The organism is Acinetobacter sp. S4397-1 (assembly GCF_024129285.1).
Classification (GTDB): domain Bacteria; phylum Pseudomonadota; class Gammaproteobacteria; order Pseudomonadales; family Moraxellaceae; genus Acinetobacter; species Acinetobacter lwoffii_C.
Window position 1 is genome coordinate 1 of the sequence record NZ_JAMXXZ010000004.1, and the last position, 115,343, is coordinate 115,343.

At 42.2% G+C, this 115,343-nt stretch carries 108 protein-coding genes, 3 tRNA genes, 6 pseudogenes, 1 CRISPR repeat array and 1 riboswitch; of the genes and pseudogenes, 78 read left to right on the top strand and 39 right to left on the bottom strand.

The features are described from left to right. Nucleotides 1-61: 61 nt before the first annotated feature. From NI467_RS03555 to NI467_RS03605, 12 genes and pseudogenes are all read left to right on the top strand, one after another. On the top strand, nucleotides 62-1,162 hold the full coding sequence (locus NI467_RS03555) for a TonB-dependent receptor domain-containing protein (RefSeq protein ID WP_253150957.1): 1,101 nt from the start codon (nucleotides 62-64) through the stop codon (nucleotides 1,160-1,162). 76 nt (nucleotides 1,163-1,238) lie between these two features. Then, complete coding sequence (locus NI467_RS03560) at nucleotides 1,239-3,218, top strand: phytase (RefSeq protein ID WP_253150959.1); 1,980 nt, start codon at nucleotides 1,239-1,241, stop codon at nucleotides 3,216-3,218. A gap of 113 nt (nucleotides 3,219-3,331) precedes the next feature. Beyond that, nucleotides 3,332-4,030 (top strand): protein TolQ, encoded by a 699-nt coding sequence (gene tolQ / locus NI467_RS03565; RefSeq protein ID WP_049590884.1) that lies wholly within the window; start codon nucleotides 3,332-3,334, stop codon nucleotides 4,028-4,030. Nucleotides 4,031-4,042: 12 nt separating this feature from the next. Next, a complete protein-coding gene (gene tolR, locus NI467_RS03570; RefSeq protein WP_086208627.1) occupies nucleotides 4,043-4,489 on the top strand; it encodes a protein TolR in 447 nt (148 codons plus the stop codon). Continuing rightward, entirely contained in the window at nucleotides 4,486-5,247 is a 762-nt protein-coding gene (locus NI467_RS03575) for an energy transducer TonB (RefSeq protein WP_253150961.1), read from the top strand. The genes tolR and NI467_RS03575 overlap by 4 nt, the downstream gene beginning before the upstream one ends. 120 nt (nucleotides 5,248-5,367) lie before the next feature. Next, on the top strand, nucleotides 5,368-5,526 hold the full coding sequence (locus NI467_RS14880; RefSeq protein WP_163168538.1) for a transposase: 159 nt from the start codon (nucleotides 5,368-5,370) through the stop codon (nucleotides 5,524-5,526). A 383-nt stretch (nucleotides 5,527-5,909) separates the two neighbouring features. Further along, nucleotides 5,910-8,300 (top strand): annotated as a pseudogene (locus NI467_RS03580) (type I restriction endonuclease subunit R); the annotation flags it as partial. Between the two features lie 134 nt (nucleotides 8,301-8,434). Next, nucleotides 8,435-8,665, top strand: a pseudogene (locus NI467_RS03585) (integrase core domain-containing protein); the annotation flags it as partial. A gap of 142 nt (nucleotides 8,666-8,807) precedes the next feature. After that, a riboswitch (cobalamin riboswitch) is annotated at nucleotides 8,808-8,954 on the top strand. Nucleotides 8,955-9,079: 125 nt separating this feature from the next. Further along, nucleotides 9,080-10,936: a TonB-dependent receptor domain-containing protein gene (locus NI467_RS03590; RefSeq protein ID WP_253150965.1), complete on the top strand. Its 1,857-nt coding sequence runs from the start codon at nucleotides 9,080-9,082 to the stop codon at nucleotides 10,934-10,936. 345 nt (nucleotides 10,937-11,281) lie between these two features. Beyond that, nucleotides 11,282-12,415: a 5-methyltetrahydropteroyltriglutamate--homocysteine S-methyltransferase gene (locus NI467_RS03595; RefSeq protein ID WP_253150967.1), complete on the top strand. Its 1,134-nt coding sequence runs from the start codon at nucleotides 11,282-11,284 to the stop codon at nucleotides 12,413-12,415. Between the two features lie 159 nt (nucleotides 12,416-12,574). Then, complete coding sequence (locus NI467_RS03600; RefSeq protein WP_075175391.1) at nucleotides 12,575-12,868, top strand: hypothetical protein; 294 nt, start codon at nucleotides 12,575-12,577, stop codon at nucleotides 12,866-12,868. A gap of 109 nt (nucleotides 12,869-12,977) precedes the next feature. After that, nucleotides 12,978-14,363 carry a methylenetetrahydrofolate reductase C-terminal domain-containing protein gene (locus NI467_RS03605; RefSeq protein ID WP_005267252.1) on the top strand — a complete coding sequence of 462 codons (1,386 nt, stop codon included), beginning with the start codon at nucleotides 12,978-12,980 and terminating at the stop codon, nucleotides 14,361-14,363. 276 nt (nucleotides 14,364-14,639) lie between these two features. Here the strand turns inward: NI467_RS03605 and NI467_RS03610 are convergent, their stop codons facing one another. Further along, nucleotides 14,640-16,181, bottom strand: a complete 1,542-nt coding sequence (locus NI467_RS03610; RefSeq protein WP_253150969.1) for a PepSY domain-containing protein — start codon at nucleotides 16,179-16,181, stop codon at nucleotides 14,640-14,642. Nucleotides 16,182-16,583: 402 nt separating this feature from the next. Continuing rightward, nucleotides 16,584-17,252, bottom strand: a complete 669-nt coding sequence (locus NI467_RS03620; protein WP_075175394.1) for an epoxyqueuosine reductase QueH — start codon at nucleotides 17,250-17,252, stop codon at nucleotides 16,584-16,586. A 443-nt stretch (nucleotides 17,253-17,695) separates the two neighbouring features. On the opposite strand from NI467_RS03620, the gene NI467_RS03625 reads away from it, so the two are divergent. From NI467_RS03625 to NI467_RS03675, 11 genes and pseudogenes are all read left to right on the top strand, one after another. Next, nucleotides 17,696-18,997: an MFS transporter gene (locus NI467_RS03625; protein ID WP_253150971.1), complete on the top strand. Its 1,302-nt coding sequence runs from the start codon at nucleotides 17,696-17,698 to the stop codon at nucleotides 18,995-18,997. Nucleotides 18,998-19,350: 353 nt separating this feature from the next. After that, a complete protein-coding gene (locus NI467_RS03630) occupies nucleotides 19,351-20,349 on the top strand; it encodes a putative oxygenase MesX (protein WP_067728746.1) in 999 nt (332 codons plus the stop codon). A gap of 42 nt (nucleotides 20,350-20,391) precedes the next feature. Further along, on the top strand, nucleotides 20,392-21,420 hold the full coding sequence (locus tag NI467_RS03635) for a methionine synthase (RefSeq protein WP_005267229.1): 1,029 nt from the start codon (nucleotides 20,392-20,394) through the stop codon (nucleotides 21,418-21,420). A gap of 96 nt (nucleotides 21,421-21,516) precedes the next feature. Continuing rightward, the gene (locus tag NI467_RS03640; RefSeq protein WP_005267227.1) at nucleotides 21,517-22,011 is read left to right on the top strand and encodes a flavin reductase; all 495 of its coding nucleotides are present in this window, start codon (nucleotides 21,517-21,519) and stop codon (nucleotides 22,009-22,011) included. Nucleotides 22,012-22,054: 43 nt separating this feature from the next. Then, the gene (locus NI467_RS03645) at nucleotides 22,055-22,855 is read left to right on the top strand and encodes a sulfite exporter TauE/SafE family protein (protein ID WP_005267225.1); all 801 of its coding nucleotides are present in this window, start codon (nucleotides 22,055-22,057) and stop codon (nucleotides 22,853-22,855) included. A gap of 83 nt (nucleotides 22,856-22,938) precedes the next feature. Next, a complete protein-coding gene (locus NI467_RS03650) occupies nucleotides 22,939-23,856 on the top strand; it encodes a LysR family transcriptional regulator (RefSeq protein WP_253150973.1) in 918 nt (305 codons plus the stop codon). 433 nt (nucleotides 23,857-24,289) lie between these two features. Then, nucleotides 24,290-25,519: pseudogene (locus NI467_RS03655) on the top strand (tyrosine-type recombinase/integrase). Between the two features lie 150 nt (nucleotides 25,520-25,669). Then, nucleotides 25,670-26,710 carry a DUF6387 family protein gene (locus NI467_RS03660; protein ID WP_253150975.1) on the top strand — a complete coding sequence of 347 codons (1,041 nt, stop codon included), beginning with the start codon at nucleotides 25,670-25,672 and terminating at the stop codon, nucleotides 26,708-26,710. Nucleotides 26,711-26,802: 92 nt separating this feature from the next. Continuing rightward, nucleotides 26,803-27,018 carry a transcriptional regulator gene (locus tag NI467_RS03665; protein WP_253150977.1) on the top strand — a complete coding sequence of 72 codons (216 nt, stop codon included), beginning with the start codon at nucleotides 26,803-26,805 and terminating at the stop codon, nucleotides 27,016-27,018. A gap of 2 nt (nucleotides 27,019-27,020) precedes the next feature. Next, complete coding sequence (locus NI467_RS03670) at nucleotides 27,021-27,617, top strand: hypothetical protein (RefSeq protein ID WP_253150979.1); 597 nt, start codon at nucleotides 27,021-27,023, stop codon at nucleotides 27,615-27,617. Nucleotides 27,618-27,621: 4 nt separating this feature from the next. Beyond that, nucleotides 27,622-27,840 carry a helix-turn-helix domain-containing protein gene (locus NI467_RS03675; protein WP_160232519.1) on the top strand — a complete coding sequence of 73 codons (219 nt, stop codon included), beginning with the start codon at nucleotides 27,622-27,624 and terminating at the stop codon, nucleotides 27,838-27,840. A gap of 405 nt (nucleotides 27,841-28,245) precedes the next feature. Here NI467_RS03675 and NI467_RS03680 read toward each other — a convergent pair whose 3' ends face one another. After that, nucleotides 28,246-28,914 carry a GntR family transcriptional regulator gene (locus NI467_RS03680; RefSeq protein WP_253150981.1) on the bottom strand — a complete coding sequence of 223 codons (669 nt, stop codon included), beginning with the start codon at nucleotides 28,912-28,914 and terminating at the stop codon, nucleotides 28,246-28,248. 139 nt (nucleotides 28,915-29,053) lie between these two features. Between NI467_RS03680 and madL the strand changes: the two genes are divergently transcribed. From madL to NI467_RS03730, 10 genes and pseudogenes are all read left to right on the top strand, one after another. Further along, a complete protein-coding gene (madL, locus tag NI467_RS03685) occupies nucleotides 29,054-29,455 on the top strand; it encodes a malonate transporter subunit MadL (RefSeq protein WP_253150983.1) in 402 nt (133 codons plus the stop codon). Nucleotides 29,456-29,518: 63 nt separating this feature from the next. Next, the gene (madM, locus tag NI467_RS03690) at nucleotides 29,519-30,280 is read left to right on the top strand and encodes a malonate transporter subunit MadM (protein ID WP_253150985.1); all 762 of its coding nucleotides are present in this window, start codon (nucleotides 29,519-29,521) and stop codon (nucleotides 30,278-30,280) included. A gap of 21 nt (nucleotides 30,281-30,301) precedes the next feature. Further along, nucleotides 30,302-31,957 carry a malonate decarboxylase subunit alpha gene (gene mdcA, locus NI467_RS03695; RefSeq protein ID WP_253150987.1) on the top strand — a complete coding sequence of 552 codons (1,656 nt, stop codon included), beginning with the start codon at nucleotides 30,302-30,304 and terminating at the stop codon, nucleotides 31,955-31,957. Between the two features lie 5 nt (nucleotides 31,958-31,962). Continuing rightward, nucleotides 31,963-32,271 (top strand): malonate decarboxylase acyl carrier protein, encoded by a 309-nt coding sequence (gene mdcC / locus NI467_RS03700; RefSeq protein ID WP_016166424.1) that lies wholly within the window; start codon nucleotides 31,963-31,965, stop codon nucleotides 32,269-32,271. 3 nt (nucleotides 32,272-32,274) lie between these two features. After that, a complete protein-coding gene (locus tag NI467_RS03705) occupies nucleotides 32,275-33,162 on the top strand; it encodes a biotin-independent malonate decarboxylase subunit beta (protein WP_253150989.1) in 888 nt (295 codons plus the stop codon). A 4-nt stretch (nucleotides 33,163-33,166) separates the two neighbouring features. After that, nucleotides 33,167-33,883: a biotin-independent malonate decarboxylase subunit gamma gene (gene mdcE / locus NI467_RS03710; RefSeq protein ID WP_253150990.1), complete on the top strand. Its 717-nt coding sequence runs from the start codon at nucleotides 33,167-33,169 to the stop codon at nucleotides 33,881-33,883. Nucleotides 33,884-33,894: 11 nt separating this feature from the next. Further along, nucleotides 33,895-34,575, top strand: coding sequence for a malonate decarboxylase holo-[acyl-carrier-protein] synthase (mdcG, locus tag NI467_RS03715; protein ID WP_253150992.1), 681 nt, complete (start codon nucleotides 33,895-33,897; stop codon nucleotides 34,573-34,575). Further along, the gene (gene mdcB, locus NI467_RS03720) at nucleotides 34,553-35,431 is read left to right on the top strand and encodes a triphosphoribosyl-dephospho-CoA synthase MdcB (protein ID WP_253150994.1); all 879 of its coding nucleotides are present in this window, start codon (nucleotides 34,553-34,555) and stop codon (nucleotides 35,429-35,431) included. Before mdcG ends, mdcB begins: the two co-directional genes overlap by 23 nt. A 46-nt stretch (nucleotides 35,432-35,477) precedes the next feature. After that, a complete protein-coding gene (locus NI467_RS03725; RefSeq protein ID WP_253150996.1) occupies nucleotides 35,478-36,326 on the top strand; it encodes an acyltransferase domain-containing protein in 849 nt (282 codons plus the stop codon). 90 nt (nucleotides 36,327-36,416) lie between these two features. After that, nucleotides 36,417-36,566 (top strand): annotated as a pseudogene (locus NI467_RS03730) (IS982 family transposase); the annotation flags it as partial. 30 nt (nucleotides 36,567-36,596) lie between these two features. On the opposite strand, the gene NI467_RS03735 reads toward NI467_RS03730, so the two are convergent. Next, nucleotides 36,597-37,544, bottom strand: coding sequence for an IS30 family transposase (locus tag NI467_RS03735; RefSeq protein ID WP_253150998.1), 948 nt, complete (start codon nucleotides 37,542-37,544; stop codon nucleotides 36,597-36,599). A 210-nt stretch (nucleotides 37,545-37,754) separates the two neighbouring features. Between NI467_RS03735 and NI467_RS03740 the strand changes: the two genes are divergently transcribed. Continuing rightward, complete coding sequence (locus tag NI467_RS03740) at nucleotides 37,755-39,452, top strand: NAD-dependent malic enzyme (RefSeq protein ID WP_151204241.1); 1,698 nt, start codon at nucleotides 37,755-37,757, stop codon at nucleotides 39,450-39,452. Nucleotides 39,453-39,793: 341 nt separating this feature from the next. On the opposite strand, the gene NI467_RS03745 is transcribed toward NI467_RS03740, so the two are convergent. After that, the gene (locus NI467_RS03745) at nucleotides 39,794-40,255 is read right to left on the bottom strand and encodes a DIP1984 family protein (protein ID WP_151204242.1); all 462 of its coding nucleotides are present in this window, start codon (nucleotides 40,253-40,255) and stop codon (nucleotides 39,794-39,796) included. A gap of 319 nt (nucleotides 40,256-40,574) precedes the next feature. Here NI467_RS03745 and NI467_RS03750 point away from each other — a divergent pair, with 319 nt between their 5' ends. From NI467_RS03750 to NI467_RS03760, 3 genes and pseudogenes are all read left to right on the top strand, one after another. Continuing rightward, nucleotides 40,575-41,438 (top strand): IS982 family transposase, encoded by an 864-nt coding sequence (locus NI467_RS03750; RefSeq protein ID WP_253151000.1) that lies wholly within the window; start codon nucleotides 40,575-40,577, stop codon nucleotides 41,436-41,438. Between the two features lie 199 nt (nucleotides 41,439-41,637). Beyond that, nucleotides 41,638-41,913: pseudogene (locus NI467_RS03755) on the top strand (ABC transporter ATP-binding protein); the annotation flags it as partial. A gap of 2 nt (nucleotides 41,914-41,915) precedes the next feature. Next, nucleotides 41,916-42,278: a YidH family protein gene (locus NI467_RS03760; RefSeq protein ID WP_151206512.1), complete on the top strand. Its 363-nt coding sequence runs from the start codon at nucleotides 41,916-41,918 to the stop codon at nucleotides 42,276-42,278. A gap of 24 nt (nucleotides 42,279-42,302) precedes the next feature. Here NI467_RS03760 and NI467_RS03765 read toward each other — a convergent pair whose 3' ends face one another. Beyond that, nucleotides 42,303-42,611, bottom strand: a complete 309-nt coding sequence (locus NI467_RS03765) for a metalloregulator ArsR/SmtB family transcription factor (protein ID WP_151206510.1) — start codon at nucleotides 42,609-42,611, stop codon at nucleotides 42,303-42,305. A 115-nt stretch (nucleotides 42,612-42,726) separates the two neighbouring features. On the opposite strand from NI467_RS03765, the gene NI467_RS03770 reads away from it, so the two are divergent. From NI467_RS03770 to NI467_RS03780, 3 genes are read left to right on the top strand one after another with little or no spacing between them, the layout of a single operon-like run. After that, nucleotides 42,727-43,143, top strand: coding sequence for a YeeE/YedE family protein (locus tag NI467_RS03770; protein WP_174659463.1), 417 nt, complete (start codon nucleotides 42,727-42,729; stop codon nucleotides 43,141-43,143). A gap of 1 nt (nucleotide 43,144) precedes the next feature. After that, nucleotides 43,145-43,561, top strand: a complete 417-nt coding sequence (locus NI467_RS03775) for a YeeE/YedE family protein (RefSeq protein WP_151204253.1) — start codon at nucleotides 43,145-43,147, stop codon at nucleotides 43,559-43,561. 2 nt (nucleotides 43,562-43,563) lie between these two features. Beyond that, entirely contained in the window at nucleotides 43,564-44,436 is an 873-nt protein-coding gene (locus NI467_RS03780) for an MBL fold metallo-hydrolase (RefSeq protein WP_253151002.1), read from the top strand. Nucleotides 44,437-44,742: 306 nt separating this feature from the next. Here NI467_RS03780 and NI467_RS03785 read toward each other — a convergent pair whose 3' ends face one another. Beyond that, on the bottom strand, nucleotides 44,743-45,240 hold the full coding sequence (locus NI467_RS03785) for a Dps family protein (RefSeq protein ID WP_253151004.1): 498 nt from the start codon (nucleotides 45,238-45,240) through the stop codon (nucleotides 44,743-44,745). Between the two features lie 635 nt (nucleotides 45,241-45,875). Here NI467_RS03785 and katE point away from each other — a divergent pair. From katE to NI467_RS03815, 6 genes are all read left to right on the top strand, one after another. After that, nucleotides 45,876-47,996, top strand: a complete 2,121-nt coding sequence (katE, locus tag NI467_RS03790) for a catalase HPII (RefSeq protein ID WP_253151006.1) — start codon at nucleotides 45,876-45,878, stop codon at nucleotides 47,994-47,996. 198 nt (nucleotides 47,997-48,194) lie between these two features. Further along, nucleotides 48,195-49,181 (top strand): acyl-CoA dehydrogenase family protein, encoded by a 987-nt coding sequence (locus NI467_RS03795; protein ID WP_253151008.1) that lies wholly within the window; start codon nucleotides 48,195-48,197, stop codon nucleotides 49,179-49,181. Continuing rightward, entirely contained in the window at nucleotides 49,169-49,954 is a 786-nt protein-coding gene (locus NI467_RS03800) for a PIG-L deacetylase family protein (protein WP_253151018.1), read from the top strand. Before NI467_RS03795 ends, NI467_RS03800 begins: the two co-directional genes overlap by 13 nt. Beyond that, the gene (locus NI467_RS03805) at nucleotides 49,944-50,558 is read left to right on the top strand and encodes a class I SAM-dependent methyltransferase (RefSeq protein ID WP_253151020.1); all 615 of its coding nucleotides are present in this window, start codon (nucleotides 49,944-49,946) and stop codon (nucleotides 50,556-50,558) included. Before NI467_RS03800 ends, NI467_RS03805 begins: the two co-directional genes overlap by 11 nt. After that, the gene (locus NI467_RS03810; RefSeq protein ID WP_253151022.1) at nucleotides 50,555-51,268 is read left to right on the top strand and encodes a glycosyltransferase family 2 protein; all 714 of its coding nucleotides are present in this window, start codon (nucleotides 50,555-50,557) and stop codon (nucleotides 51,266-51,268) included. The genes NI467_RS03805 and NI467_RS03810 overlap by 4 nt, the downstream gene beginning before the upstream one ends. A gap of 205 nt (nucleotides 51,269-51,473) precedes the next feature. Next, nucleotides 51,474-52,724 (top strand): MFS transporter, encoded by a 1,251-nt coding sequence (locus NI467_RS03815; RefSeq protein ID WP_253151032.1) that lies wholly within the window; start codon nucleotides 51,474-51,476, stop codon nucleotides 52,722-52,724. A 27-nt stretch (nucleotides 52,725-52,751) separates the two neighbouring features. Here NI467_RS03815 and NI467_RS03820 read toward each other — a convergent pair whose 3' ends face one another. The 3 genes from NI467_RS03820 to NI467_RS03830 all read right to left on the bottom strand — a co-directional run bounded on the left by NI467_RS03820 (nucleotide 52,752) and on the right by NI467_RS03830 (nucleotide 56,040). Further along, a complete protein-coding gene (locus NI467_RS03820; protein ID WP_151204441.1) occupies nucleotides 52,752-54,185 on the bottom strand; it encodes a trehalose-6-phosphate synthase in 1,434 nt (477 codons plus the stop codon). Further along, nucleotides 54,142-55,023 (bottom strand): trehalose-phosphatase, encoded by an 882-nt coding sequence (gene otsB, locus NI467_RS03825; protein ID WP_374982198.1) that lies wholly within the window; start codon nucleotides 55,021-55,023, stop codon nucleotides 54,142-54,144. Before otsB ends, NI467_RS03820 begins: the two co-directional genes overlap by 44 nt. Nucleotides 55,024-55,845: 822 nt before the next feature. Beyond that, the gene (locus NI467_RS03830) at nucleotides 55,846-56,040 is read right to left on the bottom strand and encodes a hypothetical protein (RefSeq protein ID WP_151206490.1); all 195 of its coding nucleotides are present in this window, start codon (nucleotides 56,038-56,040) and stop codon (nucleotides 55,846-55,848) included. Nucleotides 56,041-56,604: 564 nt separating this feature from the next. Between NI467_RS03830 and sbmA the strand changes: the two genes are divergently transcribed. Continuing rightward, nucleotides 56,605-57,798 carry a peptide antibiotic transporter SbmA gene (gene sbmA, locus NI467_RS03835; protein WP_253151043.1) on the top strand — a complete coding sequence of 398 codons (1,194 nt, stop codon included), beginning with the start codon at nucleotides 56,605-56,607 and terminating at the stop codon, nucleotides 57,796-57,798. Nucleotides 57,799-58,460: 662 nt separating this feature from the next. Then, nucleotides 58,461-59,378 (top strand): hypothetical protein, encoded by a 918-nt coding sequence (locus NI467_RS03840; RefSeq protein ID WP_253151045.1) that lies wholly within the window; start codon nucleotides 58,461-58,463, stop codon nucleotides 59,376-59,378. Nucleotides 59,379-59,480: 102 nt separating this feature from the next. On the opposite strand, the gene NI467_RS03845 is transcribed toward NI467_RS03840, so the two are convergent. Next, nucleotides 59,481-60,059: a DJ-1/PfpI family protein gene (locus NI467_RS03845; RefSeq protein ID WP_253151047.1), complete on the bottom strand. Its 579-nt coding sequence runs from the start codon at nucleotides 60,057-60,059 to the stop codon at nucleotides 59,481-59,483. A 225-nt stretch (nucleotides 60,060-60,284) separates the two neighbouring features. Between NI467_RS03845 and NI467_RS03850 the strand changes: the two genes are divergently transcribed. The 3 genes from NI467_RS03850 (at nucleotide 60,285) to NI467_RS03860 (ending at nucleotide 62,778) form a co-directional block, all read left to right on the top strand. Further along, on the top strand, nucleotides 60,285-60,809 hold the full coding sequence (locus tag NI467_RS03850) for a hypothetical protein (protein WP_253151049.1): 525 nt from the start codon (nucleotides 60,285-60,287) through the stop codon (nucleotides 60,807-60,809). A 665-nt stretch (nucleotides 60,810-61,474) separates the two neighbouring features. Continuing rightward, nucleotides 61,475-61,888, top strand: a complete 414-nt coding sequence (locus NI467_RS03855) for a TIR domain-containing protein (protein WP_253151051.1) — start codon at nucleotides 61,475-61,477, stop codon at nucleotides 61,886-61,888. Beyond that, nucleotides 61,885-62,778 (top strand): DUF4231 domain-containing protein, encoded by an 894-nt coding sequence (locus NI467_RS03860; RefSeq protein WP_253151053.1) that lies wholly within the window; start codon nucleotides 61,885-61,887, stop codon nucleotides 62,776-62,778. Before NI467_RS03855 ends, NI467_RS03860 begins: the two co-directional genes overlap by 4 nt. Before the next feature lie 46 nt (nucleotides 62,779-62,824). Here the strand turns inward: NI467_RS03860 and gatB are convergent, their stop codons facing one another. The 3 genes from gatB to gatC are packed head-to-tail and all read right to left on the bottom strand — an operon-like array spanning nucleotide 62,825 to nucleotide 66,145. Further along, nucleotides 62,825-64,300, bottom strand: coding sequence for an Asp-tRNA(Asn)/Glu-tRNA(Gln) amidotransferase subunit GatB (gene gatB / locus NI467_RS03865; protein WP_253151055.1), 1,476 nt, complete (start codon nucleotides 64,298-64,300; stop codon nucleotides 62,825-62,827). Next, a complete protein-coding gene (gatA, locus tag NI467_RS03870) occupies nucleotides 64,300-65,778 on the bottom strand; it encodes an Asp-tRNA(Asn)/Glu-tRNA(Gln) amidotransferase subunit GatA (RefSeq protein ID WP_253151057.1) in 1,479 nt (492 codons plus the stop codon). Before gatA ends, gatB begins: the two co-directional genes overlap by 1 nt. 52 nt (nucleotides 65,779-65,830) lie before the next feature. Further along, nucleotides 65,831-66,145: an Asp-tRNA(Asn)/Glu-tRNA(Gln) amidotransferase subunit GatC gene (gatC, locus tag NI467_RS03875; protein ID WP_151205525.1), complete on the bottom strand. Its 315-nt coding sequence runs from the start codon at nucleotides 66,143-66,145 to the stop codon at nucleotides 65,831-65,833. Between the two features lie 131 nt (nucleotides 66,146-66,276). On the opposite strand from gatC, the gene NI467_RS03880 reads away from it, so the two are divergent. The 6 genes from NI467_RS03880 (at nucleotide 66,277) to NI467_RS03905 (ending at nucleotide 71,033) form a co-directional block, all read left to right on the top strand. Next, on the top strand, nucleotides 66,277-67,323 hold the full coding sequence (locus tag NI467_RS03880; protein ID WP_151206476.1) for a rod shape-determining protein: 1,047 nt from the start codon (nucleotides 66,277-66,279) through the stop codon (nucleotides 67,321-67,323). Nucleotides 67,324-67,339: 16 nt separating this feature from the next. After that, the gene (gene mreC, locus NI467_RS03885; protein WP_151203039.1) at nucleotides 67,340-68,197 is read left to right on the top strand and encodes a rod shape-determining protein MreC; all 858 of its coding nucleotides are present in this window, start codon (nucleotides 67,340-67,342) and stop codon (nucleotides 68,195-68,197) included. Next, nucleotides 68,184-68,675 carry a rod shape-determining protein MreD gene (mreD, locus tag NI467_RS03890; RefSeq protein ID WP_151206474.1) on the top strand — a complete coding sequence of 164 codons (492 nt, stop codon included), beginning with the start codon at nucleotides 68,184-68,186 and terminating at the stop codon, nucleotides 68,673-68,675. The genes mreC and mreD overlap by 14 nt, the downstream gene beginning before the upstream one ends. Then, nucleotides 68,663-69,229, top strand: a complete 567-nt coding sequence (locus NI467_RS03895) for a Maf-like protein (RefSeq protein WP_253151059.1) — start codon at nucleotides 68,663-68,665, stop codon at nucleotides 69,227-69,229. The genes mreD and NI467_RS03895 overlap by 13 nt, the downstream gene beginning before the upstream one ends. Nucleotides 69,230-69,271: 42 nt before the next feature. Next, nucleotides 69,272-70,726: a ribonuclease G gene (gene rng / locus NI467_RS03900; protein ID WP_151203036.1), complete on the top strand. Its 1,455-nt coding sequence runs from the start codon at nucleotides 69,272-69,274 to the stop codon at nucleotides 70,724-70,726. A 133-nt stretch (nucleotides 70,727-70,859) separates the two neighbouring features. Continuing rightward, nucleotides 70,860-71,033 carry a PA1571 family protein gene (locus NI467_RS03905; RefSeq protein WP_162850565.1) on the top strand — a complete coding sequence of 58 codons (174 nt, stop codon included), beginning with the start codon at nucleotides 70,860-70,862 and terminating at the stop codon, nucleotides 71,031-71,033. Between the two features lie 188 nt (nucleotides 71,034-71,221). On the opposite strand, the gene NI467_RS03910 is transcribed toward NI467_RS03905, so the two are convergent. Then, entirely contained in the window at nucleotides 71,222-72,574 is a 1,353-nt protein-coding gene (locus NI467_RS03910; RefSeq protein WP_151206470.1) for a wax ester/triacylglycerol synthase family O-acyltransferase, read from the bottom strand. Nucleotides 72,575-72,749: 175 nt separating this feature from the next. Then, entirely contained in the window at nucleotides 72,750-73,484 is a 735-nt protein-coding gene (locus NI467_RS03915) for a phosphoadenylyl-sulfate reductase (protein WP_151203034.1), read from the bottom strand. Nucleotides 73,485-73,689: 205 nt separating this feature from the next. Between NI467_RS03915 and thrH the strand changes: the two genes are divergently transcribed. Beyond that, on the top strand, nucleotides 73,690-74,307 hold the full coding sequence (thrH, locus tag NI467_RS03920) for a bifunctional phosphoserine phosphatase/homoserine phosphotransferase ThrH (RefSeq protein WP_151203033.1): 618 nt from the start codon (nucleotides 73,690-73,692) through the stop codon (nucleotides 74,305-74,307). 70 nt (nucleotides 74,308-74,377) lie between these two features. Here the strand turns inward: thrH and NI467_RS03925 are convergent, their stop codons facing one another. From NI467_RS03925 to NI467_RS03975, 11 genes are all read right to left on the bottom strand, one after another. After that, entirely contained in the window at nucleotides 74,378-75,763 is a 1,386-nt protein-coding gene (locus tag NI467_RS03925) for an OmpP1/FadL family transporter (RefSeq protein WP_253151061.1), read from the bottom strand. Between the two features lie 402 nt (nucleotides 75,764-76,165). After that, complete coding sequence (locus NI467_RS03930) at nucleotides 76,166-77,383, bottom strand: OmpP1/FadL family transporter (RefSeq protein ID WP_253151063.1); 1,218 nt, start codon at nucleotides 77,381-77,383, stop codon at nucleotides 76,166-76,168. Nucleotides 77,384-77,721: 338 nt separating this feature from the next. Beyond that, the gene (locus NI467_RS03935; RefSeq protein ID WP_253151073.1) at nucleotides 77,722-78,975 is read right to left on the bottom strand and encodes an OmpP1/FadL family transporter; all 1,254 of its coding nucleotides are present in this window, start codon (nucleotides 78,973-78,975) and stop codon (nucleotides 77,722-77,724) included. Nucleotides 78,976-79,311: 336 nt separating this feature from the next. Further along, nucleotides 79,312-79,387: transfer RNA gene (locus tag NI467_RS03940), tRNA-Arg, on the bottom strand. 87 nt (nucleotides 79,388-79,474) lie between these two features. Next, the gene (locus NI467_RS03945) at nucleotides 79,475-80,830 is read right to left on the bottom strand and encodes an amino acid permease (protein WP_174659487.1); all 1,356 of its coding nucleotides are present in this window, start codon (nucleotides 80,828-80,830) and stop codon (nucleotides 79,475-79,477) included. A 556-nt stretch (nucleotides 80,831-81,386) separates the two neighbouring features. Next, nucleotides 81,387-82,310 carry a CysB family HTH-type transcriptional regulator gene (locus NI467_RS03950; protein ID WP_151203028.1) on the bottom strand — a complete coding sequence of 308 codons (924 nt, stop codon included), beginning with the start codon at nucleotides 82,308-82,310 and terminating at the stop codon, nucleotides 81,387-81,389. A gap of 51 nt (nucleotides 82,311-82,361) precedes the next feature. Next, complete coding sequence (locus NI467_RS03955; RefSeq protein ID WP_151203027.1) at nucleotides 82,362-83,423, bottom strand: sulfate/molybdate ABC transporter ATP-binding protein; 1,062 nt, start codon at nucleotides 83,421-83,423, stop codon at nucleotides 82,362-82,364. An 11-nt stretch (nucleotides 83,424-83,434) separates the two neighbouring features. Further along, nucleotides 83,435-84,328, bottom strand: a complete 894-nt coding sequence (gene cysW / locus NI467_RS03960) for a sulfate ABC transporter permease subunit CysW (RefSeq protein WP_151206460.1) — start codon at nucleotides 84,326-84,328, stop codon at nucleotides 83,435-83,437. Then, nucleotides 84,325-85,158, bottom strand: coding sequence for a sulfate ABC transporter permease subunit CysT (gene cysT / locus NI467_RS03965; RefSeq protein ID WP_151203025.1), 834 nt, complete (start codon nucleotides 85,156-85,158; stop codon nucleotides 84,325-84,327). The genes cysW and cysT overlap by 4 nt, the downstream gene beginning before the upstream one ends. 86 nt (nucleotides 85,159-85,244) lie before the next feature. Further along, a complete protein-coding gene (locus NI467_RS03970; RefSeq protein ID WP_174659489.1) occupies nucleotides 85,245-85,850 on the bottom strand; it encodes an alpha/beta hydrolase in 606 nt (201 codons plus the stop codon). 28 nt (nucleotides 85,851-85,878) lie between these two features. Further along, the gene (locus tag NI467_RS03975) at nucleotides 85,879-86,892 is read right to left on the bottom strand and encodes a sulfate ABC transporter substrate-binding protein (RefSeq protein ID WP_374982196.1); all 1,014 of its coding nucleotides are present in this window, start codon (nucleotides 86,890-86,892) and stop codon (nucleotides 85,879-85,881) included. 712 nt (nucleotides 86,893-87,604) lie between these two features. Between NI467_RS03975 and pabC the strand changes: the two genes are divergently transcribed. The 4 genes from pabC (at nucleotide 87,605) to NI467_RS03995 (ending at nucleotide 90,609) form a co-directional block, all read left to right on the top strand. After that, nucleotides 87,605-88,420 (top strand): aminodeoxychorismate lyase, encoded by an 816-nt coding sequence (gene pabC, locus NI467_RS03980; RefSeq protein WP_253151077.1) that lies wholly within the window; start codon nucleotides 87,605-87,607, stop codon nucleotides 88,418-88,420. Nucleotide 88,421: 1 nt separating this feature from the next. Further along, a complete protein-coding gene (gene mltG, locus NI467_RS03985) occupies nucleotides 88,422-89,480 on the top strand; it encodes an endolytic transglycosylase MltG (RefSeq protein WP_253151079.1) in 1,059 nt (352 codons plus the stop codon). Nucleotides 89,481-89,482: 2 nt separating this feature from the next. After that, nucleotides 89,483-90,082: a dTMP kinase gene (gene tmk / locus NI467_RS03990; RefSeq protein WP_253151081.1), complete on the top strand. Its 600-nt coding sequence runs from the start codon at nucleotides 89,483-89,485 to the stop codon at nucleotides 90,080-90,082. Nucleotides 90,083-90,174: 92 nt separating this feature from the next. Continuing rightward, the gene (locus tag NI467_RS03995) at nucleotides 90,175-90,609 is read left to right on the top strand and encodes a PaaI family thioesterase (RefSeq protein ID WP_162850564.1); all 435 of its coding nucleotides are present in this window, start codon (nucleotides 90,175-90,177) and stop codon (nucleotides 90,607-90,609) included. A gap of 56 nt (nucleotides 90,610-90,665) precedes the next feature. Here the strand turns inward: NI467_RS03995 and nadB are convergent, their stop codons facing one another. Further along, nucleotides 90,666-92,312, bottom strand: a complete 1,647-nt coding sequence (nadB, locus tag NI467_RS04000) for an L-aspartate oxidase (RefSeq protein ID WP_253151083.1) — start codon at nucleotides 92,310-92,312, stop codon at nucleotides 90,666-90,668. A gap of 228 nt (nucleotides 92,313-92,540) precedes the next feature. On the opposite strand from nadB, the gene NI467_RS04005 reads away from it, so the two are divergent. The 11 genes from NI467_RS04005 (at nucleotide 92,541) to NI467_RS04055 (ending at nucleotide 101,967) form a co-directional block, all read left to right on the top strand. Beyond that, nucleotides 92,541-93,926: a Do family serine endopeptidase gene (locus NI467_RS04005; protein WP_253151085.1), complete on the top strand. Its 1,386-nt coding sequence runs from the start codon at nucleotides 92,541-92,543 to the stop codon at nucleotides 93,924-93,926. A 128-nt stretch (nucleotides 93,927-94,054) separates the two neighbouring features. After that, the gene (locus NI467_RS04010; RefSeq protein WP_253151087.1) at nucleotides 94,055-94,516 is read left to right on the top strand and encodes a thioesterase family protein; all 462 of its coding nucleotides are present in this window, start codon (nucleotides 94,055-94,057) and stop codon (nucleotides 94,514-94,516) included. Nucleotides 94,517-94,858: 342 nt separating this feature from the next. After that, nucleotides 94,859-96,676 carry a translation elongation factor 4 gene (gene lepA, locus NI467_RS04015; protein WP_151203015.1) on the top strand — a complete coding sequence of 606 codons (1,818 nt, stop codon included), beginning with the start codon at nucleotides 94,859-94,861 and terminating at the stop codon, nucleotides 96,674-96,676. An 18-nt stretch (nucleotides 96,677-96,694) separates the two neighbouring features. Further along, entirely contained in the window at nucleotides 96,695-97,522 is an 828-nt protein-coding gene (gene lepB, locus NI467_RS04020) for a signal peptidase I (protein WP_151206450.1), read from the top strand. Nucleotides 97,523-97,546: 24 nt separating this feature from the next. After that, the gene (locus NI467_RS04025) at nucleotides 97,547-97,918 is read left to right on the top strand and encodes a DUF4845 domain-containing protein (RefSeq protein WP_151203013.1); all 372 of its coding nucleotides are present in this window, start codon (nucleotides 97,547-97,549) and stop codon (nucleotides 97,916-97,918) included. Then, complete coding sequence (gene rnc / locus NI467_RS04030) at nucleotides 97,890-98,588, top strand: ribonuclease III (RefSeq protein WP_151206448.1); 699 nt, start codon at nucleotides 97,890-97,892, stop codon at nucleotides 98,586-98,588. Before NI467_RS04025 ends, rnc begins: the two co-directional genes overlap by 29 nt. Then, the gene (gene era, locus NI467_RS04035) at nucleotides 98,588-99,616 is read left to right on the top strand and encodes a GTPase Era (protein WP_151203011.1); all 1,029 of its coding nucleotides are present in this window, start codon (nucleotides 98,588-98,590) and stop codon (nucleotides 99,614-99,616) included. Before rnc ends, era begins: the two co-directional genes overlap by 1 nt. 26 nt (nucleotides 99,617-99,642) lie before the next feature. Further along, a complete protein-coding gene (locus NI467_RS04040; RefSeq protein ID WP_151203010.1) occupies nucleotides 99,643-99,837 on the top strand; it encodes an NF038104 family lipoprotein in 195 nt (64 codons plus the stop codon). A gap of 11 nt (nucleotides 99,838-99,848) precedes the next feature. Then, complete coding sequence (locus tag NI467_RS04045) at nucleotides 99,849-100,559, top strand: DNA repair protein RecO (protein ID WP_253151089.1); 711 nt, start codon at nucleotides 99,849-99,851, stop codon at nucleotides 100,557-100,559. Nucleotides 100,560-100,572: 13 nt separating this feature from the next. After that, nucleotides 100,573-101,298, top strand: coding sequence for a pyridoxine 5'-phosphate synthase (pdxJ, locus tag NI467_RS04050; RefSeq protein WP_253151091.1), 726 nt, complete (start codon nucleotides 100,573-100,575; stop codon nucleotides 101,296-101,298). Between the two features lie 15 nt (nucleotides 101,299-101,313). Beyond that, nucleotides 101,314-101,967, top strand: a complete 654-nt coding sequence (locus NI467_RS04055; RefSeq protein WP_253151093.1) for a tRNA-(ms[2]io[6]A)-hydroxylase — start codon at nucleotides 101,314-101,316, stop codon at nucleotides 101,965-101,967. Nucleotides 101,968-102,174: 207 nt separating this feature from the next. Then, nucleotides 102,175-102,503: a CRISPR direct-repeat array (repeat unit 29 nt; unit sequence GTGTACTGCCATATAGGCAGCTTAGAAAA). A gap of 92 nt (nucleotides 102,504-102,595) precedes the next feature. Here the strand turns inward: NI467_RS04055 and NI467_RS04060 are convergent. Then, nucleotides 102,596-102,671, bottom strand: a tRNA-Asn gene (locus tag NI467_RS04060). A gap of 236 nt (nucleotides 102,672-102,907) precedes the next feature. Between NI467_RS04060 and NI467_RS04065 the strand changes: the two genes are divergently transcribed. Beyond that, complete coding sequence (locus NI467_RS04065; RefSeq protein WP_253151095.1) at nucleotides 102,908-103,348, top strand: hypothetical protein; 441 nt, start codon at nucleotides 102,908-102,910, stop codon at nucleotides 103,346-103,348. Nucleotides 103,349-103,369: 21 nt separating this feature from the next. Here NI467_RS04065 and NI467_RS04070 read toward each other — a convergent pair whose 3' ends face one another. After that, complete coding sequence (locus NI467_RS04070) at nucleotides 103,370-103,801, bottom strand: PaaI family thioesterase (protein ID WP_174659502.1); 432 nt, start codon at nucleotides 103,799-103,801, stop codon at nucleotides 103,370-103,372. Between the two features lie 142 nt (nucleotides 103,802-103,943). Between NI467_RS04070 and NI467_RS04075 the strand changes: the two are divergent. Further along, nucleotides 103,944-104,258 (top strand): annotated as a pseudogene (locus NI467_RS04075) (winged helix-turn-helix transcriptional regulator); the annotation flags it as partial. Between the two features lie 109 nt (nucleotides 104,259-104,367). Here the strand turns inward: NI467_RS04075 and NI467_RS04080 are convergent. Both NI467_RS04080 and map read right to left on the bottom strand, forming a co-directional pair. Beyond that, nucleotides 104,368-105,603, bottom strand: coding sequence for a pyridoxal phosphate-dependent aminotransferase (locus NI467_RS04080; protein WP_151203003.1), 1,236 nt, complete (start codon nucleotides 105,601-105,603; stop codon nucleotides 104,368-104,370). Nucleotides 105,604-105,855: 252 nt separating this feature from the next. Next, nucleotides 105,856-106,683 (bottom strand): type I methionyl aminopeptidase, encoded by an 828-nt coding sequence (gene map / locus NI467_RS04085; protein WP_151206440.1) that lies wholly within the window; start codon nucleotides 106,681-106,683, stop codon nucleotides 105,856-105,858. A 206-nt stretch (nucleotides 106,684-106,889) separates the two neighbouring features. On the opposite strand from map, the gene rpsB reads away from it, so the two are divergent. After that, nucleotides 106,890-107,636, top strand: coding sequence for a 30S ribosomal protein S2 (gene rpsB / locus NI467_RS04090; RefSeq protein ID WP_151203001.1), 747 nt, complete (start codon nucleotides 106,890-106,892; stop codon nucleotides 107,634-107,636). 140 nt (nucleotides 107,637-107,776) lie between these two features. Next, nucleotides 107,777-108,652, top strand: coding sequence for a translation elongation factor Ts (tsf, locus tag NI467_RS04095; RefSeq protein ID WP_151203000.1), 876 nt, complete (start codon nucleotides 107,777-107,779; stop codon nucleotides 108,650-108,652). A gap of 233 nt (nucleotides 108,653-108,885) precedes the next feature. On the opposite strand, the gene NI467_RS04100 is transcribed toward tsf, so the two are convergent. The 7 genes from NI467_RS04100 to NI467_RS04130 form a co-directional block, all read right to left on the bottom strand. After that, the gene (locus NI467_RS04100) at nucleotides 108,886-109,341 is read right to left on the bottom strand and encodes a DUF962 domain-containing protein (protein ID WP_253151096.1); all 456 of its coding nucleotides are present in this window, start codon (nucleotides 109,339-109,341) and stop codon (nucleotides 108,886-108,888) included. A 197-nt stretch (nucleotides 109,342-109,538) separates the two neighbouring features. Continuing rightward, nucleotides 109,539-110,153, bottom strand: a complete 615-nt coding sequence (locus tag NI467_RS04105; protein WP_151202998.1) for a septal ring lytic transglycosylase RlpA family protein — start codon at nucleotides 110,151-110,153, stop codon at nucleotides 109,539-109,541. A 289-nt stretch (nucleotides 110,154-110,442) separates the two neighbouring features. Continuing rightward, the gene (gene mltB / locus NI467_RS04110) at nucleotides 110,443-111,447 is read right to left on the bottom strand and encodes a lytic murein transglycosylase B (protein ID WP_253151098.1); all 1,005 of its coding nucleotides are present in this window, start codon (nucleotides 111,445-111,447) and stop codon (nucleotides 110,443-110,445) included. A 287-nt stretch (nucleotides 111,448-111,734) separates the two neighbouring features. Next, nucleotides 111,735-112,388, bottom strand: a complete 654-nt coding sequence (locus NI467_RS04115; RefSeq protein ID WP_151202996.1) for a hypothetical protein — start codon at nucleotides 112,386-112,388, stop codon at nucleotides 111,735-111,737. Nucleotides 112,389-112,407: 19 nt separating this feature from the next. After that, nucleotides 112,408-113,223 carry an NADPH-dependent 7-cyano-7-deazaguanine reductase QueF gene (gene queF / locus NI467_RS04120; RefSeq protein ID WP_151206437.1) on the bottom strand — a complete coding sequence of 272 codons (816 nt, stop codon included), beginning with the start codon at nucleotides 113,221-113,223 and terminating at the stop codon, nucleotides 112,408-112,410. Continuing rightward, nucleotides 113,223-113,996, bottom strand: a complete 774-nt coding sequence (locus NI467_RS04125; RefSeq protein ID WP_151206436.1) for an ABC transporter permease — start codon at nucleotides 113,994-113,996, stop codon at nucleotides 113,223-113,225. Before NI467_RS04125 ends, queF begins: the two co-directional genes overlap by 1 nt. Continuing rightward, nucleotides 113,993-114,928 (bottom strand): ABC transporter ATP-binding protein, encoded by a 936-nt coding sequence (locus tag NI467_RS04130; protein ID WP_253151100.1) that lies wholly within the window; start codon nucleotides 114,926-114,928, stop codon nucleotides 113,993-113,995. Before NI467_RS04130 ends, NI467_RS04125 begins: the two co-directional genes overlap by 4 nt. Before the next feature lie 179 nt (nucleotides 114,929-115,107). On the opposite strand from NI467_RS04130, the gene NI467_RS04135 reads away from it, so the two are divergent. Then, a tRNA-Arg gene (locus NI467_RS04135) sits at nucleotides 115,108-115,183 on the top strand. Nucleotides 115,184-115,343 lie beyond the last annotated feature (160 nt).

Below are 115,343 nucleotides of genomic sequence, written 5' to 3' on the forward strand. Positions count from 1 at the left end.
AACTCATTGAGATGTGTCATAGTATTCGTCGTTAGAAAACAATTATTATGACATTATTTCAATGAGTTATCTATTTTTGTCGTGTACAGAGAAAAACGCTATTAAAGATAAAATCAGTGGATTAAATCCAAATGATTATGTGGTTGCTGACGGTTCAATCATTAATGACTTTAAGTCGAATGAAGACATACAAGCGGCTTATGTCATGAATACCGTTGATTTGGATCAACTGCGTGTGATTGCAGGCTTACGTTATGAAAATACCAACTTTGAAGCACGTGGTTTTGAGTTCAACGATGATGTGATCACTGCGACTAAATATAAAAATGACTATGATCATTGGTTGCCAAGCCTACATTTACGTTATCAATTGGCCGATAACGCTTACCTCCGTGCCGCTTGGACCAATAGTGTGGTACGTCCAAACTTTGCGCAAAGTGCACCAAGTGTTTATATCGATGGCGATGAAGCTGAGTTTGGTAACCCAATGTTAAAGCCTTTAGAATCTTCTAACTTTGATTTGGGGGTGGAAAAGTATTTTGGCAAAGCCAGTATGGTGGGTTTCTACGCATTTTATAAAGATATCGATAACTTTATTTATAACACCAATATTGCAGGAACAGGGCAATGGGCTGACTTTGATGAAGCTATAACCTATAAAAATGGTAATGAAGCAAAACTGTACGGGATGGAGTTTGCCTACTCACAAAAGTTTGACCATCTAGGAGCACCATGGAACGGGTTCTTGTTGGGTTTAAATACCACCTTTAGTAAGTCAGAGGCGGATATTGATTCGATGAAAGATGGCGAACTTCTGAGCCGTCGTATTCATTTACCAAACCAGTCGGATGTGGTCGGTAATGCCATGATTGGTTGGGAAAATGAGCGCTTTGGTGTACGACTTTCAGCAAATTATAAATCGAACTATTTGTATGCATTAGGTGATATCGACACGCCAGAAAAAGACATTTATACCGATGACCAAATCTTCCTTGATTTCAGTAGTCATGTGAATTTATCTAAAAACTTACAATTGACGTTTGATGTGCAAAACATCACCGATGAAACTTATTACAACTATGCAGGCTCTAAGGCTTATAACGCTCAATATGAAGAATATGGCCCAGCATACAAACTTGCACTGACCTACACCCATTTTTAAGTCGAATTAAATTTAGTTCTCAGGTTTGCTCAGTAAAAGCAGACCTGAGTTTCCTTGCCCAATTTTGAGTGTCTCTATGAAATTTTCATCTTTTAAATTGTCTGCTTTAAGCAGTTGCTTGCTGTTATTGAGCGCATGCAGTCAGCACAGCGTGCCCCAAGCTCCGCAAAATAGCCAGTCGTTAAGCTCGGCTGAAATACCAATAGATCAGCCTATAACAGCGAAGTTGCAATTACGTGAAGTCGACATGAATGGGGCAAAAACTGAGGATGTGCAATGGTTAAGCTTGAGTGCATGGCCTGAAGTTGCCGCACTGTTGAGCAGTAAAAACAAAGGGCTACAAATCTTAGATGATCAACAAAATGTACTACATCAAATTCAAGGTCAGTTTGGGCGTTTTGATTATCGGATTGGTTCGGAGCGTTTATTGATTGCTGCGTCAAATTTGCAACAACAGCAAATTCAACTGATGAGCATGAACTTAAAAAATAAAGCATGGGACAAACCCAGCTTTATTCCAAAGCGTTCATTTAAGTCTGAAGATGTTTGCTTATATACCGATGCTCAAGGGCTGAGTTTTGCTTTTTTAGTAGGCGAAGAGGGGCTTGGTGAACAATGGTTGGTGGCTCAGCATGAGAAGGCTTTGAGTCAACCACAGTTGGTACGCCGTCTCAGTTTTCCACCTGCTAGTAGTGTATGCAAAGTGAATGATGCCACAGCAGAGCTGTTTATTAATGAAGCGAATGTTGGCGTTTGGGCATATCCAGCTCATTCCGAAGCAGACATGGTGCGTCAGGCGGTGGATCTCGTGCAACCCTTTGGTTCGATTCAAGGTTCACCTTCTGCAATTGCGATTGTAGATGATCATGTCGCTGTACTCGATGCGGAAAAACCTTTGCTTTATCGTTATCAAAAGCAAGATAAGCAATGGAAAGCACAGCCGCCTTTACAACTAGATACGGTGAAAGAAGCAGAGACTTTGAGTGTTCAAGGTAATTTAACAGATAAATCCTTGCTGATTTTAGATGATAAAACCGTGAAAGTGACAGATGTGGAATGGGAAACTCAGACCCAGACCAAAGCCCAAAATATCATCACTATTCCAGCAGAAGTGCAGACGGAGGGCGTGCCAAGTACAGGTGATGCGGCTGATGATCCTGCGATTTGGCATAACGCTGCACAGCCGAGTCAGTCCCGTATTTTAGCGACAGATAAACAAGGTGGTCTACAGGTTAACGACTTACAGGGCAAAACTGTGCAGTACTTGCCAGTAGGGCGATTGAATAATGTCGATGTACGCCACGGTTTTAAATGGGGCAATCAGACAGTCGATTTGGCGGTGGCATCGAACCGAGATCATAACAGCCTGCATCTCTTTGCGATTCAACCCAAAACGGGCAAGGTTTCTGTGCTTGGCGAGTTAACAACCACATTGGATGATATTTATGGCATTTGCATGTACCGCGACGCTCAAGGGGAAATTTATGCCATTCCCAACGATAAAAATGGGACTTTTGTTCAATACCACATCACGGCTGCACAGCAAAAATTACGGGCTGAAGAAGTACAACGTTTTTCAGTGAAAACTCAACCTGAAGGCTGTATCGTAGACGATGCCACAGGGCGTATTTTCTTGGGTGAAGAAGATGTCGCGGTGTGGGTAAAAGATCTCAACCCAAAAACTCAGCTTCCTATGCAGCAGGTGATAGGTGTAGGAGAGGTGATGCATGATGACATTGAGGGGATGGGACTTTATCACGGCAAAAACCAAAGTTATTTGGTGGTTTCAAGCCAAGGCAATGACAGCTTTGTGGTGCTTGATGCTGCTGCACCTTACACGGTTCTTGGCGCATTTCGTATCGGCATCAATACCGACAAAGGCATTGACGCTGTGTCTGAAACAGATGGACTAGATGTGAGTTCCCTAAATTTTGGTGGCAAATGGAAGCGAGGCATGTTGGTGGTGCAAGATGGACGTAAACGTATGCCTGAAACCAATCAGAACTTTAAATATGTGCCTTGGGAAAAAATCGCCCAAGCGCTGCATTTGGACTAAATAACTCTTTAGTACTTTAGTACCTGAGTGAGTACATGGGCTGCTAAAGAATCACAGCCCATTTTAAAAATATATATGTACTGCACCATGCAGTAAAAAAATTGGAGTGCGTTATGCAAGCAACGATGGATCAAATGTCAGTTTGGATGTTGATTAGCCATGCCAGTGTGTTGGTAAAAGTAGTGATGTTGATTTTGGTTTTATCCTCAGTCGTAAGTTGGTATTTAATCGTGCGTCACGGCATGTTACTTCGTGGACAAGAGCAGCTTTGGAACCGTTTTTTAAAGAATTTTAGACAGCAAAAAGATCTCAATCTTTTACAGCAAGATTACCAACAGCCTGAACAACAAAAAGGCGTTGTCAGCATTTTTCAACATGGGGTGGATGAATACCATCAATTGATCAAAGATGAGCAACTCACCACAAGTGATGTGATTGATGGGGTAGAACGTCGTTTACTCAGTAGTATTAGTGAAGAAGAAGAAAAGCTTCAGCAGAATCTAACCTTTCTCGCAACAGTCGGTTCAGTCAGCCCTTATATAGGCTTATTTGGAACGGTCTGGGGCATTATGAATGCGTTTATTGGACTGTCTGCCGTTGAACAGGCAACCCTCAATACAGTTGCACCAGGGATTGCAGAAGCGCTGATTGCGACAGCTATTGGTTTATTTGCCGCTATTCCTGCGGTCGTGGCGTATAACCGCTTTTCGGCACGTGCTGACAAGCTTTCCAGTCGTTATTACGGTTTTGCCAATGAGTTGCAAACGCGTATTTATCGTTTGTTGGGGCACACTGAGCGCACTTCGCGTTAAGGAGCAAGAACCATGATTAAGCGTCCTCAAAAATTAAAACCCAATGCTGAAATGAATGTGGTTCCTTATATTGATGTCATGTTGGTGTTGTTGGTAATTTTTATGGTGACTGCACCAATGTTGACGCAAGGCATTCAAATTGATTTGCCTAAAGTGGATGCCAATGTCATGCCCGCGTCACAACAGCAGCGTATTGTAACCTTATCTATTCAAGCCAATGGCCAGTATTACTGGAATATTGGATCAGAAGTGAATACCGAGAAAGTTACGGATCAGGCCATTGATTTAGCCACTATGCAACAAAAGCTCGTTCCGATTATTCAAAAAGATAAAAGCTTACAGTTTTATGTACGTGCCGATCAGGATGCTGATTATCAACTGGTTGCACAGGCCATAGCATCCTTGCAAAAAAGTGGGGTAACGAACTTGGGGCTAGTGACAGAGGAACCACAATCATGATGACAACCGTTTCCAAAATTAGGATCCGTGATCAAGGCCTAGCACTTTCGGTCACGGCTGGATTGCATATTGCGCTAATTGCATGGTTATGTACGGTTGAGATGCATGAAACATTGGCGGAACCCAAGCCGAAAACCATTCAATTACAATTTGTGCAAATACCCCCTCCAGCCAAACAACAACCTGAACCTAAAAAGCCTGAGCCGATAGTCGAAGAAAAACCCTTACATGAGCCTGTCAAGAAACAGCTTGAGAAACCTACTGAAGTCCAACCGAAAACCACCAAGAAGTTTGTAGAGTCACAGAGCAACAAAATTGTACCTACAGCGTCTAAACCGACACAGCAAGTCGTGACGGAAAAGCAAACGGCAGTAGCGGAATCTCAGAAAACAGTAGATACGCAGTCTCAAGCGGATATACCAACTCAGACGAAGACCCAGAAATCAGTAGAACCTAAAGCACAAACTCATCCTGAATCATTTGATGTTAAAAATTATCAACCTGTTACAAAAATAGCACCAGCTTATCCTGAACAAGCTTTGGATCGTCAGCTAGAGGGGGATTGTACGGTGGTGTATAGCGTGAACGAAAAAGGACGGGTAGAAAATCCAAAGGCACAAGGCGACTGCCATCCGATGTTTGTACGACCTTCGATTCAGGCTGCTCTCACTTTTAAATATCAGCCTCGTCTCGTCGATGGCAAACCGACCAGTGTGTCGAATGTTAAAAATACCTTCCAATATCGTATTGAAAGTTAATCTTATTCCGTGGGTGCCATAAATTCTCCTTTAAGCTCTTTTCATTTCTATATTTTTCAATTGCCCGTACTCTTCTTGCCGATAATATTTAGTAGCAAATTCAAGATACTATAAGATTACATGGTTATTACTGCTCAAAAAAACAGTAAAAATATCATAGAAGCTATTTTATGGAAGCTATGTACGGGTGCGACATGGCATGATATTCCTCAAGAGCTCTGCCCTTTGCAAACTGCTTACAATCGATTTCATCACAGGCAAGTTAAGATACTTTTTTAACTGTCATGATCCTGAGCAGATCCAAGAATACACGGAATTGGGTATTTTAGGTGTTGGTCGAATCCACAGAAATAATTCTAGTGAAGTAGAAAAAATGGCTAATGCTGTGCGCTATTTAGTACGGCCTGAAAAAGATGCGCAACATCTGCGTGTGAAATGCAAAGCCAAGATGCGTACATTTCAATGAGTTGAAAATAATCTCAAATATACATTATCTAGATGAAAACGAGTTTTTTTAACTTTGCAAGGCTTGCCAATCGGTGAGCCTTTGTCATTTCTAGAGGTATATATTATGAGTTTAAATTGTCCTTATTGCTTATCGGATCAAGTCATTCAGGTAGTGAATCAGCAGGTGAGTGGGTCTGATTCTACAGGTCTAGCCGCATCTTCAGATTGAAGAAAAGGAAGACTGGGAAGGTCGTATATACAAAAAAGAGAGCCTGATCTTCCCACGTTATCATCAGTGGAAAGTGGTCAGTAAACTGGTTGAGGACTCATTAGCTGAAGGCACAGGACAGAAATACCTGATTCAGCACAGCGCAGGTTCGGGTAAATCCAACTCAATTGCATGGACGGCGCACCAGCTTTCTAGCCTTTATGATGCTAACAATAAAAAGATGTTTGATTCCGTCATTGTGGTGACAGACCGAACCATTTTAGATGCGCAATTACAAGACACCATTTATCAGTTTGAACATGCAGATGGCGTCGTGGGACGGATTAACAACAAGGAAGGCGATGGCTCCAAATCGGAGAAACTGGCAAAAGCTTTGGAAATGGCTCAGCCGATTATTATCGTGACCATTCAGACTTTCCCATTTGTACTACGTGCCATTGAAAACAGCACCAGTTTAAAAGAACGTAAATACGCCGTCATTGCCGATGAAGCCCATTCATCGCAAAGCGGTTCCACGGCGCGTCAGCTCAAAGAAACTTTGATGATTGAAGAGCGTGATGAAGATGAACAGCTTTCTTCGGAAGATGTACTCGATGCCGTGATGGCATCACGTAAGGATAGTGCAAACCTAAGCTTCTATGCCTTTACCGCAACACCAAAGGATAAAACCTTACAACTGTTTGGACGCTTGCCCGATCCAAGCATGCCGCCGTCTAAAACCAATATTCCTGTGGCATATCACGTCTATTCGATGCGCCAAGCGATTGAAGAAGGCTTTATTTTGGATGTACTGAAGAACTACACCAACTATAAAGTCATCTATAAGCTCAAGCAGAAAATTGAAGAAAAAGATGCAACCGTTGATGCCAAAAAAGCCAAGATCAAGCTGAATCAATGGGTACGCTTGCATGACCATAATATCTCGCAAAAAGTACATATCATTATTGAACACTTTAAAAAGAATATTATGGGCTTACTCGGTGGACAAGCCAAAGCCATGCTGGTGACTAGTTCACGTAAAGAGGCGGTGCGTTATAAACAGGCTTTTGATAAATACATTGCTGAGAACAAATACCAGAATATTCAAGCCATGGTGGCATTCTCTGGTGAAGTTGAATTCAACCAGAATGATTCTGATTGTAGTCATTTACTGGGGCAGAAATTCACTGAAAGTAACATGAACCCGAACCTGAAAGGTCGTGAAATGCGTAAGGCATTCGATAGCGATGACTTTCAGGTAATGATTGTGGCAAACAAGTTCCAGACCGGCTTTGACCAGCCGAAGCTGTGTGCCATGTACGTAGATAAAAAGCTAGGTGGAGTAGAGTGCGTACAGACCTTATCTCGTTTGAATCGTACTTATCCGGGTAAAGCAGAAACTGGCACCTTTGTTCTGGATTTCTTTAATGAACCGCAAGATATACTGGATGCCTTCCAACCTTACTACCAAACAGCAGAACTGGCAGATGTGTCCAATCCTGATCAAGTGTACGATCTGGCCAACAAGCTGAAATCAGCAGGTATTTTCCTTATGACTGAGGTAGAGCAGTTTACAGAAGCTTTTTATAGCAAGAACAAACCCAATGCGGCACTTGCCAATATCTGTAAGCCTGCGATGCAACGCTGGCAACATCGCTACACGACAGCCATGAATGATTATGATGTCACTAAGAACCGTTTACAACGCTGTAAGCAGACAGGGGACGCCATACTGATTGCCAATGCTGAAAACGAATTTGCTGAAGCGAAGAAAGCCCGTGATGCACTAGAAATCTTTAAAAAGGATTTAGGCAGCTTTACCCGTTTCTATGAGTTTATGTCTCAAATCGTGGAGTATGACGATCAAGAACTTGAGAAGCTGAGTCTTTTTGCGCGTAACTTACGCCCAATGCTACGTGAACAAGCTGCGGATGAAGATGAGATCGATCTGAGTAATGTCGCGATGAGCCATTACCGCTTGTCTAAGCTTCGTCAGCAGGATATTCAGCTTAAAGCAGATAGTACCGAGCATAAACTTGAGCCTGGTAATGAACTGGGTACTGCAAAGCCGAAAGACAAGAAAGAAGACTTTTTGTCGCAGATTTTAAGCCGTATGAATGATCTGTTTGTGACGGACAATCTGACAGAGAAAGACATGATCAACTATGCTCTGACCATTGCTGACAAGATGTCTGAAAATACGCGGATGATGAAACAGATTCATAACAACACTCGTGAACAGGCCATGCTAGGTGAGTTTGATACGGCGCTTGATGATGCTGTATTAGACAGTAATGCAGCGCATATGGAGCAAATGACACAGTTGATGAGTGATCCTACGAAGATGAAGCAATTTGCGCATATTATTTATGATGTATTGGTTAATAAAGAACGCTAAGTTTTCTTATAAAATAAAGAGGCTTTGTTGCATAAACATTCTTCAAGATGCTGATTCTTAAAGATTTGTTTGATTTTTAATCCAAAAATGAATTAAAAAAATCATAGTCTTAGATATTTATGCAACAAAGCCGTATGGATGGTAAAGGTCGATGGATTGATAATGTGATGGTTGAACGGTTATGGAGAAGCGTTAAATATGAAGAGGTGTATCTCAAAGCTTATAGCAGTGTCACCGATGCGAAAAAGCAATTGAGTGCATATTTTGAATTTTATAATTTGAAACGACCTCATTCGAGTCTGGACAAAATGACTCCAGATGAGTTTTACTATGACCAGCTACCACAACAAAATAAGGTAGCTTAACTAGAGCAGAATATCACTTATAAATAAGCTTTTAGTTGTTCAAACAAGTGGGACCACCTCTCTATATTCCTTAGAAAATTTAGCTTTATGAGAGTAATACGAATAATCAGAAACAGTTTGACTTAGCAAGGACTTAGTTTTAGTCTCTGTACCTGCTTCAGGTGCTTCTATAGAGAAGTGAAACTGGGAAGTTAGTACACGTATGTGTAAGCTAACACTGCCCCCGCAACGGTGAATAGGATAGCAACATCCTTAAGTCCGGAGACCGGCCTGCTGCACAACCTAACTAATGCGGCGGGCGTTAAAACAGGGATTGCATACTTTTTATATTTGATTTGGTATTGCTTACCCAAAATCCGTCTGCGCGCTTCACATTTATAGTCGCACGGGCGGTGCGATGTTCTGGGGTATACCATGAATCATATCTACACGACTGCTTTAGGTGGTCTACTTGTTTTATCACCATTGTCAGTTGCGATAGCAGCCGAAAATTCTGTTTTTAAACTTCCTGAAATTAACGTTGTCGCCAATTTAGTTGAGCAAAAAAATGTTGACACGCTAGCTGCGGTTACTGTGATTGATCGTGAAGAAATTGAACGTAAGCAATTTAATTCTTTACAAGACTTATTACGTACCATTCCAAGTATTTCATACACAAGTTCTGGTGGTATGGGACAAACTGCGGGTATTTCTATTCGTGGTGCGAATTCAAATGCACTTTTAGTATTGGTTGATGGGCAAAAAGTAGGTTCTGCAACACTTGGGCAGACTGCATTTGAACATCTACCCATTGCTCAAATCGAGCGCGTTGAAGTGGTACGTGGTCCACGTTCAAGCTTATATGGTTCAGAAGCAATTGGTGGTGTGGTAAAGGTCTATACACGTAAAGGTACGACAGATGGTGTTAAACCATTTGCATCTTTTACATATGGCTCACATGAAACCTATGAGGCGAATGCTGGCTTAAATATTCGTCAGGATAATAGCTGGGCAACTTTAAGTGCATCAGGTTTAAAAACACGTGGGATTAATGCATCAACTTTAACTGAGCCTCAAGATTTAGATAAAGATGGCTATGAAAATGCCTCTATTTCTTTACGTGCTGGGCATCAAATTAACGAACGTTTAGATGTTTCGATCAATGCTTTACATGTAGATGGCAAGTATGAATATGATGCTCAAGATGATTGGGGTTATCCATATGCAGATACGCCAAATGTGCATGCTAAAATTGAACAAACGATTTATGGTGCAGGTGCAAAATTCAAAGCAAATGATATATGGACAACTGAGCTAAAACTTGGCCGTGCAGTAGATAAAAACGAAAGTTTTGATGCGTATCCTGCAAGTTTTGAAACATTGCGTGATAGTGCATCTTGGTTAAATACTTTAGAACTTCATCCAAATCATAGTGTGGTTGCAGGTGTTGATTATCAGGTAGATGAAATAAAAAGCAGTAATACCTATGTAGAAAATGAGCGTGACAATATCGGTTATTTTGCACAGTACTTAGGTAATGTAGGCAAAGTTGAATTACAAGGTGCAGTACGTTTTGATGATAACGAGCAGTTTGGTGATAAAACCACAGGTAATGCCACTTTAGGTTATCGTTTTAACGATGCTATTTTGGCATATGCAACCTATGGTACAGCTTTCCGTGCGCCAACTTTTAATGACTTATATTGGGTCGGTACTGGTAACCCTGATTTACAACCTGAAACTTCAAAAAATACTGAAATTGGGGTGAAAGGTCAGCACAAGTTTATTAATTGGGAATTAAATGCGTTTGAAAATAAGATAGATAACCTGATTGCATGGGCGCCAAATGCAGCAGGGGAAGATGTACCATCTAATATTAATGAGGCACTTATTCGTGGTGTGGAATTAGTCTTAGGTCAGAACTACGATAATGTTTCTTGGAACTTAAATTATACAAACCAAGATCCTGAAAATCGTAGTAAAGGCGCAGAAGGTCAGCAAATTGCTTATCGTCCGAAGCAAATACTAAATGTGTCGTTAGATTACACGATTGATCAATGGACAATTGGTGGTGCAGTGCACGCAGAAGATAAACGTAAAACAACTGATTTTGCCAACCCAGAATTACATGGTTTTGCATTGTTCGATACTCGAGTAAGTTATAAAGTATCGCCTGAGTTTGAAATTCAAACTAAACTTGCCAATGTATTTGATGTTGAACACAACACCAATAATGGCTACAACCAAGATGGTCGTACTGCTTGGGTAACACTTCGCTATGCGATGAAATAATACTTCTTAAGGATAAACCATGAAGGATCTTCATTTATGAGTGAAAATCCTTCAGTAAAAGCACATTTAATAACAGTTATAATTCACTGTTATTGTTGTTTTTTATAGTTTTATTCTATCTAAATTTATCTAATTAAACACCAGTACAGTTTTGTTGTTATACCTTCAATACTCCCGTTTTGAATGTAGTGCACATGAAAAACCAGACGATTCGTCGTCTGGTTTTTCATTAATAAACTGAAATACTGGTACAGCATTCTCTTTTCGTTGAAAGACATATCGATTAACGACACTTCTAATTTTACAAAGTGACCTTCTCAGAAGTCATTTTTATTTGGTTTATTTATGCAAAGTAACACATCTCCTCAAGCCAAGAGTCAATATGCGAATAATAAGGTAGAGCATATCGGTAGCTTTTTAAGAGCATTAAAACTCAAAAAAGCACGTTACGACTTTGCTGATCGGGTCATATATGAAGAGACATTAAGACAGGTTGAAGATGCAGAAATTGACAACCTGATCGATATTCAGCTTGATTTAGATTGTACCGTTATGACAGATGGTGATTTTCGCCGTACTTGGTGGCATTTCGATTTTCTTGAGCAATTGCAAGGCATAGAAAGCTACAAAACACGTGATGGATTGAAATATAAAGATGCGATCAGTAAACCGATTGACATCCGTATCACAGGGAAAATTGCTTGGTCAGAAGAACACACGAGTCTGATTCATTATCGTTATCTACATAAAGCAATTGAAGGTTTTGCAACTGCTAAATATTGCATACCAAGTCCAACTATGTTGCTTTTTCCACACTTAAGAAACAATCGGTTCTATGCAGATCGTATCAATGACTATATTGCAGATATTGGGCAATCTTATCGAGAAGCAATTCAAGCGCTTTACCAAGAAGGTTGTCGATATTTACAACTGAATGATGAGTTTTGGGCCTATTTAAGTGATGAAGAATATAGAGCAACTGAAATCACTTCTGGTATGTCAGATCATGACTTAGCAATGCTAGGTGTAGAAATACTCAATCTTGCACTCAAAGATAAACCAGAAGATTTATTTATATCGTTGCATATTGACCGTGGCAACTTTAGTTCGAGCTGGTTGTATCAAGGTGATTATCACTTTATCTCTACATATATTTTCAAACAGTTGACCAATATCGATCGTTACTTATTGGAATTTGATACAGATCGGGCAGGTGGATTTGAACCTATTGCGCTACTCAAAGGCACACAAACAGAAGTATTTTTGGGCTTAGTCTCTTCGAAAAAAGAGTATGTGGAAAGTGAAGATGACATTTCACAGCGTATCCATGACGCAACTCAATTTTTACCCATTGAGCAATTAGGGCTGTGTTTACAGAGCGGTTTTGCTTCAACTGAAGAGGGCAACAAAATTTCCTATGATACCCAGTGGGAAAAAATTAAGTTAATGAATAAGGTCGCAAAAAAGTTCTGGCCTTAATTTCATCATTTACGTCTTGTAAAAGTGATCAGTCAAAGTATGCGTATTATTGCCTTGGTAATAACTGTAAATGCTTTAATTAATCCTTTTGCAAGATATTCAAATTAATCAGTATGTTTAAAAGTTTTAAGTAAGTTATCCAGTGGTTTGAGAGTAAAGATGTTAAAGGATAAAGAGTTTATTGGTCGAGTATGTCGAATGACAAATACCAATAACCCAATTGATTTTAGTGTGTTAAAGGTAATACGTTCTACGGAAAGTAGTATTCTAGGTTTCGAGATATCTAGAAAAAATACAAATGGTGCTCAATCAGAAACGGCTCTAAAAGATGATGTGAAATTTCAGGATCATGACAATTGGATAAGCGGTTCTGATCTGATCATTCAGCTACTTGAGCAAAAAATTAATACGCTTAGGCGTCAAATTAAAATCAGCTCAGCTAAAAGAAAATAAAGAATGTGAACAGGAGAGAACATTCAAATTGTATTTATCTACAATGACATGTTCTTTCCTGAATTTTAAATAATGTTTTAGCTTTAGGATATTTGGTTAATCAAGGGACATGCTTAATTTTTTTCAACACTTAGAACATTATAAATTTTGTATTTTAGTTGAATATTTGACTTCATCTAAAACTCAACATGTAGCACAAGATATTGCGGGTTTCTCAGCTTTTATTGCAATTGCTGACCGTGTCCATTCAGACCATGATATGGCACCGCTTGAGGCTAGTCAGCATTATTCAAAATCGAGCGATAAAGTTCTGCATTTTTCTGGGAAAGATCGAGATATTCAGGATTTTGAATTATTTTTAGATCAAGCCAAATCAGCCAATATTAAGAATCTTTTATTGCTGACAGGCGATAAGCTCAAAGAGCACAGTTATGGGGGGGATGAATCTGGACGTACCCGATATCTAGAATCGGTGAATGCCGTGATGGTAGCCAAGCGCCGTGGTGGATTTCATCTAGGTGTGGCCTTTAACCCGTTCAAATATGCTGAAGCTGAGCGTGACGCACAATATCTAAAACTACACAAAAAGATGAAGGCAGGCGCAGATTTTATTATTACCCAATTAGGGTATGACATGGATGCTTTAAAACAAGTAAAGGCTTTTTTAAATCGTCATCATTACCAACAAAAAATACTTGCTTGTGTTATGCCGCTGAGTTTTGCTCGTGCCAATTTTATGGTGAAAAATAAAGTCGCTGGTATTGTGATTACACCCTATATGTTAGGGGTGTTGGCTCAGGAAAAACAGGATGGGTTGAGTGATCGGGTTCATTTACGCTGTGCTTTACAGATCCTGATGTGTAAACATCTTGGGTTTGCCGGAGTTCACCTTTCAGCCTGTTACAAGCCTGAAGAGCAGATGCTTTTGGAAAGCTATATAGAACAATATCGGCATCTGGATTTGAATGCACTTGAAGCTCTCTGGAATTCATTATGGCAAGTGAAGACTGGAAAAGAGTTCATGCCAGAATTGCCTTATTACTCCCGTCAGCCGACATCCAGTCAGTTGATTAAATATCAGCAACTACATTTCATGCATGAGGCATTGTTTGAGTCCAAAATTGCCAAGGGTATCGGACGCTTTATTTTTAAAGCCTCATTTTGGGAGCATACACCTGCTGCAAAAGCATTACTGAAAACTGAATTTATCTCTAAGCATGGCGTTGTGGGCTGTGAAAGCTGTGGTCAATGCAGGCTAGGAGATACTTTATATATCTGTCCTGAAACCTGTCCAAAAGGATTGGCGAATGGTCCTTGTGGGGGGACTACCTTAGACCGCTGTGAATTTGGAGATCGAGAATGCATTCATTCTGTGAAAGCCCGGCTTGCCAAAGCCGTGGGACAGACTGACGTTCTAAAAGAAAAATTGATTCCAACTGTACCACTTGAAGTACGTGGCACTAGTTCTTGGAAAAATTGGTATACAGAAGCTTAATTCATTACATTAATTACGTTTAATGAATATCAAAATCAAAAGAATAGGCGTGATCAAAAGATATAGTGAAATAAAACCAATACTGTTTCCATAATGTGAGCAAAGTGGAAACAAGGATAATCCTAAAAGCAGTATTCCTAGAAATCTAGAGATCTGGGGATACTGACTAAGTACAGCAAAGCGACTTTGTTGTGTTTTTATACGCTGCTTTGAGCTCACTGCAAAAAATAACAGCATAGCTAAAATGATCAAGCCTAGACCAATGATAAGTTTCATTTAGCGTATACCGTTTATAAACTGATTTTGAGTCACTTGGTTTGATGCAATTGGTGCTATTTTTTGATGTAAAAATATAGCCAACAAAGCAAACAGAAGAATGAGTAGATCAACTCTCAAGAACATCCAATACGATGAGAATGAAGAAATAAGATGATGATTGAATAAGTAGCATAGGTTTATGATAGGTAGTATAAGAGCGAGAATGATGAAGCCCTTGAGTAAGCTTTTCCAAAGTTGATGCTGTGGCATTAAACAAGCGATTAAAAAGCAAATGAACCACACTGAGAAAAATGTAGTAATTTCATAATTGGGTAAATTGTAAGGTGCTGTCACTAAGCGGTTTATATAGAAATAACTCAGTACGGCAATACCAAGACCTATAGTTGCAGTCATATTAAGTCTGTTGACCAGATATGCACCAAGATGAAAGCTTTGTTTTTTATTTTTTATCTGTCTTTTTAAGCTCCATAAAAATAAGCCTGAAGCAATCATTGTTGCTCCGAGTATGCCCGATAAAAACAAGATGAATCGTAAACTCGGCTGTGCATAACGTGCCATGTGTAAGCTATATATTCCATTATTCAAAGTTGCTAATGCACTTGTATTTCGATTGTTTTTAAGCAATTCACCTGTATGTGCATTAAAAATAAACTGATCTTGGTTACGTGTGATCGTACGATCTTCTTTTTTATTAATTGTTATATGGGCCGATGATGTATTTGGACTTTTTACTGTAATTGTATCTAAGGGTGCAACTCCCCATTGTCGAGTCGTGTGCTTTAAAAAGTATTGTATAGGGCGCATTTCTGCTTTTTCAGGAGTTGAAAGTAAATCCTGCTGAGGTATTGTACGGATCTCTTCAAAATACTGAAAAGGATTGTCAGGATAGCTGAGTTTTAAATTTGCAGGGAAGAGTACATAAAAGAACATCGCCAAGCCTGTAAATGCCGTCACAAAGAAAAACGGCATCGCTGTGACAGCGGATACAGTATGATAGTCAAGATAAGAGAGTTGTCCCTTATTAGTACGTAAAGTAAAAAATTCGATCAGTAATTTTTTATGAGTAATCACACCAGAAATCAATAAAATTAATAAAATAAAGGCAGTAAAAGTGACGATGATCTGTCCTGTCATATAAGACATGCCATAGAGTTGAAAGTGCAGTCGATAAAAGAAATCACCACCTTGGGTATTTAATAACTGTAATTCACTGCCAGTTGAAGCATTTAATATTCTATTTTCGAAAGCACCTTCAGCCGTTTGCCAAAAGACACGATTTACAGGTGCATTATCATGAGCAACATGGATAAACCAACTTTTTGCATCGGGAGCATGTGTTTGTAAATAGGCAAAAGCGGATTGAGCTGCCTCATTAGAGCTAGTTTGCATAGTTGCAAATTGAGGTTGCATCCAGTAATTGATTTCAGTTTTATACAAACTCAATGATCCCATCACAAAAATGAGAAAGAGCAACCAACCAAAAATTAAGCCTAGCCAAGAATGCAAAGTTGCCGTAGATTGTCTAATCGATTTCAGCATGAATTATCCTAAAAACTTGTGTGTAAGAAATAAAATGCTGAGTACAATCAGGCTTAATAGAGACAACCATTTCAGGTTCTTGATACAAAAAATCAAAATGACAAATGCGATATAAAAGATAAGTGCGACCAATGAGCCAAGCAAAACAGATTCGGCTTTAGGTAAAAAAGATTGGCATAAATGAATCAAATTGAGGGCAAAAAAATAAGTGCATAGATAGCCAATACCAAAGCCAATCATAAAGCGATAAAGTGTAATTAAATGAAGTTTCAAGGCGTTTGATCGCAGTATATTTGATGATGAAATTGAAAGCTAAATAGCCAATCTTAGAGAGTTTTGATCTGTATAACTCTTTTGAATTACAAAGATGAGATACCCAAATAGATTGGCTATTTTAGCGTATTAAGTCTCGTCATCCATGGCATTCGAATAGAATTTCACACCTAATTTAATCCGTTCACGACCTTGGCTCATACGCCAACGGTTGGTGTCGCGCAAGGAATAGACACAGCCACAATATTCTTGTTGGTAGAACTCTTCCTTCTTGCTGATTTCGAGCATACGAACAGCACCACCATTTTTACGCCAGTTGTAATCCCAATAGGTAATGCCTGGGTAATGTGAAGCAGAACGATGACCACAGTCATTAATCTGCTGCATGTTCTTCCAACGGGAAATACCAAGCGAGCTACTTATTAGACTGAAGCCATTTTCGGCTGCATATAAAGCTGTACGCTCAAAACGCATATCAAAGCACATGGTACAACGGATGCCTTTCTCAGGTTCATTTTCCATACCTTTGGCACGTGCAAACCAATTGTCAGTATCGTAATCACAGTCGATAAAAGGGATATTATGTTTTTCGGCAAAGCGAATATTTTCTTCCTTACGAATTTCATATTCTTTTATCGGGTGAATGTTAGGGTTATAGAAAAAGATTGAAAAGTCGATACCTGATTCAATCAAGGTTTCCATCACTTCACCTGAGCACGGCGCACAGCAGGAGTGAAGCAGGAGTTTGTCATGACCTTCTGGGAGAGTCAGTTTTTGACGTTCAAGTTTATTTGACATGGAAATAGGGCTTAAATCTAAACCCTACATCTTAACAATCTAATCTCATGGTTAAGGTGATTTTTGCTCATGTTTAAATGAGTGATCTTCAGGATGTAAGTTGTGAATTAAATTCATCTTTTGGTGAGGAAATATCGTTTTACTCATGTATTGGTGTGGGTGTAAATTGCACTGGTGAAATATGATTAGAGCTTAAACAAATCAATTGAATGAAGCCAAATTTTAAAATTGAAGGCTGAGCTATTTTTTCTTTGGAAAAGCTAAAAATAGCTCATTAATTTGAATACTTAAATTTCGCTAAAAGTCATAAAAAAATTGAATCGGGTTCTAAACATATTTTGTTCAGTGTATATCTAAGCCGTCATCATTTTTTTTGTACAAATATAAATGAGAGCCGACTTATTTATATCTTTTGATTTTTTATCGAATGATGATGGTCTTTCATGGAATATGTAGAACACAACACCTCCACGGTCAATCCAAATTCTAAAACACGTGTTTTATTTGCGAGTCTGGTAGGTACAACAATTGAATTTTTCGACTTTTATATTTATGCCACGGCTGCTGTACTGGTTTTCCCGCATTTATTTTTCCCTGAAAGTAGTGGTAGTGCCGCATTACTGCAATCTTTAGCCACTTTTTCAATTGCATTTATCGCACGTCCAATTGGCGCTATTATTTTTGGACATCTTGGTGATCGAATTGGCCGTAAAGCCACACTCGTTTCTGCATTGCTATTAATGGGGATTTCTACAGTTTGCATCGGACTATTACCGACCCATGCACAAATTGGTGTGGCTGCACCCATCTTGTTAGCATTGTGTCGTTTAGGGCAAGGGCTTGGTTTGAGTGGCGAGTGGAGTGGTGCGGTATTATTCGCCACAGAAAATGCACCAAAGGGTAAACGTGCATGGTATGGCATGTTCCCACAGCTCGGTTCTCCAATTGGTTTTATTCTTGCGGCAAGCTCATTTTTATTATTAGGTGCATTTTTATCAGATGAAGCCTTTATGCAATGGGGCTGGCGAATTCCGTTTATTGCAAGTGCATTGCTAGTATTCGTTGGCTTATATATTCGATTAAAACTACACGAATCTCCAGCTTTTCAAAATGTTTTAAACAAGCAATCAGCAGTTAAAGTACCTTTGAAGGATGTGCTCACCAAACATATTGGAAAAGTGGTATTGGGTATGTTGGCGACAGTATGTACCTTGGTTGTATTTTATTTGATGACGATATTTGCATTGAATTGGGGGACAACCGCATTAGGGTATAGTCGAGATACTTTTTTAAAAATCCAACTGATTGCAACAGTGTGTTTTGGTCTGTGTATTCCTATCTCTGCATTATCCGCTGAGAAGTTTGGTAGAAAAATAACATCCATTGCCATTTGTATTCTGACCATGATCTTTGGATTGTTCTTCTCAACATTTTTTGTTGCTGATAACGTATTATCAGTATTGGTGTTCCTGTGCCTTGGTTTAAGTATTATGGGCTTAACTTATGGACCACTTGGGACCATTTTGTCTGAAATTTTCCCTGTTTCAGTTCGATATACAGGAACAGCCTTGTCTTATAATTTGGGTAGTATTTTAGGCGCATCATTTGCCCCTTTGATTGCAACTCAATTGGCTCAAAATTATGGTTTGCATGCTGTGGGATATTATTTATCTATCGCGGCAGGTGTTTCTCTATGTGCTTTCATGTGTATTCGTGAAACAAAAAATGAAAACATTATGAGCTGATTGTTTTATTGCACATGATGCTCAATTTCGGGCTTATTCAATCGTATATTTTAAAATGAATAAGCCCACAACTCAGATACACCTTATCCCAACTCGTTTTCTCATCATTAAATGTTCATCATTGTATCGATATACAGATGCATTCGATTTCTATTTAATACGTGTCCAACACTTGATCTTTCAATATGGATATTTGATGAGGCGATCTCATCCATTGCATGTTAAAAAAACACCAACATGAGATTTACTCATCTCATCCTGAATTTATATCGTTTTACTCATTTTATGATTCACGTTTAAATAAAGCCATTCAGAAATTTAGATTTTGTAAAATTTTTTAGGTGGCAATCTCCATGAGTCAGAAATTTGCATGTTCAATCAAACGCATTCGTTTCGATGAAAACTATGAACCAGCAAACAATACACGTTTAACCACGAATTTTGCTAACTTGGCCCGTGGTGAAAGCCGCCAAGAAAACCTGCGTCGTACACTTGCGATGATCAACAATCGTTTTAATAGTTTGGCTACAGTCGACAATCCAAAAGGCGATCGCTATTCACTTGAGATCGATATTATTTCTGCAGAGATTGATATTGAGGGCAACGGTCAAACCTTCCCATTTATTGAAACACTAAAAAGCACCATCATTGATCATAAAACCAATCAGCGCATTGAAGGCATGATCGGAAACAGTTTTTCTTCTTATGTTCGTGATTATGACTTTAGTGTTGTGCTTCCTGCATTAGGCTGTAAGTTTAATGAGATGCCTGAAGATTTTGGAGACTTGCATGGCAAGTTATATTTACATCTAGTGAACTCTGAAGTATTTAAAACAGAATTTAGAAACAATCCTGTTATTTGTTTAAGTGTTTCTACAACAAAAACTTATTACCAAACAGCTAACGTGCATCCAGTACTCGGTGTCGAATACACCAATGATGATTACTCACGTACTGATGCCTACTTTGCCAAAATGGGCTTAAGCGTTCGTTACTTTAAGCCTCAAGGCGCGAATGCACCATTAGCTTTCTACTGTGCAGGCGATCTACTTCGTGACTACACTGATTTTGAATTGATCAGTGCGATTGCGACTATGGAAAGCTTCCAAAAAATCTACCGTCCTGAAATTTACAATACCAACTCTCCGGCAGGTGTGGAATATCAACCAAGCTTGAGCTATGGCGATTACTCACTGACACGTATTGTTTATGACCGTGTTGAACGTGGTGAATTGGCGGTGAAACAAGGTAAGTGGACAGAAGAAAACTTCATCAAACCGTATAAAGACATTTTGGACGAGTGGGCTGCGAATTTTAAAATTGAAAATGCTCAGCAAGACCAAGCGGCTTAATCCATTGCATTGATAGACGAATTTAAAGAAAGAAGATTAGACATGGCTATTTTATTACCAACATCAACAGCAGGCAGCTTACCGAAACCGTCATGGCTCGCTGAACCTGAAAAATTATGGTCAGCATGGAAACTTGAAGGCGAAGAACTTCTTGAAGCTAAACGTGATGCGTTAAAATTATCATTACATGAGCAAGTCACTGCTGGTATTGATATCGTAAGTGACGGTGAACAAACCCGTCAGCACTTCGTAACGACCTTCATTGAGCATCTTGAAGGGGTGGATTTCGAAAAGCGTGAAACCATGCGTATTCGTAATCGTTATGAAGCAAGCGTACCGTCGGTTGTGGGTGAAGTTTCTCGTAAAAAAGCCGTGTTTGTAGATGATGCGAAATTCTTGCGCAGCCAAACCAATCAACCAATTAAATGGGCGCTTCCTGGTCCGATGACCATGATTGATACACTTTACGATGGTCACTACAAGAGTCGTGAAAAATTGGCTTGGGAGTTTGCTAAAATTCTTAACCAAGAAGCGTTAGAGCTTGAAGCAGCAGGAGTCGACATTATTCAGTTTGATGAGCCTGCATTTAATGTGTTCTTTGATGAAGTAAATGACTGGGGTATTCCGACCTTAGAGCGTGCGCTTGAAGGACTCAAATGTGAAACCGCTGTGCATATTTGCTATGGCTACGGCATCAAGGCAAATACGGATTGGAAACAAACCTTGGGTAATGAATGGCGTCAGTATGAAGAATCATTCCCTAAATTACAAAAGTCAAAGGTAGATATCATTTCGTTAGAGTGCCAAAACTCACGTGTACCGATGGATTTAATTGAACTGATTCGTGGCAAAAAAGTCATGGTTGGGGCAATTGATGTGGCAACCAATCAGGTTGAAACGGCTGAAGACGTGGCAAATACTTTGCGTAAAGCATTGCAGTTTGTAGATGCTGACAAACTCTATCCTTCAACCAACTGTGGTATGACGCCACTTTCTCGCCAAGTTGCACGTGGCAAGCTTGAAGCCCTAAGTGCAGGTGCAGCCATTGTTCGTAGAGAATTAGAGGCTTAATCAAACGCAGTTTGATGCTTAGCAGGGTAAATGCTTACTGAATCATTTGTCCTGTTCTAAGCAAAAGCACTTGATTATACATTTGAGATAAAAAAGATGATTGAAGCAACAGACTTTAGAAATGCAATGTCTTTACTAACGACTGCAGTAAATGTGATTACAACCACAGGCGAAGCAGGGATGCATGGCTTTACTGCATCTGCGGTATGTAGTGTCACAGATACTCCGCCAACATTATTAGTCTGTATGAATCAATCCTCTCGTTCTCATGCTCAGTTTATTGAAAATCAAGTCTTAGCTGTAAATGTACTGAGTACTCAGCATGAACAGCTTTCAAATGCGTTTGCTTCAAGCAAGTTCAGTTCTGAAGATCGTTTCAAACTAGGTGATTGGAGTAGGTTGGAAACAGGATCACCAATTTTAGAAGATGCTTTAGTCAGTTTTGATTGTCAGATTGAGAATGTTCAACAAGTCGGTACACATAGTATATTTTTATGCCGCGTACTTGCAGTAAAACACAGCGATCAAGAAGAAAGCTTGGTGTACTTTAACCGCGCTTATCATCAAGTGGGTCAGTTAGAAACGGCTTAAAGCCCATTGCTTCAATACTCTATTCTTTAAAAGTCAGTATATCGTGGAATTAATCATTTTTTTTGCCATCGGGGCGCTTGCAGGATTTGCAGCAGGACTCTTTGGTGTTGGTGGTGGAACGATCATCGTCCCATTACTCTTTATTGTTTTTACTCAGATGGACTACAGTCCTGATGTCATTATGCATTTGGCATTAGGAACCTCATTAGCCACCATTGTTGTCACTTCAATTAGTTCATTGATGGCACACCATAGAAATGGTGCAGTGATGTGGTCAGTATTTAAAAATCTGGCGCCACCGATGGCGATTGGCTGTTTTGCCGGAGCAGCGATTGCAGGATGGCTCTCAGGAATACATCTTCAACTCATCGTTGGTTTATTCTTGATTTGGGTGGCATATACTATGTTCATGGGGGCTAAAAAGGTCGTGGACTCAAGTAGAACACTGCCTTCAACTGGTAAGCAGGTGGCTGCAGGTTCAGTGATTGGGGTGGCTTCAGCTATTTTTGGGATCGGTGGTGGCAGTTTAACCGTCCCGTTTCTCAACCGTTATGGCGTCGTCATGCAAAAGGCAGTGGGAACATCTGCCGCTTGTGGTTTACCCATTGCGTTCGCTGGTGCTTTAGGCTTTATGATTTTTGGGATGAAAGCACATGCTGCTGTGCCTAACAGTATTGGCTATGTACATACTTACGCATTCTTAGGCATTAGCCTGATGAGTTTCTTTACAGCTAAGTTGGGTGCAAAAACAGCGCATGCTTTATCACCGCAAATGCTGAAAAAATGTTTTGCGGTATTGTTGAGTATCGTTGGATGCTTTTTCCTGTTTAAAGGATTGAGTTAAGAGATATTCAATTAATTTGATATGAAGAACAGGCTCACTCAGTGTGGGCTTTTCTGACATTATAGTTATTGTTTGGGATTTACATGATAGAAATACGACATTTGAAAACACTGACAGCCTTGAGAGAGCACGGTTCATTGGTTGCAGCAGCAGGTGACCTATGTCTGACTCCTTCGGCTGTATCTCACCAGTTGCGAGAGCTAGATCAATGGTTTGGTGTAGAAGTTGTCAATCGTCGTACACGTCCTATCAGTTTCTCTAATGTTGGCTTACGTCTATTGAAATTGGCCGATGAAGTATTGCCACAAGTTCAAATTACACAAAGCGACATTACACGTATTATTCATGGGCAAACTGGTCGGATTACTTTTTCTTCCGAATGCCATAGTTGTTTCGATTGGCTCATGCCCTTACTCAATCAATACCGTATTCAATATCCCGATGTCGATTTGGATTTTGCATCAGGATTTGAAGCAAATCCACATGAGTTATTGCAAAATGGCGAATTTGATTTATTGATTACTGCAGATCCGATTGCTTTGAAAGGTGTTGAATACTTTCCAGTGTTTGAGTATGAGTCTCGACTTGTCTTATCGACAACACATCCATTGGTGCGTGCAGAACACATTACTGTTCAAGAGTTGGCTGAAGAAACGCTTATTACATATCCAGTGGATAAACATCGTTTGGATATCATGTCTAAGCTATTTATTCCTGCAAATATTCAGCCGAAAAATATTCGAACCACCGACTTGACCCAAATGTTGATTCAGTTGGTTGCAAGCGGTCGTGGTATTGCCGCATTGCCTGATTGGGTGGTGAATGAATATGAGCAAAAAGGTTGGGTCACTTCACGACGTCTTAATTGTGTTGCACCTGAAGGTTTACGTCGTACCTTATATGCTGGTTTTAGAACGGATGAAAAAGACAAAGATTACTTTGATGGTTTCTTAAAGCAGCTTGAGCGATTCTCAAAGAAAAGAATCTCTTACTACAGTTAGTTCTCTGAGTCTTTATCATTGCATTATCCTAGGGGGGATTTAGACAATAATAGTTTTATGATTCAATGCACTAAATCAAATTTGGGTTCACATTGGGTAAAAAATAATTGCCACATTTTTTGCCACACTTTTTTTAAATCCTATCAAAAACTATCAAATGAAATTATATAAATGATTGAAAATACAAACAATTATATTTGATAGATTTTGATAGAGTTAAGCTTTAGCGGGTTCAACTCCCGCCACCTCCACCAAATACCCAACAAAACATGGCAAAATATGCCAAGTTTTAAAACGAAAAGGCTTGATTCTAAAGGGATTAAGCCTTTTTTCTTGCCTAAACATAACCAAATATAACTAGCCACAGTGTACATGCACCGTGTACACTGCCTTGTACATTGCAAGATTTATTGAATCCGCTGGTGTACAAGCCATGAAAAGAGCCGATATAAAACGCAGACCGTTATCAGATACCGTACTGGCTAACCTAGAACCTGAGTCAAAAGAGTATCGGGAACTGGACGGCGAAGGCTTATATTTTCGTGTGAAGCCTGATGGCAAAAAAGTATAGCTGTTCAGATATAAAAAAGCAGATGGTAAATGGTCATGGCTTGGGATAGGGGCTTATCCTGAATTGTCAGGCAAAGGCGCAAGAAAAAAAATATCTGAGATAATTCAAGACATATCACACGGCGATAATCCCATCATTTCCAAGCAAGAAAGAAAACTCCAAGAACTTGAGAAAAATAACGCTACTTTTGAGATATTGGCTCGTGAATGGCTAGACACTAAGAAGGAATCATGGGTAAAGGACACCATGACTAGAAATAAAGGTGCATTAGAAAAACATATATTTCCAGTTTTTGGCAAACGTTTGTACACCACCATAAAGCCGATTTAATGGATGAACCATTTAAAAGGCATCCAGCAGGAACAGGGGATATACGAGCAGGTAAACCGAGTTCGGGCTATGTGTCGTGATATATACGATTTTGCAAAGGTGACAGGCCGTATTGATTACAACCCATTAGAGGGCCTGCAAAAGTTCCTGCAACAAGGCGTAAAACAAAATATGTCACATGTCAGTGAGCTGGAGTTACCTGCGTTATTAAGAGCAATCAATACTTACCCAACTATGGACGATCGGATGGGCCTACAGCTTTTAGCTATGCTGTTCTGCCGACCTACCGAGCTAAGGGAAGCCAAATGGCAGGAGTTCGACCTGGAACAAGGCTTATGGAATATCCCAGCCGAGCGTATGAAGAAACGCCGGGAGCATATTGTACCGTTATCTGTACAGGCAATTGCCATATTAAGAGAATTGCAGACCTACCAAACCAATTCTGAATATTTATTTCCGAGCAGATCAGATAAGAGCAAGCCAAAGTCAGATACCGTTTTTATTATGGCCTTGCGCCGTATGGGGTATGAAGGCAGACAGACTCCACATGTATTTAGGCATATTGCCAGCACATTGTTAAACAATCGTGGTTTTGATGAACGTCATATTGAAGCAGCACTGGCCCATGTAAAGGACGGCGTGGCAGGTGTGTATAACAAGGCCCAGTACCTACAGGACAGGGCTAATATGATGCAATGGTACGCGAACCATTTAGAAGAAATCGCAGATCAGAGCATCATCCAGTTTAAAAAGGCTAAATGAGAATATATGTCGCGCTACTAGCCAATAAATGCACAAATAAAGGTAAATATAGATTATATTCAGTTTGCTAAGTCTAGCCTGACGGGGCGAAAGTCGGACACCCAATCCGATTCGCTTAGCATCATTTTGGGGATGCTGTGGGAGGCAAAGATGGCTTATATCAAGTTTAAAACAGATATGCCTGAATGGTTCGTTCTAGAAAAATATATTGAAAATCAATTAAATGCTACAGAAATTTTGCCTAATCTTATCTATCGTAAAATTCTACACGGATTTTTAACAAATAGATTGAAAGTCCAAGTTGTAAATCATGAACATGCCCACTACCAAAATTTTATTTTTGAACTGAAAGGAAATTTGAAATTATCTGATAAGAAGTTTTTTGGAAATTCTGAAACTATAAGACAGGAAATAATCTGTTTTATGTTTACTAATCTTCAAAAGAATCCTTTAAAACCATTTGATATTCAATTAGTTGATGAAAACCCTCTTATAGAGCCGATTGATTTATGTTTTAGTATTTTCATGAATGGATTTATTCAACATACAGAAACAAAACCTATCAAAGAATTAACGGCCATTGAGGTGGCTAGGAATTATTTTGCACTACCCCAAATTCATAGAAATTTTATCAAGTCAGAAATTCTTGCTTTTGGTTTTACACGTAATGATGATAACGAGCAAGAGCTACTTTTTGCTCATGAAGATAGAGAGGGTTTAACACGTGAAATTGTAGATGATTGTAGAGGCTCATTATTTTCATTGAACGTAAAAAACATGAAAAATAATAATCTAACTGATAATCCATTAGTTGAAGTCAACTTAAATTTTACAAATGCGTTTCTATTAAGGCAGTTTGAGCAGTGGTTAAACAGAAAGAGGATGCAAGTATCAAATAACAACATTTCTTATGAGGAAGATTTATTAGATGCTGACCCTAATACATTAGTTAATAAAATTAATGAGTATAGAATCTTTGCTTATCTAGATTTGTATTTTTGGCAGGCGATAGAAAAGCATAAAATTAAAAAATCTGTTTTTGCTATATCACTCTTTCCAAACGGTGAAAAAGGTGAAAGTGTTTTTAAAAATTTAGATGAAAATTTTTTACCACCATTACTGATTTATTCTCAATCCAAAGAAATGCGCAGATTGGTGAGTTTATATAATTTAGAAAAAATTGATTTGTGAAAATTTCTATTTTTTTATATTTAGCTTTTTTCCTTTTTAGATATACGTAGAAAATCATACTCGCCCATATTCTTTCATGTATGGGTTTTTTTATGACTATCAAACCAATCTGCGTCCAATTCAAAACCGCTTGTGAACTACTGGACATAAGCCGTGAATCATTGCGTCATATCGTGCGTACTGATGCAGCATTTCCGCGACCAATCAAAACAGGGGATACCAAACAGGCTCCAGTCTATTTTGACTATGCCGAGCTTGTAGAGTGGCATAACAGCCAAAAGCAAAGCCTTGCAGCTATGGAGGCTTAATCATGGAAATTACCCTACAGGATGCAATCAGCATCACCCAGCAGGCACAAAGCAAACTTGAGCAGATCAGCCGTGAAATAAACCGCGAACAGATAAAGAACCTTTTTATTGATGTGTCCGATTTCGCCTGTCTGGCCCTTGAATGCTTCACAGATGAAGTTAAAACAGAAGCCAATACAAAACAGATTGAGCAGGCAATTGACCTACTCGACCGTGTTTCTATCCGAGCCTCTGAACTAGGCCGAGAAGTATTTTTAAAGCCCTACTCAATTGATGACTACCTAAAGGCCGAGGCCAACAAGCTAAAGACCTTCACACAACTGGTACTTGATGTACTGAGTATCACAGACCCAGCCGATCTATACGCCTATGCCCTTGCCTCATATTGTCCGACTGGTGATTCGGATGAAGAAGCCGACTTGATCGTAAATGATGAGTCTATGAAGTTTTTAGAGGTTCGAGGCTTTAGCGGAACAGTCAAAGGGCTACGTGAAGAACACGCTGACATGATGAAACATGCAGATACTAAGGATGTTTTGATAGTTCATATCGGAACCATTCACAAGCTGTCTGATGCATTGTCAGGAATGGGAGCATAAGAACATGAATAACACCCAATTAAAGCAAGTCCTAGCACACCTCAAGCAAGGCAAAACTATTTCACAGGCCGAGGCTATCGACCTATTCAACTGCTACCGACTGAGCGCAATCATTCAGCGTTTACGAAATGCAGGCTATGACATTGTGACTCATTATGAGCGTAATAAGTCAGGTATTGGCAGACATGCACGGTATGAGCTTATTAAAGAGGTGGCAGCATGAACCCAGCTATTTTTAATTTTAATGAGCATGGCATTCGTGTTGTCTTGAGCAATACCAACGAGCCTTTATTTTGTTTGACTGACGTATGTAATGTCCTATCGGTAAGTATAACATCACATTTACTACGTGAACTAGGGCATGTCCTCATTTGAAGAATTGGTTTTAAATACTTAAAATCCTCCTTTGAGTTATTTTTATTTCTACATTTTCAATGGCACGCACTCTTCTTACCGATGATATCTGGCAGAAAATTCAAGATACTATGCGATTACATGGTTGCTACCCGATTTGATAAGCTTGCACGAAATTATCAGCCTATGATTCACATTGCTTGCATGTTTATTTGGTGCAAAGCCAAATGAGGACACGCCCTAGAAAATCCAAATCTGATACCGCCATAGATATCTATAATTTTAAATGATCTAAGGTTGAAATAAAGTCGGTAAATTTCTCACCTTGAATCACCACATGTGCTTTCAGTAAAGCCTCAGCTTCTTGCTCATGACCCGCAAAAATGGCCTCTAAGATTTCGCTATGTTCTGCAAAAGAATGATTCATTCGATGGTTGACGCGGAGTTGTAGGCGACGGTACGGGTGCAAACGTTTGTGTAAAGTACAGGCTTGTTCAATTAAAAAGGAATTATGACTAGCTTGATAAATGGCAAAGTGAAATAAACGATTGGCCTCATAATAATTTTCTGAATCGTTCTGATTTAAATAGTCCTCACATAACTGATGTAACTTCTGTAATTCTTGCTTTTCTTCAGGTTGAATACGTCGTGCAGCCAGTCGTCCACACATGGCTTCCAATTCAGCCATCACTTCGAACATTTCACAAAGGGTGAGTGGGTTAATGGCTGGAATAATTGCGCCACGACGTGGGCGAATTTCAACCAAACCTTCAGCAGCCAATAGCTTTAATGCCTCACGAATCGGGGTACGTGAGGCACCATAGCGTTTACACAGCTCTTGTTCATCCAGCTTAGTCCCAGGCAGGAAAAAGCCATAAATAATATCATCCTCTAACTTTTTACTAATTTGAATAGAAAGAGGGAGTTCAGCAATTGAAGTCATACATCACCAAAAAAATTGTATACAATTTATGTTTATTTGAGTGCAAAGTATTGTATCACTGGATACAGATAAGCTATAACTATAGCAAATTATAAGTCAGATTATTAGAAGTGCTGCATGATCCAGGGAGGATTCAGCAATGATTATTTACGGAACAGCCATACTGGCAGTCTGCCATTTACTTGGTGTTTATCTAGGCAATGCTCTCGGAATTGCCCTTGGTGTTCAAGCCAATGTAGGTGGTGTGGCAATCGCCATGATTTTATTAATTTTATCGAAGGAGCTTTTAGCTAAGCGTGGGCACTTACCTCAAGTGACTCAATTTGGTGTGTTGTACTGGTCAGGTATGTATATCCCAATCGTAGTCGCTATGTCGGCAGGACAAAACGTAGTTGCTGCTATGTCAGGCGGGATGTTGGGCCTGATTGTTTCGGTTGCGTCTTTGATTGGTACCGTCTTGGTGATTCGTTGGTTGAATAAATCCAGTGGCGATTATGAAAGCTATGAATGGGCGGTAGAGCAGAATGAAAAAGCCGCTTAAGGATAACGGTGTTGGATTAACACTAAATAATAATCAGTTGTACGCTTACAAGGAAGAAATGCGATGGAAGAAATAATTACGGTTTTTACCAAAAATGCCCTCGTCGCGGCACTCGCAGTGACTGGTTTGATGATGTATGTGTCGCATCTTTTGTCGAAATATCTCACCAAAGGTAAGTTACAAAGCTCAGCCATCGCCATCACCCTGGGGCTAGTCTTGGCCTATTTCGCAGGGATTTATACTCAAGGTGAAAAGGGTATTTCAGATATCGCTATCTTCTCAGGTTTTGCTTTACTCGGTGGTGCCATGATTCGTGACTTAGCCATTGCATCAACGGCGTTTGAAGTCGACATCAAAGAAGTGAAAAAAGCAGGAAAAGTGGGTTTGACCGCGCTTGGACTTGGCTGTGTGATTCCGTTTGTGATTGGTGCAATGGTGGCATGGTTGATGGGCTATAAAGATCCTGTTTCGATGACCACAATTGGTGCAGGGGCGATGACCTATATCGTTGGACCAGTTACGGGCACAGCCGTTGGAGCAAGCTCTGAAGTCATCGCGCTGTCGATTGCAATTGGTTTAATTAAATCAGTATTCTTTATGGTAGGCACGCCAATCTTTGCAAAATTTATGTATCTCAAAAGTCCACGTTCTGCCATGGTTTTTGGTGGCATGGCGGGGACGACCAGTGGTACAGCAGCAGGTTTAGCAGGAACTGATGTGCGTTTAGTGCCGTATGGTGCACTGGTCGCAACCTTTTATACCGGTCTTGGTTGTTTACTTGGACCATCTGTCTTTTTTCTCACAATCAATGCCATCTTCGGCTAAGCACAGCATACAGGTGACCTTATGAACCAAATGGTTAAGACGCGCTTATGGGATAAGCAACGCACCCGTAGACAAGAAAAACTGGCTCTTGCTAAAGAAAAAGGATTTACAAAACAAGTAGAGCATGCTCGTGTGATTGAACTTTTGGAAACCGTGATTTCCAGTGGGGATCGTGTGTGTTTGGAAGGAAATAACCAAAAGCAGGCCGATTTTTTATCCAAAAGTTTAAGCCAGTGTAATCCAGAGGTGATTCATAACTTACATATCGTACAGTCGGTATTGGCTTTACCCAGTCATATTGATGTCTTTGAAAAAGGTATTGCTTCTAAGGTCGATTTTTCCTTTGCAGGCCCACAAAGTCTACGTCTGGCCCAGTTAGTACAGCAGCAAAAAATTAGTATTGGTTCAATCCATACTTATCTAGAGCTGTATGGACGTTACTTTATTGATCTGACACCAAATGTGTGTTTGATTACGGCACATGCGGCCGACCGTGAAGGTAACCTTTATACAGGTGCCAATACTGAAGATACACCTGCAATTATTGAAGCAACTGCATTTAAAAGTGGTATTGTGATTGTACAGGTGAACGAAATTGTAGATAAGTTACCGCGTGTCGATGTACCCGCCGATTGGGTCGATTTTTATATCGAAAGTCCTAAGTACAACTATATAGAACCGTTATTCACACGCGACCCTGCACAAATTACTGAAGTGCAAATTTTAATGGCAATGATGGTCATTAAGGGAATATATGCACCTTATAAAATTCAGCGATTAAATCATGGCATTGGTTTTGACACTGCTGCGATTGAATTACTGTTACCTACCTATGCAGCATCCTTAGGATTAAAGGGACAGATCTGTACCAATTGGGCATTAAATCCACATCCGACTTTGATTCCAGCCATTGAAAGTGGATTTGTCGATTCGATTCATAGCTTCGGTTCTGAAGTGGGGATGGAAGACTATATTAAAGAACGTCCAGATGTTTTCTTTACAGGCAGTGATGGCAGCATGCGTTCCAATCGAGCCTTTAGCCAGACTGCAGGTTTATATGCTTGTGATCTCTTCATTGGTTCGACTCTACAGATTGACTTACAGGGTAACAGTTCAACTGCAACCGTAGACCGTATTTCTGGTTTTGGCGGCGCGCCGAATATGGGTTCTGACCCGCATGGGCGCCGTCATGCCAGTCATGCCTATACCAAAGCAGGTCGTGAAGCGGTCGACGGTAAACTCATTAAAGGACGTAAGTTAGTAGTGCAGTTGGTCGAAACCTACCGTGAACATATGCATCCTGTATTTGTAGAAGAGTTAGATGCGTGGCAGTTGCAGAAAAAAATGGAGAGCGAACTCCCGCCAATCATGATTTATGGCGAAGACGTAACCCATATTGTGACGGAAGAAGGTATTGCCAACTTACTGTTATGTCGCACACCTGAAGAACGTGAACAAGCGATTCGTGGTGTGGCAGGTTATACCCCGGTTGGTATGCAGCGTGATGATGCCAAAGTGGAAGAGTTACGCCAGCGCGGTATTATTCAACGTCCAGAAGATTTGGATATCGATCCAACACAGGCCAGCCGTGATTTGTTAGCGGCAAAATCGGTAAAAGATTTAGTTAAATGGTCGGGTGGTTTATATAGTCCCCCAAGTCGCTTTAGAAACTGGTGATCGACATGGAAAAGTTAAAATTTGAATTGCAATCAGCACCGCTGAGTGCTGAACAAGCTGCAGTGATTTGTGGCGTGGTCGGTTCTGGAAATTTAGAAGTATTGGTTTCACAGCATGATCAGGCGGATATTTGTCAGATTGAAGTCACTACATCAGCGGTCGGTTTTCAACATGTTTGGCAGTCTGTACTGAATGAGTTTGCACAACGTCATGCGGTGGCAGGGCTTAAATTTCAGTTAAATGATATGGGGGCGACTCCAGCGGTAGTGAACCTGCGCTTAAGCCAAGCAATATCTATGTTTAAGGGAGTATAGAACATGGATCAAGTGATGCTCAAAAACAGTTTTTATGAAAAAACCGCACGTGCGCGTATTCAAGCGGTCGTCGATACTCATAGTTTTAATGAAATATTAAAGCCAACTGAGGTTGAAGTCAGCCCACATCTCTCTGCTTTGGATATTCCGGGAAGTTTTGATGATGGCGTGATTATTGGTACAGCGCGTTTGAATGGAACACCAGTGCATATTATGGCCCAAGAAGGCCAGTTTATGGGCGGTGCTGTGGGTGAAATCCACGGGGCGAAAATTGTTGGTCTCTTGCATAAGGCTATTCAAGATCAGGCGCAAGCGGTACTGTTTTTTGTGGACTCAGGTGGCGTGCGTCTGCATGAAGCCAATGCTGGTCTTATCGCCATTTCCGAAATTATGCGTGCGATGTTGCAGGTAAGAAATGCAGGTATTCCGATTATTACCGTAATTGGCGGAATCTGTGGCGCTTTCGGTGGTATGGGTATCAGCGCTTGTTTGAGCAGTACCATCATCATGACCGAAGAAGGGCGTTTGGCGCTATCTGGCCCAGAAGTGATTGAAACGGTCAAAGGCGTAGAAGAGTTTGACTCGAAAGATCGTGCATTGGTTTGGCGTGTTACAGGCGGTAAACATCGTTATTTGCTGAATCACGTACAGGCTTTGGTTGAGGATGATACTGTCGACATTCGTGATGCAATTTTAACGCAACTCGACGCTAAGGTAGCTCCTTTAGACTTAGAACAATTATTGCGACAGCAACAACAGCTTGAAGAGCAGTACCAACACTGGTTCGGTAAAAATGATGGTCTACAAATCTGGCACGAAATGGGAATTTCCCAGCCAGAAAAAATTCCGATGTTGTCTGCCCATGAAGTTGTACTGTTAAAGCAAGGATGAGCTCATGAATACAGAATTACTTTTACAACAGTTGTTTCCTCATCAACTGAATTATCAGATCGAAGGTTATGTGATTAAGGGTAGTGCTCAGACCGACGCAGGTCCGGTGCGGATTCTCGGCACAGTCAATGCAGCACCCATTAACCAACAGATTGCCATGGAACTGGCAGGTGAAATCTTACAGCTGGTACAGCAGAAGCAACAAACACCCGTGGTGTTTATTGTGGATACGCAAGGCCAGGACCTTTCTCGCGCAGATGAATTACTCTGCTTAAACAGAACCTTTGCCCATTTGGCATCCTGTGTAGATTTACTGCGCAGAAGTGGACACGCCAACCTCGCGATTATTTTTGGCCAAGCCGTCAGTGGTGGATTCCTTTCCTATGGCTTAATGGCGAACGAAGTCTATGCACTGAGTGATTCCCAAGTGAAAGTCATGGACTTAAACGCGATGGCACGGGTGACAAAAATTCCCGCTGATAAGTTAAAAGAACTTTCACAAAGTTCAGCTATTTTTGCTCCCGGTGCGGAAAACTTTTACAAGATGGGTGCAATCAATGCCATTTGGCCAGATTTGGAGACCGATTGGGTTAGCCAAGTGCTGTTAAATCAACAACAACATATTGAATCTTATCTTGTGGATCAACGTCGTATAGTTGGGCAACAGCGTCAAGGACGCGTGTTGTGTAATAACATAATCGAGAAAGTCGTTCATAGTTAAGGAAAGCAGATATGGATCGTCATGACTTTGCTTATCTGCGTGATTCAGCCACTTTACAATTTTTGGATGTTTCTTTACCTGAAACAGTGAAACTGAAAGTGTCTCAATTGCTGAGTCAACATGTTCCAATGACTGTTTGCCGGCAGGAAGGGCTGGATGCGGGACAGGTGAAGTTGGCGATCAACTGTTTGGTGAAAGGTTATAAATATCGTGTGGCCTGTTGGGTCGAAGAATACGATATTGAACAGATCACTCGACCGCTTTCTCTACGGGCCTTGTTAAAAGCTGACTTACAGATCCTCCAGCGTGAGATCCTAAGTGATTTTGCAGACAAGCTAGAACAACGGGGCTGTGAAGTATATGTCTATGGCTCTTATGCCTACCAAGCTCTCACGCGGGAGGCCTATGTCAGACCGGTTTCAGATTTAGATGTGCTGTTATATCCACAGCATCAAAATCATGTGCCGGAAATTTTACAGTTGATACAACAAGTCCAAGCACAGAGTTCAGTTCATTTAGACGGCGAGATTCAAATCCATCCAGACTGGCATGTGTCATTTAATGAGTTAATTACAGTTTTTCCTGTAATGAAACAGCAAGTGATTGTAAAAGGAATTCAGCGTGTGGATATGCTGAGATTAGAACAACTATTTGAAGGGAATCTTGAATATGCATATGCTAGCATTAGGTGAAGTTTTATATCCGAATATTATCAGTACTGCTGAACGCTTAGACCATCTGGCTTGTATGGCACTATTGGATGAAGCTAGCTTAGAACATAAGCCCGGTTTGGTTTGTCCAGGTTCTCAGGGCAGTCATAGTGATATGGACTTTAGCTTATTCCAATCCAGTGTCGATGCTTTACAAGGCTATTTTCAGGCGCAATTTTTAAATGGCTATCGCAATGTTGAATTAGAAAAGATTCGGCAGTGTGGCATTTTAGCTGAACAGAAAATGTTGAGGGCAACAAGACAGATTAATACGCATAAAGGTGCGATTTTTAATTTGGGTTTTGCCAGTGCTGCAGTAGGACAGTGTTTAGCAGCCAACAGTCAGTTGAACGCAGGCTCAATCAGTCAAAAAATTCAAAATACGTGGCGTCATGATCTATTAAATCATTTGCAACGTGACCCGAATAGTCATGGGCAACGTATGCGTAGCCAATATGGCATCACAGGCGCGATTGAAGAAGTAGCTTCAGGTTTCAAAACAGTGATGGAGGTTGCTCTACCAGCATATATCGACATTTACGCCAAAACAGCCAATATCCAACAGGCTTCAATTCAAAGCCTATTCAGCCTTATGGCTTATGTACAAGATACCAATATTGTTTGGCGCGGCGGTTTATCGGCCTTATATCTTGTGCAGGATATAGCAAAACAGTTTTTAGTAAGAGGTGGTGTACTACAACAGCACTGGGTAAAAGATGTGTCTAAAATAGAAAATTATTTTGTTCAACATCGTTTAAGTCCAGGTGGTAGTGCGGATTTACTGGGAGTAACTTTGTTCTTGATAAAGGTAGAAAATGAATTTCGCAATCATATTTAGTGGTCAAGGACTTCAGAACTTAGCGCATGTGCATGAGCTCCGAAGCATGGCGAAAGAACTGCAAGTAGTAGATGAATTAGAACTGTATTTGCCGAAGCTATTTTATTCAGATTTAACTGAAGCTGATCTGTATCCGAATGAGTTCGCGCAGCCTTTTATTTTTGCTTTGCAATGGTGTCGTTGGCAAAAGTTAAAACCTGAGATTGGGGACCTTATGAGCTTCTCAGGTTATTCTCTTGGAGAGTTAAGTGCACTCATTTGTGCAACACAGATAGGTTTGGAACAAGGCCTGTATTTAGCCCAGCAGCGTGCCTCGTTGATGTCTTCAGCTGCGCAGGACGCAAGTGGCTTAATAGCTGTCCAGGGAATCAATCTTAATACGCTTGAACCATTATTGACTGAAACGTCAACCTCACTTTCCATTAAACTGAGTGATAGTAGTTTTGTCGTGGGCGGAGCTGATGCCAATTTACAACAGCTGGTTCAGCAACTTGAATTGCGAGGAACACGTTTTGTTAAACGGTTGAATGTTACCATTGCATCGCATACTGTATGGATGGATGCTGCAGTTCAGCCATATCAGCAGGTTTTACAGCAACAAGACTTCGCTCGTTTATGCACGGCCATGATTAGCGGTTCGGGTGGACATAAGTTTTTTAAGACCACAGATGCAGTTAATGCGCTGATTCACCAAATGAATCATGCTATTGACTGGGATGCCTGTTTAACAGTAATACAAGAAAACCAGCCTGATATGGTATTAGAAATTGGGCCAGGCAGTGCCTTGAGTAAAATGCTATTAGAACGCAATCCAAATTGTCTCGTGCGTGCAGTGGATGATTTTAAAAGTTGGTCTGGGTTGCAGGCATGGTTAGACAAACAGTCTAGAATTTAATTTAACCGCGAATCGTGGATAAGAAATTGACTTGAAAGATAAAAGGACTAGAGCCATTAGTTGAGTTACCACACAAAACCTTAAGCCCTAGTGTTTAATAGTGCCGAATTATTTTGTGTAATTAATGATTTTTTTCTTAAATTTCAAACAACTTATTGAAAATTTCTAAAGCAAATCCGTCGCTATTTAAGAATCCGATGGGTGTAACTGAGTCTCTCAGAAATCATCTTTATTGCAATTTAGTATAAATGTTCTAACTTTATTAATTTCTTAGATTAGCATTTGAAGTGCAACACCATGTTGTTGCCATAATACCTGACTCGGACTTTTAAAGCCGAGTCTTTTTCTTGGACGATGATTCAAGCGCTGAGTAATTTCTGCAATATATGCATCCGTATAGTCATTCAAGTCACTGCCTTTTCTAATATATTGTCTGATCAATCCATTCGTATTTTCATTTGTTCCACGCTGCCAGGCGCTATAGGGATCAGCGAAATACCAGTCGACATCTAATTCCTGAGCAGCATACTCATGCAGGCTGAACTCTTTACCATTGTCCGCGGTAATTGTTTTTAGGTGTGCTTTGATCGGTTCCAATAATCTGATCGTAGCCTGGCAAACTTCCTCAGCCTTGCGCGTGCTGCACTTTTTCAGCCAAAGATAACCTGTCTTCCGATCTACAATTGAAACCAGAGATTGTTGGTGGTTCTTGCCAACTATCGTATCTATTTCCAAATCACCAAAGCGGGAGCGCTGCTCAATCTCAGCAGGTCGATCGTGAATGCTTTTGCGGTTTGTCAGTTGGCCACGAGTCTCGATAGAGCCATATTTTCTCTTCCTTTGATTTCTGAAACGTAAGTTGTGGAAGAGCACACCACCTCTGCTTTTATCCTGCTGTATAAACCTGTATATGGAATGCAGACTGACTGAAACATTAGAAGCAATCTGTTCGGGACTCCATTGGAGATCAAGATAAGCAATGACTTGTACCCAAGTATCATAAGGGATTGTTTTGGGATTAGGACAATGCCGTCTGCGAGCTAATTTATTGGCATGTTGAGCGAAATAACCATTCCTTGCCCGATTGCGTGCTATTTCTCTGGAAATAGTGGAAGGCGAACGATTTAGCCTCCAGGCGATATAACGCTTAGAAAAACCTTCACGTAACAATGTGGAAATCTGATATCTTTCTTCTTGAGTAAGATGAGTATAGTTCATGATGCAACTTTGACTTTGGTCGGTCGGAAGCAAAATGCTAGCTCATCTTGCTTCCTTCCAATAATTTAATCTCTGTTGCACTTCATTTGAGAATCCAAGTTAAATTTATAAATGGCCTGTTTTTAATAATCAAGTTATTAAATACATAGATCAGCACTAAAGGGGTTAAGATGAGAAAGTTTATTATTTTTAATTTTATGTGAGTCAAAAGTGAATACTAATCAAAATCCTGATCGTCCACTTTATATTCCATATGCAGGCAATACTTTACTTGAGTTGCCTCTACTGAATAAAGGGTCAGCTTTTTCAGAAGAAGAGCGTATAAACTTTAACTTGAAGGGGCTTATCCCTCAAGTTATTGAGAGTATTGAAGAACAAAGTCATCGCTCATATCAGCAGTATCGTACCTTCAATGAAGATATTAATAAGCATATTTATCTAAGAAATATTCAAGATACCAATGAAACCCTGTTCTATCATTTAATTGAAAATCATTTAAGTGAAATGATGCCAATTATTTATACCCCGACTGTGGGGGAGGCATGTCAGCGCTTTTCAGATATTTATCGTCGCCATCGCGGTATTTTTATTTCATACCCGGATCGCCATCATATTGATGACATTTTACATAATGTAAACCGGAGAAATGTCAAAGTAATCGTGCTTACAGACGGTGAGCGCATTTTGGGATTAGGTGATCAGGGAATTGGTGGAATGGGAATCCCGATTGGAAAATTATCCTTATATACTGCCTGTGGCGGTATTAGTCCTGCCTACACACTGCCCATTACTTTAGATGTGGGAACCAATAACCAGCAATTATTGAATGATCCGATTTATATGGGCTGGTCTCAACCGCGTATCACCGGGGATGAGTATTTTGAGTTTGTAGATAAAGTGATCCAGGCGATCCAGAGAAGATGGCCGCAAGCACTGATTCAGTTTGAAGATTTTGCCCAGCATAATGCGATGCCTTTGTTAGAAAAATACCGGGATCAGGTATGCTGTTTTAATGATGATATTCAGGGAACGGCTGCTGTAGCAGTTGGAAGCCTGATAGCAGCTTCACATGCATCCAATAAACAGTTAAAAGATCAAACGGTTGCCTTTTTAGGCGCTGGATCGGCCGGTTGTGGTATTGCAGAGCAGATTATTGCCCAGATGGTAGCAGAAGGTCTAACCGATGCCGAGGCAAGAAAACGGGTATTTATGGTTGACCGCTTTGGCCTGATCACAGAAAATCAGCCAAATTTACTGAATTTCCAAAGAAAATTAGCTCAAGATCTGAAAAATATTGCTGGATGGGCGGAGGCTGAACAGACCATATCCTTGCTGGATGTGGTTAAATTTGCCAAACCCACGGTGTTAATCGGGGTTTCTGGGCAGCCCGGCTTATTTAGTAAAGATATTATCACTGCCATGGCGCAGAACTGCGAATCTCCAATTATTTTTCCTTTATCGAATCCAACCTCTCAAGTGGAAGCTGTGCCTGCTGATATTATCCAGTGGACACAGGGCAAGGCACTGATTGCTACCGGTAGTCCATTTGCACCCGTCAATTATCACGAAGAGATTTATCATATCTCTCAATGCAATAATTCTTATATCTTTCCAGGTATAGGGATGGGGGTTATTGCTTCAGGGGCTACACGCGTGACCAATAAAATGCTGATGGCATCAAGTAATGCTCTGGCAGAATGCTCGCCAAAATTAACAGATCCAAAAGCAAATTTACTTCCGGAATTGGATCAGATTCAGCATATTTCGAAAGTGATTGCTTTAAAAGTCGCTCAGGCTGCCATGGAAGAAGGGGTTGCTCCAAAGCTGACTTTGGAAGAGTTGGAGGAAAAAATTAACAGTAATTTCTGGCGTCCTCAATATCGTAAATATCATCGTATTACATTTTAAGGATGAGTAGGTTGTATTAACAACAAGCTTTTAGAAGCTAAAGCTTGAGGAGTGTGGGCTATTAAGAGCAAGTAAGATGCCAGCGTTCCGGAAAATCTTATTTTAATTAAAGAAGGTGAACATACTGTCAGTACATGGTAGTGCCTGGTCAAGGGTGACTTTGCTTTCGCAAAGACTTGAAGAATGCCAAGTGATGGATTGAGGAGTGCTTAAGGTTTTAAGCTGATCCACTCGCTTTGCAGGCCACTACACTTTATTTGCAATCCTGTGTTGTGGAAGTAGGGGATCTTGTACTCGCCCAGTATGTTCGCGTTGAATTATAACCTGAAATCAGAGAGATTTCAGGTTTCGAGCAAGTCAATTTTCCAGTTGCTGGCTTGAATTAAGACGTTTAAATCACGTAGTTTTACACTAATATCATCGGCCTGTTTCTGTAAGGAAGAAACAGGAATGACTTTATGCCATTTGATCTCACGTGTACTGTAACGATCGGGTTCACGAGAACTACTACTGATGGCGGCCGTTAAGACTTTATGACACTCTACCAGCTCATCACGCAAAGTAAGTAAGGCCAGCAAAGAACGACCATCACTTAACTTTGTTAGGGCATTGGTTTGATGAATGGCATACACCAGTTTCTGGGATTCTTGAGTAAGGGCAAATACCTGTTTTAACAACTCATTGGGATCTTCCGAGGGTTCATCCCCATCCTGTACCAGTACATTTGCATTGATACGTTGCTTGAGTGACGCAAGTTTTTTTTGTTGATCACTTCTAAGCAAAAGGGCTTCTGCTAATTTCATTTTTCACCTGTGAATGGTTTTCTTGATTTCATTACTGAGTGGCATGGTTTTTACTTTAGCGCCAAGGATGGATGAGACAAAGCAAAAACTGTAAATCAAAACACGAATAGACCGATGGGCGCTTCTATTCAAAAGAAAAAATCTGGCGTGAGATTCTGAAGTTTATATCGTCAGCATTATATCACTTAGATCAGCATGTGAAGTGCACCACTATGTGATTATAATAACCTGAGTTCGATATAAAAAAAGAGTATAAAAAAGCCCTATATTTGTAACATATTGGTTCTCAAGACAAAATGTTATAAAACAAGGCTTTTCAATGGATCATATTACCGAATTATTTTGTATTTTGGATGATTTCTGCAAAAAAATTAATGAATCTTTAGAAAAAGCTTTAATTTCTGATCAAAAATCCAGGCTGAAAAAGTCAGCTTTAAGCTTGTCTGAAGCAATGACTATTGTCATTTTATTTTATCAATCCGGGTTTAGATTCTTCAAATATTTTTATTGCCAAATGATCGTTCCATTCTGGAAATCTGCTTTTCCTAAACTGCTTAGCTACAACCGATTTATTGAAATCATGCCCCGTTGTTTGCAGGCTCTGAGTAGTTTCTTCCATCAAGTAAAAGGAAAAGATACGGGAATCAGTATCATTGACTCCACTAAATTGGTAGTTTGCCATAATCTTCGGATTAAAAGGCATCGTGTATTTAAAGGTTTGGCAGGTCGTGGAAAAAGTAGTACGGGGTGGTTTTATGGTTTTAAATTACATTTGGTTATCAATAATTTAGGTGAAATAATTAACCTCAAACTGACATCAGGAAATGTTCATGATGTTGCTATATTAGATTCTTTAACTCAAGAATTAAAAGGGATCCTACTCGGAGACAAAGGCTATTTGAGCAAAGCAAAAGCCGAAGTTTTAGCAGCAAGAGGACTGAAAATATTGACCCCATCACGTCGGAATATGAAAAACAAACCTATCCAAACAGAAGAAGAAAAACAATTGCTTTGCAGAAGAGGATTGATTGAAACAGTGAATGATCAATTAAAAAATTTACATCAAATTGAACATTCACGTCATCGTTCGGCAAATAACTTCATGGTGAATATCATGGCTGCTGTAGTGGCTTATTGTTTGAACCCCAATAAGCCAACTTTCCAAAATATGTTAAAAAGCTAAGTGGATTTCATCGAACTCAGGTTAATTAAGAACAGATACCCAGAAAATGCATCTAAATCTGAGCAAAACTGGGTATGAATTAAAACATACAAAAAGATTATCGGTCTTTTAAATCAAAATATACCATTAACAATTAACCGGAGATGCCATCGCGAACCAGCCCCTATAAGCTTTTGATGATTCCTGTACTGCTGCTGGTGGCGGACAGCAGCAAGGTGTCGCTTTTTCCGGGCCTTACTTAAGGGTTCATCCTGCCTCGTTACTGGCAGATGAGCCAGCCCAAAAATCTGCGCAAACCGCAGCAGACATATTCGAGCTGTTTTGCAAGTACATCGCAAGCGAGACTATGCGGTACTATGGGTAACACATGATCCATGGCTGTCTGTCCCCTTGTGAGCGCACCATCCGGCTGGTCGATGGACGGATGGAAAGCGATACCCGAGCTGAGCCAGTTCAGAAAATAGAGGAGGAATAAATATGTCAAACCTACAGGATCCGCGGGTTTTATTTGCTTTAGAACGCACCGCTCTGGCTTGGAACCGTAGTGGTCTGGCCTTAATTGCTTTTGGTTTCGTGATTGAAAAATCTAATCTCTTGGTTCAGTTGATTGATCCAGTTCACTATCAGCATAAAATTGTTTATACAGAATGGCTAGGGATTGCTGTGATTGTCTTTGGCCTGCTGGTCAATATCGGCTCGATTTTACAATATCGCACAGGTCTCAAATCGCTTAATCCTGCTGAATTTATTGAAGGCTATCAAACCCGGCAGCCGGTCTGGTTGAATTTATTTACCATCTTTACCGGTATCTTACTGATTATTTCCTTCTGGATTCATTAAAAATGTCTTCACCGGATGCGGGCATTAAACGGCGCAATACAACTGATAGAGCGTCTGCATAATCACCAGCACGTTAGGGTCGGAGACCTGATAAAAAATCTGTTTACCTTCACGACGGGTATTCACGATGTTATTTTTGCGCAAGACCGTGAGCTGCTGTGACAGGGTCGGCTGATGAATATCGGTAGATTCCTCGATTTGCTGTACATTCAGCTCGCCATCGACCAGCACACATAAAATTCTCAACCGGTCAGGATTGGACAGGACTTTTAAGCAGTTGGTCACTGTATCTACCTGAGAAAAATCAATTTTGGCATTTTGTGCGATATTCATGGAAATAGCTTGTGCTCCTCTACAGCAGCGTATTTACAGAATAATAGCATAGAAAGCTTGATTAATATCTAATTTTATATAATATAAAAATATATATTGAATTGGTAGGCGTGTTATGCATGATTTTCTGATCGCGTTTCTCGGCGGCTTGATGCTCGGAGTTTCGGTGGTGGGCTATTTATATGTGAATGGCCGTATTGCCGGCATTAGTGGCCTGATTAGCCAGGTATTAAATCCTCAAACCCTGTTTAAAACACCGGCCCTCTGGTTTATGTCGGGCTTGGTGCTTACTCCATTCCTGTACGGATTATTTGTCCAGCCTGATATTGAACTGAATGCCAGCCCACTGATGATGATCATTGCGGGTTTGCTGGTTGGTTTTGGAACGCGATTGGGTTCAGGCTGTACCAGTGGGCATGGGATCTGTGGAATCAGCCGTCTGTCCAGACGTTCTATCATTGCCACACTGACTTTTATGTTTGCTGGTTTTGTGATCGTTTATATCATTCGCCATGTTACAGGAGCATTTTAAAATGAAAAATATCTTGGCCTTTGTTTTTGGTGCCCTGTTCTCTGTTGGATTGATGCTGTCTGGCATGTCCAATCCGGAAAAAGTACTCGATTTTCTGGACGTATTTGGTGACTGGGATGCTAGTCTGGCTTTTGTTATGATGGGTGCAATTGCAGTCGCTTTTATTCCTTTTCAGAAAGCAGTTAGAAGCCAGGCTCCAAAAACTATTTTTAATGAACCGATTGATTTACCGAAAAATCAGCAGATTGATCCTAAACTAATCTCTGGCAGTTTACTCTTCGGTATAGGCTGGGGCATTGCAGGCGTATGTCCGGCACCCAGTTTTACCCTGATTGGTCTGGGACATTATCAGATACTTTATTTTATTGTTGCGATGATGCTGGGTGTATGGATTCATCGTAAATGGGCAGGAGCTTAAATATGTCTAACAGACCCGTCGTCCAGGATTTTTTTCATGAAGATACCAATACCTTCAGTTATGTGGTGAGTGATCCTGCAACGCAAAGCTGCGCCATTATTGATAGCGTGCTGGATTATGATGCCGCTTCGGCCAGTACCGCAACTACGCATGCCGATCAGATTATTGCCTATGTCAGGGCGCATGGATTAAGCGTCGAGTGGATTCTGGAAACCCATGTGCATGCCGATCATCTGACTGCTGCGCAGTATCTGAAAGCAGAGTTGGGCGGCAAGATTGCCATGAGCCAAAAAATTGGCATTGTGCAGGACACCTTTGGGGCCATCTATCATCTGGATATTAAACAGTTCAATGCCCAGCAGCTCTTTGATTACTTATTTAAAGATCATGAGTCGTTCCAGATCGGAACACTGCAAGCCTACAATATTCCGACACCGGGACATACACCGGCCTGTCTGAGCTATGTAATTGGGGATGCAGTCTTTGTGGGGGACACGCTGTTTATGCCGGATTATGGAACCGCACGTTGTGATTTTCCGCGTGGCAGTGCAGAAATACTGTTTGATTCGGTGCAAAGGCTGTATCAGCTTCCAGAAAATACCCGAATGTTTCTGTGCCATGATTATTTGCCTGAAACACGCCAGTCCTATCACTGTGAAACCGATATTCGGACCCAGAAAACCCAGAATATCCATATTCATGAGGGCACGCCTAAGGCTGAATTCGTACAGATGCGTAATCAGCGGGATGCCGGGTTGAGTATGCCCAAGCTGATTCTGCCAGCGATCCAGATCAATATGAAAGCCGGGCAGTTTCCTGAGGTAGAAGCCAATGGCGTGTCTTACTTAAAATTGCCCCTGAACTATTTTAAATAAAGCGGGTAGAGCTGGACGATTATCTGCACTGATGCTCGCACGGCTAAGTGCCTGACTGAAGATTGCCTTATCCCTGCATAAGGCATTTTTTTATTTTTGTTATGGTTGGGCCAGACTATTTTATTGCAGATTTTTCGATAAGAAGCTTTTGCAGCGTACTCAACAGATAGAGATTTTTATTGTCCTGCTTTGATCTGCCCAGTCAACAAGACTAAAAAAAACCCGAATGATGACATTCGGGTGTTTGGAAAATGGATAATTCTTAGGATTTATAGTTTTTAAATTATTTATAAATAGGGGCTGTGCTTAGCCTAAAGTACTTCTGAGCATCCATGCCGTTTTTTCGTGCACATCCAGACGTTGAGTCAGTAAATCAGCAGTTGGCTGGTCATTGACTTCATCTACCACTGAAAATAGCTCTCTGGCGGTACGTGCAGTGGTTTCATGCGCTGTCATCAGATACTTGAGCATCTGCTCTGCGTTAGGCACGCCCTCAATTTCCTGGATCGAAGTCAGTTTGACAAATTCTTTATATGTTCCCGGTGCCGCAAAACCCAGCGCACGAATCCTTTCTGCAATCTGGTCTAGCGCATTCCACTGCTCGGTATATTGCGTCATAAACATAGTATGCAGGCTGTTAAATTGCGGACCGGTCACATTCCAGTGAAAATTGTGTGTCATCAAATATAATGTGTAGCTATCCGCCAGCAGTTTGGATAAGCCTTCTACAATTTTGGCACGGTCAGCTTCGGAGATACCAATATCAATCTTCATGATCTGTGCATCTGTGTTTGAAGAACCCATAATGTGACTCCTTAAAAAAATCTAAATATCTATTTTTATCAACTGTTCACTTTCTTACTGATTTAAGCCCTCAATGGACTGAGTTTGCTTGATCAAAAGCGTCTGAAACCGCTTATCACCACAGGATTAGCACGGGCTGTATAACTTAAGTTACGCCATCCCATAAATTTTATAGGAATGAAGAACTTAAAGTTTAGGTCTTGTGTATAGCCTAAGAGTAAGATTGTAACCGAAGTTATTTTAATATTTTAAATTTAACTAAAACAAAGACTTAATCTCTATGTGAATAACTCCAAACTTGCAGTTTAAGTCGATTTTCTTGCTTGATCTTGGGGTGTATTAAAAAAATAACACAACAACGCCTTTATTAAACAATGCACTACAAAGAGTCATCACTCTGATTTTATAAATACCGTTAAGGTAGGGAGCAAAGGCGAAGTCGATAAGAAAACGATCTAAAGTTTAAGGATACTATCAAAAAAAACTGAGGCTTAGCACAATTGATTCGGCCCAGCAGCGATAGCAGACCTCCAGAATTTTTTATTGAACCCGCCGTCTATTCAACCAGACTCAAGCAAATTTGAGATAGAACCAAGAATACTTTCATTAAACTCGATCTCGGCAAGGAAAAAATCATGAAAATCAAGGCGAACAGCCCAATAGCAGCGACAGGCAGTTTAGATAAGCAAAATACCAATAAGAAAAGTGAGCAACTGGATGTATATCGTAGTGATGCGACAGAACAGACACTCACGACCAATCAGGGGGTGAAAATCTCTGACAATCAGAACAGTCTGAAAGCCGGTGTTCGCGGCGCAACGCTCATGGAAGATTTTATTCTACGTGAGAAAATTACCCATTTCGATCATGAGCGTATCCCGGAGCGGATTGTGCATGCACGTGGTGTTGGAGCGCACGGTTTTTTCGAAGCTTATCCCGGCAATGACAAATGGACTAAGGCCGGATTTTTGACCCGTACTGACGTACAGACACCAGTTTTTGTACGTTTTTCTACGGTACAGGGGCCACGTGGTTCCGCGGATACAGTACGTGATATTCGTGGTTTTGCTACCAAGTTTTATACTGATGAAGGCAATTATGATCTGGTGGCAAATAATGCTCCGGTATTTTTTATTCAGGACGGTATCAAGTTTCCAGACTTTGTACATGCCATGAAGCCGGAACAGCAAACTGAAATACCAACCGGTGCTACGGCCCACGATACCTTCTGGGACTTCGTGTCTCTGGTTCCTGAAACGGCCCATGCGGTGATGTGGGCCATGTCCGACCGGGCAATTCCACGCAGCTTGCGTTCCATGCAGGGTTTTGGCGTGCATACTTTCCGGCTGATTAATGCTGAAAATAAAGCTGTCTTTGTCAAATTCCACTGGACACCGAAGCAGGGCATGACACAGCTGGTCTGGGATGAAGCACAAAAGCTGGCAGGAAAAGACCCGGACTTTCATCGTCGTGACTTGTATGAAGCCATTGCTTCAGGAAACTATCCTGAGTGGGAGCTTGGGGTGCAAATCGTAGCTGAAGAAGATGAAATGAAGTTTGATTTTGACCTGCTGGACCCGACCAAAATCATCCCGGAAGAGTTAGTGCCAGTAACTCCACTTGGCCGTATGGTACTCAACCGTAATGTAGATTATTTCTTCGGCGAGACTGAACAGGTGGCCTTCTGTCCCGGACATGTGGTACCAGGAATTGATTTTACCAACGACCCACTGCTGCAAGCGCGTCTATTTTCTTATACCGATACCCAGTTAAGTCGTCTGGGTGGTCCGAATTTCCACCAGATTCCAATCAACAAGCCAGTCTGCCCATTTCATAATAACCAGCGAGATGGCTTGCATCAGCGTATTGTCTATAGTGGCCAGGCCAATTATGAGCCAAACTCAATTGATAACAACTGGCCAGCCGAAGCAGCGGGCGCGCAGGCTGGTGGCTTTGAAAGCTATCAGGAGCGTATTGACGGTCATAAAATCCGTCAGCGCAGCCCATCTTTTAATGACCACTTTAGTCATGCGCGTATTTTCTACCAAAGCCAGCAGCCGCATGAACAGAAGCATATTGTAGATGCCTATGTGTTTGAGCTGAGTAAAGTCCAGCGTAAGCATATTCAGGAACGTGAAGTACTGGATGTGCTGTGCAATATTGACTTGTCTCTGGCCCAGCAGGTCGCAGACCAGCTAGGTATCGAGATTCCGGCCGAGAAAAAGGCGGCCAAACTGCCAGAGGTGGTGGTTTCCAAGCGCCTGTCTTTTGAGGCTTTTAAACCACAAGACATCAAGGGGCGAAAAATTGCCATTCTGGCTCATGATCAGGCCAATGAAGCCAGTATTAAGGCAGTTCAAGCCTGGGCAGAATCAGAAAGTGCGGTGGCTGATGTCCTTACTCCACGCTCAGGCCCGGTACTTAGCCAGCAGGGTGCAGTCATTCCTTCAGATGGCATGCAAAAAGCAGAACCTTCGATTGCCTACGATGCTGTGGTGATTGTCGATGGCGATAATCATGACATGGTGTTAAAAGATGGGGTCGCCACACACTATCTGCTTGAGGCATATAAGCATCTTAAGCCTGTGGTTTTCCTGGGTGATAAAGACCAGCTGATCGAAGAGCTGCGGTTGAGCCGTGATGAAGGCACTTTGGTAGGTGCACAGTTTGAAAAGGTACAAGATCAATTTAAAACCTTAATCATGAACCATCGTGTGTGGATGCGTGAAGCGATTGCAGAAACTATTCCTGCATAACTTTAAAAGGAATAGAAGCCCCGGCTTCTATTCCTTGTTTCGCAAGGGCTGAGTGAGGGGGTAGAGCAGGATTTATAGGGTTAAACAGAATCATTGAACAATGATTGAGGTGATGCCTGTGTAAAACCCAGCGACAGTGCAGCCCTTTGCTTGTTGGAGAAGATGCTGACCCGATTTCCATTTTGAGGAAGAATCCACATGAACCTCGGTTCAATATTAGAAAAATTTAAACATTCATCTTTAGAACTCGAAGAAAGTATTCACCATACCTTAAAGGAATTGGTACAGTTTTCTGAACAGATTCCTTTACCTGCCTCGGGCGATACCTTAAAACGCTGGCAAATTCTGGCTGAAGTTTCTGCGACCAACTTAAGCCTGGGCAAACTGTTTGAGTCTCATCTGGATGCGCTGGCTATTTTACATGAACTTCATATTCCGGCAGATTCCGGACGGCTCTGGGCAATCTGGGCTGCAGAAGGCGGACCTCAACCGCTGCAACTGGAACAGGGCAAATTAAGTGGAAGCAAGCCTTGGTGCTCAGCCGCAGCCTGGGTAGATTCCGCCTTGGTCACTTGTCGAAATGAACATCATCAGTCGCAGCTCCTGATTCTGGATATGTTGCAACCCGGTATTCATTATCATCAGCAGCATTGGCATGCAGTCGGAATGCAGCATACCGGCACCAGCCGTCTTGAATTGGATCAGGTTGCGGTACAAGCAGTCGCAGCACCGCATGCTTATCTGGAGCGCGCCGGATTCTGGCATGGTGCAGCAGGGGTGGCAGCATGCTGGTATGGGGCCACCGTCGCTGTGGCTCAGTATTTAAAACAGGGCGTATTAAACCGGCCCCATCCTTATACAGCCATGTATTTGGGCGAGGTCAGTCGTGAACTCTTGGCAACGCGTGCCATGTTCCATCAAGTGGCACAGCAGATTGACCAGTATCCTGAACAGTCTCATGAACTGAAGATTCGCAGCCTGCGCGCTCAAGTCGAGGCAAGTGCACTTCATGTGCTGAACACGGTAGGCAAAGCGCTAGGTGCGACGCCGTTTTGTGAAAATGCTCATTTCGCCCGTCTGGTTGCGGATCTTCCGGTGTTTATCAGGCAAAGTCATGCGGCGTTTGATCTGGAGCGTATCGGTGAACTGAGTGCACAGGAGGAGCAGACCTTATGGCAACTCTAGTTCATGAGATCGTAGGAGACCGGGTAATTCACGGAGAGGGGACGCCTAAAGAAGAATGGCTGTCCTGCCCGATCTTGCAGCAGCTTCCTGCATTCGATATTCAGGCCATAGTTCCTATGGGGGCGCGGGTCTGTATTATTGCACCACATCCGGATGATGAAATTCTGGGGTGTGGCGGTCTGATCCAGCGCCTGGATCAGGCCGGGTATCCGGTTACGATTTTTGCAGTGACCAATGGCACTGCCAGTCATCCTGATTCCAGTCTTTATAGCCCGGCGCAACTCGATCAGATTCGGCCACATGAAACACGACAAGCCTTAACAGCACTAAAGTTGCAGCAGAGCGTAGAACGAATTGCACTACAAATTCAGGATGGGGAAGTAATTGAACAGCGTGAACTGCTCAAGCAGCGTCTAAAAGCACAACTACAGCCCCATGATGTACTGGTGACGACCTTTATTCATGACGGACATCCTGATCATGAAGGGACTGCACAGGTAATACAGGATTTGGCGACAGAATTGCAGCGGCCTTGTATACAGGTGCTGATCTGGGCATGGCACTGGGCCCAGCCGGGTGATGCACGGATAAACTGGAACATTGCCCATAAACTTCAGCTTAGTACTACCGAATTAAGTCATAAGCGACGAGCCGCGCAGTGTTTTAAGAGTCAGCTGGAAATGGACCCGACGACCGGACAGCCGCCAATCCTATCCGGTTATGCGCTGCAACGTCTTTTACAACCATGGGAGGTCTATCTGTATGAACAGTAAATTGACCTATCAGCAGGAATATTTCGATCGTCTCTATCGTATTAATCAGGGTGATCCCTGGCACTATGAACAGCGTTGGTATGAACAGCGCAAACGCCAGATTTGTCTGGCCATTTTACCCCAGCCATCTTTTGATTCGGCGATTGAAATTGGTTGTAGCAACGGTGTATTTGCACAGGAGCTGGCGCAGCGCAGTAAGGAGCTGGTCTGTCTGGATGCGCATGCCACGGCGGTTGAGATGGCTCGGCAACGGTTGCGGTCTTATGAACATGTTAATGTACAGCAAGGCATCATCCCGTTGGACTTGCCAAAGCGGAAGTTCCAGCTCATTGTGGTGAGTGAGATTCTATATTATCTGGACCCGCATAGTCTGGAACAGGTACTCCGATGGTTACATGAGGCGCTCGATGCTGGGGGCTGTCTTTTGGCCTGTCATTGGCGCGCCCCGATTGTCGACTTTCATTTTAATGGCGATGTCATCCATGCGTATTTAAAAGAAAACTTGCAATATCGTCAGGTATTACATCTGGAAGAAGCTGATTTTCTGGTCGATCTGTGGGTAAATGCCGCTCAATCCGTGGCAGAGCAAGAGGGCTTGAAATGAAAAAGATCGGTGTGGTCATTCCTGCTTGCAATGAAGAAGCTTATATTGAACACTGTTTATTGGCCTTAAAAACAGCCCAACTTGAATTTTTTCAATCGCTTGAATCAGTGGAAAGTCTATTTGAGATTAAGATTTTAGTCGTCTTAGACACTTGTACCGATCAGACTGCGCAGAAAGTCCAGAAAATGGCGGTTGAAAGCATCCAGTGTGACTTTCAGTGTGTAGGCAAAACCCGTCATTTAGGCATCCAGCAACTCATTGCTCAAGGCTGTGATTGGATCTGCTGCACTGATGCAGACTCTCGAGTGCAGCCGGACTGGTTTAAAGTCATGTTAGAGCATCAACCCACCGAGGTGATTTGCGGAGTAGTCGAGCTGGATGAGTGGGATCATTTGAGCCCAGGAACCCGTGTTAAGTACTTGAGCCATTATCAGGATAGAATGAATCATCACCATGTTCATGGTGCAAATTTATGTTTTAAATCAGATATATATATAAAAAACCAAGGCTTTGAACAGCTGGCTTGCCATGAAGATGTAGAGTTCATTCGGCGTCTGGAACAGGCAAATGTCCAGATCACCTGGTCTAACCGTTTAAGAGTGCTGACCAGTAGTCGTTTGAACTCAAAAGTGACAGAAGGCTTTGCCAGTTTCTTGCAAAATCTAGAGACTCAGGAGGCAGTCGAAAAACCGATCATTGTTTACAAATAAAACAATAAAATTATAAAATTTATACAATCAAACACTTGTAAGAAAATATTAAAAAATCTGTTTTTTGCCTATTTTATTTCATTTCATTTTATATATAATTCACGCAAATTAAGCCCTACCTACTTATACCTCCAAGCTATAAGTAGGTAGGGTTTTTCTATGGATGCTCGGTAATGGATGCCTGAATTTTCTTTGGAACAACATCATGTTAAATCCAACTTTACGTGCTCGACTTCAGTCTCCATCACCCTATCTATGGCAAAAGATTGCAACGGCTTTATGCTTTTTCAGTCTGGGTTTTAGTACGGCAGCGTGGGCACCGCTTATTCCTTATGCCCAGCAGCGTCTTTTTCTGAACCATGCAGATTTCGGCTTATTATTGCTGTGCGCGGGCATTGGTTCAATGCTGGCTATGCCACTGGCGGGGCGTCTGGCAAATAAATTTGGCTGCCGTCCGGTTTTAGCAGTCATTCTTGCAGTATTCCTGTTTATTTTACCGGCTTTGGCAGCCAGTCCAAACACCCTGATTATGGCAATCAGTCTATTTTTCTTTGGTGCCAGTGCTGGTGCGCTGGGGGTAACGGTCAACCTTCAGGCTGCTCAAATTGAAAAATACGTGGGTAAAAGCCTGATGTCTGGTTTCCATGGCGTATGTAGTCTGGGTGGTCTGGCAGGTGTGCTGGGGATGACGACTTTAATGGGATTCGGCCTGCTGCCTTTAATGGGTGCGGTAACTATCAGTATAATTTTACTGCTTATTACCGTGGTCGCTATTCCATTTTGCTTGGGTCGTCCTGCACCAGCAATCAAGGAAGATATAACTGAAACTGCGCATGAAGTAACTAAGAAGTCACGTCCAACCTGGGCCATTCTCGGTATTGGTCTGATCTGTTTCGTGGCTTTTCTTTCCGAAGGGGCGGCCATGGACTGGAGCGGAATTTATTTGGCGACCGAGTTCAGCTTGCCAGCTGCACAAACCGGCTTGGCTTATAGCTTTTTCGCTGCCTTGATGGTGCTGGGGCGTTTTAGCGGACATTTGTTCATTCAGTTTTTAGGTGAGAAAACTACGATTCTGTTGAGTGCATTGCTGGCAGCAACAGGTTTATTCATTGTGGTATTTGCACCTGTCTGGCCTATAGTGCTGGTGGGTTATGCGGTGTTAGGACTGGGCAGTGCCAATATCGTTCCCTTGATGTTTTCACGTGCAGGCCGTCAAAAGACTTTGGCCTCCCACGTGGCGTTGTCTTATGTATCAGTCTTTGCCTATACCGGCTCATTAATTGGACCGGCTCTGGTGGGTTTTGGGAGTGAAATAGTTGGCTTAAGTGTGGTCTTTACTGTGGTGGCCTTCGGCCTGTTAAGTATTGTCATCCTGAACCATCTGACTGCGGATCAACAACTTGTAGAACAGCCAGAAGCAGCTCTGCCTGTACTGGAAAATGAAACACCAGCATAAAGCTGGTGTTTTTTTACGGTGCAGCGATTAGCCATGTACACTGAACTGGGTCGAAATCCCCGCAGCCAGCGGACGGTAAATTCGCAAACTTTGGGCTTTTTTTAGATCGGTCAGGAACTGATCACGCCAGCGCATAATGTCGAAGTTTTTAAGACCTTGCTGCAAATAACGATAACGCTCTATACGTTCTGATTTAGACATCCGTAAGGCTTTTTTTAATGCCTTATTCATGCTGTCATGATCATAAGGATCGACCAGTAAAGCCTCTTTCATCTGCTCGGCAGCACCCGCATATTTGGACAGGATCAGTACGCCCGGATCTTTCGGATCCTGGGCAGCAATATATTCTTTCGCCACCAGATTCATCCCATCACGGATGGAGTTTACCCAGCAAATATCAGCATGTCGGTATAAGTGCATCAGGCTTTCATGACCGAGCGTATTAAAACTGCACTCAAAAGGCAGCCAGTCTGCTGAACCATGTTGCTGATTCAATTGCTCTACAGCTGACTGGAACTGTTGATAGAGGTTTTGATAGGTTTTTACATCCAGCCGGCAAGGGCAGGCAATCTGTAGCTGCTGGAATTGGCCTTTAAACTCCGGTTGATCTTCCAGCAAGCTTTGCAAGGCGCCAATTTTTTCCAGTAAACCTTTACTATAGTCAATTCGGTCAACTGAGATAATAGTTTTATAAGGTTGCGTTTCAGTCAAGTGAAATGGAAGTTCCGTCTGCTGACTGGCTGCCGCCTGTTTCTGAATTTGTACCGGATGCACGCCAATTGGATAACATTTCACATTAATCCGTCTGGATTGATAATTTAGAATCTCATCATTGCGGTGCCCAAGATGCAGCATTTGTTCCAGAAAATGAATACAGTTCATCTGGTCACGCGGGGTTTGAAAGCCGAGCACGTCGTAATTTGCCAGATGATGGGCCAAATCCCGATGAGGAGGAAGCGTCTGCCAGAGTTTCAATTCCGGAAATGGAATATGCAAAAAGAAGCCAATCCGGTTACGCATGCCGAGCTTGCGACAATAATGTGCCACACTGAGAAAATGATAATCATGAATCCAGATGATGTCATGTGGCGAAGCAATCTGTTTCAGGTGTTTGGCAAAACGTAAATTTACCTCTTTATATATCTTGAAATCCTGAGGCTGATAATCTACCAGTTGATGCTGATCATGCATCAGTGGCCACAAGGCATTATTGGCAAAACCACAATAAAATCCCTGATACTGGGACTCAGTCAATGGACTGGTATGATATTCGACATTCTGAAACTTCTGAATCTGAAATTTTTGCTCCTTGACCTGTTCAGTTCTTGAACCGTTCCAGCCTACCCAGATTCCGCCGATATCCTGCAAAGCATCCTGCAATGCGACAGCCAATCCACCAGCTTTCATGTTATCTGGGTTAGGTAGATTCACACGATTTGATAACACGATGAGTTTTGACATGTGATTTCTCCGATAATTGTTGTTCTTGTGCTTTGAGTGATGTTAAAAATATTTCCAGAAAAGCTTGCACTTGGGACACATTTTCTAATCTGTATTGCGCCGCGGTTACTCCGCTGCCGACTTTAATGGAACAGCCCTTCAATGCGTTAATGGCCTGAAAACCGGCTTCGTCGGTCAGGTCATCGCCGATAAAAATGGGATAAGCAGTGGGGGAGTGATATTGCTGCATGATCTGCTGAATGGCTGAGCCTTTGTTCGCACCTTGAGGTACAAGTTCAAAGACATATTTGCCAGGTTTCAGCTCAAACTCTGGAAACTGAGACAGGCAGTTTAAAGCCAGTGTATGTGCCGCCTGCTCCATGTCCGGATGTTCACGAAAATGGAGGGCAACGGAATAGCGTTTAACTTCAATTCTCAGTTGAGCAAGCTGCCGTGCATGAGTTTGAATATAGTCTTTTAATTGTTGAAGCCGTTCTGGATTTAATTGAATTAACGTTTTTAATTCAGACTGATATCTTAATTCCAGGCCATGTGAACCTGCGATATTCCATTTAAATGGATAGATAAGATTTTGCGCCTGTATAATAGAACGGCCAGTAACTAATATAAGGGTGAGGTAGGTTTGTAATTGTTTAAGTAAACCTATAATTTCACTACTAATAATACTTTTTTCTGGATTAGGGTTAAACTCAGAGATTGTTCCATCAATATCAAGAAATAAAACCAAGTCTTGAGAATAAATCTCTGATGGGCAAGCATTTATAATCATATTTGGCGACATATAAAAAGAAGCTTCAGATGAATCTTCTATAACTTGCTCTGAATGCTTGAACATTATAAATCTACCTAAGTAATTGATATAGAGTTAAATAAATATTAAATTTTGACTTGGTTGGTTTTTGATCTTCTAGATTTATAACATATTATTTTTATTGATTCGGTCTTCAATGCAGAAACCAAACACTTTTAGTGTGTATCTTTACTTTGTAAAATTTCGAAATATTTAGGCGATTTAAATATTATATTTTCTGAGTGTATGATTATTTATTTTATTAGAAAAATGTATATTTATGTAATTATAGTAAATAATTAACTGAAACTTTAAAATGCTTTAAATTTTCCTTTAGAATATAAAACACGTTGTGTTTTGAAAATGTTTTAAATTTAACGATTTAAAGTGACTTTTTATTTAAAGTTCTATTTAAGGTTATTGGAGGTAAAATAGAATACCTTGATACAAGCAGATAAAGTTTTCTGACTTTAAATCAGAGTTATGAAGTTGAGACTTAATTAATGAACCTGATATGGGTCAGGAGTCAAAATAAATGCAAACAGTAAAGTTCTGATTTTAAGACCTGCCAAGTGTTGATCTTTAAAAGGACCTGAAGACAGTTTAGTCATCTACAGCAGACCAATATCATTTCAGACCATACAGCAAAATAAAATATTAGGCAGTTGACGAAATGGAACATGCCAGCTATTCACGCTGAAAGTGAGAAATACTGCCGGCCATTTGGTAGAGCTATCATTTTGTACACAGCAGCTTTGCTCTATAAGCCAATGATCAGAGTTTTTGAAACCTTGGCTTTAGCAGAATCTGGAGGAGGTATTAAATTCTTTCAGACCAGAATAAAGTCTCTGTCGAGCCGATTATTTTTATTTAAAGTACACGCCAAATCTTGTTTTCATCTTTTAAAGCAACAGTAAAATTAAAATCATCGTCCTTACTCACCAGCAGGCTGGTAGGAGTCTGCATCAGGACTTTCAGAACTGTACCTGTTTCAAATACCAAAGGAGGACAGTTTTCTTTTTCCAGTGTTACAGGCTTCAGCAGTTCGATGACTGATTTTTCCATTTTTTATCTCCCCGCGGTCAATGAATTTTTATAGGCCTAATCATAACATGTTTTGTGAAAATTCAACTGTTTCTATAAAAAATGAGAACTTTATCAATTATTTCATGATTAATTTCAGTAGATTAAAAAAACATATGCTACATAGAAAAGATAAAAATAGTATCTTGGTAATTTTCCATTCGATAAAAATTCTTTATTTTAACCCTTAAAATTATGAGAGCCAAAGATGCCCCAAAACTAAAGATAAAATTGAATGACTGAAGTGAAGAAGAGGGGAGGCGGCTATAGTATGATGGCTTATTCATGGAGAGTGACTGGGTTTTCTGTCTCGTCTAGCTCAGCATATATTTTGTCGCCCAGCTCGACCAAGTGCCAACACCCCCCTGTATTTAGAATAAATTTAATCTAAAAGAATAAATTATATTTAAGGCATCAATGTTTTATATTCATCTGTTGTTTTTTGCATTAAATTGAAAAATAATGCTGTCGCAGGTTCTCAGGCTAAAAATAAGAATACACTGTGCTTCATTTCTGAACCAGAGATAAAAGGAGAGTTATACCTCTATGTTCAAGTCATTTTTTCCGCAACCGGTCTGGTTTTTCAGCAGTCTGGTCTTGTGGTTTCTAATCAATCTCGGCCTTTGGCATAGCGGTGGTTCAGGCTGGGGTGTTTATCTCGGCTTGGCACAAGGGTATCAGGATGCAACTCTTCCTATTGGAATTAACCGCTTCTGGACCCCGAAATTTATCTGGTTTTATCTATGGTTCTTTGTCGCTACCACTTTGTTTGCTTTGTTTTGGCGGTTTAAAGCCCATCACCCATGGCAGCGCTGGTCCGTCTGGGGATCAGCTTTTATCCTGTTTAATATCTGGTTTGGCGTACAGGTCAATGTGGTGCTGAACGAATGGTACAATCCGTTTTATAACCAGATTCAGAATATGCTCAGTCAAGGTGGAGGGGATGTAAAGTTTCTTTACCAGGAGGCATTGACCTTTATTTATATTGCCATGATTTATGTCACGCTGGCAGTCTTTAACCTGTTTTTTGTCAGCCATTATGTATTCCGCTGGCGTACTGCAATGAATGATTATTACACTGCACACTGGGAAAAACTGCGTCATATTGAAGGGGCATCACAGCGTATTCAGGAAGATACCATGCGTTTTGCCAAGACCACCGAGCAGCTTAGTGTTTCCCTGATTGAATCCCTTATGTTATTAATGGCTTTTTTGCCTGTTTTGTACCAACTGTCCTCGCATGTAAAAGTTTTGCCTTTTGTCGGGGAGATTCAACATAGTTTGGTGTGGGCATCAATTGGTTGGGCGGCACTGGGAACGGTGATCTTGATAATCGTTGGCATGAAGCTGCCAGGACTGGAATTTAATAACCAGAAAGTAGAAGCTGCCTATCGAAAAGAGCTGGTTTACGGCGAAGATTATGAAGATCGTGCCCATCCTTTGACCTTGCAGGAACTTTTTAGCCGGGTACGCTGGAACTATTTCCGTTTATATTTCCATTATGCCTATTTCAATATGGTGCGGATCTGGTATTTGCAGCTCGATAATATTTACGGACTATTTATTCTGTTCCCAAGTATTGCTGCGGGCACGATTACGCTGGGCTTAATGATGCAAATCATGAACGTTTTTGGCAAAGTTCGCGAGTCTTTTCAATACCTGATTATGTCTTGGCCGACGATTATTGAACTCTTGTCGATCTATAAACGTTTGAAAGCGTTTGAATCCCATATTAAATAAATGAGATTTAAAATATTTAATTTTAAGGCCAAACCTTCAAAGTTTGGCCTTTTTTTGTTTTTCAGGGAAAGCGAGAAAATGAGCCAACAAATTCACTGCTCTATGTGCCGCTCAATGGTCGCAACCTCTCAGTGTCAGGATATTTAACCGTTTTTTCTTATCTAGTGTCTGAGAGATCAGTATGACTGCTGTTTTAATTTACATACTGGGTGTATATAAAAATATATTTTACATATTTGAAATGATTCAATTTTCTAATCTCATCTAGAGGATATAGAAGAAGTGAATCAATGTTTAGGGAGGCAATAAAGTAATAAAAAGATCTTGAGTATATTTAGAATGGATAACCGAACAACTCGTTTCTTCGGCTTTTAGGTGAGCAGGTTGTGGTTAAAATTTAAATATAGTGATTTGTCCAATTGATGAACCATTAAAATGTTAACAAAATCCATTTTTATAAAACAAAGGTTGTCATATTTAACACCTTTGGTGATGATCTGTGCGAATGTTTACTTTAATTCCGATATTTATCAATATCTTGTGATTGTCGTTTTTTTGTATTTGCTATATGTTATAGCTTAATCCGGGTTGAGATGTTTGCTGTGCAATTAAAATTCATCATTCTAACAATAAGTACAATAATTTTAGCGGGCTGTAATAGTATGATGCCCTCAAAACCCAAGGCTTTGCACCCTTTTGTTAGCCCTCAAGAAGTGATTGTCAAAAGAAATTTAAACTTAGAAAATGGTCAGGCAAAAGAGTATGTCTATGTATGGGACGCAGCCCGACAGCACCTGGAACCGCAATCTTTATATCCCCGTACCGTCCTCAGCCAGTATTGTCATGAACAGGGCGGGAAGTTTTCCCTGTTACATCGAAGCCGCCTAAGTCTGGTCAAAGAGAATGCCCAAAGAAGCAGTCTAAATAAAAATCGTTATGTCACCCAAGGGATTGGTGCCTATCAGTGCCATTTGTCGAGCCAGGCACAAAAAAACTGGATTGTATCGATTGAACCTGTTTCCGAGCGCCAGCAGGATAAGAAGGGCACGCGGGCAGTACGTTTATTGACACAGATGTTCACGTTGAATGAAGCGCATAATTTTTATCAGGCTCATAAGACCGCCTCTAAAGTCAGGAAACCGGGCAATGATAAAGCAGAAGCTAAAACTACTGTGAAAGAGGTCGAGAAAGCTGATCTTGATAAAAAAGAAACAGATAAACAAGCAAGTAAAGTATCTCCAGAACAGCCTGCAGTTGTAACGCGCCGTAAAGTGGAAACGCCACAACAGCAGCAGATGAAGCTCTATGTGGTAGCCCGTCGTGATATTAATAGCGGTAAAAATCTGAACAATGCCTGTAATAATGCGCAGCGTGCTTATAATTATGGCAAGTTACAAGGAACAGAAGGCACCCGGGTATATACCGAGTCGGGAATGCTGGTGGCGCGCTGCCTGAATGGTATTCCTGCTTATGCGAATCGCTTCCCGAACTCTAAAGCTCAGGCCAAGCGAGTGTTGCAAAACTTAGCGACTCACTATAATCATAGTGGTGCGAAGAATATGCTGAAGCAAATCAATTAGATGTTTTTCTTGATCAATGAGGTTTAAGCAGTTGCAATTATGATAGGAAAGATTCTAAACCCGCTTAGAGTCCAGCAAGTTTAGAATCTTTAGCATAAAGCATTAAAGGCGAATGGTGGCGCCTAAAGCTTTGATAAATTGTGCCATCCACGCCGGGTGAGCAGGCCATGCAGGCGCAGTAACCAGATGACCGTCGGTAACCGCTTCAGTAACAGCAATGTCGGCATATTGACCGCCAGCCAATTTGACTTCAGCAGCGCAAGCAGGATAAGCAGAACAGACACGGCCTTTTAATACATCTGCAGCGGCTAAAAGCTGCGCGCCATGACACACCGCAGCAATCGGTTTTTGTGCTGCATCAAATTGACGCACAATCTCGACCACACGATCATTCATACGCAAGTATTCAGGCGCACGTCCACCAGGAATGACCAGTCCCACATACTCCTGTGAATTTACCGTATTAAAATCATAGTTAATGGCAAAGTTATGACCGCGTTTTTCGCTATAAGTTTGCTCGCCTTCAAAGTCATGAATGGCTGTTGCAATGCTATCTCCCGCTTTTTTGTAAGGACACACTGCATGCACGGTATAGCCTAGGCCGCTCAGAAACTGAAATGGCACCATAGTTTCATAATCTTCGGCATAGTCGCCAACCAGCATCAGAATTTGCTTAGACATGTTTTTCCCCTCGAAAAGTATACTTTTACTGTTTTAGCGAACCTTAGCATAAGTAGGTGACAGTGATAAGAAAATGGAAACCTTCTTTGGTCGAATAAAAATAGTTTTTAAAATCATGGAATTTTGAGCTAAGTAAAAGAATAATATTTATTTTTACAGATAGGTAACAGGTGAGCAGAGGCGGTCTGTGATACAAAGAATTCATTGTTAATAGGAGTTTGCCTGATGTCTCGTAGTGTATTCATTGCTGTTCGCCACACATTTTCCCGTATGGGCTGTGCTGCTGTAATGGCGCTTGCTTTATGCGGTGCAACTCAACTTGCATCGGCCGGGCCAACGGTGGATCAGTTGAGTGATTGTCTGGTGAAATCGACCACAACAACGGATAAGACGATGGTGTTGCAATGGACCTTTGTGGCCTTGGGTAATCATCCTGACTTAAAGGCCTTTAGCAATGTAACTGCAACTCAAAAGGAAACACTGGATAGAAATCTGGCGACGGTGTTGCAGCGCATTTTAGTTGAACAATGTTCGGCACAGACCAAAGCAGTGATTCAGGCAGAAGGCTTGCCAGCTGTTGGTAATAGTTTTCAGGAGCTGGGCAGTATTACGGGGGAAGAAATTCTAAAAACTCCAGCAGTGAAAGAGCAGCTCAAGGGCGTGGTGCGATATATTGATTTAAATAAATTAGTGGTGACGTTTTTGACACCGGATGTGTGGAATAAGTTAGGGGTGATTCGAGAGGAATAAGTGGTTTTTGAGTTTATTTGAAGATAGCGATGATGATTTTAATCAGCCAGTAAATGGGGGAGAAGATCACTTCAGCTCCATAGGAAAATCTATCCGCGTTGTTTTCTACGGGGTTCAGGTTTTATTTCAGAGAGCCATTTACAGTTTTTAGGAACAATGAGCAAAAAGACAATAACAACTGCGAATATGTCAATTACTACTTGAATGATGATAAGTAAGAGTTCGGTTGTCATTTTTGTTTTTCTTAAGTGTTTTTGATTTTATAGCATAAATAGTAATCCTCGCTAATGTGTTTCTTTTTTAAAAATACCTCTCTCCCTAACCCTCACTTGCGCTTTGTTTTAAAAGCAGTGCTTTAAAACTCGCTCAGGAGAGGGAACGTCCATTACAAAATATATGGCGGTATTCAATTCGTAATGAAAGCTCCTTCTCCCACTGGGATGAGAAGCACTGCTTCGCAAGGAGGATGAGGGTTCTAGCCACACATGAAAAAGGACTTTAACAGTTGAATGCATCCCGAGTCTTCGAGTCTTCGAGTTTGGTGATTGAGGATACTTTTTTGATGGCTATAATTTTGAAATATTAAGTTACAATACAGACTATTGAAATACAAAAAATAATCATAATTTAGTATAAATACAACAAAATTATAGGACTTTATAACAATGTCACACCGTTTATTCATTAGCCATTCTTGGAAATATAGTGAAAAGTACTGTCGAGCTGTCAAATTTCTGAATGATGATCCCGATTTTGAGTGGACTAACAGTTCTGTACCTGAGGATAAGGCATTTATCGGTATGACTAATGCCCAATTAAAGGAGCAGATTACAAAACAAATAGCGTATGCCCAATGTGTCGTAATTCTAGCAGGCATGTATACTAATCATAGTGATTGGATTGGTTACGAAATTGATGAGGCACTTCGCATGAAGAAGCCAATAGTTGCAATTATTCCTTGGGGAGCAGAAAGAACTCCTTTAAGAGTAACCCTAGCTGCTAATGAAGTAGTTGGTTGGAATAGCAAAAGTATTACTTCAGCGATTAGAAAGTTAGTTGCTCAAGGGAAATTCGTATGAAATTGGATTTCCCAGGACTTTACAAATGTGCAAGTGATGTTTCTCAAAAAGCTCAAGATAAATACCTAAATTTGATTAGAGTTGAATACTTTTTTCTTTTCATTACAGCAATAACTGCTTTGATGAAATTTGAGGTTATATATTTCATTTGGACATTTGTGCTTGTCTGCGCATTACTATTTAGTCAGCTTTACCGACACTTTATAAAACCTGAACAAACTTGGTATCGAGCAAGAGCTTTAGCTGAATCTGTAAAGACAATTACTTGGCGTTATGTAATGGGTAGCTCACCATTTAATGATAAGTCTATAAAAAATGACGAAAAAATTTCTACGCAAGAGTTTCTAAATAGATTAGAGGAAATAAAAGAAGTTAATGATTTTGCTTCGATTGCACCTATTGCAGAAACAGACTTAGTTCACAGCAGTGCAATTACTGATTCCATGAAAGCTATCAGATTGTATAATTTGGAGGAGAAAAAAGAATTTTATTTAAAGTATAGGATTCAAGACCAAAAATTGTGGTATGCAAAGAAAGCAAGTTTTAATAAAAAAGCTAATAGAAATTGGATGATTACTATAGTTGGGTTAATAGTTTTATATTTGATTTCAATGATATTAATTGCTTCTAAATATATATTGAGTACTGATTGGTATAGTAATGTTGAACCAATTTTAGTATTAATTACTGCTTTAATAGGTTGGGTTCAAATTAAAAAGCATGGAGAGTTAGCTAGTTCATATATTTTAACAGCGCATGAAATTCAGAAACTAGCTGAAGAATTCTCATTATTAGGTTATGACCCAGATGAATTCGAACGCTTTGTAGATTCTGCTGAGCAAGCCTTTTCTAGAGAACATACCCAATGGGTTGCTCGGAAAAAGTTTTAATAAAAAACCCGCTCTAAAGCGGGTTTTTTATTAAAGAAAGATCAGATCAACCAATCAATTTCTTCATCAACTCATTCACTTGAGCAGGGTTAGCCTTACCACGTGACGCTTTCATCACTTGACCAACCAGGCCATTGAACGCTTTCTCTTTACCAGATTTATACTCATCAACCATCTTCTCGTTGGCAGCAAGCACTTCTTTAATAATTGCTTCAATCGCGCCTGTATCAGTTTCCTGTTTCAAGCCTTTCTCAGCAATAATCTCGTCCGCAGTTTTGCCTTCGTCCCACATAAAACCGAACACTTGTTTCGCGATCTTACCGCTAATGGTGTTGTCTACAATACGCGCGATCATACCGCCAAGTTTTTCCGCAGATACAGGAGAATCGGCTAAATCTAAGCCTGCTTTGTTGAGTGCCCCTGAGAATTCGCCCATGACCCAGTTTGCCGCAATCTTACCTTGTGCAGCGTCACCAGCAGCTTTAACCACGTCTTCGTAGAACTCTGACATTTCACGCGTTAGTGTAAGCACATGAGCATCGTACTCAGTCACACCAAAGTCCGCCACGAAACGCGCACGACGTGCCGCAGGAAGCTCTGGCAACGCAGCACGTGCCGCTTCAATTTGCTCGTCTGCAATGATCACAGGCAACAAGTCTGGGTCAGGGAAGTAGCGGTAATCGTTCGCTTCTTCTTTCGAGCGCATAGAACGGGTTTCCATCTTCACCGGGTCAAACAGACGCGTTTCCTGATCAATGGTGCCGTCCCATTCCAGAATTTCCATCTGACGCTCAATTTCAACATTAATCGCTTGCTCAATGAAACGGAATGAATTCAGGTTTTTCAATTCACAACGTGTACCGAACGGTTGACCCGGACGGCGTAACGACACATTACAGTCGGCACGGAACGAGCCTTCCGCCATATTACCGTCAGAAATACCTAACCAGCGTACCAGTGTATGAATGGCTTTAATATAAGCCACTGCTTCTTCGACCGAACGCATATCCGGTTCAGATACGATTTCAAGCAGCGGTGTACCTGCACGGTTTAAATCGATACCAGACATGCCTTCAAACTGGTCATGAATCGATTTACCTGCATCTTCCTCTAAATGCGCACGTGTTACGCCAATGCGTTTAACTGTGCCATCGTCCAGCTGGATATCGATATGACCGAGGCCCACAATCGGGTTGTCCATCTGGCTGATCTGGTAGCCTTTAGGCGAATCTGGGTAAAAGTAGTTTTTACGTGCAAATACAGAAGCCTGGTCGATATAAGCATCAATTCCCAAACCAAAGCGAATGGCAAGATCAACCACTTCCTTGTTCAATACCGGTAGTACGCCCGGCATAGCAAGGTCCACCAAACTGGCTTGAGTATTTGGATCTTGACCGAATTCAGTGGAAGAACCCGAGAAGATTTTAGATTTGGTCGCCAGTTGGGTATGGATTTCGATCCCAATGACAACTTCCCAACCATCAATTAAATTTGACTTTGGTTTTTTTTGAGCTTGAGCCATTATGCGTTCTCCTCAGCAATTGCCGCGCGTTTGGTATGCCAGTCTGTGGCTTGCTGGTACTGATGGACCACAGACAACAATTGAGATTCTGACCAGTAGTTACCAATTAGTTGTAAGCCAACTGGCAAGTGGTCTTGGTCAAAACCAACAGGCGCGTTAATCGCAGGAAGACCTGCCAGGTTCACTGCGAGGGTATAGATATCACCCAAATACATTTCCGTTGGGCTTAGATTAGCACCAATCTTATAAGCTGTAGTTGGTGCAGATGGTGCAGCAATCACATCTACATTTTCAAAGGCTTTTAAGAAGTCTTGCTGGATCAGGCGACGGACTTTTTGCGCTTTTACATAGTACGCATCGTAATAGCCTGCCGACAGAGCATAGGTCCCGATCAGAATACGGCGTTGTACTTCAGCACCAAAACCTTCAGAGCGTGAGCGTTTGTACAAGTCCATCAAGTCCACAGGATTCTCTGCACGGTAGCCATAACGCACGCCGTCATAGCGGGACAGGTTAGACGATGCTTCTGCAGGTGCGATCAGGTAGTAGGTCGGTACATAGCTTTCAGTCATGTTGAGATCAATCTTAACCAGAATGGCGCCCATGTCTTCCAGTTTTTTCAGGGATTCTTCAACACGTGCTTTCACATCGGCAGCCAAACCTTCAACATTGAAGTACTGCTTTGGAATACCAATGCGTAAACCTTTGACTGATGTGCCATTGAGGTTTGCCACATAATCATCTACTTCTTTATTGATTGAAGTAGAGTCTTTAGCATCATGACCGGCCATCACGTTCATCAGATAAGCACAGTCTTCAGCCGAACGTGCTATTGGGCCGCCTTGATCCAGTGATGATGCGTACGCGATCATACCGAAACGCGATACCCGGCCATAAGTCGGTTTCAGACCGGTCAGACCACAGAAAGAGGCGGGCTGACGGATTGAACCACCTGTATCAGTACCGGTTGCGATGGGTGCCAGATCAGCCGCTACAACCGCAGCAGAACCACCTGAAGAACCACCTGGAACATGATCTAAAGCCCAAGGGTTTTTGGTCGCGCCAAAGTAAGATGACTCGGAAGTTGAACCCATGGCAAACTCGTCCATGTTCACTTTACCAAGCGTCACCAGGCCCGCAGCTTTAGCTTTCGCTACAACGGTTGCGTCGTAAGGAGAGATAAAATTGTCCAGCATTTTAGAACCGGCAGTGGTTTTAATGCCTTGGGTACAGAAAATATCTTTGTGTGCAATCGGAATCCCAGTCAGTGCGGTTGCATTTCCGGCTTTAATGGCCGCATCTGCGGCATCGGCTTGCACCAGGGCTTGTTCAGCAGTGACAGTCACATAAGACTTCACCTGAGCATCAATCTTTTCAATGCGCTTTAAATAATGTGCAGTTAATTCGCGGGATGAAAACTGGGCATTGGCCAGGCCTTCACTAAGTTCACGAATGGATAAGCGATGTAAATCTGTCATGAGAAATAATTCTTTACGTTTAATTTAATAAAAAGAATGAACTGGGTAGTAATTACTCAATCACACGCGGGACGAGATATAAGCCGTCCTGTACTGCAGGGGCAATGGCCTGGTACTGCTCGCGATGATTGCTTTCCGACACGACATCTTCACGTAATGGCTGCGGGTGGTCGAAAGGGCTTTTTAGCGGCTCAACACCGTCTGTATCGATGCCTTTCAGGGTTTCCATCATGCCTAAAATTTTATTTAAACTTTGAGCATATTCAGCAGATTGCGTATCATTGAGAGATAACCTTGCGAGGTGGGCAATAGCTGAAACTGTTTCTGCATTTAAATCTGCAGAAGACTGTGCATCCGATGTAGACATAATATTACCTAATCAGTATTAAAAAATTCAAATTATCATGCGTTATGATAAGCGATTGACTTGTCCAAATCATCACATTTAGTTAAAGTGGCCACCTTGCGTCCATATAAAGTTTAACTGAGAACGTCCCCGTGATTCTAAAACGACTAATAGGCTTGTTTTCGCCAGATCTCGCTATTGATTTAGGTACTGCAAATACACTTATTTATGCGCCAGGACGAGGCATTATATTAAATGAACCGACGGTTGTAGCCATCCGTCATAGCGGTTCACATAAAATTGTTGCTGCTGTAGGTCTTGACGCGAAACAAATGCTCGGTCGTACGCCTGCAAATATCTCTGCAATTCGTCCGATGAAAGATGGTGTAATTGCAGATTTTGAAGTGACCGAAACCATGTTAAATCAGTTCATTGGTAAGGTACACGAAAAACGTTTATTTCCGCCAGCACCGCGTGTCGTGGTCTGTGTGCCATGTAAATCGACTCTGGTTGAGCGCCGGGCGATCCGCGAAGCTGTATATAATGCCGGTGCGCGTGAAGTCCGTCTGATTGAAGAACCGATGGCAGCAGCAATTGGTGCAGGCATGCCGGTAGAGCAGGCCTGTGGCTCCATGGTGGTTGATGTTGGGGGTGGTACGACTGAAATCGCAATCATCTCGCTACAAGGCTGTGTCTATGCAGATTCGCTGCGTATCGGCGGTGATGTATTCGATGAGCAGATCATCAACTATGTGCGTAAGGCACATGGCTGCGTGATTGGTGAAACCACAGCTGAAGTGATCAAGAAAGAAGTGGGTATGGCATTGCCAGATGAAGGTGAAAAGCCACTGGAAATTGAAGTCCGCGGCCGTAACCTCGCAGAAGGTGTGCCACGTGCGATTGTGGTGAATTCGGATGAAGTCACTCAGGCCATTTCTGATCCCCTACAAAATATTGTCTCAGCAGTCAAATCTGCGCTTGAACAAACTCCGCCAGAACTGTCTTCGGACATTGCTGAACGCGGTATTGTGTTAACAGGCGGTGGCGCATTGCTCCGTAACCTTGACAAGCTGTTAGCCAAGGAAACCGGCCTGCCTGTAGTGGTTGCTGAAGATCCACTGTCATGCGTGACCCGTGGTGGTGGCAAGGTACTCGAGTTCTTCGATAATCCAAATCACGACATGTTATTTGTAGGCTAAGACAAGGATTCGGCGGGTGCAAGCACATCTGTTTTCTCGACAACCGCCATCTTTTCGCTCTTTTATCATTGCATTGGTCACCTGTCTGGTAGTGCTGTTCTTTGACTGGCGCATGCCACATGTGGTCCAACCTGCACGGGATGTCTTGTACGCGGCTTATAATCCGATTTATGCCGTGGCCAGCTATCCGGTACTATCGCGAGAATGGCTGAATCAACAAACCAAATCTGAAGCACAACTGCGTCGTGAAAATACCGCGATGCAGGCTGAGCTGTTGCAGGCCCAAGTCCGACTGCAAAAAATTGCCGAGCTTTCTGCCGAAAATACCCGTTTACGTGGTCTGCTGGATACACCGCTGATTATTGATGGACGCATGGAAATTGCCGAGGTGATTGGCACAGATGCCGACCCCCTGCGGCATATTATCGTGATCAACCGTGGTTCCAGAAATGACCTGAAAGTAGGGCAGACCGTATTGGATGATAAAGGCATCATGGGGCAGATTATCAGTGTCTATCCACATAGTAGCCGGGTAATGTTGCTGTCTGATAAAGAGCATTCGCTGTCCGTACGTCTGGAACGTACTGGCATGCGTGCGATTGTATCCGGTACGGGCGATCTGGGACGTTTAAAGATGGAATATGTACCGACCAGTGCCAACATCAAGGTTGGAGAAAAAGTATATAGCTCCGGGTTGGGCCAGCATTTTCCGGCCGGTTATCTGGTGGGGACGGTGGCTAAAGTCCAACGGCATAATTCAGGCGAGTTTGCCCAAATTGACATGATTCCGGCAGCGCAGCTTGCGGGCGGGCATCATGTGGTGGTGTTATTCTCCGACTCACTGGCGATGGAGCAGCCGCATGTCAATCGCTAAGATGAAATCAAGAACACAGCGTGATCCTTTTCTGGCAATTGTAATATCGGTAATCCTCGCTTCGATCTTGATGGTTTATCCCTTGTCCTATACCTTGTCGGGCTGGCGTCCGCTGTTTATGCTGATGGTGATGCTGTTCTGGGTATTGTGTCAGCCCACCTGGTGCGGGATCTGGTTTGCTTTTGCGACCGGTATTTTTGCGGACTTGTTGCTGGATGCTCCTTTGGGGCTTAATGCACTCAGTTTTATACTTATCGCTTTTCTGGCACGTTTCCTGACCCGTGAACGCCGTATTTTGACCTTTTCCAATTTGTGGATCATCACTGCAATTGCCATTGTGGCCCATCTGATGCTGATCTTTTTTGCCCAGATTTTAGCCAGCGTACAGTTTTCCTTTGCCCGGCACTGGATTCCAGTGCTGACCAGTATTCTGGTCTGGCCTGTCCTTTACTATATGTTGAAGAAATGGCGCATATAATTCTTGCTTCTAGCTCGCCGCGACGTCGCGAGTTGTTACAGCAACTTGGGCTGAGCTTTGATATTTATAGTCCGGATATCGACGAATCTGTGCATGCAGGCGAGTCCGTCGCAATCTATGTGGAACGTCTGGCACGGGCCAAGGCTGATGCCGTGGCGGAGCGTTTTCCAGAAGCAATTATCATCGCTGCAGATACCAGTTTAGGCGTCGATGATGAAATTTTGGGTAAACCTGCATCAAAACAGCATGCGATTGAAATGTGGACAAAAATCTCAGGGCGGTGGCATGATGTTTACACTGGGGTGTGTGTGCGTACAAAAGATGAAAAATACAGTATAGTCGTCAGAACCCAGGTTGAATTTCAGATACTGAGTGTCCAGGATATGGAAAGTTATTGGGCAAGCGGTGAGCCGGTAGGAAAAGCAGGTGCTTATGCAATTCAGGGCATTGCCGCACGCTATATTCCAGGCATTCAGGGCAGTTATTCCAATGTGGTGGGATTGCCCCTTTATGAAACAGTACAGTTACTACAGAGAGTTAAGGCACTAAATTAACTACTGATAAAAAAGAATTTTTATAATGTTTTGAGTGTTGTTATGTCTGACGAATTGTTGATTAACGTCACGCCAATGGAATGCCGCGTTGCGTTAATTGAAAACGGCACAGTCAATGAACTGTTTGTCGAGCGCACGGCCAAGCGTGGTCTGGTTGGAAATATTTATAAAGGCAAAGTGGTCCGGGTTCTGCCTGGCATGCAAGCCGCTTTTGTCGATATTGGCCTGTCTAGAACTGCCTTTTTGCACATTAATGATATGGTCTGGCCGCGCAATCAGCCTACACCAAATGTGTTTGAGCTGCTGCAACCGGGACAAATTCTTACCGTTCAGGTTATGAAAGACATGTTGGGCACCAAAGGTGCGCGCCTTTCTACCGATCTTTCGATTCCTTCACGTTATCTGGTGCTGATGCCGTATGGCAATCATATCGGAGTATCCCAGCGGATTGAATCTGAAGATGAGCGCAACCGTTTACGTTCCATTATTGAGCATATTCAGGGTGAATATAAACTTCCGGGTTCAGTCATTGTACGCACGGCTGCCGAAGGGATTGAAGAGGCCGCTATTGCTCAGGATATGGCTTATCTGGCCAAGCTCTGGGAATATATTCAGCGTAAACAAAAAGTCATTGCAGTCCCTTCACTGATTTTTGAAGAACTCCCTTTACCTGAGCGGGTGATTCGTGATCTGGCAAATGAGAATACCGCCAAAATCTATATTGATTCACGTGAAATTCATAGCAAGTTGCAAGAGTTTGTCGAAGAATTCGTACCGAGCATGAAGGATCGTTTGCTGCATTATCCAGGTGAACGTCCGATTTTTGACTTGTACAATGTTGAAGAGGATTTGCAAAAGGCCTTGCAGACCCGTGTCGCACTCAAATCTGGTGGCTATCTAATGATTGATCAGACTGAGGCCATGACTACGATTGACATCAACACCGGTTCTTATGTCGGTGGCCGTTCCCTGGAAGATACCGTATTCAAAACCAATATGGAGGCTACCCAGGTCATTGCACGTCAACTGCGCTTGCGTAATCTGGGCGGAATTATCATTATTGATTTCATTGATATGCAAGAAGCCCAGCATCGTGAAGAGGTTATGAAGCAGTTTGAGCGTATGCTGGAACGGGATTATGCCAAGACCAAAATTACCCAGGTGTCTGAATTGGGTCTGGTGGAAATGACCCGAAAGCGTACCCGGGAATCTTTAGAACATTTATTGTGTGAAGCATGTCCAACCTGCCAAGGGCGAGGCTATGTCAAAACAGCAGAGTCAGTGTGTTACGAAATATTTAGGGAAATTCTGCGTTATGCACGGGCGTATGAGTCACAGAGTGGCTTTACTGTCGTTGCTCATCCTGCGGTGATTGATCGCTTGTTAACTGCAGAAGCACCAGCAGTCGCTGATCTTGAGCATTTTATTAATCGCGTGATTAAGTTCCAAGTGGAAAATTTATATACGCAAGAGCAATACGATATCATTCTGAGCTGAAATTGTAACAGAATATCGTTAAACACTTGTTACATCTGGAATTTTACAATTGGGTCGAGATTTACAATACTAGAAACATCAAATTAGCCAAAGCCATTTCTCCCCGTTCTAGGCTTAGCAAAAGGAGTATATGATGAGTATGAGTAAAGCGGTTGTAAATAAAAGCCTAAAACATGTACTAGAACCAAAAACTGTTCATGCTGGATATATTGTTGATGAGCGCGGTAATGAAGTTCAGATTACGGCTTCTATGATTCGTACGGTGTGCCATCAGTTATTAAAACAGTGTCGTACTATTAAGGGTTAATTCAGGTTTAACGATTTTATTCTCTGTATAAAAATAATTCACTTGGTGTAAATCAATAACTAAAGGGATCGATCAGATCCCTTTATTTGTCTTTGCAGGATTGGCAAAAGTGCTTAATGCCAAATTGTTGAGTTAACGTCTTTCTGTAGGGGATACAATTAAGCTACCGCTTGTAACTTCAGGGGGGATTAGCTCTCTATGAGTTGCTCAAAACGTTGAATTTCTTCTTCTAGATGAGTCAGCAGGTTTTGCATTTTCGGTAAGGCATTACGGCAGGCAGTGAGGCCGACTTCAAGTTTGTCCAGATAGCTGGTCATCGTGATATTCAGTGCCTGACCGTCCAATATAATCGAGGCAGGGTAGAGGGCTTCCAGACGCGCGCCATTCCAGTAAAGTGGCTCTTGTGGTCCTGGAACATTTGAAATGACCAGATTAAACGCCTGACGTTTAGGCATTAAACCCGATGCAATATTTAAACCGGCTGCACCATAAATAAATGCACTATAGTTTAAAATCTGATTGGCATTCATGCGTTTAAAACGTTCTTTGGCATTTAATACGCTGCGGCGTACAATGTCTAGACGCTCCAGTGGGTCATCTTTATGCGTACCGAGATTTGCCAGAATCATGGTAATCCGATTGGAAAGATCGGAGTCATCGCTGCGTACTGAAGCTGGTACCATGGCAATCAGAGGCTTTTTAGGTAGTGCATTCTGGCTGAGCAGATATTCACGTAAGGCGCCTGAGCAAATCGCCAGTACAATATCATTAATGGTCACCCCTAACGCTTTGGAAATGTGACGCAGGCGTGAAAATTCAAAAGATTGGGCGGCAAAACGGCGCGAGGAGCTGACCCGCTGGTTTAAAATAGAACAGGGAGCCTGAAAACTGGATACATAGTCGGGATTGCGTCCCATGTCTTTCATTATGGTCTGAGACAGCTCGTAAGCGACCCGTGGAGTACATTCAAGCTGCCCTTTAATAGTGCGCAGGATATTTTTTAGCCGGCTCACCTTCGGGGTCATTAAACGTTTAGCCCGTGGGCCCTGTACACACCAGGGAGGTACAATACTTTTTGCATCCGGATCGTGGGACAGTGATTTTTCGACTAGACGCATTCCGGCAATGCCATCTACCATGGCATGATGTATTTTGAAATACATGGCAAAACGGTTATCTTCAATGCCTTCAATAATGTGACAAGTCCATAAAGGCTTGGCCCGATCAATCAGTGCGCTATGCTCTTGGGAAATATAGCTGAGTAATTCACGAATACGTCCAGGTTTAGGCAGAGCGATATGCCGAAAATGATGCTCAAGATCAAATTCTTCGTCTTCGTCCCAAAATAGGCCGTTTAAGTAATTATTAAAAGGGGGAATCGGAGAAGATTTTGAATTACGAATATCGCTCACTAAGTCTTGAATAAAAGAGGCGGGTGCATGCTCAGGGATTTGAAACAGAAATAATCCGCCGACATGCATGGGTTGCTGGCGTTTTTCTAAAGTTAAAAAAATAAAATCAATTGGATGTAATGGACGCATAGCGTAGATTGCCTCACTGCATTTTCTTCAGCTGCTTTTGTGCAAGCAACCTTGTTAGAATTATTGGTATCGTAAGATAAAGTATAGCGATTTTGCCACATACATAAAAGGAGTACTTTTATGTAGCGGATAGGTTTACAAAAAAACCACCGACAAGGCGGTGGTTTTTACCAGATTATTTTTTTAAATTGTCGGCATGCAAACCGCATTCCTTATGAGTGGCTTCTTCCCACCACCAGCGACCTTCACGTTCATGCTGGTTTGGAAGTACAGGGCGGGTACATGGCTCACAGCCAATTGAAATAAAGCCTTTTTCATGTAGCAGATTATAAGGAATCTCCATCATACGGATATAACTCCATACATCGGCGCTTGACCAGTTCGCTAATGGATTATATTTGATCAGCTGTTTGCCGGGGCCAGAAAAGCCGGCATCCGCCTGTACCACTGGGATTTCCTGACGGGTGCCCGGACTCTGGTCTTTGCGCTGCCCGGTAATCCAGCCATCCAGCGTCGCCAGTTTTTTACGTAAAGGCTGAACCTTGCGAATCCCACAACATTCCTGATGACCATCTTGATAAAAACTAAACATACCCTTTGTTGTGGTCAGTTGTTGAACGGCTTCAGTTTCCGGAAAGCAGATTTCAATATCAATATGATAGTGTTTGCGAACCTGCTCAATAAACTGGTACGTTTCGGCATGCAGGCGGCCGGTATCGAGACTAAATACCCGGAACGGCTTGCCCAGATGTGAGGCCATATCAATCAGAACTACATCTTCTGCACCTGAAAAGGAAATCGCAATCTCGCCAGATTGATTTAGCGCAAGCGCCAAAATTTCACTCGGTGATTTATCTGCATATTCGGATGCCAGCGCATCCACCATATCAATAGTCGGGATTTTAGTCATAAGAGTCCTGGCAACATAGGCCTGGAAGTGACGCGGCCTATCAACTAATTTAATTTACAGGCATTTTAATAGACTTCACTTAAAGGACTTAGCACTAAAAAATAAATACTTATGAGGAAAATAGATTTTAAAAAGAGCAGTGCAAAATTTATTTCTTCAGCTATCATAAGACTGATTTTTTTAATACCGTTCAAAGGGGATAGTCATGGAAGTCGTATGTCTAGATTTAGAAGGCGTTCTGGTTCCAGAAATTTGGATTAACTTTGCAAAAAAAACCGGCATCAAGGAGCTTGAAGCAACGACACGCGATATTCCTGACTATGATGTACTGATGACTCAGCGTCTGAATATTCTTAAACAGCATGGTTTAGGTCTGGATGATATTCAGGCCGTGATTGCGGAGATGGGACCTTTTGAAGGGGCAAAAGAATTTGTAGAGTGGGTAAGTACACATTTCCAGCTGATTATTTTGTCAGATACCTTCTATGAATTTGCCCATCCTTTAATGAAGCAATTGGGCTGGCCAACTATTTTCTGTCATAAACTGGAAACAGATGGTAATGGCATGATCACAGACTATAAATTACGTCAGCCGGACCAAAAGCGTCAGGCTGTAAAAGCTCTGCATGGCCTGAACTTCCGTGTGATTGCAGCAGGTGATTCCTATAATGATACTACTATGCTAGGTGAAGCAGATCATGGTTTTCTGTTTGATGCACCTGAAAATGTGATTGCTGAGTTTCCACAGTTTCCGCCAATCAATGGTTATGATGCATTAAAAGAAGCGATTCGTAATGCGTCGGTACGTGATATTCCAGCTTAATTTTTTAGGTTAACAAGAAAGGGCGCTCATGGCGCCCTTTCTTGTTTAATCCTGATTTTTGTGATGTAAATTAGAAGCGATAACCAATTTTCATGCTGTAGCCGATTGCATCATTGTCTTCAAAATTAGCTGCATAGTTGTCTGTGCCAAAGTCTGATGCAACTTGTGATTTAGCATCCCCTAACCAGAAGTATTTAACTCCAGCTTGAATAAATGTTTGGGGAGTTGGGCTAAATTGACCACCCAAACCTAGGCTCCAATAGCCTTCAGTTGGTCCTAAAGTGGAGACAGGATTACCTGCGCCAGAGTCCCAACCCACCATCACTGTACCTGCCCATTGATCATTGAATTTACGGCCTACCCCCACGTTTGCAGAAATTTGATCTTTTTCATAAGCGATTAAGTCAAATCCACGTGGAGTACCAGCTACTGCTTGAGTTAACTGAGAGGATAATTGACCAAACTTGTAGGGACGAATTGCAAAACTCGACCAATCTACCCAACGTACTTGTGCAAAAGCAACAGTATTTTCCATGATGCCGGATTGAAGGTCTAAGTTTACAGACTGGGGGGTTGTAATTTGGGTATTGCCAGAGCTTGCATTGATGGCATTAATATTACTAGCCTGTAGTGGAGGGAAGCGACCAGATACTAAAGTATTGGTGACATAGCCTAAAGTTTCGTCGATATTAATGTCATGATCAATTTCAGAACGGTAAGTTACAGAAGCTTTAAGTGCAATTTCTGGAATTTGGAATGCTGCGCCTGCTAACCAGCCTACAGCAGAATCTTCACCAACACTTGCATCATAACCTTTAAATGGTGTTTTATCTGGACCAGTTGCGAGACCTGAACACATAACTGGGCAAAGCGCGCTGCCGTATGGGCCATATGCTGCACCACGTAGTTTAATATTACCTTTAACGGTTTGGTACACTGGGCCTGCGTAGATATTCCAATTCTCATTAGGTTGGAATCCAAAAATCATTGATAAGTTTTGAGTGCTTACATCAACTTCAGTACCTTCACCGCCCGCAAAGAAAGCGCCTGACTCTTTTAGTGCTGATTGGCCTGTACCGATGTCAGAATAGTTGGCATCAGTAGTTGAATATTTAGCCTTTGCGCCAAAAGGCTGATCATAGATTAAGCCGAAAGAAAAATGATCAGTTAATTGAACTTTAAGCGCTGCATTATAAAACTGGTAGCTTTCAGCCATATCTGATAATTCAGTACCCCCTAAACCTTTGCCTTGAATAAGGGAGTTTGGCGGCATCCAACCTTCACGCATCTGACCTGATACATCTGCATCTAGTACAGAAACCCCTGCTTCAAAGTAGTTGCCTGGCTGAAGAAAGGCACTAATAGACTGGCCAGAACGGTCCAAGGCGGCTGCAAAAACTCCTGAGGTTGAGATGCAGCTTAATAGAATGGCACTGGTTAAAGTTTTTAACTTCATTTTTCTACTTTCCTAGTATAAAAAACGCTTCAATGCGTTAATAACAATATAAGATATGTAATTTATTTTTTAATCATATCTATGTGCAAAACATAGCATAAAGAAAAAAAGAGTAAAGGCTCTAATTTGAATTTTTAATAAAATAAAGATGTTGCAAAATAAAGCTAAATAAAGTAAGAATTCTAATTATGTGCATATTTTTATTCATAAAATTGTTCTTTTGTGTTTGATCTATATTGCTTTGGCTTATAGCTAGCAGGAATTTTAAAGAACTAATAGCAAATAATTTAGATGAGTCATGCAATAATGAATGTGTAAATTTTAATGGATTAAGGGTATAAAAAAAGAGCTTCTAATGAAGCTCTTTTTAAAAGGGAGTTGGCTGGTATTTATACCTTGGGATTAGAAGCTGTAACCCATATTTAAACCATAAGCAATTGCATGGTTGTCTGAGAATATGCCTGCTGGTGTATGCGCTCCCGTTACAGCATCAGCATCGCCTAACCAGAAATATTTTACGCCAGCGCCAATAAAGTAATTTGTAGCAGGGGAGAAGCGTACGCCAGTGCCGACATTCCAATAGCCGTCAGTTGGACCTAAGGTGGTCACAGGATTACCGGCGCCAGAATCCCAGCCTACCGATACATTTGCAGCCCAATGATCTGTAAACTTACGGCCCACACCTACTGTTGCTGAGATCTGATCCTCTTTATAGTCAATCAGGTTAAACCCATTTGGTTTGTTAGGAACAAGGTTGTTTTGTCCTAAATACTGAGATAATTTACCAAATTGATAAGGCTGCACTTTAAACTTCGACCAATCGACCCAGCGTAAATTTGCAAAAGCTACAGTATTAGTCATGATTCCTGTTTGGAAATCGATATTAAGAGATTGAGGGGTGGTAAGTTTAGTTTCCGAATTAGTACGAGTAATCATAGAAATTACAGGGTTTAGCGGATTGTCTTGAATAGCCGTAGAGCCAAAATTCTCAGAAGCATTCATTTTATGCTCGATTTCAGCACGGTAAGTTACCGATGCTTTAAGTGCTATTTCCGGAATTTGATAGGCAACACCTGCTAACCAACCTACAGATTCATCCTCGCCTGTTCTAAAATCATATCCATTAAATGCTGAATAAGTTTCACCACGTAAAAGAACAGTACCATCTACTGTTTGATATACAGCACCTGCATAGAGATTCCAGTTTTCGTTCGGTTGATATCCAAAAAGTAAATTTAAGTTTTGAGTATCGACAGTAACAGATGTGCCGCCTTGAAATGGAACTGGCGGGTTTTCTACAAATCTGTTGTTACCAGAATATTCTGCATCCGCACCGAAAGGTTGATCATAAATAAGACCAACAGAGAAATGATCTGTGGCTTGAATTTTTAGAGCAGCGTTAGGGAAGTAGTAGTCACCTGCCATGTCACCTGTTTTGTTGCCATTTGTATCCTTTCCTTTTACTTCAGGGTCAAGGATTGAAATACCTGCTTCTGCATAATTACCCGGCTGTAAAAATGCAGAAATGGACTGACCTGAACGATCTAAACCGGCAGCGAATACAACAGAAGTAGGGAGTGTGGACAGGAGAATCGCGATAGAAATTGGCTTAAGCTTCATGGCTCATCCTTGACAGAGTTACATTAAAATTATTAAAAGTTGTGGAAAAGTAACACAATTTTAAAAAGAGTAAATACTCAGCTTTGTCGAAGAAGTGAACTATAGCGGTTAAGGAAAATGCTTGTCTAGAGTATTTATACTAGATTTTTTTGCTTAAATATATGAAAAATATAAATTTAATATAGGGTCGATCAAAGGCAGAATAATGTAAAAGTACTAATTTTTTATGAGTTTTAATTGTAGTAAAAACCAGCAACTGAGATAGAGATGTAGGCAATCAAGCTTAACCAATAAAAGACCATTCGAAAATGGTCTTTTATTATGTTGTCTAGATTACATTAGAAGCGATAGCCTATTTTTAAACCGTAGCCCCAAGCATCGTTATCTTCAAACTCGGCAATTGCATTATTTGTTCCAAACATAGAAGCAGGTTGAGCATCTGCATCGCCTAACATGAAGTATTTAACACCACCAGCGATAAAATAATTTGGAGCTGGAGAATATTGCAGACCTAAACCAACGTTCCAATAACCCTCAGTTGGACCAAGCGTTGAAACTGGGTTACCTGCACCAGAATCCCAGCCAACTGAGGCATTACCGGCCCATTGTTCATTGAATTTACGACCTACACCTACAGTCGCTGACCATTGGTCATCTGTATAAGCAACTAAGTCAAAGCCATTAGGATTATCAGGAGTTTGTCCGGCAGCACCTAAAATACGGCCTACTTGATCAAATTTTTCTGGACGGATAGAAAAGTCTTCCCAATTGACCCAGCGTATGTTTGCAAAAGCCACTGTATCTGCCATGATCCCAGTTTGGAAATCCAGATTCACAGATTGCGGAGTTGTAATTTTGGTCGTTGTATTAACATCATATAAAGCAGCTGCTGGATTTTGTGTTACAACAGCAAGGATATTACTTTGACCATATTCACGTGTCGCAGCTTCATGATCAATCTCTGAGCGATAGGTTAGAGATGCCTTTAACGCAATTTCTGGAATTTGGTAGGCGACACCCGCTAACCAGCCAACAGCAGAATCTTCTTTCATGGTTGCGTTATATTTACCTAAACCGTTAGCAGAACCATAAGCAGCTCCACGAAGTTGTACGTCACCTTCCACAGTTTGATAAACGGCGCCACCATAAATATTGATATTTTCAATTGGCTGGAAACCTAGAATGAAAGATAAACTTTGTGTAGTTACATCTACTTCAGTGCTTTCGCCATTAAGATGGAATAATCCAGTACCTGCTGCAACTAACGGATCAGAGTTTGAATAAGCCGCATCTGCCCCAAATGGCTGGTCATATAAAATACCTACAGAGAACTTTTCGGTTGGCTGGAATTTAAGGGCAGCACTTGGAAAATAGTAATCCCCTGCCATATCAGATAATGTTCCGCCCCCAGAAGCTGCTTTTGCTTTACCAGAAACATTTGGGTCTAGAACTGAAATTCCTGCCTCAAAGTAATTCCCTGGTTGCAGGAAGGCTGCAATAGATTGACCTGAACGATCTAGGGCTGCTGCAAATGCCCCAGTCATTGGTACAGTCGCGAGAATCATTGCAGTCGTTAATGTTTTTAATTTCATTTATGTCTTTCCTTGAGGTACAAATTTATAGCTAGCGTTGTTGTTTGCACTTGTTGAATTTGTGGAGACTTTAGGGGGATGAACCGCAATCATTTGTTACTCCATGTGACAAAAATAGCACAATTAAAATAAGAGTAAATGCTCTAGAAAAAACTAATTGGTTCAAAAAAGCATCAAAATAGAGTTTTTACACCAAAATATAAGAGTTGGTTAGGTTAAGTTATTGATAGTAAAAGGCATAAAATAATGAGAAGAAAATGTTTTTTTGTTTAAAAAATATTCTAAAAGGATGCAATTTCATGTTTTTTTATGCGGAATAAATCACATTTTTATTCTTGGTGCGCCCTGCGGGACTCGAACCCACGCCGGTCGCTTAGGAGGCAACTGCTCTATCCAGTTAAGCTAAGGGCGCAAACAGAAGTTTATTTTACTGCAAAATGCATAAAAAAAGTTACTGCCGGAGCAGTAACTTTTTAAATATACAAAATAAATCAGCGTATCAAGTATTTTTTGGCTTAAGCAATTTAAAAACACACAGCATGGTAATGATCCAGATTGGAATCATCAGTACAGATTCCTTGAAGCCCTGTGTCCACATGATATACAAGATCATAGCAATAAAGCTTAAGACCAAGATATTGCCTGCAGGTGACCAAAGTGCAGGGAAACTGGTTTTTTGTCCTGATTTCTTCATGCTCTGTAAAAACTTGAGATGGGTGAGGGAAATCATGGCCCAGTTTAAGACCAGCGCACCGACCACAATATAAATCAGATGGCTTAGTGCATTTTCAGGAACAAGGTAATTAAGCAAGACACAACCGAAGATCAGTAGCGCAGAGAAAAGCACTGCAGGAACCGGCACTCCCTGTTTATTGACTGTTTTGAACACTTTAGGGGCATTCCCTTGATGTGCCAGGCCGTACAGCATACGGCTATTTGCATACATTCCACTGTTATAGACAGAAAGCGCAGCAGTCAAAATAATAAAGTTAAGCAGATGAGCAGCCCAGCCAATACCAAGCTGGCTAAAAATCATGACGAATGGACTTTTATCCAGACCACCAAGTTCAAGCTGGTTCCAAGGTACCAGAGACAAGAGAATGGTCAAAGCACCCACATAGAAGATCAGAATACGGAAAACCACCTGATTAATCGCTTTAGGAATGGTTTTTTCCGGATCATCAGCTTCTGCTGCTGCCATACCAATCAGCTCAATCCCGCCAAAAGCGAACATCAGAAATGCAAGCATATAGAACAAGCCTTCAAAGCCGTTCGGGAAGAAGCCGCCTGCCGTCCAAAGGTTACTAAAAGACGCTGTTGAGGAGGCATCTGCTGTTAAAATCAGATAGAGGCCAAAGACAATCATCGAAACGACCGCAGTCACTTTAATAATTGACAGCCAGAATTCTGATTCACCATAGAATTTTACATTGCCGAGGTTAACCAGAGTAATCACAATAAAGAAAAACAAAACCGATGCCCAGGCAGGGATATGTGGCCACCAGTAGTTAATATATTTTGCGACAGCAGTCAGTTCGGTCATGGCAACCAGGATATACAAAATCCAGTAGTTCCAGCCTGCAAGAAAACCCGGGAATTTCCCCCAATATGTATAAGCAAAATGGCTAAATGAACCGGCAACCGGTTCATGAACAATCATTTCACCTAATTGGCGCATGATTAAGAATGCGATTAATCCACCAATGGCATAGCCTAAAATAATAGAAGGGCCAGCTGATTGGATCACCTGTGCGGAACCTAAGAATAAGCCTGTGCCAATTGCACCGCCCATGGCGATCAACTGAATATGACGGTTCTTTAAGCCACGCTGAAGTTGTGAAGACTCGTTATTCAAAGTTTTCAGCCCGACAATGGAAAATAATAAGTCGCTGATTGTAATAGATCAAAGATAAGAAGCCTAGTGCATCATAAAAATCAATGATGGCTATAAAAACAATAATGATTATTTATGGTGGTAAATTAAATATAATATCAATTAATCAAAGGCTTATTTTTATTGACACGATAATTGACGGATTTTTACTTTTTGCCGGCGAATAGGCTACAAACCAGATGTGACGTCTGAGTAATGGGATAAAAACTCAGATATACTGGAATATTCGGATTTTTAATTTGTAATTTGAAAGTTTTCAATGTCCTCATATCTGTAACTTTTCAAGAAAAAAAGACAGAATTTATTCTGCTTGAAATAGTAAAAATGAATCCGCCCGCAAGTACAGAAACTTATTTTTAGGCCACTTGAGTCGATTTAAAGGACGATAAACGAAAATAGAGGAAGGGAATAGCGCTGTTTTCTTGATTGTACTTGTGCCTTGAATCTGTCGTATAGACAGAAGATCAACACGCACTCATTAAAAAAGAGGCCATAGTGCCTCTCAATTTTTTAGTTTCTATTCATCCGGATAAGCGACTCTCTTTAAGGCTTTAATATCGGCATCGGGCGAGCAGAGTGAAATAAACTCATAACCATACCCCCGCAACAGATGACCTTTACGAACTGCGATCCAGGTGGTATTTAAGCCAAAAATCTCAGTTTTAATCTGTTTTAGGCGATAATCACGTTCTGAATCATAAGCCACATCATTGACGATTCCCACGCCCATATTCAGCTCCACATAGGTCTTGATCACGTCGGCATCAAGTGCAGACATTACAATATTGACATCAACACCTGCATCTTCAAACGCTTTGTCAATTTTAGAACGGCCAGTAAAACCACCATGATAGGTAATAATCGGGTAGCTGGCTAAGTCCTCAATCTGAATATGCTCTATAGCTGTTAATGGGTGATTTTGCGGGGTAATAATGCTGTGCTGCCAGGTATAGTAAGGAACGCTCACCAGATTGTCTTCAGTTGTAAGCGCTTCGGTGGCAATCCCGATGTCAGCCTCACCTTGCAGCAGCATTTCAGTAATTTCGACTGGACTGGCTTGCTGTAGAATCAGATGGACTTTAGGAAACTCTTTTTTAAACTGGTTTACGATGGGCGGCAAAATATAACGTGCCTGCGTATGGGTCGTGGCAATCGTCAGTGTGCCTTCATCGACTTTGTTAAAGTCATCCGCCAGACGTTTGATATTGTCCGCATCGACTAGCATACGTTCGACAATGCCCAATAGAGCCTGACCCGGTTCAGTCAGACCAAGTAAGCGTTTGCCTTTGCGAATAAAAAGCTGTACCCCCAGCTCATCTTCCAGATCTTTAATGTGTTTGCTTACTCCAGATTGTGAAGTATAAAGTGCTGCTGAAGCTTCAGTTAAATTAAATTTCTGTCTAACCGTTTCCCGGATAATTCTTAATTGTTGGAAATTCATGATGATATACTCTATAAGAGGATGGGGCATATTATCGCCCCACCTTTGGTCTTAAGCGACCTGATTTTCAAACAAATGCAGATTTAATGCACTTAACCAAACGGTCTGATTTGGTCTGAACTGATGTGCTCTGGCTTCTTCTGGGGTCAAAGAAATTTCAATCAGGTTGTCTTGACGATCAGTGAGCTCAGCAATTACTTTGCCAGCAATCCAGACCTCACGCAAGAAAGTCGCCTGAATGGCATTGTCCTGCGGCTGCGCATGTATACGCAGTTCATCGGGACGTGCAAAAACAATGACATTGCCTTGGGCTGACTGTTTGGCGGCATCAAACTGGATGCGGTCCTCACCCAGTTGTAAAATACCGCCATGATTTTGTCCTTCAAAGCGGTTGGCCTGTCCCAGAAAGTCAAATACAAAGGGTGTGGCTGGAGTTTCATAGACTTCACGCGGTGAACCAATTTGCTCGACATTACCTTTGTTCATTACAATAATTTGGTCTGCTACCTCAAGCGCTTCTTCCTGGTCATGAGTCACGAAAATAGAGGTGATATGCAGTTCATCATGCAGGGTGCGTAGCCAGCGGCGCAGTTCTTTACGCACTTTGGCATCCAGCGCACCAAAGGGTTCATCCAGTAACAGGACACGTGGCTCAACTGCTAAAGCACGCGCCAAAGCAATACGTTGACGTTGGCCGCCAGAGAGCTGTGCCGGATAACGGTCAGCCAGAAAACCTAACTGAACCAGATCCAGCAAACGGGTGACACGTTTTTTAATTTCTGCTTCGGAAGGGCGAGTGGAACGTGGACGTACACGCAGACCGAAAGCGACGTTGTCAAAAACCGTCATATGGCGGAATAGGGCATAGTGTTGAAATACAAAGCCCACTTCACGTTCACGCACATGTACCCGGGTTGCATCCTGGCCTTCTAAAATAACCTGACCGCCATCGGCTGATTCCAGACCGGCAATAATCCGCAGCAGGGTGGTTTTACCACAGCCCGATGGACCCAGGAGTGCAACGAGCTGACCATCTGGAAAATCGAGGGAGATATTTTTCAGTGCATGAAATGCACCAAAGTGTTTTTCAATATTTTTAACTTGAATACTCATGTGGGCATTCCTTAAGAAACTGTTGAATCTTCATTACGTTTGCTTTGTCGTTCCTGACGCAGCTCCACCCAGGTTTTTAAAATCAGGGTGATAATCGCGAGGAAAGCCAGCAGTGAGGACACAGCAAACGCAGCACTAAAGGTATATTCGTTATAGAGAATTTCGACATGCAGTGGCAAGGTATTGGTTTCACCGCGAATATGACCGGAGACGACCGATACGGCACCAAACTCACCCATTGCACGGGCATTACACAGAATCACGCCGTAGATCAGCCCCCATTTGATATTAGGCAGGGTGACTTTCCAGAAAGTCTGCCAGCCCGATGCACCCAGTACAATCGCTGCTTCTTCTTCTTCAGTTCCTTGTGCTTCCATTAGCGGAATCAGCTCACGTGCCACAAAAGGTACAGTAATAAAGATTGTGGCCAAGACAATGGCAGGTACTGCATATAAAACTTTAATGTCATGATCCATCAACCAGCCGCCGAACCAGCCTTGACTGCCAAAAATTAGGACCAGCATCAAACCTGCAATCACCGGCGATACAGAGAACGGCATGTCAATGATGGTGGTTAATATCGATTTGCCACGGAAGTTAAATTTCGCCACAGTCCAGGCTGCCGCTACACCAAATACCACATTCATAGGTACTGCAATTGCGGCAGTCAGTAAGGTCAGCTTCACGGCAGACAGGGTATCTGGATGTACCAAAGCTTGAGCATACACCCCGACCCCTTGTTTAAATGCTTCTACAAAGACTAAAACCAGAGGCAGAATCAGGCAGCTCAGGAAGAAAATCATGGCAATCGTGATCAGGGTATAGCGCACCCAGGTCGGCTCTCGAGTCGCATCGCGTGATTGTAGTTTTTCAGCCAGCGCATTGCTGTTGGTATTTAAACTCATCGCGCAGTTCTCCCGGTACGACGGCTGGCCCAGGCTTGGACTAAGTTAATCAGGAACAAGATTACAAAAGACAATACCAGCATGACCACCGCAATGGTGGTGGCACCGGCATAATCATATTCTTCCAGACGGGAGATGATCATTAAGGGCGCAATTTCCGTTTCAAAAGGCTGGTTACCCGCAATAAAAATGACCGAACCATATTCCCCGACACCGCGAGCAAATGCTAAGGCAAAACCGGTAATTAACGCTGGCAATAAAATCGGGAAGATGATTTTAGTAACAATCTGCAAACGGTTGGCACCCAGCGCAGATGCTGCTTCTTCCAGCTCGGTTTCCAGATCGCTCAGAACCGGTTGAACCGTACGCACCACAAAAGGCAAACCGATAAAGATTAAAGCCAGGGTAATACCAATTGGTGTATAGGCCACCTGAATTCCAAGTGGCTCAAGGTACTGGCCAATCCAGCCGGTCGGTGCATATAAAGAAGTTAGGGCAATACCCGCCACTGCAGTTGGCAGGGCAAAAGGTAAATCGACCAGAGCATCTATAATGCGTTTACCCGGGAAGCTGTAACGTACCAGACACCATGCCAGTAACAGGCCGAAAACCACATTGACCAGTGCTGCAATAATGGCGGCACTAAAGCTTAGCTGTAATGATTTTAAAATACGTTCAGAGCTCAGGATTTCCCATAAGCCATCCCAGCCAATGCCCAGTGATTTAATAAAAACGGCAGAAAGCGGAATCAGAACGATTAATGATAAATACGCTAGGGTAAAGCCTAGAGAAAGACCAAATCCTGGCAGCACTCGGGATCGCTGCGACATGATTACTCCTCAAAAGAGAGAATGCTGGTGGAAGCTGACCAGCGAAAATTAGAAAACAAATTTGGCACAAGCATAGTTAGCAGCATCTAAAATGCAAATTTAAATAAATACTTGCAGTCATCAGCTTTACTGATATGTGGCATAGTCTTTTCTGAAATTAAGTATTGTTCAATTTCAGGAAAAGGCCCAAAACCGGAAGAGACATTGACATGACCGACCTGACCTAAATTAATTGGTTTGATGTTCCAGGCTTTGGCAAGTTGCAGGGCATCTGCAAAATTTAGCCAGGGATCATTTTCACTGATCAATAAGCGAGTCGGTACCTGAATCTTGAGTTGCTGAAAATAGGCGCGGTAATCCGTCAGGCTATCATCTGCAAACCCATTTTCACCAAAACGTGCCGGATTGGCAGGTGCAACCAGCACCAGATTTTTGATTTTGGCCTTCAGTTCCGGATACCGGGCAAGGGCCGCCAGACTGGTCAGACAGCCAAAACTATGCGCTACAATCTGCACATCATCTGGAATGGCTTGAAGGGTTTTGACACACTCGGCCACCCATTCATTCAGGACAGGATGATGCCAGTTTTTTTGCTGTACCCGGGAGCAGCGCATCAGACGATGTTGTAACCATGTCTGCCAGTGGCAGTATTCACTTCCACCCACACCTGGAACAATAAGCGTATGTGTCATATCGATGCTCCTTAAAAGTAATGAGTTGTTATTTCGCTTGATTGGCTTTGACGATCTGGTCGAAAATTCCGCCATTTTCAAAATGGGTCTGTTGTACCTTAGTCCAGCCGCCAAATTCCTGCTCAATCGTCACCAGTTTTAGTGGCTTAAAAGTCTGCTGGTATTTTTTAAGTACTGCTTTATTGCGCGGACGGTAATAGTTTTTTGCTGCAACTTCCTGACCTAATGGGGAATAGAGGAAATTCAAATAACCTTTGGCCAGGTAGCTATTGCCTTTTGCCTGGGCATTTTTCTCGACAATAGCAACCGGTGGTTCAGCCAGAATAGAAAGAGAGGGCGTCACAATTTCAAACTTGCCGGGCTGTTCACGCAAGGCCAAATGTGCTTCATTTTCCCAAGTCAGCAAGACATCTCCGATACCGCGTTCAGCAAAAGTCGTGGTTGCACCACGTGCACCTGAATCCAGAACTTTGGTCTGCTTATATATTTGACGCACAAAATCGCGGGCTTTGGCATCATTGCCACCTTTCTGGTGTTTGGCCCAAGCCCAGGCAGCAAGATAGTTCCAGCGTGCGCCGCCGGAAGTTTTTGGGTTTGGCGTAATAATGGCCACGCCGGGTTTAACCAGATCATCCCAATCCTGAATCCCTTTGGGATTGGCTTTACGAACCAGAAAGACAATTGTCGAGGTATATGGGGTTGAGTTGTGCGGTAATTTTTTCTGCCAGTCTGTGGGTAGCAGCTGGGCTTTCTTTGCCAGCACATCAATATCGGCTGCCAGTGCGAGAGTAACAACATCTGCCTCTAAGCCATCCAGCACAGCACGTGACTGTTTGCCTGAACCCCCATGCGACTGTTTAAAATTAATTTTCTGACCGGTACGGCTTTCCCAGTATTTGCTGAAATTTTTATTGATCTCTTCATACAGTTCCCGGGTCGGGTCATAAGAAACGTTAAGAAAATCCTGTGCTATCACACCAAAAGAGCTTGCCGAAATCGCTATAGCTAAAACCCCAAGTTTTAATGTCTGTACAATGCTCATCTGCATCCCCGCTCTTTTCTATGTTTTGTAACTTAAGCGCAGCATAATCCTATTAGCTATGCATAAAAAATAACTAAAAATGAATTCAATATGAAAAAAAGAGATAATAAGCACTTAAGTACTGGTCATGAGTCTATGCTTATAAAAAAAGCCTAACTGAGTGACCAGATGAGTCAGGCTTTTGTGTGATTGCTTGTGCTCCTCTCATCAAAGGCCCGATAGTGGTCTAACTGCTATTTTTGTCCCTGAGTTTAGGCATTATTTTTTCTGAAGGATGGGCGCTTTTAATGACTTGAGTGCAGGACTCTCTTGCTTCGATACCTTGGTATTGCGAAGAGCAATGCTTGATCAGAACCAGTATCCGATGGTTAAGAGGAATCATTGGATCGGTAGTTTTTTCCAGCATGGACTCAATTCTTGATTTAAGCTGTCGTACAATTTGCAAGTTGGTTCATCAAAAATATTCAGGCAAACTTTTGCAGGTATACTTCCTGTCCCGACTGACAGTAGTGCTGCCAGTTCCTTGGGCTTGTTAATTACTGAAGATGTATGCCGGCCTTGGCTCCTTTGGTTTTGGTTAGATGAGGCGGATATGGCGTGATATTTTTGTATAAAAAATAATGAAAAACCAATGTAAGCTGGGTAACAGAGATAGCGGGACTAGGCTTATAATTTCACTACCTCACTTTAAGGCTTGAGAGGCGATCTAAGGATGCTATGTTTAAAAAATGCTCAAATTGTCAATAATATAGATTTGTTAGATCGTGCCTTTCATTATGGAGATGGCTGTTTTACCACAGCCCGCATCCGGCACAATCGCATTGAGTTAGCTGAACGTCATCTGGCTCGCCTAAGAATGAGCCAGCAAAAACTAAGCTTAGATGTTGATCTGGGGCTGATTACAAAAAGCCTAGTGGTCTTGCTTGAATCAGAACCTGCACTGAATGGCACATTAAAAATCGTACTTAGTCGTGGTATTGGTCAGCGAGGTTATAGCCTGCCAGACCATCCTGCGGACCTGTGGATGTTTTATTATCCGCAAGCCGTATCAGACTTTAATTATGAGCAGATTCAGAGCGGCGTGCTACAGCAGGCTATAGGCCTGAGTATGCCAAATCTGGTCGGACTAAAAACCCTGAACCGGCTGGAACAGGTCTTACTCAAGCAGGAAGCAGATTTACGCGCTTGGCCTGAAGCCTTGGTGACCAATGTACAGGGGGCAATTGTTGAAGGGGTGAGCAGTAATTGCTTCATTCGTATAAACAATCAATGGGTCACGCCGAAACTTCGTTATAATGGCGTCTTCGGTGTTATGCGTGCAGAAATTATGCAACGGATGCAAGAGCAGCAAATCGTCTGTCAGCAACGTGATGTGGAAATAGATGAAATTCCACATATTGACAGTCTGTTTTTTTGTAATGCACTTAGCCCGATGAAAATTGCCACTCAATTTGAGCAACGCGCTTTAAATGTAGATGCTTGTATTGAACTTTTTAACCGTCTTCGATTGAATCAGATGTCGTATTAATATGTCAGCTTCCAAGTCCAGCAGTAAAAAGACAAATAAAACCAACTCGACAGGTTTTCTAAAGGGGATCGCCTTAGTACTGATCGGAATCATTCTGGTTCTCGGCCTGATCCTGAAAAGCAGTCTATGGAAAGCCTATCCGGTCGAGGGGCAAAAACAGCTATTGGCGATTGGTTCAGGTGAGACCTATTCGGGTTTTATTGACCGTCTGGCAAAAGAGGGACAGGTCAGCTTTCCGCTTGTTTTAAAGCTTTATCAGCGCATTATGATTCATGACACCATGAAGGCGGGGGGTTATGAAATCCGTCAAGGCATGAGTATGCGTGAAGTGATGGAGATGATTTCCAATGCTGAAAATGCCCAGATGAACCGTATTCTGGTGATTGAAGGCACCACCTTCAAACAGTTAATTGATGCTTTAAAGCAAGATGAGCTGGTCACCAAGGAAGTGGTGCACCTGCCTACTGAACAGCTGCTCAAGGAACTTGATATTCCCTTTTCGCATCCCGAAGGGCTATTTGCGCCAAATACCTATTTCTTTGCCAAAGGGGAAACTGACCGCAAGATTTTGACCAATCTCTATCAGCAACAGATCAAAACACTGGATCAAGCCTGGGAGCAACGCGCATCAGGTCTACCGTATCAGAATAAATATGAAGCGCTGATTATGGCATCGATTATTGAAAAAGAAACCAGTGTTGATAGTGAGCTGCAACAGGTTTCTGGTGTGTTTGTACGCCGTTTGAACATGGGCATGCGTCTGCAAACCGACCCGACGGTTATTTATGGTATGGGCGATGCCTATACCGGCAATATTACCCGCAAAGATCTGCGTACTCCAACGCCTTATAATACTTATACCATGGCAGGTTTACCGCCAACGCCGATTGCATTGCCAAGTAAGAAAGCCATTGAGGCTGCCATGCATCCGGATAACTCACAAAATATTTATTTTGTTGCTACAGGCAATGGCGGACACAAATTCAGTAGCAATCTGCAAGAGCATAACCAAGCTGTGCAGGAATACCTTACCGTTTTACGCTCGAAAAATAAGGAATGAGTATGTTTATTAGCTTTGAAGGCACAGAAGGGGTAGGCAAAACGACGCTCATTCATCGAATTTATGCTGATCTGATGGCACAAGGCAAAGAAGTCATTCTGACCCGTGAGCCGGGGGGTACGCCCATGGCAGAGCAAATCCGGGCTTTATTGCTCAGTGTTAATCATGATGAGGCCATGTGTCATGATACCGAATTATTACTGATGTATGCTGCACGTGCCCAGCATTTGGCACAGGTCATTCTGCCTGCCTTGTCCGCCGGTAAAACCGTTCTATGTGATCGTTTTACTGATGCCAGTTTTGCCTATCAGTGTGCGGGACGTGGCGTGAGTGAAGATAAGCTGAATTTGCTGAATAAAAGCTTTGTAGCACACATGCCTGATCTGACGTTCTGGCTGGATGCTCCGATTGAACTGGGAATGACGCGTGCCCGCGAGCGCGGTGCACTGGACCGCTTTGAACAAGAAAAAATTACTTTCTTTGAAAAAGTCAGAACAGGTTATGCGACCTTATGGCAGCGTTATCCTGAACGGATCAAACGTCTTGATGCTACTTTGCTGCCTGATCAGGTATTTGAGCAGGCCTTTCAGTATCTGAAATAAGTAATTTTCAATTATACTTTTGATCTGGTTTTTCCCTCGATTTTTACCAGCAAAATCTTCTATAGTGTAGGAAATCAGGAAGATTAAATATGATGAAAAGTACACGAGAAGAAATTATTCAGTTTTTGGAGCAGGAGTTTCCTCAGAGTCTGGAAAAATGTGAGATTGAAGCCGTTGTTCCTTGCGGTGCCACGATGCTGTATCGGGTTGGCGAGCAGGAATTACGTCCAGGGGGAACCGTTTCTGGACCCACAATGATGACGCTGGCGGATTTTGCCTTATATGTTGCAATCTTGGGAGAGATCGGTCTAGTCGGTTTAGCGGTCACTACCAATATGAATATTAATTTTTTACGTAAACCTTCGGGTGGCGTGAACTTGCGGGCAGAATGTAAATTAATGAAAGTCGGCCGGGTACTGATCGTGGGCGAGGTCTGGATCTATTCAGTTGATCAGGAACAGCCGGTCGCGCATGTAACCGGAACCTATTCTGTGCCGCCCCAGCCGGCTTCTGCAGTGCAAGCATAATCAGCTATAAAAAACCGGAACTTGTTTCCGGTTTTTTATACAAGCTTAAATCCTCTTTAAGCTTCTACGGTATTGACCAGCACCTGCTCTACTTTAAAGCTCGGTGGAATCAGCACCGTCTTGCGTAGCTCTGGTAAAAGCTGCGGATAATCCAGAGTAAAGTGCAAGCCCCGCGATTCTTTACGCTCAATGGCACAACGTACAATCATTTCTGAAACCAGAACCAGATTACGCAGTTCAATCAGGTTTTTGCTGACCTGATAGTCCTGATAATATTCTGCGATTTCTTTTTTAAGCATCTCAATGCGGTGTAGCGCACGTTGCAGACGTTTGGTCGTACGGACAATACCGACATAGTTCCACATGGTTTGACGTAATTCATCCCAGTTCTGCAAAATGACCACATCTTCATCCGGGTTGGTGACCTGTGAATCATCCCAAGCGGGCACCGAAGGAGACTGATAAGATCCCTCAAAATGCGTTTCAATATGTCGGGCAGCACTGATGCCATATACAAAGCATTCTAAAAGTGAGTTACTGGCCATTCGGTTAGCACCGTGTAAGCCGGTATAAGAGGTTTCTCCAATTGCATACAGTCCCTGAATATCTGTTTGGCTGTTTTCATCGACCACAACGCCCCCGCAGGTATAGTGCGCAGCTGGAACAACCGGGATCATATCCTTGGTAATATCAATGCCAAGTTCGAGCAGGCGTGTATACAGTGTCGGAAAGTGAGTTTTGACAAAATCTGCATCTTTATGAGTAATGTCGAGCCAGACATGACGAATCCCGAGACGTTTAATTTCATAGTCAATCGCACGCGCCACAATATCTCGGGGCGCCAGTTCAGCCCGCTCGTCAAAGCGCAGCATAAAACGCTCACCGTCCGGTAAACGTAAATAGGCGCCTTCACCACGCATGGCTTCAGTAATTAATAAGGAGCGTGCCTGGGGATGATATAAACAGGTGGGGTGGAACTGGTTAAATTCCATATTGGCCACACGGCAGCCTGCCCGGTAAGCCATGGCAATCCCATCACCGGTTGCAATATCCGGATTTGAGGTATAAAGATAAGCCTTCATCGCACCGCCACAGGCGAGGGCAGTAAAAGGTGCTAAAAAGGTATGTACTTTTTCCGTTTTTTCATCCAGTGCATATAAGCCGAGCGCACGGTTGGCCTGATCTGCAAGACCAAGTTTCTGTGAGCAGATCAGATCAATGGCAATATAGTTTTCAAAAATCGTAATATTGTCTTTTTCCTGAGCGCGCTGTACCAATGTGGTGGAAATTGCGCGTCCAGTGGCATCCGCTGCATGAATGATACGGCGTTGGGAGTGGCCGCCTTCACGGGTCAAATGCAGCTGCTCCTGTTCATCCAGTGTGAATTGCACCCCATGCTTGAGCAGGAAATCGACAGAAGGCTTGCCGCCTTCGACGGTATGTTTAACCGCGTCCATTTCACACAAATGGACTCCTGCAATCATGGTGTCATCAATATGCTGTTGAATTGAATCAGTTTCATCCAGTACGGCAGCTACGCCGCCCTGAGCATAGAAGGTACTGGCATCCGTAAGACTGGATTTTGCCAATACTGCAATATTAAAATGTTCTGGCAACGATAGTGCTAAACTTAAGCCGGCGCCGCCACTGCCTACAATAATCACGTCAAAATGATGGGTGAGATGTAAATTAGACATGTCCATCAGCTAATTTAAAAGAAGTCTGGTAATGACAGCGCTTTTTTGCATAAAAGGCAAGCTTTTAAATACAGATTTATTGATCAAAAAACTAATAAAAGCCTTAACTTAATGCAGTAGAAAAACCAAGATAGCAGTATTCTGACATGCGAACATATTGTTACTTAAAACCAATGATGTTTATGATAAAACCTATTTACATAAATTTATCAACAATTTGAGTGAATAATTTATATGAAAATTCTGGACTTAAAAAAAGGATTATTTGCAGCTACTGTCACTCTGAGTGCTGCCCAGCTACAGGCTGCTAACCCTGTAGACTTTTCAAATCTGGTCGAGAAGGTCAGCCCGGCTGTGGTGAGTGTCAATGTTGTCAAGAAAATGAGCGAAGAAGAGCTCCTGCAGCAACAAGTGCCTGAAATTTTACGGCGCTTTTTTGGCAATCAGGTGATTATTCCACAGCCACGGATGCCACAGGAAAAAACCGGCTATGGAAGTGCCTTCTTTATCAGTAAGGATGGCTATTTACTGACCAATCATCACGTAGTTGAAGATGCGTCCAAAGTGACTATTACTTTAAATGATCGCCGTGAAATTGATGCCACGGTTGTCGGAAGTGATGAGCGGACAGATGTTGCCCTACTTAAAGTACAGGGTGCTAATTTCCCCCAATTAAGCACGGGCGATGTAGACCGTTTACGGGTAGGGGAGCCAGTGCTGGCGATTGGTTCTCCTTTTGGCTTTGATTATTCAGCCTCTGCCGGGATTGTCAGTGCCAAAATGCGAAACATGATGGGAGAAACGGCAGTTCCGTTTATTCAGACCGATGTAGCCTTAAACCCGGGGAACTCCGGGGGGCCATTATTTAACCAGCGCGGTGAAGTGGTGGGGGTCAACTCACGGATCTTTAGTGGTACAGGTGGTTATATGGGACTGTCTTTTTCAATCCCGATCGATGTGGCCATGGAGGTTGCAGAGCAGTTAAAACGAAACGGAAAAGTGACCCGTTCCTATCTGGGAGTCAGTTTGCAGGACATTGACCGTACTCTGGCGGAATCTTATAAGCTGTCTAAACCGGAAGGTTCGCTGGTGACCCGGGTTGAGCCAAACTCTCCGGCAGCTCAGGCCGGACTACGCCCTGGAGACGTGATTCTAAAATATAATGGAACCTCTATTTCAAGAACCAGCGAGTTGCTGAATTACCTGAACCGTACTGCCCCGAAACAACGCGTTCAACTGGAAGTGTTGCGTGATGATAAACGCCGTCAAATTGCGGCAACTTTAGTCACCGCTCCAGACAATACACCAGCCAAAACGGCTACCCCGGCTCGGCCTTCCAAAGGCCCGATCTTGGGGGTGACCATCCGGAATCTGACCCCGGCGGAACTGACTGGGCTGGAAATTAAAGGAGGGGTGGTGATTCAGGATATACGCCCGGGCGGAATTGCAGCTCAAGCCCGGATCATGCCGAATGATGTCATTACCCAGGTCAATAATGCACCGATACAGGATACCAATGGCTTTATTGAAGCTGTTTCAGAGTTGAAAAAAGGCACAGTTGCACGGGTGACCTTAATCCGTCAGGGACAGCGTGCAATAGTGGGAATGCGTATTTCCTGAAGTTAAGAAGTTCTATTTAAAAACCGTCTTTAAGTGAAGACGGTTTTTTATATTTTGCAATTTACCCCAGTGAAAATTTCTGTAGACTGAGGCAAGCCAGAACAGTTGAATGAAAGGACAAATAAAAAGTGTCAGGTATTTTTGATCAGGTCTTAGAGGTAAAAAACGAGCATATTGACGCTTTGGGGCATGTTAATAATGTGGTTTATGTGCAATGGATGCAGGATGTAGCCTCAGCACACATCGAGCATTTGGGGCTGGGACTCAAAGAATACCTACAACTTAAACATGCCATGGTCGCTGTGCAACATCAGGTGCAATACCGGAAGGCTGCCTTTGAGGGTGACAAGATTATTTTACGGACCTGGCTGAATGATTTAAATGCCTTGTATTTATTCAGACAATATGCATTTTACCGTCCTCAGGATCAGGCTCTGCTATTTACAGGAAGTACACAATGGGCCTGTATAGAAATCGAGACAGGACGTCCCAAACGTATGTCACCAAGCTTTACCCAGGCTTATCAGCCTATTTCCGCTGAGCTAAATCCGCTTGATTTTTCTCAATCTTATTGCATAGAAACTGCCTGATTCGCTTTTAAACCAGATAGGTTTTGTTATTCTGCCGAGCGGACTGAATCATAAAGATCCGAGATATTTTAAGTGGCTTGCTACGACCTGAAAGCAGGGTTTTTATCAAGAAAAATGATCTGGGTTACTGGCTCATTCAAGCACAAGTGATCTGAACAGCAAAAACATATGCTTGAGTTGCCACAGTAAACAATCAGCAGGGCGGAGTGGCGACTTAAAAGCAGGAAAAGATAATCCTTTTTCTGTATCATCATTCTGCTATAATCCTCGGCAATTTCTATTCGGTTTTTGTTGTGCAGTATCTTTTTTAATTGCATGACACGTTTTTTCTCAAGGTAGCCCATGGCGCAAGCTAAAAAATCTGTTGATATTAAAAATATTCGTAATTTCTCGATTATTGCGCATATCGACCACGGTAAATCGACTCTTGCAGATCGTTTTATTCAAACTTGTGGTGGTTTGCAGGATCGTGAGATGCAGGCCCAAGTTCTTGATTCAATGGAGCTAGAGCGCGAACGTGGGATTACCATTAAAGCCACCTCCGTGACGCTATACTATACGCATCCAAATGGTCAGGAATATCAGCTGAACTTTATTGACACTCCGGGACACGTGGACTTTTCTTATGAAGTTTCACGCTCTCTGGCAGCATGTGAAGGGGCACTTCTGGTGGTGGATGCCGCACAGGGAGTAGAAGCCCAGTCTGTAGCCAACTGCTATACTGCGATTGAGCAAGGTCTGGAAGTACTGCCAGTCCTTAACAAGATTGACTTGCCGCAGGCTGAACCTGAACGTGTGATTCAGGAAATTGAAGATATTATTGGCATTGAGGCGACAGAAGCTCCAACCTGTTCAGCGAAAACGGGTCTGGGCATTGAAGGCGTTCTGGAAACTCTGGTCAATGTGATTCCACCTCCAACAGGTGATCGCGAGGCACCCCTTCAGGCGCTGATTGTTGACTCATGGTTTGATAACTATCTGGGCGTTGTCTCTCTGGTTCGGATCAAGCAGGGTCGTGTGCGTAAAGGCGACAAGATGTTGATGAAATCAACAGGGCAAACGCACATCATTACGTCGGTAGGTATCTTTAATCCAAAACATACTGAAACTGACATTTTGGAAGCGGGTGAAGTTGGCTTCGTCATTGCAGGGATTAAAGACATTTTTGGTGCACCAGTCGGGGATACGATTACCTTGGCGACCACACCAGAAGTTGAAATATTACCCGGATTTAAAAAGGTGAAACCACAGGTCTATGCGGGGCTTTTCCCGATTGATGCCAGTGACTTTGAACCATTCCGTGAAGCCTTGCAGAAACTACAGATCAATGACTCGGCACTGTTTTTTGAACCGGAAAGTTCAGATGCACTTGGTTTTGGTTTCCGCTGTGGTTTCTTGGGCATGCTGCACATGGAGATCGTACAGGAACGTTTAGAGCGTGAATACGATCTGGACCTGATTTCATCTGCACCGACGGTCATTTATGAAGCGGTGATGAAAAACGGTGAAATCCTCTATATCGACAGTCCTTCAAAAATGCCGGATGGTACAACCGTTGAAGACCTGCGTGAGCCGATTGCTGAGTGTCATATTCTGGTGCCTCAAGAGTATCTAGGGAACGTAATGACTTTGTGTGTAGAGCGCCGTGGCGTACAAAAAGACATGAAGTTCATGAGTAATCAGGTCTCTATTACCTTTGAAATCCCGATGGCTGAAGTGGTCATGGATTTCTTTGATAAATTGAAGTCGTGTTCACGCGGCTTTGCTTCGCTGGATTATAACTTTGTGCGTTTTGAAAGCTCCTCACTGGTGAAGGTGGATGTCCTGATCAATGGTGAAAAAGTTGATGCGCTGGCCATGATTTGTCACCGTCAGGATGCCCGTCATCGTGGTATTGCCCTGGTTGAAAAAATGAAAGACCTGATTCCGCGTCAGATGTTCGATGTGGCGATTCAGGCGGCCATTGGCGCACAAATTATTGCTCGTTCAACTGTAAAAGCGATGCGTAAAAACGTATTGGCAAAATGTTATGGTGGTGACGTCTCGCGTAAGAAGAAACTGCTTTCGAAACAAAAAGAAGGTAAGAAACGTATGAAACAGGTGGGTAGTGTTGAAATCCCGCAAGAAGCGTTCTTAGCTGTATTGAAAGTCGAACGCTAAATAATAAGGATAAAGCCCATGGATTTTGATTTTAATTTGATTCTTGTTCCTGCGACCTTAATCTTTGTCGCAATCTGGTTGCTGGATAAGTTTGTACTGAAGCAGCGGCAGACCCGGGGCAAGGGCAATGAAAATTTTATCATCACATGGGCTTATGACTTCTGGCCAGTGCTGACAGTGGTCCTGATCTTACGTTCGTTTTTGTATGAGCCTTTCAATATTCCATCAGATTCAATGGTGCCGACCCTGGAAACGGGTGACTTTATTTTGGTCAATAAATTTGACTATGGGGTAAAACTGCCGATTGTAAACACCAAAATTATTGATACCGGCCATCCGGAACGCGGTGATGTGGCGGTATTCCGCTATCCGCCACAGCCAACGATTAGCTATATCAAGCGTATCATTGGTTTACCCGGCGATCATATTGTTTATGATCATGGTCAGCTTATTATTAATGGTCAAAAAGTCGAAAAAGTTCCGGTAGAATTTAGCCGTGAAAAAGACCGTATGGATACACCAAATTCGATGTATCATAAAGAAACCATTGGCGAGCATACGTTCACCATGCGTGAACTTGAAAACGTGAATGTTGCACGTCAGGCACCATTTATTAACTATGTGGACAATGGCAAGTATTCCACTGAAAATGGATTATATTGGGAAATCAAAGTACCAGAAGGGCACTATTTCGCGATGGGGGACAACCGCGATCAGAGTGCTGATAGCCGTTTTTGGGGATTTGTTCCGGAAGAGAACTTAACAGGTCGAGCATTCTATATCTGGATGCATAAAGAGCCTGGCTTTAAAATGCCATCGTTTAATCGAAACGGAATGATTGATTAATTGTTTCAGTCAGGAAAATAAAAAATGAAACATCAACAGGGTGCTTCTTATATTGGAATTTTGGTTGCAATTGTAGGCTTTGCATTTCTTGCAAAAGTGGCAATTGCAGTGTGGGGGCCGTATTTCGATGACCGTATGGTTGATAACCAGGTTGAGGAGCTGCTTAAGACTGCTCCCGCCAACATGGCACCATCACAATTCAGTCAACAGATGGATCAGCGCTTACAGATGAATAATATTCGTGATCTGAAGTTTGATGACATTGCCCGAGTCACCAATACGGATGGCTTGCAGGTACACAAGAATTATGAAATTCGCAAAAATTTTGTAATGAATATCGATTTAGTGATGAAGTTTGAGAAAGAGTTTGATCAAAGCACAGTCAAAACTAAATGATGAACGTCTGACCAGACGAATTGGTTATCAGTTTAAACAGGCTGATTTACTTAAGCTGGCCCTGACTCATCGTTCAGTCAGTCATAAACATAACTATGAGCGCCTAGAATTTCTAGGCGATTCACTTTTAGGAATGATCATTGCGAACTATCTGTTCACAGCTTATCCGCACGAAAATGAAGGGCGCCTCACGCGTATGCGTGCGACCTTGGTGCGTCAGGAAGCGCTGGGTAGAATCGCCAATGATTTAAAACTTAGCCAGAATTTAATTCTCAGTACGGGTGAATTGAAATCTGGCGGTCATCATCGCGAGTCTATACTTGCAGATACGGTCGAGGCGATTATTGGTGCCATCTATGTTGATTGTGGCGATCTGAATATCCTGGAAGCGGTTGTGCTAAAATGGTATGAACCATATTTGGACAATATTGAGCCCACCGACCAGTTAAAAGACCCGAAATCACGCTTGCAGGAATATTTACAAGCTCGTAAAAAACCTCTCCCGGTTTACGAGGTGGTCGATATTCAGGGTGATGCCCCGAATCAACATTTCAAGGTGGAATGTCAGGTTCAGGGGATGTCAGTAATGACCGGGGAAGGTTCAAGCCGCCGATTTGCCGAACAGGCTGTAGCGGCAGATATTTTAAAACTTTTGGAGCATAAGTCTTAATGACTACTCATTCCGATCACATCGATGCTGATCACGAGTCGCAAAGCGACAGCAATGACTTGATTAGTCAATTCTTTAGTGCAGAAGGTACTGAGATTCCTTCGGATTATCGTAGCGGTTTTGTTGCGATTGTTGGCCGGCCAAACGTGGGTAAATCTACCCTGATGAACCATTTGCTCGGTCAGAAACTTTCCATTACTTCACGTAAGCCACAAACCACACGTCATAAAATTGTGGGAATTGATTCACGTGAAAAATCTCAGGCGGTCTTTGTGGATACGCCAGGGATGCACAAGAAAGAAGTCCGTGCCATCAATAAAATGATGAACCGTGCTGCACATTCGGCCTTACGTGATGTGAACCTGGTGCTGTTTGTGGTCGATGCACAGAAATGGACCCAGAACGATGAGCTTGTGCTGGAAAAATTAAAGAATGCCGAGATGCCGGTAATTCTGGTCATCAACAAGCTGGATACGTTTGAAAACAAGAATCAGGCCTTACCGCTGATTCAGGAACGTGCCAAGTTGATGAACTTTGCGGAAATCGTACCAGTATCTGCACTGCGTGGTGCCAATCTGGAGCATTTACGTGACACGATTGCCAAATACCTGCCATTTCAGCCACCGCTTTATTCGCTAGATCAACTAACAGACCGTTCAGAACGTTTCCTGGCTTCTGAAATTATCCGTGAAAAAATCATGCGCCAGCTCGGTGAAGAACTGCCATATGACCTGACGGTTCAGATTGAATCTTTTAAAATCGAAGAGCCGGTACTGAATGAAAAAACAGGGCGTATGAAGCCTGCCTGTACCTATATCGATGCCACAATTTTTGTTGACCGTCCGGGACAAAAAGCCATCGTAATTGGTGAAAAAGGATCTAAACTGAAAAAAATCGGTATGGATGCACGGGTGGATATGGAAAAAATGTTCGAGCAAAAAATCATGCTGACGCTTTGGGTGAAAGTCAAAGGCGGCTGGTCTGACGATGAGCGTGCATTGAAGAGCCTTGGTTATAGCGATATTTAATCACTGAAATTTTACAGGTAGAGTGCATGATGAAAGTTTTAGCCCTTATGGTATGTGTCTTGTTCTTGCAGGGCTGTATTCACAAAGTCGTGACTGTACCTGTAAAAGTGGCCTATAAAACCACAAAAGGGGTGGTCAAAGGTACTGCGGCCGTCGTTGGTGCCGTCATCCCGGACGGGGACGACGAAGATGAACAACAATCTAAAAAAGATCGTGATTAAGCCAGCAGTCTATGCGTAATGAAGTGCTGCATGGCTATTTGATTCATCATCGTAAATACCGCGAACGTAGCCATATTGTGTACCTGTTTACGCAGGAATATGGCCGGATGGATGGCATACTTCGACAAACTCCACCCCCTCAATATCAGCCGATCAGTTTGCAGGCTTCAGGAAAATCCGAACTGAAAAACTTTATCAAGCTTGAAATTGTTAATCAGCCTATTTTCTTTTTTGGTGATGCCTTCTTTTCCGGTTTTTATCTAAATGAAATTCTGCTGCGGCTGTGTCCCCTGGAAGTGGAAATGCCACAGACTTATGCCAAATATGGCGAAACGCTAGTGGCTTTGCAGCAGCTTTCTGTCCAGACTGATCCTCATAGTTATTTAAAGCAAATCCTGCGCCAGTTCGAGCATGTGCTGCTTGAAGAGTTGGGCTACGCTTTGGACTTTTCAGTCGATGCCAATCAGGTGCCTATCAATCCCTCGCAGCATTATTATTTTCAGTTAAATGATGGCTTTATGCCTACCGCCAAGCCATCTCGCTCAAATTTGTCGGGCCAGCAGATTTTAACCATGCTGCACTATGAAAGTGGTAGGGATTTTAGCCCAGAACAGTTACAATTACTGACGAAGCTTTATCGACAGGTGATTACTGCCTTGCTTGGCGATCGCCCCTTGAAAAGTCGACAATTGTGGATTCAAAACTCTCAATCTCAATCGTAGTTAGGAAGATATTATGGCTGCATTACTTGGTGTCAATATTGACCATGTCGCAACATTAAGACAAGCACGTGGTACGACCTACCCAGACCCAGTCAATGCTGCATTGATCTGCGAGCAGGCAGGTGCGGAGGGCATTACTTTGCATTTGCGTGAAGACCGCCGCCATATTCAGGATGATGATGTACGTCGTATGCGTCCCGTACTCAAAACCCGGATGAACCTGGAAATAGCGGTGACGGATGAAATGGTGGCTTTTGCCAAGGAAATTCAGCCACAGCATGTTTGTTTTGTGCCGGAAAAACGCCAGGAAGTCACTACCGAAGGTGGGCTGGATGTGGTTGGTCATTTTGAAGATGTGAAAAAGGCGACTCAGGAATTAACAGCGATTGGTTGTGATGTTTCACTGTTTATTGATGCCGATCTGGCACAGATCGATGCCGCAGTGGCATGTGGTGCGCCAACAATTGAGATTCATACCGGTGCCTATGCCGATGCAGAAACACCAGCAGCCCAGCAGGCTGAGCTTGAGCGTATTATTCAAGGCGCTGAATACGCAGTTTCTAAAGGTCTAGTGGTCAATGCTGGCCATGGCTTGAATCTGGATAATGTCACTCCGATTGCTGCCATTCCACAGATTCATGAACTGAATATCGGTCACTCCCTGATTGCAGATGCTGTCTTTGTTGGTTTGGCGCAGGCAGTGCAAGAAATGAAAGCCGTAATTAAAGCTGCCCGCTAAGATTAAAAGATCGTTATGTCAAATATAAATTATGATGAACTCATGAAGCCCGTGATTGGCTTCCTGGGTTGTGAAACGCCGCAAGCCTGGCTCAATGAAGCACTGAATAATCTGGATATTCTGATGCAGGATCATGCCAACTGTGAGAAAAAAGCCGCCAGTACGGCGATGAATCTGATGTTTCGTTACAGTTTCTTTGTAGATTTGCAGGTGAAACTGGCACAGCTGGTCCGTGAAGAGATGCTGCACTATGAGCAAGTGCTGGAATTTATGAGCAAACGTGGTCAGCAATGGATTGGTCTTAGTGCGGGGCGTTATGCAGGTGGCCTACGTAAAGAAATTCGGACCTATGAGCCAGAAGCCCTGATTGATGTATTGATCATTGGTGCCTTTGTGGAGGCCCGTTCTTGTGAGCGTTTCTATGCACTTGCACCTTTGGTCGATGAAGAGCTGGGCCGTTATTATCGTTATCTGCTGAAATCCGAATCCCGCCATTATGAGGATTATCTGGCACTGGCGATGGATGTGGCAAAAACCGCAAAATGGAAAAATCCAGAAGAGAATATCCGGAGCCGTATTGAGCATATCCGGGAAGTAGAGAAGAATCTGATTTTAAGTCCAGATAAGCTTTTTCGTTTTCATAGTGGTGTGCCCGTACAGGCAGCATAAGTTTGACATGATGCAAGCGGGACAAAGTTCCCGCTTTTTCTTTGGGCTGAAGTTGATTAAATAGAGGCTTTATTTAACCCAAAATATTTTTATTCTATAATTAAATATAAAAATCAGAAACTTATAGATAGATAGGAATAAGAGGGCTATTGGGGTATATTTAAGATAATACTATGTTTTTTATCTGGTTTTAGGTATTTTGGTTGTGTGTACTGCCATATAGGCAGCTTAGAAAACAACACATAAAATCAGGTGCAGATTCTTATAGTGTACTGCCATATAGGCAGCTTAGAAAAAAAACAAGTACAGCGAGATGCAGACGCTAAAGTGTACTGCCATATAGGCAGCTTAGAAACCGCTAATCGTGTAATGACTCAGAGCATCACGGTGTACTGCCATATAGGCAGCTTAGAAAATTCTTGCACCAGTTCAATTCTTTGTTTCTCAGTGTACTGCCATATAGGCAGCTTAGAAAACTGGTTACTTCTTTTACATCCTTGTGACCAAGTGTACTGCCATATAGGCAGCTTAGCAAAGCGAGTTGATGATTTTAAGGTCGCTAAAAGAAGGGAGGGCATAAAATAGAAAATAAAAAAGCCCGCTTTAATGCTGCGGGCTTTCTTGAATTTGGCTCTCCCACCTGGGCTCGAACCAGGGACCTGCGGATTAACAGTCCGTCGCTCTACCGACTGAGCTATGGGAGAATCTGCATGCGATTATAGAGACATTTTGACAAGGGTCAAGCAAAAACTTTCATATTTATGACAAATCATATTTATCTGATTTTAATTTAAACAATTGCATAAAAATATTGAAAAATACTTGTCAGGAGAATATCCAGTTGCTAGATTGAATCCATAAAGTCGTTTGATCAAATGGTCAAACAGTGTGGATTTAAACCGACTTGCCAGCACAAAAATGGCTAAACTGGAGAAAGCGAATGAATACGCTCACAATCCCCCAAATTTTCGCGCAGTGGTCTTTCTATCAAGAGCATTATCTCGATATTATTCAAGATTCGAGCCAATATTTTACTCCTGTTACAGGTGCTGAAATCTGTTTATGGCCCTTAGCGAATCAACAGTTATATCTCGGGGATCTCTTGCAACTGTGGTTTTCAGAAAAATGGTTGGCTAAAAAAGAACCGCAGTTCAGTTTTGAAATATTCCTGCATGTTCCTGAAGTCTCAAAAAAAGATTTATATATTTATGCAATTTCAGGTAATTTTTTGACTGGATCGAATCAATCTAAAGTTTGGCAGGCATCGACTGGCCAAACTCAGGAGTTGAGTCTGGCGCATATCTCGAAACATTATTTTGAATATCGTGCTTTAACCCGACCGAAATCTGTGAAACTTGCAGATAGACTGGGGGCGCTTTAAAGCATAATGTACTGTAAATATTTAACGAAGAATCATACATGTGGCTGTTGCGTGTGCATAAAGTTTGCCATCTTCATCCACAATTTCTCCTTCTGAAATCGCAAGATTTTTACTCATATTAATCAGCTTGCCAATAGCAGTCAGCGGTTGGTTTTGTGGAACAGGGCGGCACATTTTAATATTCAGATCAATGGTGCCATATCCAATGCCTGCTTCTAAAGCGCTGTGAACAGCACAACCTGTTACGGTATCGAGTACGGTTGCAGCAAAGCCACCGTGTACACCACCTAAAGGGTTTAAATGACGTTGATCAGCCTGTACTTCAAAGGTGACCTGTCCACTTTCAATTACGGTTGGTTTCATGGGGATCGTCTGGCTGATACTGGCAGGAGGAATATGGCCGGCGGCCATGGCTTGCAGAAGTTGTAGTCCGGTCATTTCTTTAGGATTCATGGTTATTCCTTTGCGTCACTGTTTTATCAATATGATTAGATTGTTATTTACAAATTTTCAAGTTCTAAAGTAGAACTTGTGTCGAGAGGAGTCAATTGTTTAAAGTAGAGTCAGTAAAATAATTCTCCGCGGACTTACATTTATGAAATGGACTGAAGCAACTGAGCAAAACTGTCCGATTGCTAAAAGTCTGGCAATTTTTGGTGATCGCTGGACCTTGTTAATTATTCGTAATGCCTTTTTAGGCATGACCCGCTTTGAACAGTTTCAGCAGAATCTGGGCCTGACCCGTCATGTGTTATCTGATCGTCTGTTGCGTCTGGTGAATGAAGGGATTTTAGTTAAACAGGCCTATGTTGACCGGCAGCAGCGTTTTGAATATGTACTGACTGAAAAGGGGAAGGCTTTGGCGCCTATGTTGCAAGCCATGATGCAATGGGGTGTAAACTGGACTGATGCTCAAGTCCCAGAAAAATATCGTGATGCTTTAACAGCTGTAAATGTTTAAAATTAAAAAACCCGCACTCATATCATGACCGCGGGTCTCTTTAATCTAATAATTTAGATTATTTTGCAGCTTTTTCAGCTTCAATTGAAGCAATCGCTTCATCAACGCCTTCAATAGAGTCAGCCGCTTTCTTAATACGTGCAAGCGCATCGACCAGTACTTCATCAGCAGTTGCATAAGAGATACGCATGAAGCCACCCAAGCCGAATGCATCGCCAGGAACAACTGCAACACCCGTTTCTTCCAGTAACCAGGCAGAGAACTCTGTGCAAGATTTCAAGCCTTTGGCACGAATCAACGGTTTGATGTTGGCATAAGCATAGAAAGCACCATCAGCAGGTAAGCAAGAAATACCCTTGATGTCATTCAAGCCATTGACCACGAGGTCATGACGACGTTTGAAAGCTTCAACCATTGGCTCAAGTACATCTTGAGGACCGTTCAATGCAGCTTCTGCCGCAACTTGTGAAATCGAAGTCGGGTTAGAAGTTGATTGAGACTGGATTTTTTTCATCGCGCCGATAAGTTTTGCAGGACCCGCTGCGTAGCCGATACGCCAGCCAGTCATTGCATAGGCTTTAGACACACCGTTTAATACGATGGTGCGCTCATAAAGATCTGGTGCAACTGTTGCGATGTTATAGAACTCGTCAGTCCAGCGGATTGGCTCGTACATGTCATCCGAGGCAATAAAGACGTCTGGATGTTTGCGTAATACCTCAGCCAAAGCTTCAAGCTCAGCTTTGGTATAAATCATGCCTGTCGGGTTAGATGGACTGTTTAATACCACCAGACGGGTTTTTTCAGTGATGGCCGCTTCTAATTGTGCAGGGGTAATTTTGAAACGTTGCTCTTCACCACATTTCACAATTACTGGTACACCTTCAGCGATGATGACCATATCTGGATAGCTAACCCAGAATGGCGCAGGGATAATCACTTCATCGCCTTTATTTAACAGGGCAAGCGCCAGGTTAAAGAAAGATTGTTTACCGCCACAAGATACCAGAATCTGGTTCGCTGCATAGTCAAGGTTATTGTCACGTTTTAATTTAGCAATGATTGCTTTTTTAAGACCTGGCGTGCCGTCAACAGCGGTGTATTTGGTGAAACCGTTGTTAATCGCTGCAATTGCTGCATCTTTGATGTGTTGCGGTGTATCAAAATCTGGCTCACCTGCGCCCAGACCAATGACATTATGACCGGCAGCTTTTAATTCAGCAGCCTTATTCGTCACAGCAAGGGTTGGGGACGGTTTGATGGCATTTACACGATCAGAGAGACGTACGTCCACGGCAGTATTCCTTCTTATGGGGATTAAAAAATAAAAAGCACATTATCTTAGCTCAAAATACTCAATATAGGGCAAAAGAATTTGAAAAACTTGATGAAAAAATAGAGGAGTTGTCAAAGTTTATCCTGAGTTAAAAATGCTCAGGCAAAGCCCGATGTGCTTTATTTATAAGTTTAATATTTGATTAATAGATGAAATATAAAATAAAAATGGCCACTTTAAAGTGGCCATTGCTCTGTTTAAGACTTGCAGTTATGCGGTAAAACGTGACAAATCTTCTTCGGGACGAGCGGTGAGGACTTCAACACCATCTTTTGTTACTAAAAGAGTGTGTTCATATTGTGCTGATAATTTATGGTCTTTGGTGACTACGGTCCACTTATCCCCCAGTAGTTTGGTTTGCCAAACGCCGGCATTTACCATCGGTTCAATCGTAAAAGTCATGCCTTCTTCAAGGATCATGCCGGTATTCGGTTGGCCATAATGAAGTACCTGCGGTTCATCGTGGAAAGTCGTGCCGATGCCATGACCACAATATTCACGCACTACACTAAAGCGTTCAGATTCAACATATTGCTGAATCGCATGGCCAATATCACCGATGGTTGCACCCGGCTTAACTACAGCGATACCCCGGTACATGGCTTCCTGTGCCACTTTGCAGAGACGGTTGGCCAAAATTGAGGTTTCGCCACCGACGATATACATCATGTTGGTATCACCATGGAAACCATCCTTGATGACAGTTACATCAATATTCAGGATGTCACCTTTTTTCAAGGTTTTGTTTTCCGAAGGAATCCCATGACAAACCACATGGTTCACCGAAGTACAGATGGTGTGCTGAAAAGCAGGACGACCAGGAGCCGCACCATAGCCCAGACAGGCCGGAATTGCGTCTTGTACATTGACAATATAGTCATGACAAATCGTATCCAGTTCCAGGGTGGTGACGCCGGGTTTGATATGCGGTTTGATCATATCCAAAACTTCTGCTGCCAGTCGTCCAGCCACGCGCATCTTCTCGATATCTTCTGCGGATTTGATTAAACGAGGGGGAGCTTGATAAGTCGTGTTCATGATCTCTAAAAACTTTTGGAAATTTGTGTGTAGCTATGGTATAAATAGCCGCCCATTTTATCAAATGCTTTTTCGTGAATATATTTGCGAGGCTAGATGAATGGTGTATTAAAATCCGCACATATATCGACACATTACTCTGGGTGCCCTACGGGGTGGAGAATGCGGATATATGGAGGCCTAACCCAAACTTTAAGGTAAAGAAAATGGCAGATTACAACGTAAGCATGCGCGACCTTCTTCAAGCAGGCGCACACTTTGGTCACCAAACACGTTTTTGGAACCCAAAAATGCGCGAATACATCTTCGGCGCGCGCAACAAAATTCACATCATTAACCTTGAGCACACTGTTCCTGCGTTAAATGATGCTTTGAACTTTGCTAACAACTTGGCTAGCAAAAAGAACAAAGTTTTGTTCGTTGGTACTAAACGTGCAGCTTCTGCAATCATCCGTGAACAAGCGCAACGTGCTGGTCAGCCATATGTAGACCACCGTTGGTTAGGTGGTATGTTGACGAACTGGAAAACACTTCGCCAATCTATCAACCGTTTAAAAGACCTTCAAACTCAATCTCAAGACGGTACTTTCGCTAAGCTGACTAAACGTGAAGCTTTAGAGCGTAGCCGTGAGATGGAAAAACTTGAGCGTGCTTTAGGCGGCGTGAAAAACATGGGTGGTTTACCTGACGCATTATTCGTAATTGACGTTGACCACGAAGCGATTGCAATTAAAGAAGCCAAAAACCTTGGTATTCCTGTAATTGGTATCGTTGATACAAACTCTAACCCAGACAACGTAGACTACGTTATTCCGGGTAACGACGATGCGATCCGTGCAGTAACTCTTTATGCTTCTGCTATGGCTGATGCGATTATTGCTGGTAAAGAATACGCTCAATCACAAGCAAATGCACAAGCTAAAGCAGAAGAAGCTCCAGCTTCTGAGGCTTAATGCGTTTGACGCTAGCTTGTCATTTTTGCGACATGTGACAGTGGCAAAGTAAGCGTTAAGTATGCAGGCGGCCCATGAGAATCCTCTGGGCCGTTTCTGTTCTAAAAGATTTCATTTTCTACCGTATTTAGGAGATAAACATGACTGCAGTTACAGCAAGCATGGTTAAAGAGTTGCGTGATCGTACAGGTCTTGCAATGATGGAATGTAAAAAAGCATTGACAGAAGCGGGCGGTGATATCGAACTGGCGATTGACAACCTTCGTAAATCTGGTCAGGCAAAAGCTGCTAAAAAAGCAGGTAATATTGCTGCTGATGGCGCGATTACCATTGTTCAAGAAGGTAACAAAGCAATCCTTCTAGAAGTAAACTGTCAAACTGACTTCGTTGCTAAAGACGCAAACTTTGCTGATTTCTCTAACAAAGTTGCAGCAGCTGCACTTGCTGCCAATGAAACTGACGCTGCTAAAATTGCTGAACTTAAACTTGAAGATGGTGCGACTGTTGAAGAAGCACGTATCGCTCTTGTTCAAAAAATCGGTGAAAACATCCAGGTACGTCGTGCTTCAATCCTTGAAGGCGAAAAACTGGCTGTTTATAAACACGGTCTGCGTATCGGTGTTGTTGTATCTTACACAGGTGATGCGGATACTGGTAAAGGCTTGGCAATGCACATTGCTGCATTCAATCCGGTTGCCGTAAATGCTGAACAGGTTCCAGCTGATCTGATCGCGAAAGAGAAAGAAATTGCTGAAGCGAAAGCACTTGAATCTGGCAAACCAGCAAACATCGTTGAAAAGATGGTGGTAGGTTCTGTTGAGAAATACCTGAACGAAGTTGTTCTTGAGCGTCAAATGTACGTAATTGACAACGACAAAAAAGTTGCTGACGTTCTGAAAGCAACAGCTACTACTGTAGCTCAATTCGTTCGTTTCGAAGTGGGTGAGGGTATCGAGAAGAAAGCTGAGCTTTCTTTCGCTGAAGAAGTTGCTGCTGCTCAGGCTGCTGCACAATAATTCGGTTAAGAATTTAAAAAAGCCCCATTTGATGGGGCTTTTTTTGGCCTGAACAAAATTTTAGAGGGTGAATCGGTTATTCACTGACTTTAAACCCAGCGTACAAAATAATTTGCTTTAAAGGGTTTTGAAGTTACGCAACAAGCTATGGGAAAGGGCCTAAATTTACCGGGAAAACCGATTGCGGAATAGCACTTTCCCGGATTTATAAGTGTAATGATATTACATACGCTTCAAGTGGGCTGTAAGGCCTCAGATTGACGAGATCTCCAAGATGGTAGGACTTTACCTAGATATGCATCCATGCACCAGATTGGGCCAATGAGAAGGAATTGCAGGTCTTTAAAGAAAGAGGGCTTTTTACCTTCAATTTTATGACCATAAAACTGACCAATCCAGGCAAAAATGAAAAGAACAATAAAGAATCCGCTGCCCATCGGTAAAATCCAGATCAGCCAAGCCATGACCAGCGTCAGTGCTGCCATCGCGACAGCCAGTACAATATCAAGGCGAGCATAGAAGATAAACGCTAAAGCCAAGAGCACAGCCGTTAGTAGAGCGCTAAAATGCGCCAGAATACCGATAATCGAAAAATAAATAGTCGGGACACACACCCAGTGAATCAGTTTATTGGTTTTATTCTGGTGGCTTTCGCTATATTCAGCAAACCATTCCGATACTGTTTTCATTTTTCGCTCCATCCTTGAACATATTCTAATTAAATCTGAATATAGAACAGAAGCAAGCGTTGGTCAAAATGAAATCGATAGCAGGCAAGTTGATCAAGTTGAAGTTTCGGAAAAAAACTAAGGTCTAGGGTTTTGGTATCAATAAAAAAAGCCGCATATTACCTGCGGCTTTTGTTAAATGTATTGCAAGTTAAATCTTAAGAATTTGGACCGGCAACACGTTCAATATTTACGTTTGCAGTTCCGGCACTGGTGATTCCCAGCTGCTTTGCTGCACCGTAAGAAAGGTCAAGAACACGGTTGCCATGGAATGGACCACGATCGTTTACTTTCACAACGACACTTTTACCATTGTTCTTGTTCGTGACACGGATATAACAGTTCAACGGCAAGCTACGATGGGCGGCTGTTAAAGCATTCATATCGAATGTTTCACCGCTTGCTGTTTTACGGCCATGGAATTGACGGCCATACCAGGATGCAGTACCTGTTTGGCTAAACTTGCGTACTGTCTTGGAAGCAACAGTATTCAGCTTTTCAATCACTGAAGGCTCTTCTGCAGGTATTTCAATTTTTGCTGCAATGGTTTCACGACGAACTTTATCGCCTGAACGTTCAGTGATTGAAAGACTGTTCAAATTGGTGAAATTTGAATTGAAGCTTTGAGCTTCTTTATTTAACACTCGTGCAGCTAGACGAGAATTGTCATTTTCATGATTGAATGAAGATGACGGAACCATATCTGCCTGTGACTGGGCCAGTGTGACCGTCGCGGCAATAGCCATAAAATACTTCAAAAAAGAAGAATGCATCGAATCAACTCCTAACAGCATATTTAGATTGATTTGTCTAAGTTATTGAAAAATCAACCAAACCTGCCTGACATTTAACTTATGCAACTACATTTAACGAAAAGGATGATATTCATGCTGACAATAAGCTGTCTAGTATTTAATTAAAATATTGAAAAAAAGAACGTAAAATACACAGTGATTGATTAAAAAATAATCAATATTGTAACATTGTATTAAAAACGCCTATTTATCGCTCATATTTTCTTATAAAAAACTTGACTTTAATAATTTGTAGCAAAAATTACTGTTATCGGCTCGTAATTTCTGTACCTAAAAGCCATAAAGCGGTCGCATACATGCGGCTGCGGTTATAGGTCGTAATTACTTGAAAATTAGGATAAGTAATATAGTAAATTGGCCCAGAGCTTTCTTGTAATTGAATCAGGCTCACCATGTCCAGATCGTCAATTTTTACGATCGGATTCATCGGGCTGACTCCTTGGCTTTTTAGTACTCCATAAGGTACAGGCTGGGTTAAATCCTTGGCAATCACTGCCTCTGGATTAGAGCCACTATAACGCGCCGGAAATGCCACTGGCTGGTTGCGCTGCCAGCCATACTGGGCCAGATAGTTGGCAATGGAACCAATTGCATCCACAGCAGAATTACGCAGGTCAATATGACCATTACCATCATAGTCCACACCAAATTTTGGAATATTGCTTGGCATGAATTGTGGGTAGCCAATCGCACCGGCATAGGAACCGACCACTGATGAAGTTGGAATGCCATCTGTATAGGACCAGGCGATTAAAGCCGCCAGCTCATCCTGGAAATACTGTGCACGACGCTCATAGCCAAAACCTAAAGTGGCTAGGGCATCACGGGTAATAAATGAGCCTTTGTTGCTCCCAAAACCAGTTTCTACTCCCAAAATGCCTAAAATGATCGCCTGAGGTACTCCAAATTGCTGCTCAGCACGGTTAAGGGTATCTGCATACTGCTGTTTAAAACGTACGCCACGCTGAATGGTAGACTCAGCCAGAAAATTGGTTTTATAGGCATACCATGGCTTACTTTCGCCCGGACGATTCATGATATTGATAATATTCGGAAGATTTTTTGTCCCAGCCATCGCGGAATCGATTTGCCCTGCGGTCAGGCCGTATTTTTGCATGGTACTTTGTTTAAAGCTGGCATAGGAAGGATGATGTTGAAAGTCATTGGCAGAAACAATACTGCTGCTCAGGCCCAAGGTGGCAAATAGAATTGAATATTGTTTCAATTTTTTATATAAATCAAATTTCAACATCTTGCTATGATTTCCAAATTTCTGGTGAGTTTGTGGCTATGTCATTTGAATCATGCCGCAAAAATAGAAGAATTTGTTTTTCTCAATTTTCCGGCTTAAAGCTGTGAATAAAGATAACATTGCCGCGAATATGAGTCATAGAAAGTGTGGTAAAAATAAAGAAATGTTGGCTGTTTTTAAAGCACATTTCATTTTTATGGCCTTTAACTGTAACAAGCTATTTCATGGAGACTAAAAAGCCTGACCGGAGTCAGGTTTTTTAAAGGGAGCATGTTCAGGCTGAGACATTACTCGGTATAGAACAAGGTGTCATGATATTCCGCCATAATCTGCAATTCTTCTTTGGTTAAATTCAGAATGATTTTATCAGCGGCAATATTAACGGCTTTAATTACGGCAGCAGCGCCAATATCTGCTGCTTTGCGTTTGATCATCCCCAAATCGAGGGTTTTATTAAAGTCGACCATAAAATGACGTACAGTGGCTTCAGCAAACTGTTTATACAGGTTACTCAGCGTTTGCTTGTCTACCGTATTGCCAGCTTTGAGTTCAGCAAATTGGTGCTTCAGATTAGTGACCAGACTGGCGTCGAGCGTTTCACCGATACGCATATGGCCAGCCGGGTCTTTGAACAGACTACGCTCAGAGAAGGCAATCGACTCTTTCACCACCTCATTTGATGCTTTACCCAGCAACTGCTTGAGTAAAACTGCAACAGTCGACTTGATATAACCCGCCAGTTTTTCTGCCGTATCACGCTTGTCGCTGGCAGGAAAACGGCGTACCAGTTCCGTGAGAATCGCGTCGAGGATTTCATCATTAATCATCAATGCGGTTTTGTCACGTAAAGGATAAAGCGGTTCACTTGAGTTTTTATTTTTCTGTGCAGTCTGAATAGTATTTAATAGTTCTGCAGAAGGAATAAAACCAAAAAATGGCATTGTTAAACCTCAATGTTTTTTATTGTCGCGCTAAACGTATAGGGCGAGGCATCCATGTTGAATCCGATACACGACAAGGATTGATGTCCAATCCACCACGACGTGTATAGGTGGCGTAAACCATCAGCTTTTCTGGTTTCAGCTGTTGCCAGATGTCGGCAAACATCTGTTCCACACACTGTTCATGAAAACCATTGTGCTGACGATAAGAGATAATATAAGCCAATATACTCTTATAACAAGGTTTTTTGCCCTGATAACGTATAAAAACTGTTCCCCAGTCTGGCTGGCCAGTCACCGGGCAATTACTTCTGAGCAAATGAGAGTAAAGCTGGATTTCGCCTTCTTGTGGATTTTCCAGATCCAAAGCCAGCAGGTTGGCATTGGGATGATTTTCCAGACGTTCTGGCACCAGATCATCAATAGAAATGCCTTCCGGCTTGGAAACTTCAAGCTCATCTACCTGAAACAGTTCTAGCGTCACTTCCGCTTCAGCCACGCGGGATAAATCCTGTTCTACCGTCTGGATAAAGGCATCTTTTGAGTTGAACGTCGTAAAGTTCAGGCTATTAAAGTAGAGTTTTAAAGATTTGGATTCGATCAGGTTGGGTGAAGATGCCGGCAGGGCAATCCGGCCAATGGCTACTTGCGGGATGCCGACTGCATTTAACCAGGAAATTTCAAAGACATGCCACCAGTCTTTGCCTTGCTGAATGGCATCTACATGGGCATAGTTTTCACGGGCAGGTGCGCGTGAAATAGGGAACAGAACATCGGGTTGATATTCTGTCGGGTAGTTGGTGTCTTTACCAAGAAGAGATTGTTCTACACTCATTATTCACGCATTCCTGAACCACGGGAGAGTAAATGATAGGCAAGCATATACAGTGCTGCACAACATAAGCTGATTACTGTCAGTGAAACGGCAACATTGACATCGCTATGACCTAAAATGCCATAGCGGAAGGCATTGACCATGTACACCACAGGATTAATCAAAGATAAATTTTGCCAAAATGGACCGAGGGCTGAAATTGCATAAAACACCCCGCCTAAATAGGTCAGCGGCGTCAATACAAATGTCGGGATGATTGAGATATCATCAAAAGATTTGGCATAGACTGCATTGATAAAACCGCCCAGAGAAAAGAGCAGGGAGGTAATCAGTACAGTATAAATGGTGACGAACCAGTTGGTAATAGATAAATCTGCAAAAAACAGACTCATTACACTGACAATTATGGCGACCAGTACACCGCGGGTGACACCGCCCAGCACATGACCCCATAACACGATGTGCAGAGGTACGGGGCTCATGATTAGCTCTTCAATACTTTTCTGGAATTTTGAGCTAAAAAAACTGGAAGAGACGTTGGCATAACTGTTGGTAATGACGGCCATCATAATCAAGCCGGGCACAATGAACTCCATATAGCTGTGGCCACCCATTTCCCCAATTCTTGAACCGACCAGATTGCCGAAGATGACAAAGTACAGGCTCATGGTAATGGCTGGGGGTAACAAAGTCTGTGGCCAGATCCGCATAAAGCGGCGGATTTCTTTATACAGAATGGTATATAAGGCGATACCTAGCTGATTCATGTTCATTCTGCCGCTCCATCCAGATTTTTTTCAACCATTTTTACGAATAGCTCTTCCAGACGATTGGATTTATTACGCATACTGCGAACCTGGATGTTTTGTGATTCGAGTAACTGGAACAGATCATTCATGGTATGGGCCTTATCCAGGGTAATTTCCAGAGTCAACGGGTCAATCAGATTAAAACGGACGCCGATAATATCCAGACTGAGGGGCTCAATTGGGGCGGCCAGATCGAAAATAAAAGATTCTTCATTGAGCTGGTTGAGGAAGTTTTTCATGCTGGTATCTTCTTTAATGACCCCGCGATCAATGATGGCTATACGACGACACAACATTTCTGCTTCTTCCAGATAATGAGTGGTCAGAATAATAGAAGTGCCATTTTCATTCATTTCATTCAGGAAATCCCACATGGAACGGCGTAGTTCGATATCGACACCCGCAGTAGGTTCATCCAGAATCAGTAATTTGGGTTCATGCATCATCGCACGGGCAATCATTAAACGGCGTTTCATTCCCCCTGAAAGCATACGTGCCTGGGTCGAACGTTTATCCCATAAGCCGAGTTTGTTTAAATATTCTTCTGCTCTGGCTTGCGCCATTTTTTTAGGGATACCGTAATATCCGGCTTGAGTCACCAGAATATCAAAGGTTTTTTCAAACTGGGCAAAGTTAAACTCCTGTGGAACTACCCCTAGACACTGTTTGGCTTTAGAGGGCTGAGTGTCGAGGTCATAACCAAAAATCTCAACCGTGCCAGAGCTTTTTCTTGTTAATGAGCTGATGATGCCAATCGTGGTCGACTTTCCTGCACCATTGGGACCCAACAGCGCATAAAACTCACCTTCCGGTACATTTAAGTTAATTCCTTTCAGTGCCTGAAAACCATTTCTATAGGTTTTCGATAAATCCCTCAATGTCAGTGCATCAGTCATGGATATCTCAAATGGTGAAAAGTTAAGATATTGTGAGTGATCTTGCAAAATAAGCCAAGTCATCCACTTGGGATTCTATGTTGCGTTTTTGGAATATTGTATAAAGCATAGGCATAAAGTTAAATAACTTAGAGATAGGTGCTTTACCTTGCTGATTTTTTTGTTATGATGTGCGTCGCGCGCTCATAGCTCAACTGGATAGAGTACAGGTCTCCGAAGCCTGTGGCGTGGGTTCGAGTCCCGCTGAGCGCACCACTATTATTTATAAAATCAATACCTTATCTATATCTTGGCGTGCTCTATATTGTCTCAAGAAAAAACCGCTATTTTTATGGTAACTGCATACTATCTTCTGTATCAAATCCCAATCAAAAACTTTAAAAATTATGAAGTAGGCTTAATGGGTAAATAAAAG

Excerpts from the sequence above, each read along its gene's own strand:
- NI467_RS03555 (WP_253150957.1), top strand. The coding sequence starts at position 62 with ATGAGTTATCTATTTTTGTCGTGTACAGAGAAAAACGCTATTAAAGAT.
- NI467_RS03560 (WP_253150959.1), top strand. The coding sequence starts at position 1,239 with ATGAAATTTTCATCTTTTAAATTGTCTGCTTTAAGCAGTTGCTTGCTG.
- tolQ (WP_049590884.1), top strand. The coding sequence starts at position 3,332 with ATGCAAGCAACGATGGATCAAATGTCAGTTTGGATGTTGATTAGCCAT.
- tolR (WP_086208627.1), top strand. The coding sequence starts at position 4,043 with ATGATTAAGCGTCCTCAAAAATTAAAACCCAATGCTGAAATGAATGTG.
- NI467_RS03575 (WP_253150961.1), top strand. The coding sequence starts at position 4,486 with ATGATGACAACCGTTTCCAAAATTAGGATCCGTGATCAAGGCCTAGCA.
- NI467_RS14880 (WP_163168538.1), top strand. The coding sequence starts at position 5,368 with ATGGTTATTACTGCTCAAAAAAACAGTAAAAATATCATAGAAGCTATT.
- NI467_RS03590 (WP_253150965.1), top strand. The coding sequence starts at position 9,080 with ATGAATCATATCTACACGACTGCTTTAGGTGGTCTACTTGTTTTATCA.
- NI467_RS03595 (WP_253150967.1), top strand. The coding sequence starts at position 11,282 with ATGCAAAGTAACACATCTCCTCAAGCCAAGAGTCAATATGCGAATAAT.
- NI467_RS03600 (WP_075175391.1), top strand. The coding sequence starts at position 12,575 with ATGTTAAAGGATAAAGAGTTTATTGGTCGAGTATGTCGAATGACAAAT.
- NI467_RS03605 (WP_005267252.1), top strand. The coding sequence starts at position 12,978 with ATGCTTAATTTTTTTCAACACTTAGAACATTATAAATTTTGTATTTTA.
- NI467_RS03610 (WP_253150969.1), bottom strand. The coding sequence starts at position 16,181 with ATGCTGAAATCGATTAGACAATCTACGGCAACTTTGCATTCTTGGCTA.
- NI467_RS03620 (WP_075175394.1), bottom strand. The coding sequence starts at position 17,252 with ATGTCAAATAAACTTGAACGTCAAAAACTGACTCTCCCAGAAGGTCAT.
- NI467_RS03625 (WP_253150971.1), top strand. The coding sequence starts at position 17,696 with ATGGAATATGTAGAACACAACACCTCCACGGTCAATCCAAATTCTAAA.
- NI467_RS03630 (WP_067728746.1), top strand. The coding sequence starts at position 19,351 with ATGAGTCAGAAATTTGCATGTTCAATCAAACGCATTCGTTTCGATGAA.
- NI467_RS03635 (WP_005267229.1), top strand. The coding sequence starts at position 20,392 with ATGGCTATTTTATTACCAACATCAACAGCAGGCAGCTTACCGAAACCG.
- NI467_RS03640 (WP_005267227.1), top strand. The coding sequence starts at position 21,517 with ATGATTGAAGCAACAGACTTTAGAAATGCAATGTCTTTACTAACGACT.
- NI467_RS03650 (WP_253150973.1), top strand. The coding sequence starts at position 22,939 with ATGATAGAAATACGACATTTGAAAACACTGACAGCCTTGAGAGAGCAC.
- NI467_RS03660 (WP_253150975.1), top strand. The coding sequence starts at position 25,670 with ATGGCTTATATCAAGTTTAAAACAGATATGCCTGAATGGTTCGTTCTA.
- NI467_RS03665 (WP_253150977.1), top strand. The coding sequence starts at position 26,803 with ATGACTATCAAACCAATCTGCGTCCAATTCAAAACCGCTTGTGAACTA.
- NI467_RS03670 (WP_253150979.1), top strand. The coding sequence starts at position 27,021 with ATGGAAATTACCCTACAGGATGCAATCAGCATCACCCAGCAGGCACAA.
- NI467_RS03675 (WP_160232519.1), top strand. The coding sequence starts at position 27,622 with ATGAATAACACCCAATTAAAGCAAGTCCTAGCACACCTCAAGCAAGGC.
- NI467_RS03680 (WP_253150981.1), bottom strand. The coding sequence starts at position 28,914 with ATGACTTCAATTGCTGAACTCCCTCTTTCTATTCAAATTAGTAAAAAG.
- madL (WP_253150983.1), top strand. The coding sequence starts at position 29,054 with ATGATTATTTACGGAACAGCCATACTGGCAGTCTGCCATTTACTTGGT.
- madM (WP_253150985.1), top strand. The coding sequence starts at position 29,519 with ATGGAAGAAATAATTACGGTTTTTACCAAAAATGCCCTCGTCGCGGCA.
- mdcA (WP_253150987.1), top strand. The coding sequence starts at position 30,302 with ATGAACCAAATGGTTAAGACGCGCTTATGGGATAAGCAACGCACCCGT.
- mdcC (WP_016166424.1), top strand. The coding sequence starts at position 31,963 with ATGGAAAAGTTAAAATTTGAATTGCAATCAGCACCGCTGAGTGCTGAA.
- NI467_RS03705 (WP_253150989.1), top strand. The coding sequence starts at position 32,275 with ATGGATCAAGTGATGCTCAAAAACAGTTTTTATGAAAAAACCGCACGT.
- mdcE (WP_253150990.1), top strand. The coding sequence starts at position 33,167 with ATGAATACAGAATTACTTTTACAACAGTTGTTTCCTCATCAACTGAAT.
- mdcG (WP_253150992.1), top strand. The coding sequence starts at position 33,895 with ATGGATCGTCATGACTTTGCTTATCTGCGTGATTCAGCCACTTTACAA.
- mdcB (WP_253150994.1), top strand. The coding sequence starts at position 34,553 with ATGCATATGCTAGCATTAGGTGAAGTTTTATATCCGAATATTATCAGT.
- NI467_RS03725 (WP_253150996.1), top strand. The coding sequence starts at position 35,478 with ATGGCGAAAGAACTGCAAGTAGTAGATGAATTAGAACTGTATTTGCCG.
- NI467_RS03735 (WP_253150998.1), bottom strand. The coding sequence starts at position 37,544 with ATGAACTATACTCATCTTACTCAAGAAGAAAGATATCAGATTTCCACA.
- NI467_RS03745 (WP_151204242.1), bottom strand. The coding sequence starts at position 40,255 with ATGAAATTAGCAGAAGCCCTTTTGCTTAGAAGTGATCAACAAAAAAAA.
- NI467_RS03750 (WP_253151000.1), top strand. The coding sequence starts at position 40,575 with ATGGATCATATTACCGAATTATTTTGTATTTTGGATGATTTCTGCAAA.
- NI467_RS03760 (WP_151206512.1), top strand. The coding sequence starts at position 41,916 with ATGTCAAACCTACAGGATCCGCGGGTTTTATTTGCTTTAGAACGCACC.
- NI467_RS03765 (WP_151206510.1), bottom strand. The coding sequence starts at position 42,611 with ATGAATATCGCACAAAATGCCAAAATTGATTTTTCTCAGGTAGATACA.
- NI467_RS03770 (WP_174659463.1), top strand. The coding sequence starts at position 42,727 with ATGCATGATTTTCTGATCGCGTTTCTCGGCGGCTTGATGCTCGGAGTT.
- NI467_RS03775 (WP_151204253.1), top strand. The coding sequence starts at position 43,145 with ATGAAAAATATCTTGGCCTTTGTTTTTGGTGCCCTGTTCTCTGTTGGA.
- NI467_RS03780 (WP_253151002.1), top strand. The coding sequence starts at position 43,564 with ATGTCTAACAGACCCGTCGTCCAGGATTTTTTTCATGAAGATACCAAT.
- NI467_RS03785 (WP_253151004.1), bottom strand. The coding sequence starts at position 45,240 with ATGGGTTCTTCAAACACAGATGCACAGATCATGAAGATTGATATTGGT.
- katE (WP_253151006.1), top strand. The coding sequence starts at position 45,876 with ATGAAAATCAAGGCGAACAGCCCAATAGCAGCGACAGGCAGTTTAGAT.
- NI467_RS03795 (WP_253151008.1), top strand. The coding sequence starts at position 48,195 with ATGAACCTCGGTTCAATATTAGAAAAATTTAAACATTCATCTTTAGAA.
- NI467_RS03800 (WP_253151018.1), top strand. The coding sequence starts at position 49,169 with ATGGCAACTCTAGTTCATGAGATCGTAGGAGACCGGGTAATTCACGGA.
- NI467_RS03805 (WP_253151020.1), top strand. The coding sequence starts at position 49,944 with ATGAACAGTAAATTGACCTATCAGCAGGAATATTTCGATCGTCTCTAT.
- NI467_RS03810 (WP_253151022.1), top strand. The coding sequence starts at position 50,555 with ATGAAAAAGATCGGTGTGGTCATTCCTGCTTGCAATGAAGAAGCTTAT.
- NI467_RS03815 (WP_253151032.1), top strand. The coding sequence starts at position 51,474 with ATGTTAAATCCAACTTTACGTGCTCGACTTCAGTCTCCATCACCCTAT.
- NI467_RS03820 (WP_151204441.1), bottom strand. The coding sequence starts at position 54,185 with ATGTCAAAACTCATCGTGTTATCAAATCGTGTGAATCTACCTAACCCA.
- NI467_RS03830 (WP_151206490.1), bottom strand. The coding sequence starts at position 56,040 with ATGGAAAAATCAGTCATCGAACTGCTGAAGCCTGTAACACTGGAAAAA.
- sbmA (WP_253151043.1), top strand. The coding sequence starts at position 56,605 with ATGTTCAAGTCATTTTTTCCGCAACCGGTCTGGTTTTTCAGCAGTCTG.
- NI467_RS03840 (WP_253151045.1), top strand. The coding sequence starts at position 58,461 with ATGATGCCCTCAAAACCCAAGGCTTTGCACCCTTTTGTTAGCCCTCAA.
- NI467_RS03845 (WP_253151047.1), bottom strand. The coding sequence starts at position 60,059 with ATGTCTAAGCAAATTCTGATGCTGGTTGGCGACTATGCCGAAGATTAT.
- NI467_RS03850 (WP_253151049.1), top strand. The coding sequence starts at position 60,285 with ATGTCTCGTAGTGTATTCATTGCTGTTCGCCACACATTTTCCCGTATG.
- NI467_RS03855 (WP_253151051.1), top strand. The coding sequence starts at position 61,475 with ATGTCACACCGTTTATTCATTAGCCATTCTTGGAAATATAGTGAAAAG.
- NI467_RS03860 (WP_253151053.1), top strand. The coding sequence starts at position 61,885 with ATGAAATTGGATTTCCCAGGACTTTACAAATGTGCAAGTGATGTTTCT.
- gatB (WP_253151055.1), bottom strand. The coding sequence starts at position 64,300 with ATGGCTCAAGCTCAAAAAAAACCAAAGTCAAATTTAATTGATGGTTGG.
- gatA (WP_253151057.1), bottom strand. The coding sequence starts at position 65,778 with ATGACAGATTTACATCGCTTATCCATTCGTGAACTTAGTGAAGGCCTG.
- gatC (WP_151205525.1), bottom strand. The coding sequence starts at position 66,145 with ATGTCTACATCGGATGCACAGTCTTCTGCAGATTTAAATGCAGAAACA.
- mreD (WP_151206474.1), top strand. The coding sequence starts at position 68,184 with ATGTCAATCGCTAAGATGAAATCAAGAACACAGCGTGATCCTTTTCTG.
- NI467_RS03895 (WP_253151059.1), top strand. The coding sequence starts at position 68,663 with ATGGCGCATATAATTCTTGCTTCTAGCTCGCCGCGACGTCGCGAGTTG.
- rng (WP_151203036.1), top strand. The coding sequence starts at position 69,272 with ATGTCTGACGAATTGTTGATTAACGTCACGCCAATGGAATGCCGCGTT.
- NI467_RS03905 (WP_162850565.1), top strand. The coding sequence starts at position 70,860 with ATGAGTATGAGTAAAGCGGTTGTAAATAAAAGCCTAAAACATGTACTA.
- NI467_RS03910 (WP_151206470.1), bottom strand. The coding sequence starts at position 72,574 with ATGCGTCCATTACATCCAATTGATTTTATTTTTTTAACTTTAGAAAAA.
- NI467_RS03915 (WP_151203034.1), bottom strand. The coding sequence starts at position 73,484 with ATGACTAAAATCCCGACTATTGATATGGTGGATGCGCTGGCATCCGAA.
- thrH (WP_151203033.1), top strand. The coding sequence starts at position 73,690 with ATGGAAGTCGTATGTCTAGATTTAGAAGGCGTTCTGGTTCCAGAAATT.
- NI467_RS03925 (WP_253151061.1), bottom strand. The coding sequence starts at position 75,763 with ATGAAGTTAAAAACTTTAACCAGTGCCATTCTATTAAGCTGCATCTCA.
- NI467_RS03930 (WP_253151063.1), bottom strand. The coding sequence starts at position 77,383 with ATGAAGCTTAAGCCAATTTCTATCGCGATTCTCCTGTCCACACTCCCT.
- NI467_RS03935 (WP_253151073.1), bottom strand. The coding sequence starts at position 78,975 with ATGAAATTAAAAACATTAACGACTGCAATGATTCTCGCGACTGTACCA.
- NI467_RS03950 (WP_151203028.1), bottom strand. The coding sequence starts at position 82,310 with ATGAATTTCCAACAATTAAGAATTATCCGGGAAACGGTTAGACAGAAA.
- NI467_RS03955 (WP_151203027.1), bottom strand. The coding sequence starts at position 83,423 with ATGAGTATTCAAGTTAAAAATATTGAAAAACACTTTGGTGCATTTCAT.
- cysW (WP_151206460.1), bottom strand. The coding sequence starts at position 84,328 with ATGAGTTTAAATACCAACAGCAATGCGCTGGCTGAAAAACTACAATCA.
- cysT (WP_151203025.1), bottom strand. The coding sequence starts at position 85,158 with ATGTCGCAGCGATCCCGAGTGCTGCCAGGATTTGGTCTTTCTCTAGGC.
- NI467_RS03970 (WP_174659489.1), bottom strand. The coding sequence starts at position 85,850 with ATGACACATACGCTTATTGTTCCAGGTGTGGGTGGAAGTGAATACTGC.
- NI467_RS03975 (WP_374982196.1), bottom strand. The coding sequence starts at position 86,892 with ATGAGCATTGTACAGACATTAAAACTTGGGGTTTTAGCTATAGCGATT.
- pabC (WP_253151077.1), top strand. The coding sequence starts at position 87,605 with ATGCTATGTTTAAAAAATGCTCAAATTGTCAATAATATAGATTTGTTA.
- mltG (WP_253151079.1), top strand. The coding sequence starts at position 88,422 with ATGTCAGCTTCCAAGTCCAGCAGTAAAAAGACAAATAAAACCAACTCG.
- tmk (WP_253151081.1), top strand. The coding sequence starts at position 89,483 with ATGTTTATTAGCTTTGAAGGCACAGAAGGGGTAGGCAAAACGACGCTC.
- NI467_RS03995 (WP_162850564.1), top strand. The coding sequence starts at position 90,175 with ATGAAAAGTACACGAGAAGAAATTATTCAGTTTTTGGAGCAGGAGTTT.
- nadB (WP_253151083.1), bottom strand. The coding sequence starts at position 92,312 with ATGGACATGTCTAATTTACATCTCACCCATCATTTTGACGTGATTATT.
- NI467_RS04005 (WP_253151085.1), top strand. The coding sequence starts at position 92,541 with ATGAAAATTCTGGACTTAAAAAAAGGATTATTTGCAGCTACTGTCACT.
- lepA (WP_151203015.1), top strand. The coding sequence starts at position 94,859 with ATGGCGCAAGCTAAAAAATCTGTTGATATTAAAAATATTCGTAATTTC.
- lepB (WP_151206450.1), top strand. The coding sequence starts at position 96,695 with ATGGATTTTGATTTTAATTTGATTCTTGTTCCTGCGACCTTAATCTTT.
- NI467_RS04025 (WP_151203013.1), top strand. The coding sequence starts at position 97,547 with ATGAAACATCAACAGGGTGCTTCTTATATTGGAATTTTGGTTGCAATT.
- era (WP_151203011.1), top strand. The coding sequence starts at position 98,588 with ATGACTACTCATTCCGATCACATCGATGCTGATCACGAGTCGCAAAGC.
- NI467_RS04040 (WP_151203010.1), top strand. The coding sequence starts at position 99,643 with ATGATGAAAGTTTTAGCCCTTATGGTATGTGTCTTGTTCTTGCAGGGC.
- NI467_RS04045 (WP_253151089.1), top strand. The coding sequence starts at position 99,849 with ATGCGTAATGAAGTGCTGCATGGCTATTTGATTCATCATCGTAAATAC.
- pdxJ (WP_253151091.1), top strand. The coding sequence starts at position 100,573 with ATGGCTGCATTACTTGGTGTCAATATTGACCATGTCGCAACATTAAGA.
- NI467_RS04055 (WP_253151093.1), top strand. The coding sequence starts at position 101,314 with ATGTCAAATATAAATTATGATGAACTCATGAAGCCCGTGATTGGCTTC.
- NI467_RS04065 (WP_253151095.1), top strand. The coding sequence starts at position 102,908 with ATGAATACGCTCACAATCCCCCAAATTTTCGCGCAGTGGTCTTTCTAT.
- NI467_RS04070 (WP_174659502.1), bottom strand. The coding sequence starts at position 103,801 with ATGAATCCTAAAGAAATGACCGGACTACAACTTCTGCAAGCCATGGCC.
- map (WP_151206440.1), bottom strand. The coding sequence starts at position 106,683 with ATGAACACGACTTATCAAGCTCCCCCTCGTTTAATCAAATCCGCAGAA.
- rpsB (WP_151203001.1), top strand. The coding sequence starts at position 106,890 with ATGGCAGATTACAACGTAAGCATGCGCGACCTTCTTCAAGCAGGCGCA.
- tsf (WP_151203000.1), top strand. The coding sequence starts at position 107,777 with ATGACTGCAGTTACAGCAAGCATGGTTAAAGAGTTGCGTGATCGTACA.
- NI467_RS04100 (WP_253151096.1), bottom strand. The coding sequence starts at position 109,341 with ATGAAAACAGTATCGGAATGGTTTGCTGAATATAGCGAAAGCCACCAG.
- NI467_RS04105 (WP_151202998.1), bottom strand. The coding sequence starts at position 110,153 with ATGCATTCTTCTTTTTTGAAGTATTTTATGGCTATTGCCGCGACGGTC.
- mltB (WP_253151098.1), bottom strand. The coding sequence starts at position 111,447 with ATGTTGAAATTTGATTTATATAAAAAATTGAAACAATATTCAATTCTA.
- NI467_RS04115 (WP_151202996.1), bottom strand. The coding sequence starts at position 112,388 with ATGCCATTTTTTGGTTTTATTCCTTCTGCAGAACTATTAAATACTATT.
- queF (WP_151206437.1), bottom strand. The coding sequence starts at position 113,223 with ATGAGTGTAGAACAATCTCTTCTTGGTAAAGACACCAACTACCCGACA.
- NI467_RS04125 (WP_151206436.1), bottom strand. The coding sequence starts at position 113,996 with ATGAACATGAATCAGCTAGGTATCGCCTTATATACCATTCTGTATAAA.
- NI467_RS04130 (WP_253151100.1), bottom strand. The coding sequence starts at position 114,928 with ATGACTGATGCACTGACATTGAGGGATTTATCGAAAACCTATAGAAAT.